This is a genomic window from Spirochaeta cellobiosiphila DSM 17781 (genome assembly GCF_000426705.1).
Lineage (GTDB): Bacteria > Spirochaetota > Spirochaetia > DSM-17781 > DSM-17781 > Spirochaeta_E > Spirochaeta_E cellobiosiphila.
Genome location: NZ_KE384555.1, coordinates 389,047 through 504,389, shown reverse-complemented (window position 1 = coordinate 504,389; position 115,343 = coordinate 389,047). Strand labels below are relative to the sequence as shown.

Here is a 115,343-nt window from a genome sequence, read left to right as displayed (position 1 = left end):
TTCTTCAGAAGAGGGACCATTAAATGCAACATAAAACACCAGAATTGTTATTAAAGGATGCCCAAACACTATGGGATACCATGGATATTTCTTCCTTAAATGCCAAATCCAGAATGGCTATTCCCCAAATGGATATGCCTAGTCAGGATCCGAAAGTACGGGCTCATAATCAGGAAGAGGTTGCTTTGGGGTACTCACCAGTGGCCGCTCAAGTGGAAGCCCAACGCTGTCTGGATTGTAAAAATAAACCTTGTGTGCAGGGCTGTCCTGTAGGAATCGATATCCCTCGTTTTGTTAAATTAGCAGGAGAAGGGAAGTTTCAGGAGGCCGTTGATACTATCAAGGAATCTAGTCTGCTTCCTGCTATCTGTGGCCGTGTTTGTCCTCAGGAAGTACAGTGTATGGCCAAGTGTACTGTTGGTAAGGGGCTAAAAGATCCTATGAAGTCTGTGGCCATCGGCCGTATTGAAAGATTCTTAGCCGATTGGGAACGTAATCGAGGAGCTGTTCAGACTCCCCAATGTAAACCTGATACGGGTAAGAAGGTGGCTATCGTCGGTTCCGGTCCCGCTGGATTAACAGCTGCAGCGGATCTGCGTAAACAGGGGCACCAAGTGACTGTCTTTGAAGCGTTTCATAAGGCTGGCGGGGTTATGATTTACGGTATTCCCGAATTCCGTTTGCCTAAGCAAATTGTTGAACAGGAAGTGGCTAATCTTAGGTCCATGGGTGTTGATTTTCATATGAATTATCTTGTGGGCCGAACCAATACTATTGAAGCCTTAATGACAAAGGAAGGTTTTGATGCCGTATTTATTGGTTCCGGGGCGGGGCTTCCCCGATTTATGAGTATACCAGGTGAGAATCTTATAGGAGTGTTTTCTGCCAATGAATACCTGACCAGGGCTAACTTAATGAAAGCCTACGATAAGAACCATGTGGATACGCCCATCTATGACTCCCATAAAGTGGCTGTCCTGGGCGGAGGTAATGTGGCTATGGATGCGGCGCGTATGGCTTTACGTCTTGGAGCGGAGCAAGTCAATGTGATCTATCGGAGAACAAGACAGGAAATGCCTGCCAGAGCAGAGGAGATCGAACATGCTATGGAAGAGGGGATTAACTTTCACTTTCTTGCTAATCCTGTAGAAATCCTTGGTGATGACAAGGGGCATGTAAAGGCGATTAAATGTCAGAAATACGAATTGGGCGAACCCGACTCTTCTGGTAGAAGACGTCCTATGCCTATTGAGGGCAGTGATTTTCTCCTGGATATGGATACGGTAATACCTGCTTTAGGCAATGTGGCTAATCCTCTGATACGCCAAACCACTAATGATTTGGAAGTGAACAAGTGGGGTAACATTGTGGTAGATGAAGACAATAGGACTTCCATAAAAGGTGTTTATGCTGGTGGTGATATTGTTCTTGGTGCTGCCACGGTTATACTGGCCATGGGTGAAGGCCGGCGTGCTGCTGCTGCCATAGATAAGGATTTTAGGGAGAAAAATTAGATGGACGAATTAAATGTTCCCCCTCTCTTGGTGAAGATCAAGAAGGCTCAGTTCATAGGTCGGATCGCTTTGATATCCAGTGCTGGTATTGTTTTGATTAATCAGACACTTCCTGGGCTAATCGCCTTCGCTGTTGTCTTTATATCGGCTTTTGTCTTGATACTTGTTTCCTCCATTATGGCCATGATCAAATGTAAGAAATATCAAATCTTCTGGTGGAAGAGTGATTTTTATCCCATCAATGAAGAGACAAAGGTTTTCGCCCAAAGGTTTCATTACCGTAATATTCTGAGTCTATTATTGCTTGTCTTATATGTAGCCATTCTCGGAAATATGTTCGTTCGTTTGCTTGCTTTACTCAGTCAATAAATGGTGATCCTTGTCAGTGATTGTGAACTTAGATATTTGACCTTCCAACTGATCGGCCTGTCCCTTTAATTCTTCTGCGGCAGAAGCACTCTCTTCTGCTGCTGCAGAATTGCTTTGGGTGACGGTGGATATGTCATTTAGAGCGCCATTGACTTCTATGATTTGGGAAGCTTCCTGTTTGCCACTCTCTGTCATTTGATTTAAACCACTGGATATTTCTTCCACTTTACTGACGATTTCCTGGAATTTGGCAACAGTTTCATTAGTCATATTATTAACAGATATGATCTTTTTTACCGTCTCTTCCATCTTTCCACTTGTTTCTACTGTAGCTTTTGCAGAACGGCCGGCTAAGTTTCTTACTTCCTCTGCCACGACCCCGAAACCTTTTCCATATTTACCGGCTCTAGCAGCCTCTACATTGGCATTGAGGGCTAAGAGGTTTATTTGGAAGCTAATGTCATCTATTATTTTGACAACAGACTTGATTTCATTTGTGGAATCATTGATATCTTTCATCAAATTAGCTAATTCGTTGAGCTGTTTGCCCCCGGATTTAGCTAAGTCTAGAACTTCATTACTAAATTGTGCTGTTTTATCTGATATACTTGCATTTTCTTTAATAACCCTTGTCATTTCATCCATCATGGAAGTCATTTGTTCTAAGGCTGCCGCCTGTTCGGTAGCTCCCTGGGATACGGACTGACTTGATTCCGCCAGATGATTGGACGATATGGTCACTTGATCTATAGCTGAGTAGATACTCTCTATCATTTGGGTGAGGAATATTTTCATACTCATGAGGGATTGTCCTAAATGATCTTCCTCACTGTCCGTATGATAGTCTGAACTTAAATCTCCCTGAGATATCTTTTGTAATTCTTCTGTTTTGTGTTTTAAAGAACGTCGCATGGTGGTGAAACTGGCACCCAGTTCTCCTATTTCGTCATTGCGTTTGATGAGAACATTTTGATCGAAGATGCGTCCTATGGCTATTTGCTTAGCTTCCTCTGTCAGAAAGCGAATTGGTTTGGCAATGGTATTGGCAAATAACAAACTGAGAATCACCCCTAATCCCAGGGATATTAGTCCAATCATAAGGATCCAGAGACGTACCTCGTTAAGACTATCCAGGAACTCTGATTGATAACTGGAGGGACCAATAAGCCAATTCAGTTCTGGCATGTATGTTATGGCGGCTACTTTGACACGGGGTTTCTTTTCCCCTTCATCAATCCAGGAATAGTAATAGATTAATGCGCTTTCTTTGTCATATTCTTTTCCCAGGGTCAGCATTTCCTTCATAAAATAATGTCCATCGGCATCTGTCAGATTAAGAATGTTTCTTCCATCAGCACTCCGACCTTCTGATACAACATAATCTCCTTCGGAGTTAATGATCCAAATGTATCCTGATTTGCCTATGACTTTTTGGGCTATTTCATCTTTAATACTATTAATGTAGTCCTCTCTCAATGTGGAACCTTGGAACTCTGATAGATAAGACCCGGCTCCGACAATTAATCCCAGTTCTTGAATATAGGTTATGCCTGTGATTTTGTTCTCAACTACCCCAGTGTCAGGGCGATTCCATGGGTATTGAACATATAACACTTGATCATTGCTCAGCTTTTGTCCCTCTTTGATTATTTCCTGCACAAAGTAGTTACCTTCGGTATCCTGGGCTTCCCATATGTTTTCACCATCCCGTTTTCTATTGGCTGACACTATATAGTTTCCTTTAAGGTCTATAACAAAAACATATCCTGTGGTCCCTACTTTTATTTGGGCAATATAGTTGTATAGTTCTTCTCTGTTTTCATTAGCTTCGGCATTGAAAAGGATAAACCTTCTCGTGCTTTTGCTTATCGTCGCCAGGTTTTGTTTAATGAGAGATTCTTCCCGTTCTTCTAGTATCTTGAGCTCTGACAGGGAGTGGGAGATCTCCCTTTTCCATGCTAAAGCCTGAGTCTTAAGATTCAATTCTACTTCTGAAATGAGGGCCTTTCGGGCTATGACGTATCCTGCTGTTCCTATAGTTATAATGGGAATCACTAATAGAGTGAGTGTAAAGAACAGTAGTTGGTCACGAAGTTTTAATTTTATCATGCTCGAATTCTAATGAATGCTTTTTTATATTGCCAATAAAAAAGGCAGCCGAAGCTGCCTAGAAAGCTAGAAAGGAGTTACTTATAAACCTACCCGGAATGTACTTCCGTTACGGTAAATTTCAAATTGGATGTTATTAGGTTTTTCCTGATTTAACTCTTGGTAGAAGTCAGATATATCAGAAACCTTTTTGCCGTTGATTCTGGTGATGATGTCACCTTGTTTTATGCCGGCAATTTGAGATCGGGAATTGTTGATAACATAAGCTATAACAACACCTTTTACTCCGGAATTAAGCTTTAGCTGGTCACGAACATCTTTATCCAAATCTACGATAAAGAATCCAGGCCAGAGCATTTTGTTGTTTTGTGTATCCTTTTCATCCCGGGCTTCAAACTTGATAGGTAGAGTTAAGGTCTTACCATTTCGAATTACTGTTAAGTCTTTGACTGTTCCTGGGGCGAGGCTTCCTACTTGTTGGGTTAGGTGATTTTTGTCTTTAATCTGTATGTTATCAACTTTGATGATTAAGTCACCAGGTAATATTCCACCTTTGTAGGCAGGCGAGTCCAGGAATAGTTGGGATACAAAGGCTCCCTCTTTATCGTCTATCTTAAGAGCTTTTGCAATGTCAGTGATACCTGCTTCATTAACATTACCTATGGACACTCCCAACCAGCCATATTCAATTTTACCATGTTTGATAAAGGCATCCACCGAACGTTCAACTACATCAACAGGGATAGCAAAGCCAATCCCTACACTTCCTCCAGATTGACTGGCGATCCATGTATTAATACCTACTAAGTCTCCTTCCAGGTTGACTAGAGCTCCTCCGGAGTTTCCTGGGTTAATAGACGCATCTGTCTGAATATAGTCGGTAAAGTCAGCTATCTGCGAGCCGACTGTTGCCTTTCGACCTAAAGCGCTGATGATTCCCTGTGTGATGGATGATTCAAATCCTAAGGGATTTCCTACTGCAAATACAATGTCTCCTACTCTCATATTATCCGCTTTGGAAAGAGTAGCTACTTGTAGGTTATCCTTTGTTTCAAAAGAAACGAGGGCTAGGTCTGTACGGGAATCTTTACCAACTAATTTTGCCTCATATTCACGTCCATCATAAAGTTTGATATTGATTTCATCTGCATTCCCAACAACATGATTATTGGTTACAACATAGTATTTTTTTCCGCTTTTACGAACAATAACACCAGAACCAAGGCCTTGTTGTCGTCGTTCTATTTCTCTTGTTCCTTCCTGACTTTGACCATCTTTGCCAGAACCATCCTGATTCTGGTTTGGTCCAAAAAATCCAAAGGGTGAGTCACGGAAAAAATCAAAGGGAGAAGTAAAGTTAGGTACTCTTTGTTTGATGACTTCAGTAACGTTGATTTCTACCACTTCTGGTAGAACCTCATCTGCCACACCTCGATAGGTATCCTGTAAGGCATACATAATGTCCTTGGATGTAATGGGTGTCGAAAGCTTAACGTCAGGTACGTCAGCTATAGCAGGTATAATCGTTAAGACAGCCAAGAGGCCTGCTAGGAGAAAAGGTTTTATAGTTCTCATTTTTGATCCTCCTGATCATTGATATCTAATAACTAAACTTAAAATAAAAAAAGTGGTTACACTTTTGTAGTGTTTTTTTTTGTGCTAAGGTCTTTTTTATGAAAGTAAACATATACAATCCCACCGATGATCCCGAAGGCATTAATGGTTTTACTATTGTCGTTGATGTGTTCCGGGCTTTTTCTATGTCTTACTATGTCTGGGAGAATAATCCCAGTAGCTATTTATTAGCCACGTCAATAGAGGATGCCTTTGCCTTATCTAAGCAATATGAGAATTCTATTCTTATTGGAGAACGGCAGGGGATTATGATTGAAGGCTTTGATTATGGTAATTCTCCTACTGATATACAAGGTAAATCCTTTATTGGGAAGACTATAATTCATACAACAACGGCAGGAACAAAAGGGGTCAGTGTTCAGAAGCCCACTAACCATGTTGTGGTAGGAAGTTTTGTTAATATGGGTGCTTTACTCAAATTAATTAGGGAATCCAAACTTGATATTGTTAATATTTATTGCACAGGAACAACTGTGGATGATTCTTGTATTGAAGATTATCTCTTTGCTGAGTATATGAAAAGTAAGCTTCTGGGACAGTCAGTAGATTATGAAGAAGTTATGACATTCTTAAGAAATAGTAGTGGACAGAAGTTTATTAAAAATCCTGTTGGACCTTATAGCGATTTTCTATATTGCCTTGATGTGAATCGTTTTAACTATGTTTTGGAGAGGCAGTTTTCTAATGATCAAGTTATCTGTCTTAATAAGAAATCTTAGAATGATCGTTCATTTAGAGATATATTTGTTTGTAACAAGTGTTAAAGAAGTTCACTTATCTTATGTAAAAGGAGTATATAGATGAATAAGTTTGTCCTACTAATGACAATGGTTGTCATTTCTCTTACATCCTGTGCCAGCTATGAGCATATGCCTGTAGAAACAGGAAGGCAAAATGATGAAATAGTGTTTGAACAACAAAATAAGCTTATGTCTTCTTTAGATATGTCTAAAAAGGAAATAGTAACAATTGATCAAGAGAGGTCAGCATTGCAAGCTGAAGACCTAATACAGAGTAATCAAGATAGAAAACAGATCTATAATGGATATGTTAAGTTATTAGTCGATGATGTAGAGTCCATAAGACAGGAAGCAGAAGATTTAACCCTGGCTAATGGTGGATATATAGAACAGTCCTATCAAACTTATATCGTACTAAGAATACCTGTTGACCTATATGATTCTGTATTCCTCCAAATTCAAGGATTGGGACAATTGTTGAGTATGAGTGAAACCACCCAGGATATTACTGATTCCTTTCAGGATACGAAATCTTTGTTAGAAACTTCTGAGAAGACACGAACCAGATTGTATGCTTTATTGGAAAAGAGTACAGATCCTGAAGAGAGAGCAAAGATTCTAAGAGAGATTGGACGACTCACAGAGGAGATCGAAAATATCAAACAAAGAATCGAAGTGATGAATCAGTTAGCCTCCTATTCTCAAATCACATTAGAATTACAACCAAAAGTAGAGCCCGCCTTAACAGAGGAAGATATACCTTTTCCCTGGATCAAAGATCTAAATCCCTTGTATCCCGTCTCGGATGTGCTTAAAGCAAAGGTAAAACTATCTCTTGGCGGAACCTGGGCTGTCTTTGATAAGGCAGATTATTTCAATGGAGAAGATGCCTCTGGTCATTCTATTAGAATATCTTCTGTTCCTAATGAACCTAAAGGTGATAGTTCTTTTTGGCAGTTAGCTCTTCAATATCATTTATCTGATTATTATAAAAGCGCAGACTTGGGAGAAGAATCTTTTGGAAATCAGAACATCAAATCTGTTACCTTCATTAGTAAAGATCGTGAACCCTATTTGTATTATGTTGGTGTGATTACTGATAAGAAATGGATACACATAGTTGAGTATTTCAGTCCAACCCTTGATGAATCAGGATTAGATCAGTTTATGGATGTATTAGAAAGGGGAGAAATAAAATAATGAGAAAAGTTATTACCCTGCTATTATTAAGCTTTGGTTCTTTATGTTTGTGGGCAGAGGAGTCTTTCCTTTCCTATAGTATTGATAGCCAGGCACTCGTTAAAGATAATCTAAATGCCGCCAATGAATTGGTTAAATGGACAGAAGGCCATAGGGGGTATTTCATTCTAAAATCCACAGATCGAGTCGAACTTCGTATACCCAATGAAGAATTGATCAGTTTTAGAGAATACCTGTCTGACTATGCGGAAGACCTGATAAGATGGGATCAAACCTCTAGTGACCTAAGACAATCAATCCAAAGTAATAAGGCTTCTTTAGAAGCTAACCAGGAGATATTACAAAAAAATCTTAGCTACTTAGATTCTTCAGAGGTGGAAGGCACCTTAGCTCTTGAACAAGAGATACGTCGTTTGATGAATCGTATTGATTACAATAAGGGGTCTTTGAGACGTTTAGATAATGATCGAAAGTACGCTTATATTTCTGTAAGTTTATCTTTTCAGGATAATAGTCTACCCGAGTACCGCTCCTCTCCTTTTAACTGGATTAATGATTTGGATATGGCCCATTTTATTAATCAATCGGTGATGAAGCCGGGTTTTAGTTTTTGGGGTCCTAAAGTCGTTTTGCCCAAAGGTTTTGCTCTTATCGATGATAAACCTGTTTTCTTAGCCATGTCTCCTGAAGGGGCTAAATTAAGGGTCAAGACTGTAGATAATTATCCTGAACAGGATATAGATTTTTGGCAGGAGACTTTAATTAACCATTTAACGTCACGGGGATATACATTAATTAATTCCAGCGAGGCTCCTTCCTTTATTGCAGATCAGGGCTTCACTGTCTCCTTGTGGGGATTAAAGTTGGGCCAGAAGGAATACCTCTATTCTGTTGGTATCAGGATTCATAAGAAATCCATTGAAGTCCTGGAGTTAGGTGGTGATCGGGAAGTTATGTTAGACTTTTAAAAAACTTTAGTCACTATACAAGAAGCAAGCAGTCCCGATAGACTAAAAGGATATGATGTATTTAGTTGTTCTGGGCTGCTTTTTTATTTTTATAATCATACTGGGGTTGAGGACGGTAGGAGTTCCTCCTTTGATTCCTCTGTCTCAGAAAGATCTTGGATCTGATCATGAGTGGGAAGACAGCCTTAGACGTTTTAGACAATTTTTACAGATTCCTACTGTTAGTTATCAGAATAGGGACGATATGGAGGAAGGGGCCTTCCTTTTATTCCAAAATACTCTTAAAGAACACTATCTCAATAGTCCTGATGTTGATTGTTTTTTTCCTGATCCTTATCAAATTATCATTCATTGGAAATCCTCAAGTGGTAATACAAATAAGCCCATTCTATTATTAGCCCATTATGATGTTGTCCCAGTTAAAGAAGAACTTTGGATTCATAAGCCCTTTGGAGCAGACCTGGTAGAGGGGTACATCTGGGGACGAGGTTCTATTGACACTAAGATTACCCTTATAGGTTTAATGGAAGCTCTGAAGAACTCACAGGAAAATGGTTTAACTCCTAACAGAGATGTATGGTTCGCCTTTGCCGGCGATGAAGAGACGAAGAGTATAGCTGCTAAGTCCATGGCGGCTTGGTTCAAGAAGAGGAACATCTATTTTGAATGGATTCTTGATGAAGGAGGGGCTATTGTTCATGATGTCATTCCAGGCTTGAGCGAGCCTTTAGCTCTTGTGGGTGTAGCAGAAAAGGGGAATGTTAATTGGTTAATAACTAGTGAGTCCAAAGGTGGTCATTCCTCGTCTCCCCCTCCAGAGTCGGCCCTTGGACAAGTTAGTAAGGCCTTGAGTCTCCTCGAAAAAAAGAAACGTTATACTAAGCTTCCTTTTGCGGTAAGGGATTTTTTCTATTATTCCTCTTCTCTTTTTCCTTTTCCACAAAATGTGATTATGGCTAATCTATGGTTATTCCAACCTTTATTGGTAAAGATATTAAAATCCCGTCCCTTAACAGCGGCTCAAATCCAATCCACTATAGCTGTTACCATGAGTGGGGGGAGCTCTGTTCCCAATGTTCTACCTACAAGGGCTTGGGGGATTATTAATTCCCGACTTCTTCCTGGTGATACCATTAACAAGGGTCTTGCTCGCTATCGAAAAATCCTAAAAGACACAGGTGTTTATATCGATATACAGGATCCTGAGGAAGGATGCGATCCTGTTTATAGTGACGATAGGAACGGCCCTGCCTATAAAGAATTGGAGTTATTCCATCGTTCCCTGGAAGGATTAGTCGATGCGGCTGGTGTTGTGCCTTATCTCAATATGACGACTACTGATAGTAAATATTATAAAGACTTAGGAGATCGTGTTTATCGCTTTTCTCCTTACTTGTTAAGTTCTGAAGAATTGGATTTAATGCATGCTCCTAATGAGCGACTGAGTGTTGATAATTATAAGAGAGTCGTATCTTTCTATACCCATTTATTACAGGAAATTTGTCATGAAACCTGAAAAAGACTCTATGGAACTGAAGGATAGTAGTTTAAAAGTAGGAGTCCGGTCCTTTCTTATGGCTCTTGGTATCTTGCTTGTATTGATGATTGCTAGTGGTGTTATGACCAAAGTTTTACCTGCAGGACAATATGATCGTACAGTAGAGGGCTCAAGAACTTTAATTATCACTGGTAGTTATCATCCTATCCCTCAACCAGAGTATCCCTTTTGGCGTTGGTTTACTGCTCCAGTTGAGATTCTATTTAATTCGGGAGCTGTTACCCTTTATACGATCATTCTATTCCTACTCTTCGTAGGAGGCTCTATCACAATCTTGGAACGTATTCATGTGATGGATGTGTTAATGGATAGTCTGATTAAGAGATTTAAAGATCGCAAATACCTTCTTATGGGTATTATGATATTTGTTCTGATGCTCTTGCCTTCATTCTTGGGTGTCTATGAAGGTCTTGTTCCTCTGATTATTTTTATTGTGCCTATGGCTAAGCGCTTAGGGTGGGATAGCCTTACAGGTTTGGGTATGTCCTTACTCCCTATGGCCTTTGGTATGGCTAGTGGGGTGACTAATCCTTTTACGGTAGGCGTGGCTCAAACGATAGCTGATTTACCCCTATTCTCTGGTGCCTGGCTGCGACTGATATTCTTTGTTATTACTTATGGGTTTGTTTATGCCTTTGTTGCTTTCTATGCGCGGAAAGTGGAGAAAGACAGGAATAAAAGTCTCTCTTATCAGGAAGATCATTTTGATACGATAGACGTTGATACAGAACTGTCTGACAAAGGGATATATTCTCCTAAGTTATATAAAAGCCTTTCATGGTTTTTGGTTTGTATTTCTATGGCTTTTGCTGTGATTGTGGGTACGGGTTTTATTCCTCAGTATTCCTTTCTGGCCTTCCCTTTAATGGGATTAATGTTTGTTATCGGGGGAATAGGCGCCGGGCTTATTGCTGGCTATTCCTTATTGAAGGTTGGACAGATCTTTTTGAAGGGATGGCAATCTATGGTGCCTGGTGTTATCCTTATATTATTAGCTTATAGTGTGAAGTACATAATTGATCAAGGTGGTATTACAGATACGATACTATATAGATCCGCCACTGCGATCAAAGGTGCACCTCCCTCTTTGTCTGCTCTTCTTGTGTATGTTATGACTTTAGGTATGAACTTTTTTATTGGATCTGCCTCAGCTAAGGCCTTTCTTATGATGCCTATTCTCGTTCCCCTGGCAGATCTTGTAGGGATAACAAGACAAACTGCTGTACTTGCTTTTGGTTTTGGGGATGGCTTTTCTAATATGCTTTTTCCCACCAATCCTTTATTACTGATAGCCCTAAGTCTTACGGTTATATCTTATCCTAAGTGGTTTAGATGGACTCTGATCCTACAAGCTTTCATGGCCGGATTGTCTATTCTATTTTTGTTTATTGCCACTTCTATTGGCTTTGGGCCTTTTTAGATAGAAACAGAGCTAAGGACAAGGAGGCTAATAGCAGTAAGAGGTAGAGGGGGGCGATAATAAAAGCCGCTTTCAGTCCCCATTGATCTCCTACCATTCCCATTAGCAGGGTGGCTGTTGAGTAACCAGGTACACCAAAGCAGGATAATAGTATCATCATCATTGTAGAATCAACGGGAACCAATCGAGCGGAATAGCTCTGTAAGGAAGGCCATAAAGGGGCCAAGCTTATTCCAATAAAGAGAAGAAATATAATTAATAAGGGCAGAGTATTAATTAGAAAGAAGGTAGCGCTTATTCCTAAGGCTGCTAAGCTTGTTCCTATTAATATCTTCTTTAATCCCCATCTATCACTGAGACGGGACGCATTAATTCGACCAATAAACATACCCAGTGCAAAAGACGCGATTCCCAGGGATGCTGCTCTGGGAAGATTTCCAAAGTCCAGTTCAATATAACTTGCTGTCCAAAAAGCAAAGGCTCCTTCCGATCCTCCTGCAAAGAATAAAGCCATTCCCATTAGCCAAAAGACAGGATGGAGGAGTATTGATTTTAATTGTTTGATATTAGCCCCGGAGGGAGTCCAGAGCTTCCGTGTTTTTAAAGGAAATAATATAGCTGGTATAAGGAATAATAATCCTAATACAAAGAAGGGCCAACGCCAGGATATTCCTCGGCTTAGTAATTCTCCAACCACAATAACCGTTAAAAAGGTTCCTGCAGGCCAGAAAGCATGGAGTTGATTCATTTTCTTACCACTGTCCTCGGGGTGCATATCTTCAACTAAGGGAGTCAGTAATCCTTCAAGGAGTGAGGCTCCCGAATTAAGGATTATGAGGGCAAGGATAGCGGTCCAAAAAGTATTCACTCTTGAAAATAGGATAAGTGCTGTGCTGGCTATGATGACAGCCATTCTAAGAAAGGGAACTTTATGAATACGTGAGGCATAAATACTAGATAACAAAAGTAAAAGAAATTGTGCCATGGCAGGAATAAAACCCAACAGTCCACCTTGTGTAAGGTTTAAGTCGAGCTCGGTACTAATTGTTTGTAAGCTCAAGGGTAGTAGAATAGCACTGGAAGAAAAGAGCAACATAGTTAATCTGGCTGTGTTATCAATACGTTTTATCATCGTACTAAATTCTCCTTCCTTATAAGAAAAAAATCCCCGATACAGCTATGTAGCATAGTCTGTTTCGGGGAATATTAACAACAAAAAAGTTGAAATTATACTTTAACGGTCTACTCGGGCACCGCCACCGCCAACGATTTTTTCTACTTCTGATAGACTTGCCATTGTGGTATCTCCAGGGGTAGTCATAGCCAAAGCTCCGTGAGCTGCTCCATAGTTAACAGCTTTATCGGCATCATTGTAAGTTAAGAATCCATAAATGAGTCCAGAGGCAAAGCTATCACCACCACCAACACGGTCCATGATCTCTAGATTTGGTCTATGGGTGGCTTCAAAAAATTCCCCGTCATACCAGGAAATGGCACCCCAGTCGTTTACTGTTGCTGTCTTAACACCACGCAATGTTGTGGCAGTTGCTTTAAAGTTAGGGAAAGCTACTACAGCTTTTTTGATCATGTTCTTAAAGTTATCTGTTTTAAGGTTCGTAAGGTTGTCATCTGTTCCTTCAACTTCAAAACCTAGACAAGCTGTAAAATCTTCTTCATTCCCGATCATGACATCCACATATTGGGCGATTTCTTTATTAACTTCCTGAGCTTTTGCTTCACCACCAATGGCTTTCCATAAAGAGGGTCGGTAGTTAAGATCATAAGAAATGATAGTTCCATATTTCTTAGCTGCTTTCATGGCTTCGATAACAACTCCTGGAGTTGTTTCAGATAGAGCGGCAAAGATTCCTCCAGTATGAAACCATCTGACACCTTGAGAAAACAATCCTTCCCAATCAATATCACCTTCTTTTAACTGGGATACTGCAGTGTTTCCTCTATCAGAGCAACCAACAGCTCCTCTAATTCCAAAGCCACGTTCTGTAAAGTTGAGTCCATTTCTTGTATCTCTACCACAACCATCATATTTGACCCATTTGATATAAGAAGTATCAACACCGCCCTGAAGGATCAGGTCTTCAACTAATCTTCCAACTGGATTATCCGCGAAGGCTGTTACAACAGCTGCTCTTTTGCCAAAGCATCTTCTAAGTCCTCGGGCTACGTTATATTCTCCGCCCCCTTCCCATGCTTTGAATTCTCGTGTTGTGTGTATTCTTCCTTCACCTGGATCCAGTCGCAACATGACTTCTCCCAGGGATACAATATCGTATTTACATTCACTTTCTGGTCTTATGGTTAACTTAGCCATATATATCCTCTTTATTATTAGTTCTTAGATGCTAATAGGACAGCATCCTTTACTATTGATCGAATTTTGTCCCAGCTACCTGAATTAATATCATCAGCCTTACCTACCCATGTTCCTCCAGAACAAACAACTTGTGGAAGGGAGAGGTAATCACCGAAGTTCTCAGGTTTTACACCACCAGTAGGCATTACTTTAACACCAAGGTGCTTATAGGGGGCTGTAACATTGGAGATCATTTTCACCCCACCAGCTGCTTCTGCTGGAAAGAACTTAACCATTCTGATTCCGAATTGCATGATTTGTTCAAGCTCAGAAGGAGTACAAAAACCAGGGAAGAAGGGATAAGCATTTTTTACTGCTTCTTCAACAACAACTGGATTAAAACCGGGAGCTACAGCGAATTGGGCACCTGCATCGAAGGCTTTGTGAAGATCTTCAACATTAAGTACTGTACCAGCTCCTAATACTAATTCAGGAAATTGCTTAGCGGCTTCTTTAATAATTCCCTCTGCTGCTTTTGTCCTGAATGTGATTTCTGCTGCTTTTAATCCACATTCATCTAATATCTGACACATCTTAATTCCATCTTCTACTTTTTCGATGGCTAAGACAGGAACTACTTTTACTTTGCCTAGAGCTTCTACAACAGCTTCCGTTTTTTCATGAAAATTACTCAAATTTCCACTCCTAATGTTTATTTTATTTTCTAACTTGACCATGCTTCTATCAGGATCGCACTCTGTAGATAAAACCTGTGAGGGAAACAATTATCTGTCAAGAGACGCCAGCATAATAACATAAAGAACTACAGGTCTCTATATTTTTATAGCCTTATCCTCCTGTAAGACAAAAAGTGTTTATCAGGTAAAATTATGTGGTGACTAAAAGATCTATCCCTCTGTTCTTTTGTTTCTTAGAAGAATCAGGAAAATAAAAGCAATTAGCGTAGCAACAGCAAGGAAAATCAGCATAGAGAAGAATACTGCAGGTATTCCATAGTTTATACTGATGAGAGAGCCTATCATTGGGGCTGCAAACCATCCCATATTACCTACAGTTGTCTGAACTCCAAAAATGAGACCCCGTTTATCCGATGGGACGGCACTAACAATTTCTGATTGAATTAATGGCTCTATTCCTCCCATAAAAAAAGTTGCAAGGACAAAAAATACAGAAAAGCCAAAAATACTTTGCACAAAAGAAACAGGAATGCTCACAATGGTCGCTAAAGCAAGAAGGAGAACGACAATTTTCATCCTCTCAATTTTATCACCCCACCTTACAATGGTAATAGAGGCCAGAGCTGTCACTCCTCCTCTTGCAAAGGATATCAAGCCTGTGATAGAAGCGGCTCCTGATATTTTACCTAACAAATCCTGTACATATAAAGGGATAAAAGGAATGGGAAGAACTCGTGAGAACCTTAGTATTAATATCATTGCTAAGGAACCTATTATGGTAAAAGTGAAAATACTATTCCTGTGATTTCTATTTCCAGACTCTCTCTCTTTTATTTCTTCTTTATTGTCCTCTTCTGGTGCTTTGAGTTCTTGAACAGCTATGAGAACCAGGAAAAATCCAACCGCTAGTATGGCCGCTCCTATGACAAAACTCATTCTGTATCCTAGCCATTCTGCAGCTAATCCCCCAAATAAAGGGCCAATGGAAATACCAATGAAGTTCGAGGATGCTAAAACCCCTAAGGCATAGCTGAGTTTCTCTTTTGGTGTTCCTACAGATACTAAAGTGGCGGCTGCTGTCATTGTTCCCGTTAGTAAACCCTGTAATAATCTTAATATAATGACCTGTTCTACAGAGGTTACAAAACTGAGAGCTGTTAAAATCACAGTTCCAAAAAGCATGGCTCTTAATAACATGATCTTTCGCCCATATCGGTCTGCAATAAATCCCCATATGGGGGCCATCACAGCCATTGTTAAAGCAGGTGCGCTTGAAATGATCCCTGTCCAAAGCTTTAGTTGATCACTGTCTGTAACCCCGAGATCTTGAATGAAGTAGGGTAAAAAAGGAAGTCCAAAATTAAATCCTCCTAAACTTAACACTTGTGCTACCCATATAATCCAAAGGTTGCGTTTCCAGTTTTGGTGCATAAATTACCTCTTAAAATGAGAAATGGTCTTCTTCGGTCTCTCTAACCTTAATTGCTAGAGTGAGAAATGAGGATAAAGTCTAATCTTACTTGTATGCTTTCCTGATAAGAGTTATGAGATCGTTTGACCATTTCTCAATAAATCCTAAGGGGAGGATAGTCCTTTTTCCAAATCAGGTTAATACCACACTAACTAAAATTTAAACTAAAGGATACCAAGCTTAAAATATGCTGTTTACCTATGAATAACAATTACAATAAGTACTATGTGTTTTCTTTAATACTATAGAAATCAGTATCTGAGAATATAATGTGATCCAGTAGGGGAATTCCTAATAATTCTCCTGATTCATTTAAGCGCTTAGTTACTTCCATGTCTTCTTTGCTAGGCTTGAGGTTTCCGCTGGGATGATTATGCGTCGCAATAACAGCCGCAGCTTTATCCTGAATAGTAGGATTAAAAAACTCTCTAGGATGGATCAATGTACGATTTAATATTCCTATACTAATAATATGGGTATTAATGATTTCATGGGCTCCATTCAGAGTGAGGCAGATGAACATTTCTTTGTCATTACGAAAAAGATGTTTTATCGCCATGTAGGCCTCTTCAGGATTTTTAATTGTTTCATAAAAAGGTCGATATCTTCTTCTTGAAAATTCTAAAGCTGCTTGTATCTTACAACTCTTAGCTTCTCCGATTCCGGCTACACCTGAGATATTGGGAATGGCTGTTTTTACAAGATTTGTATCCAGATACTCAAGCAGTCTATAAGCTATGTCCACTAAATTGTACTGCTTGTTTCCGTGGCCTATTAAAAGCATCAGTAATTCTACATCTGTTAAGTTAACAATGGGTTCCGTTTTTAATCTTTCTCTCAAATTTGGTTTTTCACCTATAATTACGTTATCATATGAATAATTCATATAGATGAATACAGGATAAATATACATTCTGATTTAGACATCTTTACCCAGGAATGCTCAGAGGATTGCGCATAAAATGCGCATTTCAAGCCTAAGGTGGACAAAAAATGAGCTATTTTGCATAAAATTAGATGTTAAAATGGATATAGGAGTTATTAATGAGTTATTTGATTTATTCTTTGGAAAATAATAAATATATAAATAGGTTCCTAGTCAGCCAAGTTCATGAAGAAGCTATTCACGGTGACCCGGTAGCCATTGAAAAAGAAGCGAATGTATGGGAAGGTTCTGTTGGAGCCGCTTCACATCTTAATCCCATTCGTGAAAACTTCATTAAAGAAAGGCGCCTGTCTTCAGATGCATTACCTTCCTTTACTCAAAAGGATGCTGATGGTTCAATTCTTTGGGGACATAGTGAATCACCATTAATTGTTAATTTTCCCTACTCCAATCCATTCATTACAAACACAGGTTTTTGGTCAACATCTACCTGGATAAAATCCGTAGCCTATACCATATTGGAGGTTCCTTCAGATTGTCACATTGAATGTGATTTTGCCGTATCCGGAGGAGCCTCTCTTTGGCTCAATGATAAGTTAATCATCAAACATGAGCCTTATATACGTAATAAATTTGAAACAGCTACCATTGTTCTTCCTTTGGTTGCAGGTGAAAACACTCTTATTGTCCGCTGGGATGATTTTGCAGAACGGGATACAGAAGCCTCATTTTCCCTATGCTTTAAAGAAGAACAACCTGATTTCAAGCAAAAGATTTCTGTTGGTAATCGGGACATAGAAGCCATTAAAGCTGTAGAAAAAGCTTTAGGCGATTTAAGTTGTGAAAGTGGTCACGTTAATAGGGGAGACGTAAAACTATACTGTCCTAATCCCTTTGATGATTCAGAATTGAAGATCTACATTGAAGGCGCCACAGAGGAAAATGCCATGGTTGGTGATTTGTGTCAGAAAGAAGCTGTATTTGCTCCTGGTTCGTCTGTTGCTAATCTAGGTGCTTGTGAAGATTTTCCATATGGTTATTTACAATTTGACGCAAAAACAGAAGTACAAGGTTTAGCCATCAGCTACCACTTAGCATTTGAAAACTTTCCCCATTCCCTATTGCCGACTCCTTCGGCAACTATAGAAGAGCGAAAAAAACAGGCTTACGAGTTCCTTGCTCAATATGGGGAACGTAATGGGAACAGGGCCATAGCCATATTATATGCTGGTGGCGATCAAAAAGAATTTGAAGACCTCATAAAAAGACAGATTACTTTTATTAATAATCGTAGTGATTGTAGCGATTTTTATATGCCCTATTTACATCACATAATGAAGTCTCTATCAGACCATCCCTTTGTGACTAAAGAAATCAAAGAAGAGATAAAAGCTTGTATTCTAGGTTTCCGATACTGGTATGATGAACCTGGTGATGATGCTATGTGGTTCTATAGTGAAAACCATGCTCTCATGTTCCATATCAGTCAATTGATTTGTGGGGAACTGTATCCTAATGAAATCTTCACCAATAGTGGTATGACTGGTATCGAAATGCAGAAGAAAGCCCTCGCTTTGTTAGATGAATGGTTTGAAGTGTTTTTCTCTATAGGGTTTACAGAGTGGAATAGTCCTCCTTATTTACCAATTGATTCCTTAGGTTTTGCGAGTTTATATGCACAAACCGACAATGAACGAATGCGTGAGAACGCAAAGAAAGGATTGGACTATTTGTCATGGATCTTAGCAGTCTATTCTCTGGAGGGAGCATTTAGTACTACATCAGGAAGAACATATCATAAAGAGTTGTTTGGTAATCAATCTAATTGTCCTTCTTTTATAAACTGGATTGATTGGGGAATTGGTAATCCCTCTCATGCAGGAAAAGGGGTTACAGCCTTGTGTTATTCTGATTACATACCCCCAAAAGAATATGAAGAATTTGTTAGGGTCCCTAAAGGGAAAGCTCTTCTTGCCCAATCAACTCATGGTTATAAGGGTCATGCGGATGTATACACATGGAAAACTGCAAATTACATCTTGAGCAGTGCCAATGATTTTAGAGTAGGGGAAAGGGGCTTTCAAGAAGATCCTATTCACATGTTGTTTAGTGCCAATGAACATATATGGGTAAGTCATCCCGGAGAACACTCCATATTTGGCCATGCCCGTCCTTCTTATTGGGCTGGAAACGGTACCTTGCCCCGTGTTAATCAATACCAATCTTTTGCTTCAGCTATTTACAATATTGATCCTGAGCATTCAGTGTCCTACACTCACATATATATACCAATAAAGGAATTGGCCTCCTATCAACAAAAAGATAATTGGATATTTGTTGAAGCGAAAAACGGTGGTTATGGAGCGATATATGCTTCTCAAATACCAGAATTACAAACCTATGGTCCGTACAAAGATAGAGAGTTTATTGTTCAAGGTCGTAAAACTATCTATCTCTTTAGAGGAGGTAGTCAGGCCTGCCATGGATCATTCGAAGAATTTATTTCCCTAATACTTTCTACACCTTTGACCTGTAATGAATTAAGCTTTGAGTATGTAGATTCCACTTTAGGTAACATTAAAGGAAGTTGGAATCAAAGCATCACTGTTAATGGTAAAGAAGTTGAATACAAAGGATTTGATCCCAAAGGCTTAAATACCTGGTGTGAGGAAGTTTGAAAAAGCAATAAATGCGAGTAAATAGATGTTTTCTTGGCAATTTAATTGTAGATTTGAAGGGGAATCGACCCTTTATACTAAATTTATATAGGGGATTTTTTCTCTCTAAATAGAGAAAGATCCCAACAAATTAACGGAGGTATTTTATGAAAAAGTTTTTCTCAGCTCTCCTGCTCTCAAGCATCTCTGCTGTATTGCTTTTAGGGATGGTAAGCTGTAGTAAAGAAACTTCTGGTAGTACTGGGCCAAAAGAACTTAAAGTTATGTTAAGTGAAGAACCTAGTACCGGCGATGCTTTGTCTGAGGCCCTCAATAGATGGGCTGAAGCAACTGGTAATACAGTTAATATTATGGTTATCCCTTATGATGATCAGTTAACTAAATTCCCATTGATGGCTAAAAACAATGACTTACCTGATGTGATTGCCACAACACGTTTGTCAATGTTGTATCCTGATGAGTTCCTAGATTTAAGTGAATACTTCGATAGAGCATTATTCGAACAAAGTGCGATCGATATGATTAACCAAATCTGGGATTCCGATGATATATATGCTCTACCACAACAATTCACAATTACTAACGTTTATTACAATGCTGATGCTTTCGAGAAAGCTGGTATTGCTGTTCCAACAGTAGACAATCCCTGGACTCTTGAAGACTTAGCAAAAAATGCTAAATTACTTCAGGAAAAAGGTGGAGTTAAATACGGAATGGCTATGGATGCCTCTAGAGCTCGTTATGATAACCTAATGTATGTAAACGGTGGATCTCTAGTTGAAAAAAATGGAGCTAAATTTTCTGTAACAGTAAATAGTCCTGAAAACATCAATACTCTTGCTGAGTTTGTTGAATGGAATAATGAATTTATGCCAAAAGCTATTTGGGCTGGTGGTACTAATGATAATCCTGCTGACTATTTTAAGAATGGAAACGTGGGTGTTTACTTCTCAGGAAGCTGGAACTACAACACTTTCTATACACAGATCAAAGACATGAATTGGGGCGTAATGCCTTCACCAGTTGGTCCTAACGGTGGTAGTTCAATTCTTGGTGGTAGTGGTTTAGCTGTTCCAACTAATGCAGAGAATGCAGAATTGGGTATAGAATTCCTTAAATGGTTCTACAGCGAAGACAATTTCCAAGAGTACTTGAATACAGATAAGGGACTTTCTTCTATGGTTGGAATAACTTATTCCCCAGAAGATCCTAAGGTGAAAGAAGACTATAGAGTCTTACAGTCTGAGGTTCCTAAACTTCCCAATGCTTTTGTTGTTGATGAGAGCTCCATGTGGAGAAACTACTATGACAACGAATATCGTGATGCATTAAAGCAAGCCGTAAATGGTGATATTACTCCTAAAGCTGCACTTGATGGTTTTGCTCTTCTATTATCCAAAAAGTCCGGATGGGCTTTAGAATATTAATTAATATTCGGGTCGCCTTTTGGCGATCCGATCCTTCAATCCCTATAAAGAGGTTCTCTGACCTATGAAAACGAAAAAAAATGCTAGACATGTGCGTGCATTCTGGCTCTTTATAACTCCTTGTTTATTGCTCTTTGGTATATTTTTCATCATCCCCTTGTTCCTAAGTGTAGGCTTTGCCTTCACAGATTATGATGGCTGGAAAACCATGAACTTTATTGGTCTACGAAATTTTAAGGAGTTATTAGTAGACAACAAATTTTACAGTGCCCTAACAAGGACCTTTTTTTACACATTGTTTAGTCTTCCTTTTAAGGTAATCGTACCCCTATTAGTGGCTTATTTGGTTACTAGCAAAAAAGTTCTAGGTAAGGGATTTGCTAGAACATTAGCATTTGTTCCTTCTCTATTGAGTGCTCTGGTTGTTGGTATCACTATCAACTGGATGTTTAGTACTGAATATGGACTAGTTAACTTTCTACTAAGTGTAATGGGAATAACCCCCATGGAATGGGCTCTTAATTCCTATCTAGCTACTTTTGTTATTAGTTTCGCTTCAAACTGGGCATCAACTGGTTTCTTTATGGTTATTTTTATTGGTGGGCTTAATAATATTCCCAAGGATGTCTATGAAGCCGCTGCCATAGATGGAAGTCGCGGTGTTAGAACATTCCTAAAAATAACGGTACCTATGTTAGCTCCTACAACCTTCCTTGTTACCTTGTTAGCAACAGTCAATTTGTTAAAAGAATTCGCTCTTGTTCAAGGGATAACTCAAGGGGGACCAGGACTTAAAACTACTTATATAATCCAATTTATTTTTGATAAAGGATTTAGTCAAATGCAATATGGTTATGCTTCAGCAACCAGTTTGGTGGCTATGATAATCTTTGGTTTTGTAGCTTTCGTCCAATTCAAAGTAAGTAAAGGAGGCGAACAATGATCCAACAAGTCAAATTGTCCAAAGATAAGGTTATTCCTTCCCTTATAACTGTATTGGTTGCATTGGCCTTTATTTTTCCAATTGTTTGGTTATTTTTTAGTTCTTTTAAGCAATCTGGAGAACTTTTTTCTTACCCTCTCTCTTTGTTTCCTTCAAAGTTTACGGTAGAACATTATCAAAACGTTTTACAGGAAGATTTTTTTATCTACATGGCTAACAGTTTATTCCTGGCTGTTGTTGGTACTTTAATTACATTAGCCATTAGTGCTATGTGTGGATATGCTCTTGCGATTTATAGACATGAAATCAAGTACACAAACTATATATTTGGAATATTCCTTTTAGGAACACTTATTCCTGGTGAGACATTAACAGTACCCCAGGTATCTGTTATTAGCTTTATAGGTCTTTATAACAACATTTGGGGAGTTATTCTTCCGGTTGTGACAACGACTACAGGTATTTTTATGTTCAGACAGCAATATATGTCAGTTCCTATTTCTCTGGTAGAGGCGGCACGTATTGATGGTAGTTCTGAGTTCCAAAGCTTTTTTAGAGTTATGCTGCCTTTAGGTACTTCAAGCGCTGTTACCTTGACTATTTTCAGCTTTATGTGGCGTTGGAATGACTATATTCTTCCCTTATTAGTCTTAAGTGAACAAAAGAATTATACCATCCAAATTGCTATCAAGAATTACATTGGTAACATGGGTGTTGATTGGAGCAGTATTTTAGCGGCTTCTGTAATGTCTATCTTACCTATTATTGTATTATTTATTTTCTTACAAAGATTTATCATTGGTGGACTTTCTTCGACAGGTGTAAAAGGATAAAGGTGAATATGCATAAAGAAGCTTTACAGAATCTATTATCATATCCGCTAAAAGTTCTTCAGAAAGCTTGTCGAAATGAAACATATCCCGTTGGTCCTGTTAAAATGAAGCCTTGTTCCTATCACGATTGGAACAAGGTTCAAGAGGACAGTGATTGGGTTGACTATGATTTAAAACAGGCCTTTGGAGGGGAGGACAAACATTGGATCTTTACCACTCAGGTAGAACTTCCCCAAGAAGCTATTGGTAAAGAATTACGTTGTTCTATTGGAACTGGGGCTACTGATATATGGAATTATAGCAATCCCCAATTTCTTGTTTATCTCGATGAAAAGATTCATTGCGGACTTGATGTAAGTCATAGGGTATTCAACTTTCCCTCAGATAAGAAAACAACTCAATTGAGTTTGTATACCTATGCATCAACAGAGAGACCAGACGTATTTCTATCTATAGAATTATATAAACACAAAGAGCAACTGGAACAATTCTGTATCGATTTAAAACTTGCCTGGGAAACGGCCAAACTATTAGAAGAAGACCAACCTGCTTATAGGAAGGTAAGCTTAGCTTGTGCTCAGGCTGTCCAGGCTCTGGATTTAAGAGATTTAGATAGTTCAGATTTTTATCAATCCCTCAGTATTGCCCATGATATTCTCAAGTCTCTGTTAGGAAATGAATCGGATTTAACAGTTAATGTTGTCGGACATTCCCATATAGATATGGCTTGGCTCTGGACATTAGATCAGACTAGAGAAAAAGCTGTTCGTAGCTATGCCACTGTACTTAATCTTATGGACCGATATCCTGAGTACATTTTCAGTTCCAGCCAGCCTCAAATGCTGGAATGGCTACGTCATGATCAACCAGCTCTTTTTGAACAGATAATGGCTCGTGTAAAAGAAGGTCGTTGGGAGATTGAAGGAGGAATGTGGATTGAGAGTGACACCATCCTTACTAGTGGAGAATCTCTCGTCCGACAATTCCTATGGGGAAAATCCTGGCTAAAAGATCAAGTAGGTGTGGATAGTAAAATCTTATGGCTACCTGACTGCTTTGGATTCCCAGCAACTCTTCCACAAATCATCGCAGGCTGTGGTATCAAATATTTTGTAACAACAAAATTAGGTTGGAATAGATCCAATCGAATCCCCCATGATTTGTTTAAATGGAAAGGTCTCGATGGTTCTGAAGTCCTGGCTTTTATGGTAACTAGCAAGGATTATGAGCCTCCTTCTAACTACCCCAGAAAAAAAAGCAATGAAACTACTTATAACGGATTACTAAATCCAAAACAGATTCTCGGAACCTGGCAACGATTCCAGGATAAGGATCAAACAACGAATACGTTACATCTCTATGGTTATGGCGATGGGGGCGGTGGTCCTACTGCTGGAATGCTTGAACGTCAACGTCGATTGAGTCAAGGATATCCCGGTGTTCCTCGTACAAAGCAAACGACTGTTCTTGATTTCTTAGAAACCATTGAAAAGGACATGACTAAACCAGCCACATGGGTTGGGGAGTTATATCTTGAGTACCATAGAGGAACATATACAAGTATAACCAAGACAAAACAATTGAACAGACTTTGTGAAAACACGGCGATGGAAACAGAAGCACTATGCTCCTTAGCATGGCTTCAGGGAGAAAAGTACCCCCATCAAGAGTTGGAACAAATCTGGAAAACCATACTCCTCAATCAATTCCATGACATTCTTCCTGGAAGCTCAATTCAAGCTGTCTATGAAGAGTCTCATCGGCAGATGGAAGGAGCTCTTGAAGCATTAAAAGCCTTAGGTCAGAAAGCAAAAGATGCTTTGGCGAAGCACATAGCGACCAAAGAAGAGGAATTTGTTGTCCTCAATCCCGTAAGTGCCAAGCGTGATGCTATTGTTACGGTTCCAGCAGAACCCGGATATAGTATCCGAAAGGGTAATGATCAATATCCTGTTAGCTGGCATGATGGATCACAGCTTCATTTCCTAGCCACAGAACTACCTTCTAAAGGTTGGGACAGCTATGAACTGGTAAAGGAAACAAAAGAGTTTGATATTCCTTTCGAATATAAAAACGGTCACCTTTCTACTCCTTATTATGAGATAGAACTTCAAAATGATTTTACTATAACGAGTCTCTTAGATAAGTCTGAAGGAAGAGAAATCGTTCCCCAAGGGGCCAAAGCCAATACTTTGCAACTCTTTGCTGATTATCCTGAGGATTATGATGCCTGGAATCTTGGTATACAGGGAAAGGAACAGAATTGGGCTATTGATAACCCTGGAACTATAAATGTACGTGTTTGCAATCCTTTATTTATCACTTTGGAGATAGAAAGGACTCATCTTAAATCCACATATCATCAAACAATCACCTGTTATGCTCATAAAAGACAGATTGATTTTAATGTTGATATTGATTGGCATGAAGATCACTTAATTTTAAGAAGTCTGTTCCCTACAGAGATTCTTGCTCCCAGGGCAAGTTATCAAATAGCTTATGGAGTCTGTGAACGAACAACACACAATAACACAAGTTGGGATGAAGCAGCCTTTGAAGTTCCAGCCCATGCCTGGGTTGATTTGAGCGAAGAAGGATATGGAGTGGCATTAATGTCTCCTCATTCCTACGGTTATTCTGCTAAAGAGGGACTGCTCTCTATAAGCTTATTACGATCGCCTACTTATCCTTATCCTAAAGCTGATCGTGGTAGACAAAAATTATCTTATTCCTTATTACCCCATACTGGGCGTTATCAGGAAGGTCAAGTTGTTGATGCTGGGTATGCACTCCATCATAAGCCTATGGTACTTACTAATGAACAGAAAAAGGCTTCCTTACCTTCTTCTTTAGAATCTTTCTCTCTTCAAGAAAGTAATGTTACCTGTGAGACCCTCAAAAAAGCGGAAAAACGGGATTCTCTCATACTTCGTCTTATTGAAACAGACGGAAAAAGAGGGCCTGCTACTGTAAATAGTGACTATGAAATCCTGGAAGCTTGGGAATGTAACCTGTTGGAAGAACGAATACGTCAGTTGGAAGTCTCCAATAACCGGGTACAGCTACCTCTTAAAGCAAGACAGATAACAACGATCGAAATACTTTGTAATGGGATAAGTAGAACCTAGGAGAACAAATGAGCACAATTGTAGAAAAATTAAATATATTAGTTGAAGGATTTCTTCCTGTGCTATACGCATCAGATGATCCGGACTTTGAGAATAGAAATTTAGAAGGCTCTGATGAAGAAGAACTGAAACGTTACCAATTTTGGGAATGGCCTCATGGTGTTGGTCTCTTTGGTCTCTGGAAGTTATTTGATCAGACAAAAGAGCAACGTTATTTGGATATGCTTATCCAATATTATGATGAACGATTGGCCCAGGGTTTACCTGGCAAAAATATAAACACCATGGCTCCTATATTGGCCCTCAGTTACTTAGCAGAGCATACAGGTAATAAAGCTTACCTTGATGTTTGTAAAGAGTGGGCGGAATGGGCCTGTAACGGTCTCGATAGAACAAAAGAAAGGGGATTCCAACACAGAACCAGTGATGATGAAAACGTCGGTGAACTCTGGGATGACACTCTAATGATGACTGTTCTAGCTGTAGCCAATATTGGACGTATCATAGGCCGTCAAGATTATATTGATGAAGCTGTTTATCAATTCTTACTTCATACAGAGTATTTGTGTGATAAGAAAACAGGCTTGTGGTATCATGGATGGACTTTTGAAGGTAATCATAACTTTGCCGAGGCCTTCTGGGCTAGAGGAAATTGCTGGATTACCATAGCCTTCCCTCTATTTATGGAGATGATGGATTTAGATAAGGGTGTTCACCATTATTTAAAGGTTGTCCTGGAAAGACAGATTAAAGCTTTAGCGGCTTTACAGGCTGATTCAGGAATGTGGCATACCTTACTTGATGACCCTACTTCCTATGTCGAAACAAGTGCTACTGCCGGATTCGGATATGGAATCTTGAAGGCTATTCATGATGGTCTAGTAAGCGATGAGTATCTTCCTATGGCTAATAAGGCAGTGGAAGCTGTACTTGGCTATATTGATGATAAGGGAGTTGTCCAACAAGTATCTTATGGAACTCCCATGGGAAGAGAATCTAAGAACTTCTATAAGGATATACCTATCCGACCCATGCCCTATGGACAAGCAGCGGCCATGCTAATTTTATTGGAAGCCAACAAAGATATAAAATAAAAAGACTTTTACCCCCTTTTACCAAGGGGGTATGTTTCTTTGTTTTCCCTTGCTTCTGGAAAAGCCTCAAGGATATAATATCATGATGGATGGAACAGATAACTCAGTATATTTTAAGAATGGATTCTTTGTTAAGGTTAATGATGACCGTGACCCTCTTTTTTACATGTTTGATTATGGAGTGCGGACTGATTCCATCAACATGGAGTTTCAGCATTTTCATGATTTTTATGAGCTATATTTTTTACTGGATGATCAATCGTCCCATATCATTGAAGGGGATTACTTTAATCTCCAGCGATATGACATAGTTCTTCTTAAACCAGCTTATCTGCACATGACAAAATATCCTAAAGGGGAAAGCCCCAAGGCCCGGCTGGTGGTTGATTTCCGCATACCAGATAATCTACCGGGTATGGAGAAATCTATAAAACAACTACTCTCCATCTTTGAAGAACCTATTCCTATTTTTCGTTTTAAAGGCGAGGTGAGAGCCAAAATTATTAACCTATTCAACGAGATATATATGTTAGGCGTCGACCGTCATACCTGTCGGGATCTGATGATTCATTGTAAGTTCATAGAAATACTATGGACAATCCTGGATAATCGCAAAGAGAATTGCTACGCCAAAAAGGAAATCACAGATACTATAACTCAAAAAGTATATGAAGTAACCAGCTATCTTCATGTTCATTATCCAGAGGAGATATCACTTCAGGCTATTGCAGAGCGTTTCTACGTTAGTCCTTATTACTTATCTCACCAATTCAAGAGAGTAACAGGATCTAATTTTGTATCATATCTACAACAAATACGAATACGCAATGCACAACAATTGCTTCTGTATACTAATAAGAAAATCAAAGATATATGTGAAGAATGTGGATTCTCCTCTTTTAGTCAATTCAATCGTGTCTTTAGTAAATTCTGCCATATCACCCCCTCTTTGTTCCGTCAGAACAAAGAACATAAATCTGAGGAAATCCTAAGATCTATGGATCCTGAGCGTCATGCTAAAGCCACTCCTTCTAAAGCACTACAAAGTTTCGATGATTATATCGCTGTCAAACACAAGAATGAATTGAACCAAAAGTGACTTGATTTTATAACAGAATTTCTGGAACAATAAGTACAAAATGACCAGCAAGGATATAATAATAATTGAATGGACAAGTCCAAACGTCTATCTATAAGAGTCCGCTTATTTAATATAGTAGCGGTATTCGGCATACTACTAAGTTTTGTATTCATGTTGGTGGCCCTGGTTGACAAAATACATACAACTTCCAAAACGGTACAGCAAACTTTGATCTTGGAAGGAAGTCGTACATCATTAAAAGTGCGTGACTATTTTACTACCAATCGACAAATACTAAACATGTTATCCATGGAAAAAGGATTTCATAAAGACATAATGGATGAGGATTCTATTGCAACCTTAACCAAGTACCTTGGGGATGTACAGAACGCCTTTGACATTCGGCTATGTTTCTTTGGTAGAGAAGAAGATGGTTCTATACTTAATTATGAACCAACAGAAGCCTTTGATTCACGTAAACGTCCCTGGTACATTGAGGCTAAGGAACAAGGTTCTCTTATAGTAACGGCCCCCTATATAGGAGCTGGTACAAATGAATTGATTACCACTATGGCTCTGCCTTGTTACTCGGAAGAAGGTTTAACTGGTGTACTGGGAATTGACTTTTCTTTAGACGCTATCGAGCGAACATTAAACCCTGATACACGTATATTTTCTTCTCAACTTAATATGTTAGTCAAAGAAGATGGACAGGTTTTATTAACCAATGGCAAGACGCCTTCTGAACAAACCTTTCCTATAGGCCAAAAAGTAACTTCCAGATTGGGACTCACCACTTTTGATGACAAGAGTTATCTGGCCAGAATATATTATGACGTACCCACCAAGTTATACATCGTATCTTGTATCGGACCGGAAGAGATTTGGAAACCGGCTCTGGAGTATCTCATTATCTATATTGTGATAGCATCTGCCTTTCTCATATGCATGATCGCCGTGATGAATCACATCATAGGGAACCTCATTATAAAGCCCATCAATATCCTGACTATGGACATGAAGAACATCCAAAGTTTTCATCTGGATGAAATCATTGAGGTCGATGATCGAAGCATAGAGATTTACCAAATGGCCACCGGGCTTGAAAACATGAAGAGAGGGCTTCGTTCCTTTCGTAAGTATGCTCCTGGAGACCTGGTTTACAAATTAATAACGGATAATACAGAAGCTAAATTATCCGCAGAGAAACGGACTTTATCTGTCTGTTTTTGTGATATTGCGGACTTTACCTCGATATCTGAATCCCTCCCTCCTTTGGAGTTGACTGAGCTGTTAGGTGTTTATTTTGAAACAATGACAAGAATACTCCAGGAACATGAAGCTACAGTGGATAAATTTATAGGTGATTCGATCATGGCCTTCTGGAATGCTCCGAGAGAAGTTCCAGAACATGCTCGTTTAGCCTGTCATGCCATTCTACGTTGTGCTGAGTTCGTTGAAGAATTTAACGCTTCCCATGAAGTCCCTTTTCATACCCGTTTTGGATTAAGTTACGGGGAAGCTATTGTTGGGAATATGGGATATGAAGACCGCCTAGGCTATACAGCTCTGGGAGACACGGTTAATGTCGCCTCTCGCTTTGAAGGCATAAATAAGTTCTATGGAACAACAGCTGTTGTTACAGAGGGAGTTTGGGAGCAAACTAATGAGGAATTTGCCTACCGGCTGATCGACAAAGTTGTTGTTAAAGGCAGAAAGCACGGAATCAATGTGTATGAATTAATGGGACGGCTGGATGAGTTCACCTCTCAACAGCTTGCGGCTTTGGATCAATGGCAACAGGTGATGGAACATTATTACAACAAGGAATGGAAGTTATGTCTTCGTGCTTTGGGTCTTTATGAGAGAAATCATTGTATCAATCTCTTCGGATCACGGAAGAAGGATAAAGTTTATCCTATTATCTATAAACGACTGAAAGACTTTATCAAAAACCCTCCTCCCGACTCATGGACAGGAGCCGTGGTTTTAAAAAGCAAGTAGACCCTCTGCATTGAATTAAGCCCTATGAGAGTTTGAAATCTCATAGGGTCACATTCAAACTAATCCCTTACCACTTGTTGTAGTGAACAAGGGTCGAATCATACTTATTGATGATTTTATGTTCTTTTGACTCGGGGACTCCTAAGGCTATCAAATTTAAAGGTATGATAGATTCAGGTAAGCCGCAGTTATCTGATATGGTCTTAATTCGATCAGGGGAAGGATAGGCCCCTGTCCATACAGCTCCATAACCTAGGGCATGAGCCGCCAGGAGAATATTCTGTGTGGCAGCAGAGCAATCCTGAACCCACATATACTGGGTTACTTCAGGTGCCTTATCAGGGATGCCACATACGGCAATAGCGAAATCAGCCTTATCAAGCATTTTAGCATAGGGTAATTCTTCCCTAAGGCGATTCAGAATGGTCTTGTCATCAATCACAACAAAAGACCAGGGCTGACTATTCTTAGCTGTAGGAGCCGCCATGGCTGCCTTTAAAATAAGGTCCCTGTCTTCTAAAGGAATCGAGTCACCAGTGTATTTTCTCACACTGGTTCTTGTCATAATGTTTTTGAGTGCGTCTGTCATAGCATTTCCTTTCTATTTAATACTAATCATCAGATCCAGACATCATCAGGGGCTGTTTGGGCACCACCAGCATCTCCTGTATTTACCGTACCAGCAGGTTCGATGAGAAGAACCTTAGCTTCTGTAGCTGCGTAAGGTTTGTGCTCTACACCTTTAGGAACGACAAGCATTTCTCCTTCCTTCAGGTCCACACTTTGATCACGGAAATCAATTCTAATGGAACCTTCTAATACAATAAAAACTTCATCTGTATCTTTATGATCATGCCAAGTGAAATCACCTTCCAGCTTAGCTAATTTGAAATGATAATTGTTCATTTGAGCAATGATTTTAGGTGACCAATGCTCTTTAAATAACCCTAATTTTTGATTGAAATTAACTTTTGAAGTGTTCATTATAGCTCCTTTTGAAGCTAATATACTACGGATGACCCGTATCGACAAAAGTTAAATATAGCCCTCCCCCAAAGGGGAGACTAATCTTGTTTCAGAGCTTAGAGCAAAGCTTCAATGGCCTGTGTCATGTCTTTAGGTTCCACTGTTGGTTCATAACGGGAGACTACTTCTCCTTCTTTATTCACCAAGAATTTAGTGAAGTTCCATTTAACCGATTTCCCCTCCAGAAAGTCAGGAAAATTATTTTCCAGAGCTTCCTTTAATCTTGTTCCAATAGGATGATTCTCATCAAAACCTTCAAAGGGCTGGGCTTCACTTAAATAATCAAACAAAGGATGAGCTTCTGCCCCTCGAACATCAATTTTTGCAAAAACAGGAAAGGATACTCCATAGTTCAGGGAGCAAAAACTCTTGATTTCCTCAGCATCTCCCGGTTCCTGGCCGGCAAATTGATTACAGGGAAAAGCTAAGATCTCAAGACCTTTCTCTTTGTATTGATCGTAGAGAGCCTGGAGTCCTTCATATTGAGGGGTGAACCCACACTTACTAGCGGTGTTCACGATTAATAAGGGTTTAGATTCATAATCCTTAAGACTTACATCCTCTCCTTTCATATTTTTAACGGTAAAATCATAGATACTCATAACGTTCTACTCCTTGTGGTAAGTATAAACTTCGCTTTTATTAATTGCAAGCAATTGAATCGATGGCGACATGTAAGAGATTTGCTTGCTTGCTCCTTAGGGATAGGGTATTCTGTTCTTTGTGGAATATGACGAAGGGTCCCTCTTGTTAGAGAATCAATTATGCTTTGCTCTATATACGGCTTCTAAGGAAATCATCAGGTCTTACCGACCTTATCTAGGAGAGCTTGATTTAACCTATACCCAGTATCTTGCCATGCTAGTGCTTTGGGAAGAGTCTCCTTTGTCATCAAAGGTCATGGGGAATAAACTTCTACTGGATTCAGGCACTTTGACTCCCCTTCTTAAAAAGCTCGAGACCAAAGGATTTATTAGCCGTAAAGTGGATAGTCACGATGAGCGTCAGTTAATCGTTACCCTCACAGAAGAAGGGGCTAAGTTGAAAAGCAAGGCCAAAACCATACCCCATAACATGTTCTGTAAACTCCATCGTTCCCAGAAGGAAATCATTGACTTACGTACACAGCTAAAACGTTTGACCGATGACCTTTTAAACTCTAATTAAAATTCTTTAAGATTCCTTCTTGAATCTTCCCTCTGGGGAGCCCTGATTCTTGTAAAAACACAGGAAGACAAGGAGTGATACTATGAAGTTAAAGTGTTGTCTTATTGGATTAATCTTCATCATAAGTGCTTGTTCAACTAAATTTTATGACTCTCAGGAATGAGAAGGAGGGGATAATGGTCAGGACTCAAGGGTCTTATCACAGATGTCGTAAAGGAAAGGGGCCTGTGGCCCCTTGTTTTATTCTGCGTACCATTGGGGAAAGGGATCATTCAGAGTACTGAATTCTGTTTCGGTCCATTCCGGATGTACAAGACATTGGTTAAGAGCGGCGGTAATTTTATCTTTATTCATATCTGATCCGATAAAGACGATTTCCTGCCGTCTGTCCCCATAGGGTTCCTGCCATTCAGCCTCAAGGTAATCCATGACTTCCTGGGGCCATTCTTCCTGAGGATAGGAACTCCACCAGCGTCCGGCCAGATCAAAATTAATGAGTCTCCCCGCTACCTGTAGGTCTCCTACAAATTCCATACGGGTGGCCAACCAAAAGTAACCCTTGGCCCGAATGAGGCCTGGAATAGGTTCATTAAGGTAGGCCATTAGTTTCTCTGGATGAAAAGGTCGGCGCGCTTTATAGATAAAGCTGGATATGCCGTATTCTTCCGTTTCTGGAGTGTGGTCATTATCTCTTTCCATTTCTTTAACCCAGGTCGGGTAGGTCTGGGCCACTTCAAAATCAAAGCTTCCTGTGTTCATGATCTGATCAAGAGGAACTTGACTCTTTAGGGTATCAATAATCTTAGCTTCCCCGTTAATGGCTCTCACCATTTGATGAACCTTCCTGAGTTCTTCTTCTGTTACCATATCCGTTTTGTTCACAAGGATGACGTTGGCGAACTCGAGTTGTTCGATCATAAGATCCACTACAGTTCTCTCATCGTATTCTGAGACTTCCTGTTGTCTGTCCTTAAGGGTTTCATTGGAATTGTATTCTGCAATAAAGTTATGGGCATCGATGACTGTGACCATTGTGTCCAGTTGGGCAATATCCCTGAGGGAATGACCATCTTCCATGGGAAAGGTAAAAGTTGCTGCAACAGGTAGAGGCTCTGATATCCCACTGGATTCGATCACCAGATAGTCGTGTGTACCTGCTTCGGCTATTTTTTTGACCTCTTGGAATAGATCTTCCCGGAGAGTACAGCAGATACACCCGTTTTGAATCTGAACGAGTTTCTCTTCGGTCTCAGTAATCTTGTCACCAATCTGCCGGCCATCGACATTAATGGCTGCCATATCATTTACTATCATGGCTACTTTCATGTCACGTTTTGTTTCTAATATATGATTTAATAGGGTGGTTTTTCCGCTCCCCAGAAAGCCACTTAAGACGGTTACTGGAATTTTCTTCATATTCCTCTCCTTATAATATGCAAGTGATTCGCATAATACAGTCTTGTTGTTTGTGTGTCAATAATGCGAATCATTTGCGCGCGTAGTAGGTAAATTTAGGAAGCTTAAGGTTGGCTTTGTTCTTTTGAGTACTGTAAAAGGTGATTCTGCTTATTGAAAACAAATGGTTTTCAATAAGCAGATGATTGGTTTGATCATTAGAAAATTTTGGTTTTCAATAAGCAAAGTTAGCAATGGTAAGGCTCAAAAGGGAAAGACTAGGAAATCTGAATAGAGGGAATCCTCCCACTTGGAAGAGAAAGTTTATCCTTAGGATAACGAAGAACCACCTCGTAGTGCCCAGAGTCTAGTGTATTAGGTAGCATCCAGAGGATTCTTACCTTTGTGACCTTGTAGATGACAATATCATCTGTAAGGATATTATGCCCTTTGTCTATGAGGAGGATTTGAGGCTCACCCTTTTGTTGCAGATGATGTCCTCTCAGTTCAACCAATCCGCCTGCTGTGTAATAAGGACCGAAGCTCTTCTTTATATAATCATAGATCATATTAACTTTGGGATGTTTAGCCAGCTGTTCGACTTTGACCGTTTTGAGTTCCCTGGTAAAAGATTTTCTAATCTTGGTAGAAGGGCTTATATGGATGAGTACTTCATGTTTGTCCTTTTGGAAGCATTCCTCTTTATGAGCAAAGCCTCCTCGTATACTGGTTCTGGTTTTGAATAAATCTGTCACCAGGGAATGACCTAATAGAAGTTGTTCACGGACTACTTCATTCAGCAGATCCAGTACTGCCAGGATATCCTGTCGGGTCACAGTGGTATTGTGATGGGACATCTTATAGATAAGGTCCTGTTGGTTCAGTGTGTCTTTGTATTGAACCTTTGCACAATAATTATTGCTGGATCTTGTGGGTAGATAATTGGGGCGTAGATAATAGTTAATAGTTTTCATATGGTTCTCCTTAACTACTACTTCTCACCTGAATTTGGAATATCGAGAAAAATTTTGAGACTTTTTTCCCTTTTTTTATAAAAAAACAGCTGTGATACTTCACAGCTGTTAGTATAAATTCGACTAAAGTCGATATTTATTATTGTTCAACAGAAGTTAATACTCCGTTGATAGTAAGAATGTCGCCTTCTAGAGTGAATTTTAAGTCACCATCCCAGAAGTACATAGCTTCAGGAGAAGGACCTTCTTTCTTTACACCAGTTGACCATACTTTGTCAAAATCAACACCAGCTGCTGTTCCGTCTGTTGAGAATTCAGATTTTAACTCCTGAGGAGTCCCGATAGATCGGTATTCGATACTTCCATCAGGAAGGGAAAGAACACCCTTGGAATCGGTTGTGAATCGGTAAGCAGTTCCTCTATGAACAAATTGTACTACAATAGATCCATCATCCATTTTGCTAGCATTAAGGTTATCATGAATAGCCTGAGCATGGGGATTTACACCGAAAAGAAATAATCCACGAAGACCAGTAGACATTGTTGGTTTCCCTTCAACATCGTATAGATACATCATAAATAGGTGAGTAGAACCTTCGGTTGATGCACCAGATACTGTGTCAGCTTTGTCTTCAGCTGCCATATATCGGACATTTCCTTTCCAGTTAAAATGGCTAGCAGGGTCATCCATGGAAAGATTTACTTGGTAATCAATTACTAAGTCTTCACTTCCATCGGATACGGCTTTAGTAGTTGCATTACTTGACTCCGCAGGTTTAGAACAACCTATCATTATCAAGGGAAATGCTAGTAACAAGAAAAATAATTTTTTCTGCATAAGTTTCCTCCAGACTTATCTTTGAAAATATGTGTTAGTACACTATTAGAAGTATAGCAGATGGTTCAATTCTTACAAGAGGTGTTATATATATCTATATAAAAATATCGAAGAATGGTCATATTCTGCTATTTTTCTTCTTTTAACAGGATTATATAGGCTCCCAGAAGAAAAACCAGGCCTACGAGTATGGCCTTGTCCTGCCAAAGATGACTTAAACTTCCCCCTAAGACCGCTCCCAGAGCAAAGGTTAAGATAACCACTAGGTAGGTTCCCACTTGTTCTATATATTGCCGATCCTTTGTCTGTAGATAGTGAGCCAGACCTGTCATGGTACTTCGCAGATTCCCGGTTATCATAGTTGTGGCAATGGGGCTTCCTTTAATCTTGTTAAAGTTAGCGACCTGTACGGCTGCCAGAAAGGAAATGGTTGAGTTGATGACAGAATGATTCACCCAGGGACCTAAGAGGGCAATAATCACAATAAGAATAGCCTCAAAGAGAATGACTAACTTGATTCCCTGGTTATTTTCCAGCCATCGTTTATGCCCTTTTAAGACTTCTGAAAGGAAGATCCCCAGGGCGAACATTAAAATAGGGATTAAGTACTTGATAATGTTTGATAAGTGACCACTGAGAACGGATAGGGAGAGTAAGACCAGATTCCCCGTTTGGGCATTAGCAAACACCCCATCTTTTAGGACATAGGTATAGGCATCAAGAAAACCTCCTAAAAGGGATAGGAAGACGCCAATCATTAAATGTTCGTGAGCTTTATGCAATGGATAACCTCATTATTATAAAAACCATTATAGAAAAAGTGAAAACTTTGTAAAAGTCATAACAAAAGGTTAATTAAATCCTAACAGATTGACTTTATGATCCCATAAGAGAGATAAATTAAAGGTAGATAGTCATTATGATATGGAATAATTGACTAGATAGGTCCTGGGGAGTATTCATGTCCTGGTTAGAACGATTAAAAAAAAGTGAAGGATTATTGAGTAGAACAGAGGAAGAGCTGATTACTTATATTAATCAGAATCCTGATAAAGCGGTACGCCTCACCTTATCAGAATTAGGGGAAGCCGCTTCTGTAAGTAAACCTGTGATTATTAATTGTTTTAGAAAACTTGAATATAAAGATTACAGGAGTATGCAGAATGGGGTAGACTCCTTTTTTGCTTCTCAAATCGATTCCTTTAAGGCTAGTCAGAATGTGTATGACCGTATTAAGACTCCCCATGAACTTATTACAGAAGCTGTAGCCGTGGAGATTCGTTCTCTGGAACGGATGGAAATGAGCCTTGACAGGCATAGATTGGAAGATTTTATCAAGGATCTTAATGAGAGATCTTCCTTATTTATAGTAGGTGAGGGTACTGGTAAATATCCCGCAGACTATCTGGCCCAGCGATTACGACGTTATGGTTTTCAGGCTCAATTGCTTAGCCAGGATCATGCCCATTGGCTGGATAATCTTCACCCGGCCCATACCGGGGATATGGTGATTATCTTCCATTATAACGATGATGATATTTGGTTGCGGAAGGTACTAGGGTATTTGGATAGGCGAAACATTTCAGTAACGTTAATATCCGGAACCATCCATCCGGACTATGTGGATAAGGCGAAGTTCTTTTTCCATATATCCAGGGGGGAGCTTAATTTTAAAAACAGTATGGCCTTACCCATGCATTTTGCCCATTTGTTACTACTCACTTATGAGTTCCACAATGAAGAACATATTAAAGAGTCTCTTAATCAGTTGGAAGAATCCCGAAACCAGTGGGGTCGGGGTATTAAATAAGAAATTACGGCAAAGGAGGATATGATGCCGAAAAAAGGAATCGTGATCTATTTAACCGTCTTTATGTTATTGAGCGGTGTTACTTGGAATATCTTTGGTAATGGACAAAAAACTGAAGATTCAAATCAACCTGTCATCATCAGTATGGCCTTCCCTATAGCAGTGGATGCTCCCATAACAGAGTTATTGAATGGCTATGCAAAGGAATATATGGATCAACATCCCAATGTGAAGATTGATTTGATTTATTCTGGTGGTTATACGGATGTAAAAACGATGATCCAGACTACCATTGATGGTGGTGGTGAGGCTCCTTCTTTAGCTGTGATGTTGGCTACTGATCTATTTGATCTGGCTAATGCCCAATACATTGAGCCCATGACTCCCTATACGAAGAAGCTAAAGTCTTCAGAAATGAAAGACTTCCTTCCTGCTTTTATGGAGAACTCCTACTATATGGATGATGTTTGGAGTCTTCCTTTTCAAAGAAGTGCTGTGGTTCTTTATTACAATGCCGATTTGTTAGCAGAGAAAGGACTTGCTGTTCCTAAGGACTGGAAGTCTTTGGCTGAGACAGCCCAGGCTTTAACAGTCAAAGAAGGGGACAGTGTTACGAGATGGGGATTGGAATGGCCTACTGGTTGGCCTTACTGGGTGTTCCAGCCTCTAGCTATTGGTGCGGGACAAAACATCGTCGGTGATGAAGACGACAAAGTGTACTTTGATAATGCTGATGTGATCAAAGCCATCAAATACTATAATAGTTTATCAGCTGATTATGGTGCTATGCCTCAAGGGGTACAGGTGTCCTGGGGAAATGTCGTTCCTAATTTTGTATCTGGTAATACTGCTATGATTGTTCAGAGTTCCGGTAGTTTGTCCGGTGTTCTTAGTCAGGCTAAGTTCAAAGTTGGTGTTATGGGAGTCCCAGGGGAAAAAGGCGGTTATTTCAGCGTTCCTGGAGGGGGTAACATTTATATGATTAGCGGTATGTCAGAAGCTGAGAAGAAGGCTGCTTTTGATTTTGCCCTCTTCCTGACGGCACCCTCTCGGGCTGCTGATTTCTCTATAGCAACTGGTTATGTTGCTTCCCGTAAGAGTTCCATGGAAGAAGAGGCTATGAAGGCTTATGTGGCAGACCATCCCCAAGTATTAGATGTCCAAAATGTTTTAGCTCAGGCTGGTAAGGAAATGGCTCTTCAGAACTTGGGAGAGGTACGAAGTATTTTCCACAATTATATCCAGGCGGCTTTCAATGGAGAAATGACTCCCGAAGAAGCTATGGCTAAGGCTCAGGAAGAAGCTGACGCTGCATTAGTGGATTTTCAATAATTTATTTAGATAGTAGTCCAGAGGGGTACCTCTGGACTTTTCATTGTTATAAGGAGCCTTTGCATGCATAAAAAAAGAGCGGGACTTCTCCCTTATTTACTAGTGGCACCTACATTAGTATTTGTAGCAGTGTTTACTATATATCCCACCATTGCCAGTGTTATCGGTAGTTTTTATCATCACCGCTTGAACATCCTAAAATACAGGACTCCCCGGTTTTATGGTTTAGGGAATTATCATGAACTTTTTAGTAGTGCTGATTTTCAGCAGATCATTGTTAATACCTTGGTCTATACGATTATTTTGGTTCCCCTCACCATTGTGGTCTCCTTTTTGTTTGCCCTTTGGCTTCGTCCTAAGAAGTTTGCTCCTTTCAGGATTGCTATCTTCCATCCTACGATTTTGCCAGCTGTATCAGCGGCGACGATTTGGCTGTTCTTCTTTACCCCCGGGTATGGGTTATTTAATAGTTTCCTCTCATCCCTCGGTTATGGAGGGCCTCAGAATTGGTCCAGTAATCCCCAATTAGCCTTGTTTAGTCTGGTGATTGTGGCTTTCTGGAAGGATGCTGGGTTTTATATGATTTATTTTTTGGCAGGTCTCCAGAATCTTCCTAAAGATGTCTATGAAGCGCTTAGATTGGAAGGGGCCCATCCCTTTGTTGTTTTTTTCAAGTTTACCCTGCCTTTAATGAGACGAACCACTCTGTTTGTTTCGACTATCGCTATGGTGGGAGCCTTTAGAATGGTAGACCATGTGATAGTCATCACTTCAGGAGGCCCTAGCAACAAGAGTAGTTTATTACTCTATGATCTATGGCAGGAACGTTTTGAGAATCTTAATGTAGGCAAGTCTTCTGCTATAACAGTTATTCTTATTCTGTTTCTTCTGGTATTTACCATATCCAACCTCCTTTTTAATGAGAGAAAAGGAGTTATCCATGACTAAGAATAAGTGGTTATTCCTGTGGATCCCTGCTTTAGTGGTGGTTGTGATATGGTCTGTTCCTGTGGTATGGGCCCTTATTGCCAGTTTGCGTCCTCCTATGGAAGCTTTTACAAGAGGCCAGGTCTGGTTCGGTTCTGCCCTGAGCTTGGCAAATTATAAACGGGCCCTTTCTCTGGCTCCTTTTGGGTTGTATTTTCGTAATACTGTTCTCATGGTTTTGATGGTCTTAGTTGTTCAGTTGCTGTTTAGTAGTTTAGCTGCTTTTGGCTTTGCTTTTTATAAGTTCAAAGGGGATAGGATATTATTTGTTTTGATTTTGACTCAGATGATGATCCCCACAGTGGCCTTACTGGTTCCGAATTTTCAAACCATCAGGGTTCTGGGGTTGTATGATTCTCTAGGGGCTATGGCTGTGCCTTTCTGGGGCAGTGCTTTTGGAACTTTTCTCCTGCGCCAGACGTTTTTGGGTATTCCTAAAGACTATGGTGATGCCGCGTTAGTGGATGGTTGTCACTGGTATCAAATTCTGTGGCATGTCTATCTTCCTATGGCCAAGTCTTCTCTGGTGGCTTTTTCCATATCGACCATTAATTGGCATTGGAATGATTTGCTGTGGCCCATGATTATTACCCAAAGCGATAAATCCCGTCCTTTGACGGCTGGACTTGTTCGCTTTACCCAATTAGGGGAAGTGGGAGCCCAGTGGGGGCTTATGTCGGCTGCGACTCTGATTGTCGCCTTGCCTTTATTGGTCCTTTTCTTTATCTTCCAGAAGCGCTTTATGGAAGGCTACATGAACTCAGGTATCAAATAGGAAAGAATTATGAAATGGAAATGGATTGATTTTGATCATATAGACGCTCATGCCAGTGATTTTGTTGTTCCTCTCAATGAATTACTATCTGATATTGAGGAACGTATGGATAATTGGGCTTCCCATCAGAAGGATACACAGGAAGCTCTGTGGTTCCATGATGATTTATATTTGGATAAAGACTGTGGGTATACTGGTTTAGGTACTGTAGATAGGGCTGATACTAAAAGCTTTTGGGCTTATCGGAAAAACAGAAGCATTCCTTCTCATCTAATGTTGGGAGATAAGGTTTTGACTTCCACCTTATGTCTATGGGGGTATCTGTTAGAGGATGTCTTTTACATTCATACCCTCTATCCCGGTCAGAAGGCTCCCAGGGAGATCCATGATCCCCAATTAAAGTTAGAAGAGATTGATGAATCTCTGCAGTTCTGGACAAAGCACGCTATCATTGTAAGTGAAGGAGAATATACTTTTGAATCCTCAGAATAAAGAGCTTGTTATTATGGACATCCCCTGGTTGGAACAGCATTTGGATCTTAATGGTAAAAACAAGATCGCTATTTTTGATATAGACAGTACGATAATGGACACTTGTTATCGTAATTATAAGATACTTGAGGAAGCAGCTTTTTATTTTGACTTTCTGTCTCCTTTTATGTCTTTGATTGAACCTTGTGATATCGGTTGGAGTATCCTCGATGCGGTATCCCTTCATACTGATTTGACTGATACGATGCAGATGCTGGTTTTGGACTTTTGGCGGGAAAGGTTTTTTTCTAATGCCTGGGTCAAACATGATCGTCCCTATCCTGGGGTGAAGAAAGTCCTCGATTGGTTTGTTGAACATGATTATAGTCTTGTGTACCTAACAGGACGTGATGCTCCACAAATGAAGGAGGGGACTATCTACTCCTTTGAAGCGAATCTTCTTCCTACTACCACGAACACTTACTTTTTCTTTAAACCTGATTTTTTGTCAGCTGATCTGGAATATAAGAAGATTGCTCTGGAAGCTATTGGAGAGATCGGTGATGTTGTTCTAGCTGTGGAAAACGAACCGGCCAATGCTAATCTGATGAAGCATATGTTTCCTCAATCCATAGTAGCTTTGATTAATACTGTTACCTCTCCTTATCCGGCGAAGCCCCTGGATTCTCTCCTTTTATTTGATGGATACAAATAGCTTTGGATCGGGTAATCTTGACTTCCTCAATCTATATTTTTAACTTAATATCACCAGAAGAACTTAGAGGTTTATATGAAAAAAAATGTCATTATTACTGGATCTGACAAAAAATACGGTGATTTTCTTATAGAGCATTGGTTTAAATCCCTTAAGGAAACTAATGACCTGACTGAACTTGATGTAGCTGTGTTGGACTATGGTTTATCAATAGCTCAGCGTTTTTACCTGGAATCTCATGGTGTGATTCTCATTCCCTGTCAGAAGGATGGACACGTTGTGAATATCCGTTTTAGAGATATGGCTCATTATCTTGAAGAGCATCCCGGATATGATCAGGTTATTGTAAGTGATGGTGGTGATATTATCTTTCAGGATAGTCTGGAACCTCTTATTGAGGAACAACCACAGGAGTTCCGGGCTGTCGTGGAAGACTTGAAGAGTGGTTTTAGTATTTTTCTGACAGATGAGTTCTTTTCCAGGCAAGACAAAGACGCCATTAAGAAGACTCTGACCGGTAAAGAGATGATTAATGCAGGTTTCTTCATTGGACCAGCTCATAAGATGGAAGAATTGGGTAAAACCCTTTATGCCATGATAAAGGAAAAAACAAAATTCGGTCCTGATCAGATAGTTGTTAATTATCTACTTTATAAGAATGGTTTTGTTCCTGTGGATAGAACTTATAACTATGTTGTTGCTACAGCTCAAGCGAAGTTGGAGATCAGGGACGGTCGTTTCTATGCCAATGGAGAATTGATTCGGGTGGTTCATAATACGGGTAACTGGAAATTCTTACGGCCTATTGAGAACTTTGGCTATCATAGTGATAAGGTGTCCCTAAAAAAAGATTTGATGAGAATATTAAAAGGTCTCCATACTACATCAGACTCTATGTATGATGTTCAGGATCATTTGAAGTTAAGATTATTGGACTTGAGAAAGGATATGAAAGACATGTACCGTAATTCTCAAGGAAAAGTGGATGAATTGTTCAATAATTTTGTTGATGAAATTCTGAATATAAAGGACAAAGAAGAATAACTTTCATGTTTTGAATTTGGATACAAAGCCCTGGAGCTCCTTGAGGTTACTATCATTGGTATGGCTCTGGGAGGTGAGGCTTGATGTCGCGTTTTGTATTTCATCAACACCTTGGAGTATTTCATTGATTCCTTGCTGATTTTGCTGGGACAAGGTTTGTCCCATGTTAAGGGTTTTGCTTATATTGTGGGTACTATCTACAATGATTTGCGTTTCTTCTGATATCTTTGTGACAGAATCCTTGAGCTCTCCTGAAGCGGTGAGAACTTGTTTGCCTCCTGACGACATTTCAGACATAGTAGAAGATATTTCCATGAGGGATTGAACTAGGAATACAACCTCCTTTTGTATTTTGCTGTAATAATCAATACTGTTTTGAGAGGAGTTGGCAGCTTCTTTGATGGCCAAATTAATATCTTTTACCAGGGTTGTTATGAGCTTGGCATTCTCACTACTGGATTCCGCCAGTTTTCGGATTTCCTCAGCTACTACTGCGAAACCTCTTCCCGATTCTCCCGCATGGGCTGCTTCAATGGCCGCATTCATAGCTAATAGATTGGTATTGGCGGCAATGTTGTTTATGACTCCAATGATGTCTACGATCCTGTCTGTCATTTGTTCTACTTTGTCGATTGAGGCATTAGAAGCATTAATGAGATCCGATCCTTCATGGGTGTATTCTTCTAATTTTTGAGATCCTTCTGAGCGCTGTTTTGTTATCGTTGACACATTTTGAATAGAGGACATCATTTGTTCGATAGCAGCAGAGGCCTGGATAACTGCAGTCGATTGTTCCGCTACCAGGTTATTAAGGTTATTGACTGAATCATTAATATGAAGAGAATCTTCATAACTTTCACTTACTTCCTGACTAAGCTTTGTTATTTGTTTGTAGATGGAGTCGACGGTTGCTCTGATTTCTGTAATCGAAGAGGACGTCTCTGTTGTGGAATCGGTAATATGATAACTTAATTGCAGGCTTGTCTCTGTGATGGTTCCTATTTGCTGGATGAGCTCTCTAAGAGATATGGTAGCTTGAGAGAGGGCTGTACTTATGTGACCCATTTCATCTGGTCGGGAATAAGTATGAGGATCTCTTAAATCACCCTCAGCAAGGTTACTGACTTCTTTCATTATGATTTTGATAGGATGGGATATCAGGGTATAGAGTCTAATGACAGCCAATAGGGCAATGACGATAGCGACAATTATTATTATGAGTCCCACTCGACTATATTGGGCAAGGGACAGATCCAGTTCCGTTCTCTTATCTATTAAGATTTGAGTTGTAAATTGTTCTTCCTTGGAGAAAAGCGGTATGAGATTGACGAGACTTTCTGTAAGTTGTTCTTCTGTTACGTCGATTTTTTGATTGATGTTAATGATATCTTCCATTCCCTGCTGATAGTTCTTAATGGATGTGTTCATCTCATTTTTAACACTTAAAGGAAGATTACTTTCTGAAATCCTGTTCAAGATCTCAGAGGTCGCCTCTTTATTACGATCTGCATATTTATCTGTTAGGCGTAGAAGATAATCTTTTTCATGTCGTCTGATCATGAGATACTGGATCATTAGTGCATCCCGATTATATTGTTCGATTATGGCTTCCAGTTCATGGGCTGCATTACGAAAATACCCCCTAAGTCCCAAATCTTCTGTAAACCCTTTTTGAACCTGTAGATCATAAAGAGCCTTGAAGTTTTCTTGGTAGTCATTGAGTTTTTGTGTCAGTTGATTGTAAGTATCGGACCTTGTTGTATAGCTCTTCCATTGGGCTGTGAGCCTTTCTTCCATTTTTAAGATTTGCGTCAACAAGTTATGTGATTGAGATAGGTATTCATTGAATTGCGTCAGATGTTCTTCTGATGGTTTTAGGAGAAAATCCTTCTGTATCATACCAGCTCTGGTAAGTAATTCTTCAGAACGGAGTAAATCCTTTTGTTTTAGATTGATCGTATCGAGGAAGAACCCATATTCCTGTTTGGCTGTAAAGATACCATTTAGTAATAAAAACGAGACCCCTAGCATAAGGATTAGAATAAAACTGTTAATGACTAATATATTTTTCCGTATATCCAACTTCACTGTATTATCCTGTCCTTATTATTTATTGCGTACTCATTAGATTATGTTTATAAAAGGAGTGAATGCAAGTTGGTTTGTCCCTGTGAAGTTAATACTATCATTCTCAGGATAACTTTAGTTAGATACAATCCTCCCTCCTCAGTAAGTCTGAGAGATTAACAGAGGGACAGATCTTCTGTGGGTATAATATCATTGTTTTGTCATAATTCTTCCATTATGCTGTGTTATAGGGGGGCTTCATGAGTGATGATTACTTTGTGTTTGCCGATGAAGACAATATTCCTGTTGATGAGTATAAAGAAGTATGGGAAATCCTGATTGTTGATGATGATCAGGATGTACATGACGCTACTTTATATGCTCTGGACGGGTATGAAGTATTTGGGAGAACTTTATTATTCCACCACGCCTATTCTGCTGCTGATGCGATCACAATGTTGAAACAACACCCTCATATTGCCATCATTCTTCTTGATGCGGTGATGGAAACGGATAGTGCTGGATTAGATGCTGTTCGTGTCATTAGAGAAGATCTTGGCAGGGAGGATGTTAGGATCATCCTAAGAACAGGTCAACCTGGCCATGTTCCTGAATTGGAAACGATTACCAAATACGACATTAATGACTATAAGACTAAAAGTGAATTAACCAGATCCAAGCTTATAACCACAATAACAACGGCTATTAGATCCTGGGAACAATTGAGACGAATTCAGAATAGCCGGGAAGGGTTAGAGAAGATAGTTTTAGCCAGTAATCAGTTCATTGCTGAACAGGGGCTGAATGCCTTTGCCGAAGGGGTGATCTCCCAGATGGCCAGTTTGTTTAATCTATCACCTGAAGGTATCGTTTGTGCTTCGGGGATTCTTCCAGGAATGCTCCAGGAACCTTATAGTGGGGAAGGGAGTAAGGAGCACTGGGTTATCATTGCCGCTGCTGGTGATTATAGCCGCTTTATTCACTGTAACATCTCTCAGATCGATGATAGTAAGATCGTTAAATCTATTAGAAAAGCTATGACGGATCAAAAGACTGTCCTGGAAAAGGATAGTATTACCGTATTTTTTAAAGAAGCCGGGGGGCGTATGTATTCTGTTTATATTGCTTCTCCCAGACCTTTGAAGGACGTTGATCGTCATCTGCTTGAAGTTTTTTGTACTAACATAGCCTTAAGTGCGAGTAATATTGAACTTGTCAATCGTTTAAAAAAGCAGGCCTGGGAAGATCAGGTTTTGCGTATTCCCAATATGGCTGCCTTGTTAGGAGAAATTGAAGAAAGGATCAAGGTCTCTCAAGAAAATCCTTCTATTTTAGCTCTCTTTGATATTGTTTCGTTCAGTGAGATCAATGACCTGTTGGGACATGATTATGGTAATGAGATTTTAAAGGCTGTAGTCGATCGTTTTAAACAGATTTTTACTTCCCGAGTTTATTTATCCCGTATCTCTGCGGATATATTTGGGCTAGTGGGTCCAGAAAGTGAATTGAATCAGGAAGCTCTTATTCAGCTTAATACTATAGAAATCGTCACAGCAGAAGGTCGACGTAATATAACTTTTTCTATTGGTGCCACTTATTTATCTATTCATCAGGGGGATGGCTCCAATCAATTGCATAATGCTCTGTTTTCTCTTAAGAAGTCCAAGGAACATCGTCAGGTGATTTTTTATAGCCATGATATTGGTATTTTTGTTCGGGAAAAGAATCAACTCCTTCATGACTTGAGACAAGCCATTCTAACAGAACAGGTTTATCTGGTTTATCAGCCACAAGCCTGTATCGGGAGTGATCATGTTTATAGTTTTGAAGCTTTGATCCGTTGGCGAAAACCCAATGGTGATATTATCCCCCCATCACAATTCATCCCTTTGGCAGAACAGTCTGGATTAATCATAAAGCTTGGTGAATGGATATTAAGACAATCTCTTGAAGACTTAAATCGAATTCATGACGCGGGTTATCCTGATATGAAAATGGCCGTAAATGTGTCTGCTGTTCAATTCAAGCATCCAGATTTTCTGGATGTATTGGATAAGGTTATTGCTAGTACTCATATTGATCCCACATGTATTGAATTAGAAATAACAGAATCTGTTTCTCTTTTGGCGATTGATCATGTATTGAGCATTTTAAAGGAAATCCGCAATAGAGGTATTAGTATTGCTATTGATGATTTTGGGACAGGGTATTCCTCTCTGGCTACTATTGATAGGTGGCCGATTAATAGAATTAAAATAGACAGGAGTTTTATTCAAAAGTTAAACACTGATGAGGACGGTACTAGAATTGTTGATCTTGTCATCCCCTTAGGTAAGAAACTCTCTGTAAAAATACTCGCGGAAGGCGTAGAAACGAAGGATCAATTGGATCGATTGAATGAATTAGAGTGTAGTGAGGTTCAAGGTTTTTATTTGAGTAAACCTCTTGTGTTGAAGGATTTACTAGTATGGTTGGACAATAGAAAGTGAGGTAGCAAGATGAAACGTTTTTGGCTCTTACCCTTTATGTTCCTGATTCTAGGGAGTTGTCAGGACCATAAAGCTATTAGTATTGGTTTTATTAGCGGCCTTTCCGGTGGTAATGCAGATCTGGGAGAAGCTGGCAGGAATGGAGCTATTCTGGCGGTTGAAGAGATCAATGCCAATGGTGGTGTTAATGGTAAGCCTATCAATTTAATCATTAAAAATGATGGGAATGATCCTGATATTGCTAAGAAATCAGCCCATGAACTGGTGGATGAAAAGGTAGTTGCTATTGTCGGTCCTTTTAGTACAGCTATGGTAGAAGCTGTTGTGTCTGTGGCTAGTCCACAAAAAACTTTAGTTATCACGCCCACAGCTTCTGCTATGAAACTAGCAGGTAAGGATGATTACATCATACTTATGAACTCCTCCACCCGGGTGAATGCCAGAGCTTATGCTGATTTTATGGTATCAAGAAGGGGCTATGATCGAATAAAGATAGCTGCTGATGAACAAAATTTTACTTTTTCTAAGAGTTGGTATGATGAGTTTGAACTCCGTTATGAGGAATTAGGCGGAGAGATTCTGTCTTTACAATATTTTAACTCACAACTGATTAATAACTATTATTCCCTTGTTACAGATTTAGTCGATAATGATCCTGATTGCCTACTGTTTATAGCCAATTCTGTAGATTGTGCGAGAATAGCTCAACAGGTTCGCAAATATGATGATACAATACCTATTATTGCTGCGGAATGGGCTGGTACCGAACAGCTTATCGAGTTGGGTGGTTCTGGTGTTGAAGGAATGGAAATATTGCAAAATATTAATTTTTTCAATCAAGGTGCTGAGTTTGTTATGTTTCTCAATAACTATGAACAGCGTTTCAATCAGAAGGCAAGTTTTTCTGGTGTCATGGCATATGAAACGGTATATGTCATTGCTGATGCTTTATTACATCAGAAAAAAGGGGAAAATCTAAAGGATACTATCGTGGGTGGAGGTCCCTATGAAGGACTTCAACAAAGTATTGAATTTGATGTTAATGGCGATATGAGGCGTCATCCAGTATTTGTTCAGATAAAGGACAAAGAATATATATTAGCTCCATGAAGAATTATAGTTTTCGCTTGTTTTTTCTTTTTCTAATTTTTTGCATATCCTCTGCCACTATAATACTAGCGGGTACGGCGATCTTTGTTTTTCGAAGTGATGCTATTATGAATGAAGAACGGGATAAGGCCTTTGTCCGTGTGAAAGATTTATCCCATAGAGTAGAAGAACAACTGAGTTATGTTGAAGGCAGTATGAATATTATTGGGCGGGTCAGTAAGTCTATGGATCTGTACCGTTTTAGTCTTTTGCTTGATAACTCTATCAAATCCCTTCCTTTAATTAGAGCCATGTATATCCTTGATGAAAATGGTAAAACCCTGGCCGTCGGCACTCATAGTCCCCTTTCTTCCATTAATCCTGATTTCCTGGGAATCGATTTTTCTTATACTCCTTTGTACAACTCTATTAAGGAGAATAATCAAATTGTATGGAGCGATAAGTTTATCTCTACTTTATCCGGGGATACTTCTGTGGGGGCGGCACTCCTTCTCGATAATAGGGTTGTTATTGCTGAGTTATCCTTGAGAAGTCTATTGAATACTCTCAATACGATAAGCAATCGTAATGACCGTATTTGGGTCATAGATCGTCGTGGTGAGCTGGTTGCTGATACAGGTAACTTTGAAGGTGGTGCCGGTATTATTAATATTAGGACAGTTCCTTTTATGGAGGAGGCTAGTAGGGGGATGCCTTTAGATAAGCAGGTTAAATTTGAGAACTCCCATTATTTTGTTAATTATTCTTTATCTCAAAAACTTGGTTGGCTTTTTTTACTTGGTATACCTGCTGGTCTTCACAATGTATTCATTTACAATACTCTCGTCGATATTTTACTTTTGGCCATATCCTTTTTTCTAATCGGGATGATAGCTTTCCCCTTTTGGTCAGAGAAGATTACCAGGAATATCATGCTCCTTAGAATCCAGGCTGATCAGATTGCCAATGGACAGGAACCGGAATTAATACAAAAAACTTCAGTTAAAGAGTTCCAGGATTTGAATCGCTACATGAGGGAAATGTATCAAAAGATCAAAGAGAGAGAAACAGCTTTGAGAGATCTTAATCAGGCCCTGGAGCGTAGAGTTCAAGAAAGAACCAAGGAGCTAAAGGACAGTAACGTCGAATTGCAAAATACCCTAGATCATTTGAATAGTGTACAGGAAGTGTTGATACAGTCAGAAAAGCTGGCTGCTCTCGGACGTCTTGTTGCCGGGGTGGCTCATGAGTTAAATACTCCCATCGGTAATGCTATTATGGCTCTCTCCAGTATCAAGGATGAACATCGGCACATGACTAAGTTAATAACTCAGGGCTTGAAGAAATCTGATCTTGATAGGTTTATTGATCATTTGGATCAAGGCCTGGATATAGCCGATAAGAATATTCATAGGGCGGCTGAACTAATCAAGAGTTTTAAACATGTTGCTAGTGACCAAACCAGTTCTGTACGACGACAGTTTTCCTTATCTGATATCATCGATGATGTCTTGTTGACACTCCAACCAACAATCAAGAGAACTTCCCACCATATAAAAATCGATTATGCTTCAGGTATCTACATGGATAGCTTTCCAGGTGTGGTTGTGCAAATCATCACAAACCTTATAACAAACGCGCTTATTCACGCCTGGGATGAAGAAGAAGCGGGTATTATTACTATTAAAACACAAAGAATCTCTACTCCCAATAATGAGGATGAACAGGATCAGTGGATTGAAATCCAAATTGCAGATAATGGAAAAGGTATTCCTTCTGATTACGGTGCAAAAGTATTTGATCCTTTCTTTACAAGTAAGATGGGATCTGGGGGAACAGGTCTGGGCCTTAATATTGTCTATAATGGGGCAACAAACATACTGGGCGGCACCATTGATTATAAAAGTAGTATTGGTGAAGGAACGACCTTTTCCTTAAAAATTCCTCTCATTGCTCCCCGTCTTAATGGGCATTTGTAGTAATTGTATCATTACCAAGTATTGTACCCTTCACAAATTCTATTTGTCGATTTGTAATTAATCACAATTTTTACAAATAAATGGAGGCAAAAGTACGGTGAGAAGAAAAATTTTGGGAGCCTTTAGTTTGCTCTTGGTGATTCTTATGATTTCTTCATGTTTATCAAATAAAGGAATAGAAGAGGCCAATTATCTATTTAAGGCAGATTTTGATAATGAAGAAATAGGATCACAACCTAAAGATTTGATACTATCATTTGAAAAGGGAAACATATCCGTTGTGGAAGATTCCCTGTCTGGTGGTGGTATGTTGTTTCTTGATGACAGGGGCAATAAGAGCATCAAGATTGAAGGTGTCTTTCCCAGTCAAACAGAGCCAGTAACTGCATTCATCGATTTTATGCAACCCAAAAAGGGTAATACGGCAAAGGTTATTAGATTATTTGGAACAGCAGAGTCCGATAAAGCTGCCATTCGAATTGAGACCAAGAATAAAAACATTAGTTATAAGTTGCCTGATGGAAGCTATCAGGCTCTTGAACCAGTAGAAGATGGAAAATGGTATACAGTGGAAGTTGTTGCTGATATTCCTAACCAACGAGCCAATGTTTTTGTTAATGGTAAAATGAAAGCAGAAGGTGTTCCTTTTCAAGCTCCTGCTACAGATTTAACACGCTTTGATGCCTATACTCCAGGATCAAGTGTGACTCCTCATTATGTTGATAATATCAAGATTGTAGCTGGTATAGCTCCTGTTCTCTATACTCCTAAAGAAATTCCCGCCCCTGTTGTTGAAGATACAGTTGTTAAAACGTCTTCAACAGTTGTTAAGCCTGCTTCAGTCGGTACTGCGATGACTTACGAAGCTGAAAACGCTGAGTTAACAGGTGCCATAATCGATACGAAACATGTAGGTTATACCGGTGATGGTTTTGTTGACTTTACACCAAATCAACCGGGGGGCACTATTAAGTGGACTGTAGATGTACCGGAAGAGGCGGAGTATAAACTGCAATTCCGATACGCCCATGCTTCTGGTAATAGACCTTTGGAAGTAAAAGTTAATGGGAAGGTTATTGAAAAATCACTTGAGTTCCAGGGCACTGGAGACTGGGCTAACTGGCAAACAGTGAGTACCAAATCTTCTTTAAAAAAAGGAACTAATGAGATTCTTGTGACAGGCATCGGCGTTGAAGGGGGAGGGAATATTGATCATTTGAAAATTATTCCTAACACCTCCTATTCTGCTATCTATGAAGCAGAATCTGCTAAAAGCTCAGGTACTATCATTGATACTAAACATGTTGGTTATACAGGAGATGGATTCCTGGACTTTAGTCCAAACCAACCTGGTGGAACCATCGAGTGGAATATTGATGTTCCTAGTGAAGGGGAATATACCTTGCAGTTTAGATATGCCCATGCTTCAGGTAATAGACCTCTAGAGGTGAAAGTTAATGGGAAGGTTATTGAAAAATCTCTTGAGTTCCAAGGGACTGGAGATTGGGCCAATTGGCAAACTGTTAATACTTTAACTTCTTTGAAAGGGGGACAAAACACTATTCTTGTGACAGCTATTGGATCTGATGGGGGTGGTAATATAGATCACTTAAAGATCATTGGCGGATCAGTGGATAGTGATACCCAGAAGATAGACTTTCCTATTGTAGGAATAAAAGAGATGCTATCTAAGGAGATGGTTGATTTGTTGGATGATAAAGGTCTCTTTATCGATAAACGATCCAGAACCTTAAAGATGACAGGAGCTCCTGAAATTATTGCTTCTCAAACGATCACAGATAGTCTTGTTTTAGTGACAATCGATAGTGGATTCTTAGAGTTTGATCCCCATGATGTTATCATTACAGCCGCCAAGGGGACTTGGACATCATTAGATCCTAAACTAACTTATTTATTAACAAAGCAAGCGGCTGTCGGATCTGATAAAGACGGAAATACGGTCGTTCTCTATGAACTGAATTCTCCTTTATCTTTGTCTTATAAAGAAGTGACACCAAAGTTTAATGGAGATGTTAAACAAGGTTTGGTTCAAGCTAGAAATCTTATTACCTGGCAGATGGACAATGGGGGATGGGGTAAAAATAACCCTGAAGCAGCGACCCGACCATGGGATGGTAAGGAAGTGAAAGGACATTGGTTTGGTACTGATGGTAAAGAAATCGGTACTATAGACAATGATGCAACTATTAAAGAAATCCGCTACATTTCAGAAATCTATAGAGAAACAAAGGAAAAAGACTTAAAGGATTCCGTTCAAAAGGCTATAGATTTCCTATTAACTATGCAGTATGACACTGGTGGATTTCCTCAGGTTTATCCTCAAAGAGATCTTCCAGGTGGTACGACATATTACTCTAATTATGTAACATTTAATGATAGTGCTATGATCAATGTTCTTGACATGTTCGATGACATTATCAATAGTCGTTACCCCTTTGATTCTAACATTGTCAGTGATGGGGACAGAGCCAAAATACAAGACTCTATGGATATGGCTATCGATTATATTCTGAAAGCACAGATTAAAGTTGATGGTAAATTAACCGCATGGTGTGCTCAACACGATCCGGTCACTTATGAACCAAGAGGTGCCCGTGCTTATGAACATCCTTCCATTTCTGGTTTTGAATCAGTTGGGATTGTTAAGTTTTTAATGTCCAGACCTAACCAGACTCCAGCGATTCAGAAGTCTGTCGATGCGGCTATTGAATGGTTCAAAGAGGCAAAGGTTGAAGGAAAATCTTATCGAGCCGGTGACAAGAACAAGGTTTTCTTTGTTGACGATCCTAAGGGAAGCACCTGGTATCGTTTTTATGATGTTAAAACCATGGAACCTATCTTCTCTGGTAGAGATGGGGTGATCAAACATAGTATTCAGGAAATCGAGGAAGAACGACAGTATGGTTATTCCTGGGCTGGTGTATGGCCTCAGAGATTATTAGAAGTCGTAGATCTTTATGGATACTATCCTGGTAAGTTCTATGCTGAAGTTGTGAACACTAAGTCAAAGAGCCTTTTTGGTGCTAAGAGTTTAGATATTAATGCTGTTAAGGAAGTGACTAGCTATGATAGGAAGTTAAGTCTTCAACTTAGTCTTAAAGCAGATGGATCCGGGGATTATCCCACTATCCAGGCCGCCATTGATTCTGTTCCTGCTGGAAATACCATTCCCTACACAATTAAGTTAGGCAAAGGAACGTATACAGAGGTCATCACTATTCCTCGAGATAAGGGATATATATCTTTGATTGGTGCCAATAGAGATAAGACCATCATCACTTACGATAATTACTCTGGTAAAGACAATGGCAGGGGGGGCACTATAGGAACTAGTGGTAGTTCTACGGCCTTTCTATTGGGAAGTCACTTCCTGGCTAAAAACTTAACCTTTGAAAATAGTTTTGATGAGGCAAGTTCTACAGTTAAAGACAAACAAGCCGTGGCTGTTAAATCTGAAGGGGATATGATGGTCTTTGATAACTGTCGTCTTGTCGCTAATCAGGATACTTTATATGCCAATGTTGGTAGACAATATTTTGAAGATTGTATTATTGAGGGGGATATCGATTTTATCTTTGGTGCAGCTAAGGCTGTATTTAAAGATTGTAAGATCATATCTGTAGATAAAGGCTCATCAGAGAATAATGGTTACATCACAGCCGCCAGTACTCCTAAAGATCGGAAATATGGCTTTCTATTTATAGATTGTGATCTAACCAGTTCTGCTAAGGATGGCACTGTTCATTTAGGTCGTCCATGGCATCCGGGTGGGAGTGTAAATGCTATTGCTTCTGTTGTTTTCCGAGACTGCAAATTAGGTGCTCATATCAAGTCTGAACCCTGGACAGATATGTCAGGTTTTAGCTGGAAAGAAGCCCGATTCTATGAATACAACAATAAAGGAGATGGGGCTGGTGTTAATGGTTCAAGACCTCAGTTGACTAAAGAACAAGCTTCAGAATATACCAAAGATAAAGTTCTAGAAGGGTGGAAACCATAATCATTCATTAGATATTGATAGGGCTGTTGCTAAAGCTCATGAAGCTTGGCAACAGCTTTTTTTTGCCATTGACCTGAGAATGTCCCCTGAGTATTGTTAGCATATGATGGAAAAAAATCAAAAAATCACCCTTACAGACCGCACTCAACTTAATCTTAATGTGTGGATGCCTAATGAGGGAGAAGCCAAAGGTATTCTTCAAGTTATTCATGGAATGGGAGATCATAGTCTAAGATATACGGCCATAGGTGAGTATTTTTCTTCAAAGGGATATGTAGTTGTTGCTGATGACCATCGAGGGCATGGTAACTCTGTTTCAGAGGATGGGGAGTTGGGCCATCTTAATCGTGGTGACTCTCATAATCTGGTTCATGATGAATATGAAGTATCCCAGTGGATAAAAGACCGGCATCCCCATTTGCCTCTCTATGTTTTAGGTCATAGTATGGGTTCTTTTATACTACGAGCGTATTTAAAGTCATATGGTGATACCATTGCAGGTGCCATCATTTGTGGTTCCAGTGCGCCGGATTTGCTTCGTGGATGGTTAGGCATGATAATTGCGAAGTTCCGTCGTCTAAAGGATCATGGTTATAGGCGTGACAAATTTCTTAATACAATGGCTTTCACTAACTATAACAGCAAGTATGAGAATGTTAAGACAGACTTTGATTGGATTTGCTCTGATCCAGAAGTCGTTGAACAATATATAAAAGATCCTTATTGTGGGACCCTGCCCACCTCCGGCTTTTTTCATGAATTGAGTCAACTAGTAACTCTGATCAGTAAGAAAGGAACTGTAAAATCCTATCCTTCCCATCTTCCCATTATGATAATTGGAGGAGCGGATGATCCCTTAGGAGAACATGGTAAGGGGCTGCCCAGACTAAAACAATTTCTACAAAACAATGGTGTCCGGAATGTTACACTCAAATTATATGATGGGGGACGTCATGAGATTCTGAATGAGGTGTTTAAAGAAGCGGTCTATCAGGATGTTTATACCTGGATTACAGATCTTAATAAAAGAAATGAGTGATACTTATGATACTAAGCAGTATGTATATCTCGGATATCTGTTCTGAAGCTCCTAGCAGATCTCCCGTATATCCTCCTAGTTGTTTCTTGTAATAAAAAGCAATCAGGATAATCAAAACTATCAAAGTAATAATAGGAAGCAGCAACAGAAAATGTTGGCCTTTCAGTAGAACCTGCCAGGCTCCCAGGGAGATTAGTATTGTTATGACCCATGCTGTTCCATGATCTACGAAGCTTAATTTATCTATATATTGATTGCTTTTGCTGGTTTCATCTCCTCGAACATAATTCAAGAAACGTGTGAGGGTGATGGGTACTTGTCTGGCTAAAACTGAAACTAAAATAAAGGAATAAGCCAGGATGTTTTCCTTAATCTGTGCATACAATGATAGTTTTAGCAAGATCATAAGGACATATCCTATGAGTCCATAGGAACCCACCCGACTGTCTTTCATGATCTTGAGCTTATCTTCTTTGGTCCAACCACCGCCTAATCCATCTAGACTATCAATGAACCCATCTTCATGAAAAGCTCCTGTGACTAGAGTTGATGTTATTAACGAGAGTATTAAGGAAGACCAGGTATTTAATATGATTAATGAGATATGATAGGTAAGAATCATTACCAATGCAGGTATTAAGCCTATGAGGGAAAGGTATTTTGTAGCTCGTTTTGTTTCTTCCTTCGAATAATTGAGAGCAAAAGGAATGGGTATCCGTGTATAGAATTGTATAGCTAACAGAAGTTTGTTCATTTTTTTGATTCAACATAGCGCAACAATTGCCTATAGGCATTATTGATTCGTTTAAACCTTTCTTCCTTTCCTGGACTGACATCAGGATGACATAATTTTGTTAAGTTCCTAAATTGATGTTTAAGCATAATATCATCAAAGCACTGGGGTAGCTCAAGTAGTTTCCTTGATTTCTCAATGGCTTCATAATTGGCCAGGACTTCCCATGTCCCCCGTAGAAAGCTTTCAGCTGTTTCCTTTGTTAAAGCATCATAGTTACTGGGATCCAGATAAAAATATTTGAGAGACAGTCTTTCTAATGATATATCATCATACTGCTGACCATGAAAATCACAATAGGAGCCTTCACAGGGGGTATTACAAAATGCTCCCAGGTTGTCATCATAATGCCGGCAATTTCCTTTCTGGGGAAAGTGCAAAAGATTGATACGCATGAAATGTATATGAAGGTATTTACTTTCCTTATAATATTCTGTTTGGAGTTTATATAGATTATGAAATAAAAGGAAATGACACTGATATAGTTCCAGAGCATCAAAAGTGTTCACAGGGTCTGTGAACACTTTATTAAGCAATTGTGATTCATAGAGTGGGGTTTGGGTGTTTTCCAATATCCCCTTAAGTAGGTTTAGATCTACTGTATTGGCTACATCCATAAAGTAATTATAGACTATAGATCAAGTTTTTTTCCTCATTATATACAGCAATTCCCGCTTCAATGATTCTATTTAATAGATCGGAATACTCTACACCTGAGGCTTTTGCCAACATGCTATACATACTTATTTCGGTAAAACCGGGCAGGGTATTGATTTCATTCAATTGAAAGGTCTCTGTTTCTTTATCCAGGAAAAAGTCTACTCTTGCAAAACCTCTACACTGGGCTGTTTTGTAGGCTTTTAAAGCCAATTGCTTTACTTCTATCGTTTGAGTCTCTGTTAAAGGAGCAGGTATCAGTAAAGTAGCTCCATCTGGATCGATATATTTGGCTTCATAATCATAGAAGCTGTGACCTGTGGGTACGATTTCCCCTGGTACAAAAACTTCAGGGAGTTCATTACCTAGTACAGAACATTCGATTTCCCGGGCATTAACACATGGTTCTATCATGATTTTTCGGTCAAATTGAAAAGCCTTTGCTACAGCTTGGTCCAGTTCCTTTTCTGTATCAGCTCTCGACACACCAACAGAACTACCAGCACAGGTTGGTTTGATAAAGAGGGGGAATCCCCAGTCTTTTACAGCCTTTGCTTTTGAGTCGGCACTTTGATACTGGTAGAAGGCTAAATAGGGAACTACAGGAAGGGTTGCTTCGGTCCACACTGCTTTGACCCTATCTTTATCCATTCCTATAGCACTACCTAGTACACCAGCGCCCGCATAGGGCAGACCAGCCATTTCCAATAAACCTTGAAGGCGGCCATCCTCACCAAAAGTCCCATGGACAATGGGAAAGACAAAGTCGATAGGGAGCTTGTCCTCTCCTAAATAGATGCCTTCACCAGGGAATATGGATAGTTTGTTCTCTTCTCTAACTTCTAGTTTCTTTGTCTGTTGTACTTTATCTTTATCTAAGGGTGGTTGTAGGAACCAAAAACCTTGTTTGTTGATTCCAATAAGGGTTAGGTCATATTTATTCAAATCCAAGTTTAACCCAATAGAAGCACCTGATCTGAGTGATACTTCATGTTCACCGCTTTTGCCACCATATAAGAGGGCAATATTCTTTTTCTTCATTCTGAATTTTTAGCATGCATGAAAGGATTTGGCAAGCTTAGGGAGTAAAGGATTCCCAGTACTCATTTGTTTGTGTCTTAATGACAATAAACATTGGGCTGTCTGTTTTACTAATCTCAAATGTGGCTTGTTCTATCTTTCGTTCTTTTGTTTGACTTCCCGTTGATTTCATCAAGATACTTAAGGGTAAATTATCCTCAGGAAAATTAATAATCCAATGGGTATCTTTATCTTCTATTATGTAATCGCCAGCATTAAAACTGAATTCTATTTTTGTTTTTAAATAAGACCATGGTGTGTAATAGGAGGTTGTAGAGGGCTCCAGTTGTCCATTGGTTACCTCCCTTTTGATATTATCGATTCCTTGTAGAAGAAGATTATAGCTAAGTGGATAGTTGAGCTTCTTATAGGATAATTTTATAACCTCATTCCATGTTTCTAGTCTTGGCAAGGTCATATCTAATCTATGACTAATGTCTAAACTGCCTTTGTCACTAACAATGGTTTGAGTGCTTTTGTAGAGTACAAACCACTCTTTATGATCCGTATCATAGTCAGCAAGAAAGTCATAATTATTTACTTCTTTATGGTCAAGAATATTACCTTGCCAATCAATGGCATAGAGTTTTCCGAGGCGCAAGATAATTATTCTCTCATTATCCCATGAAACTAATTGATCAGATAAGTTTAGAAAGGGAAGATATACTATCTTATCTTCTGTTTGGTGTTTCCATTGGAAATGAACCTTATCTAAGGTTACTTCATTAGTTGTTAAGGGATAATTTTTATAGATAAAAAGACTATTGTCCCAAAGGTATCTTTGTTGATCGAGAATAAACTCCAGTTTAGATTGTCCTATTTTTTCGAAGGAAAGGTTTTGACGACGAGCTTCCTCATTCAGTAAGAGGCCCTTTTCTGTAATATCACCCTTTTCATCTATCAGGAAGGGGCCCCTGTTTGTTAGAATTTCATACCCCTGATCTGTTTTGCTGAAGCCAAAATACTGAGTATCCTGTCCAAAGGCTAAGCTATGACTTTGTATAACCCATAGAAGCGAGAGCAGAATAAGCCGTTTCGATTTCATCCCATGGGTGAGGTCCATCTTTTTGAATGATATTACTTTCATGACCCTTTCCTAACAATAATATGGTATCCCCTGATCTAGCGAGTGAAAAGGCCTTTTTAAAAGCTTCCTCTCGATTTGGAATCAGGAATATTTGTTCATTTTCAATAAGATGGGGACATCCCGCTTGAATATCTTTGATGATCTTCATGGAATCTTCCAGACGAGGGTCTTCATCCGTTAAGAAGATTTTGTCAGCATATCTGCTGGCTATTTCTCCCTGTTTGGGTCTCTTTTCCAGATCCCGTTCACCAGCCGAACCAAAAACCAAAAATAATCTACCGGTGGTCTTGTTTTTGACATCGGGAAACACCCTTTCAAAAGATCCCGGAGTATGAGCATAATCCACAATAACATGAAAGTCCTGTCCTGCTTTAATGGGGCACATTCTTCCTTTGACCGCTTCTAAGTTTGGTACAAATGGTATTAAATCCAAGGGATTGATTTCTAGAATCCCTGACACTAATAGCAAACAAGCTAAGAGGTTCTCCACATTAAAGGACTGGGGAATGTTTAATCGGCAAGAGGACGATTCTCCCTTCCAAACAATCTTTAGATCTGTACCTGAAGGATCTTCTTTTACAAGGGAAGCAAACAAGTCTGCACTTGAATCTTTAATGCTATAGCTGAATACTTTATGAGTCGTCGCGCTTTTGAATAGTTCATGATGAGGATCATCCAGATTTATTACACCAAAGCTTTCACTATTTGTGGATTTGTCCAAGAACATAAAGAGGCGACTTTTGTCTTTCCTATATTGTTCAAGGGTTCCGTGAAATTCTAGATGTTCCTGAGTAACATTAGTATAGGCTACTCCGTCGTAATCGACATCCCCTAAACGGTTATTACTCTCTGCCAGTCCATGACTTGTAGATTCAACCACTGCATATTCCTTACCATTTTCCAGCATTTGATAAAGATATTTATGAATCTCAGAGGCTTCCGGTGTAGATTGACGAAGTGCATTTTTCTCAATATTATCGCCTATTTGAAATTGTACTGTTGAGATAAGCCCTGACTTTTTACCTGCTAATTGGAGTAATTGGTGACAAAGGTTAACAGTCGTACTTTTTCCGTCAGTTCCTGTAACTCCTAAGACTTTGAGTTTCTGTGATGGATAATCATAAAAGGCTGAAGCGAGGGGTGATAAAGCTTTTCGTGTATTAGGTACTTTTACATAGAGAATTTTCGGGTTATAGTAAGCTAATTCCTGGGAATGGATAACGGCTGTAGCCCCTTTTTCCAAAGCTTGCTCTACATATTTATGACCATCGGTATGTATTCCTTCTAAAGCAAAAAACAAGCTTCCCTGGATAACATCCCTTGAATCATATATTAATGAGTTAACCAAAGTATTTTCCGGACCTTGGATGTGAATTATCTTTATTGATTTGATTATATCTACTACTGACTTTTCCATGAGGCTTTAGATTAGCAAGGCTTATGAAATTCAGCAATACCTATAAGGAGCATTCAAAGCGCTTGTGGCATAAAATGACTTTCCCCGAGGGGAATTTACCAGATGACCCCTTCCTCACAAAACAGCTCATAGCCTACATTGGCAATAAGAGAGCCTTACAGGGGTTTTTGACAGAAGTATTTCACACTCTGCATTTTAGACCGGGAATGACCTTCCTTGATCCCTTTGCTGGTTCAGGAGCCGTATCACGTTTAGCCCGTTATCTTGGATTCCAGGTCTATGCCAATGATTGGGAACTCTATGCACAGATTGTTAATCGGGCTCATTTAGCTGTAAACAAATCAGAGTTAAAATCATTCTATCAAGATAAAGGGGGCATTAAAAAGGTCTTCCAGTATCTGAATCAATTAACTAATGATGTGATTCCCTATATGAGTCGTTATTATGCTCCAGAAGTAACGGAGTCAGCAGACTATCACATTGAACGATTGTTTTTTACAGCAGAGAATGGTCTCTTTATTGATAGAGTCAGAGAACAAATAGAAGAATGGTATCCTGGGGAACAGCAAGGTATAGCTCTCAAGGAAAAGGAAATACTTCTATCCAGTTTAATCTATGAAGTATCCACCCATTCTAATACAAATGGGGTTTTTAAAGCTTTTCATAAAGGCTTTGGAGGTCATGGTAAGGATGCTCTCTCCAGGATTATGAAAGCTATGGAATTGGAGATCCCCTATCTTACTGATAGTAAAGCTTCTTCCTTCGTATCAGGATTAGATGCACAAGATTTTGTAAGACAATATTCTGGCGATATCTGTTATTTAGACCCTCCTTATAACACCCACCAATATGGGAGTAATTATCATATCCTGAATACGGTAGCTTTATGGGATAAAAAACCTGTTCCTCTTTCCCTAAATGAAGAGGGCCGTTTAAAGGAAAAAGCGGGAATCAGAAAAGATTGGGTAAAAACCAAAAGTCCATTCTGTTACAGGAAAACAGCACCGAAAGCCTTTGCTGATCTATTGGATAAGATCGACTCCCGATGGATATTACTCAGTTATAATACGGAAGGAATCATTCCTTTTGAACAGCTCTATGAAATGTTAAACCAGAAAGGGAAAACAGAGTTATATCTGAAGGATTACATTCTTTACAGGGGGGGGAAGCAGTCTCTTCAACGTAAGAATAATAATATGGAAATTCTCCTTGCTGTAGATTGCAAAGAACGGCCGGGAAAGTATGACAAAGCTTCAATAGATCGGTTCATACTGGAACGGAATATTGCCCAGTCCCTCAGGAACCCTATGGTGCCCAACCGATTGAAGGATGAATTTCCTACGGACGAAAAGGACCAGATAAAACTACACCCTAAGCTTCCCTTATTAAAATGTGTCCTGAGTTATAAAATAGCAGAGGAACCAGACTTAAAGACATTAACTCTGGAGGAGCTGAAAGACTTACAGGAACGTGTTCAAAGAGTGAGCTGTCAAGACCATCAGGAAGAATGCTATGTCCTTAAAGCTTTGTTAATGACCAGTCACATTTCTTATCACAAAACATTAAAGAAACGACTCGTTCAGGTCTTAAGGAAATTCGCCTTTAAAAAGTACCGTGATGTTTTTGAAGCTACCATGGATGACCTTGTTAAATCCTTTTCAGGTTCTCAATGGGAAGACCTTCAGGAAAGCTTTAAAGAAGTTGAAGCCATTGCTCAACTTAGATTTAATGGGTGACAATTGTGGTCTGATATATACCTTGAATACCCATAATACTACTAGTATCTTACTGTTATGAACAAACAAGAATGGCAAATAATTGAGCATAACCCCAGTCTGGGTCAATTTAATATGGACTTTGATCAGCAAATGATAGATGAATATTCCATAGATCATATTCCAAGATTCCGTCTTTATGGGTGGAGTCCTCCTACCATTAGTGTTGGCAGGTTTCAGAATGTAGAACAAGATTTCCCTGTTTCTGTGGTTAGACGTATGACAGGCGGTGGGGCTATTTATCATCACAATGAGTTAACCTATAGTCTTGTTTGTGCCCCCAGTGATTTAGGTAATCCAAAAACAGTCAAAAAAGCCTATGAAAGCATAACTGGATTTATTATTAGATTTTATTCTTTGTTAGGACTAAATGCCTATTATGCAAAGGATGAACAGGTCCAAAACTTTGAACTGGGTGCTAAAACCTGGACTTGTTTTGAAGGGCGAGAAGAGTATGATATTCTCATTCAAGGTCGCAAGATAGGGGGGAATGCCCAAAAGAGGAGTCGGGATTTAATATTCCAGCATGGATCTATTCCTCTCGGCTTTGATTGGAAGGGCTGGGAAGAGGCTTTTAGGGCAATACACCTTCCTTCAGAAGAAACCATAGTGGCCCTAAATGATCTTATTCCAGTTCCTGAGCGATTCGAATTGTATAGTCTTATGAAGCAAGCCTTTGCAGAACAAATCAAAAGCCTATTCTGATCTTCAACTTAAGATTGAATAAAATAACTTAATACGTCAAGATAGTTCCATCTTAGGAGGGCTTTCTATGAATAATTCACGGCTAAACAAGATCTTATCTGATCGGATACTAATACTTGATGGTGCCATGGGTACTATGATTCAAGGATATAAGCTGAATGAAGAGGATTTTAAGGGCACCCTTCTTAAGGATCATAAATCTCCCCTCAAAGGTAATAATGACATTCTCAATTTAACCAAACCACAGGTTATTGAAGATATCCACAGAGCCTTCTTAGAAGCTGGTGCTGATATTCTGGAGACTAATACCTTTAATGCGACTTCTATCAGTCAGGCTGACTATCATTGTGAATCCCTGGTCTATGATATTAATTATCAAGGAGCTTTAATTGCCAGGAGAGCGGCAGATGCCTTTAGCTCTGAGGATAAACCGAGGTTTGTTACAGGTGTTTTAGGTCCTACTAATAAGACACTGTCCATGAGTCCTGATGTGAATGATCCAGGGTATAGAAGTATAAGTTATGATCAGCTTTTGGATAGTTATAAAGAAGCCGTTGGCGCTCTTATAGATGGGGGTGTTGATCTCCTTCTTGTCGAGACTATTTTTGATACTCTCAATGCCAAGGCGGCTTTAATGGCAATTGAAAATGTTTTTGATGAGAGAAAATTACGATTACCTATCATGGTATCAGGAACAATCACAGACAATGCGGGACGAACCTTATCAGGACAGACTCCCGAGGCTTTTTATTATAGTCTTCGTCATGCCAAGCCTTTTAGTGTCGGTCTCAATTGTGCTCTGGGGGCAGAGCAAATGATCCGCTATGTCCAGGATATTGCTAAGGTTTGTGATAGCTATATCAGTATGCATCCCAATGCAGGATTACCTAATGAACTAGGGGAATATGATGATACTCCTGAATACATGGCGGAAGTTTTAGGACGAATGGCCTCCAAGGGGCTCCTTAACATTGTTGGTGGATGCTGTGGCACCACTCCCACTCATATAAAGGCTATTGCAGAGACTGTAAGTCAATATGCCCCAAGACAAAGCAAAGATTTACCAAAAGCAACAAGATTAAGTGGTCTTGAACCATTAATTATCAATGAAGAAAGCCTCTTTGTGAATGTTGGTGAGAGAACAAATGTGACTGGTTCCCGTAGATTTGCCCGGCTTATACGGGAAAAGAAATATTCAGAAGCTCTGGATGTAGCCAGGGATCAAGTGGAAGGTGGGGCTCAAATCCTGGATATCAATATGGATGAAGCCATGCTTGATTCTGAGGACGAAATGAAGATCTTCCTTAACCTTCTAGCTTCCGAACCAGATATCTGCCGTATTCCTTTTATGATTGATAGTTCTAAATGGACTGTCATTGAAGCAGGCTTGAAATGTGTTCAAGGTAAAGGAATTGTGAATTCTATCAGTCTTAAAGAGGGTGAAGAGCTCTTTAAGGAGCATGCTAAGAAGGTCTTGAATTATGGAGCTGCGGTCATTGTCATGGCTTTTGATGAAGAAGGACAGGCTGATACTTTAGAAAGAAAGCAGAATATCTGTCGTAGATCCTATGACATTCTGGTCAACCAAGTAGGATTTGAGCCTAATGACATCATCTTTGATCCTAATATCTTTGCCATTGCTACAGGAATTGAAGAGCATGCTAACTATGCTGTTGACTTCATTAATTCCATTAAATATATCAAAAAAGAACTCCCCGGTGCGTTGATATCAGGTGGAGTCAGTAATGTTAGCTTTTCCTTTAGAGGAAATGATGCTATCCGAGAAGCTATCCATACGGTCTTTTTGTATCATGCTCAATTGGCTGGAATGGATATGGGTATTGTAAACCCTACCCAGTTAGGCGTGTATGATGATATTCCTGAAGAGCTCATGAATCTCGTAGAAGATGTTGTTCTAAATAGAAATCCTGATGCCACAGATAATCTCCTCGATAAGGCTGAAGAGTACAGAGGGGAGGGAGGAAAAGCTAGAGTTGAAGATTTAAGCTGGCGGGAAAAACCAGTGAGCGAAAGATTAACTCATGCCCTGGTTAAAGGGGTATCTACTTACATTGCAGAGGATGTAGAAGAAGCCCGTGTGAATAGTGCTTTGGCTCTCGATGTCATAGAAGGGCCTCTCATGGATGGGATGAATGTTGTGGGAGATCTCTTTGGTTCTGGAAAAATGTTCCTTCCTCAAGTCGTTAAAAGTGCCAGGGTTATGAAAGAAGCCGTATCTTATCTACTCCCTTATGTGGAGAAGGAAAGTGCTGGTCAAGGCCATACTAAAGGTAAAATCCTTATGGCGACAGTTAAAGGTGATGTTCATGATATTGGTAAAAATATTGTAGGTGTTGTCCTCCAGTGTAATAATTATGAAGTGATCGATATGGGTGTTATGGTTCCCACAGAGGACATTTTGGCCAAAGCACAGGAAGAAAAGGTAGATGTTGTTGGCTTATCTGGACTGATCACACCCTCATTGGAAGAAATGGTCGGGGTTGCAAAAGAAATGGAAGAACGGGGGTATAAGATCCCTCTTCTTGTCGGTGGTGCTACCACAAGTGCAGTTCATACAGCTGTGAAAATCGCCCCTGAATATACAGGCCTGGCTGCTCATGTCCAGGATGCTTCTTTAGCTGTTAAAGTTGTCAGTGATTTATTGAGTAACACTCGCAGGGATGAAGCTATTACTGAGATCCGTAATAGTCAGGAAAAGGTTAGACGTAATAGAGCTCAGAGAAGTTCTGCAGCAGATTTCATAAGCTTATCTGAAGCCCGAACTAAGCGTTATGTCCCTGATTGGAATAACTATACTCCACCAAAACCTAATAACCTGGGAATCACCAGTTTTCTTGATGTCAGAGTTGAAGAAATCATTCCTTATATAGACTGGTCTTTTTTCTTTTTAGCCTGGGAGTTAAAAGGGAAATATCCAGATATTCTTGATGACCCCACTTATGGGGCAGAAGCTCGAAAACTGAAAGCGGATGCTGATGCTCTGTTAAAGCGAATATCCAGGGAAAAGCTATTATCCCCTAGAGGTGTCATAGGTCTGTTTCCTGCTCACTCTGAGGGGGATGATATGGTTATTTATGATCCAGAGAATCAGAAAGAAGAGATAGGTCGGATTCCCATGCTTCGTCAGCAAAGGGCCAAAAAAGATGTACCCTATTATCTGAGCTTAGCCGATTATCTATCCCCAGCTGATTCCGGGATTCCCGATTATTTAGGTTTTTTTGCTGTTACCGCCGGTATTGGCATGGCAGAGACATTAGACACTTGGGATAAAAAAGGGGATGATTATTATGAAATCCTTCTCAAAATTCTGGCAGATCGTTTAGCCGAAGCTTTTGCTGAAAAGCTTCATCAAGAAGTTAGAACCAAATACTGGGGATATTCTCCTGATGAGAATCTGTCTTATGAGGATTTACTAAAGGTAAAATACAAGGGTATAAGACCAGCTCCAGGCTATCCACCCTGCCCAGATCATAGAGAAAAGGAAGTTCTCTTTACATTGATTGAAGCAGAGAAAAGGGCGGATATCCACTTAACGGAGAGCTGTATGATGACACCTGCTGCTTCTGTATCAGGATACTACTTTAGTTATGAAGATTCTAAATACTTCAGTGTAGGAAAGATTCCCCATGAACAAATCCTTGACTACGCACACAGACGTAATGAGAATATAGAGGACACAAAGAAATGGCTCGCTTCCGTTTTAGCAGAATAGGAATGATCTATATTCCCAGATCTGATAAGGATTGGCAAACCTTATCCAGGGCTTTCGTTAAGTCTGGATGAGCTGCTTCCAGTCTTCGGAAGTAGGCTATGAGACTCGTTTCCTCTACATCGCCAGTAGGATCTGTTATTTGAGATAAATCGCCTTTGATCATATCAATGCTATCTTGAAGGTCTTTTTTCTCATGAGGAGGGAGCTGGGTTTTACTGATTTTTTGCTCTAATTGGTCAATCTTATCTTGTAACATACAACGAATTTACTTCTATTCTATCCTAAATGTCAAAAGAAAAATATTCGCAATACCCTAAAGTGTGAATTATAGTTTAGACATGAATTGACACATAGGGGGAATAGCTTGAGTTGGATTAGTACAGAACCCAAAATATGGAGTAAAAGTCCTGTTAAGGCCTTCGGGACGGATTGGAGCCTAATTACTTCAGGAGTCAAAGAGGGCTGGAACACTATGACAGCTAGTTGGGGAGGGCTTGGCGTTTTGTGGAATAAGCCCATCGCTTATATTTTTATTCGACCCAGTCGATACACCTATCAGTTTGTTGAAGATCAGTTAACCTTATCTCTTTGCTTTTTTGATCCAGAATATAAAGACATCTCTCAACAATGTGGTTCCCGGTCTGGTAGAGAATGGAATAAAATGGCAGAGCTTGGGTTAACTTCCTTTATTACTTCAAAAGGCTATATTGGTTTCGAGGAAGCGAATACCATTATTGGTTGTACCGTCAGAGGTAGTGTTGATATGGAAGGAGCTCGTATTCTAGATCCTTCCATTCAAGAACAATACTATTCTCATGGAGACAGTCATCGATTGTATTTTGCTGAGATCAAAGAATTCCTAGTAAAAGAAGAATAAGTCCAGTAGAGTACCCAAAGGTATATTTCATAAATATTTTGGTGATTCCTCCCATAGAAGGACCTTTTCTTGTATGGTTAAATCCTTTTCCCTTCATTTTGATTAGATCATATATTTCCCATATTAAGACAAAGACTACTGGTATAGACATCCACAAATTGTGGCTTCCCAGAATGAATAGTAAGAGAATATGAGCCAATAACACTTCTGTGAACAAAAGTATAACACTTTTGGAGGGGCCTAATAGGATAGATAAGGTCTTTCTTCCTGCTTGTATATCCCCTTCTCTGTCGCAGGTATTATTGACTGTTAATATGGAAGCTATCATAAGTGTCGATGGTATGGAGAATAAGAGGTCCCATCCTGTAAGGTAACCCTTTTGTATATAGATATTAATCAGGAATATCCCAGTTCCCATAGCCCCGCCGGCAAAAAGCTCTCCAAAGGGAGTAGACGAGATAGGTCGGGGCCCTGCTGTATAGAAATACCCGATTAACATACATATTCCTCCTGCCATGAGGAGAGGCCATCCTGTCAAAAATGTTAAAATCAATCCAAGACAACCGGCAATAAGGAACAAAATCCAGGCTGTCCAGAAAGCTGTCCATTTACTGACTCCACCATGAATAAGGACCTTGTCCGCTTCCTGGTTTGTCTTTATATGATCTACTCCTTTTGTGTAATCAAAATAGGTATTAAAAGCTGTTGTTCCCATATCAATAGCTAGAGAAGCAATTACCATAAGGAGTAATTTAAGAGGGGATAGTCTTGTTGTGGAAAACAGTATGTATAAAGTACTGATAAGCAGTGTGGAGACACTAACGATTTTTGTTCGAATCTCCACAATATTTAAAAAGGTTTTTAAGGTCATTTAATGCTGTATAGCTGCTCTATAGAACACTCCTTGACCAGTAATACTCACAGGACCGTCAAAGGGCGCTAATAGCAGCGTTTCTCCTTTGTTTAGATGTATTGTCTTTTTATTATTAGAAAAGTCAAGTTCACCTTCTGTTACTAAACATATAACAGGTCCACTAATCTTTGTCATCTCCCATTCAGAATTGATGTCTACTTTTGATAATTGAAATTCCTTGGAAGGCGATTTAAAGCTTGTCACAGGTCCTTCTTGATCAAAGGGAAGAGGCCGAGGCAAGTAGGACTCAAAGATGGTATTCTTAATTAGTTCAGGTGGATCTATATGCTTAGAGGTAAGAGCACAGCGAAGGACATTGTCTGAGTTAGCCATTAATTCCAAACCGGTTCCTTCTAAATAGGCATGGAGAATCCCCGGTTGTAAGAATAAAGCCTCTCCCGGTTCCAGTTGAACAAGATTAAGAATAAGGGGATATAATAAACCTGTGTCATTAGGGAAAAAGTTGTGAACTTTCAGTACCCATTTAAACAATTCATCAGACTTTTTTTGACAGGATGCCACAACAGAACTTATAAGATCTGCTGATTGTTTGTCATCAAAGGATAATAACTGTTGAACCAAGCCCTTATATCCTCCCGAGAGGAGTGCTGTATGAAGGGCTTTAATTTCCTTATTGTTTTCCAGGTCCAGCTCTGACAAATCTGCCTGGATTTCTTCCATAGGTCTGAAACCACATAGTCCATAGAAGGTGGTCAGTGCCAGCATCATTTCTGGTTTGTGATTAGGATCTTTATAATTTCTATTAGGAGCCAGGACATCTATATTTTTTTCTTCTTCCTTGGCATACCCTTCAATAGCCATAGGTAAAGTTGGATGTACTTGGATAGACAAGGGTTGAGCAGCACTTAGAATTTTAAATAAATAGGGTAGGGTTTGGCCATATTCCCAAACATAGTAGTCACCCAATATTTTGGCAGAATTATTGTTTATAAACTCATTAAGAGGAATTTCTCCGTCCTCTGTTAGAACGGTACTTGAACCTTTAGGATGAGCTCCCATCCACATCTCAGCCATAGGCTCCCCTGTTGGGTTCGCAGTTCCCGTGACATGGGATATTCCGTCTGTACTTCCCCAAGGGTATGGCATGATTTTGTTTATTAGTTGATACATGAAATCTCTCCTTACTAACTAATGTAAGATAAGCGGGGCTATATTGCCAACCCTATTGATTTGCTTGTCTATGCAAGGTAGAGTATTACCACAATATGGAGTAACAAAAATGTTGGATTCTGCATTACGATTAGAATTAATCGAAATTCTTAATATAAATTTTAAAAGCAATGATATAACAGAAATAGGAAAAGCTCTCTTTAGAAGTTTTGACCTGCATGACGTATCAGACACTCGTACCATTGTGACAATATCTGATAGAAAAGCCGCTGAGATTCTTGTGGACTATGTAGAGTCGAAAAACAAAACCTCCCAATTGATCGAATTCTTAATTCAAATCGATGGACTGAACTTTCAACAAAAGCCTATTGAGTTACAAGGAATTGAAGGTTTATTAGAACGATTGAGTCTGGAAGGAATGGTGTACTCCCTATCCAAACGAAAGATGGTAAAAACTAAAGAAGATCCTGGTGACATGGTAAACTGGGGAGCTTTAAAGGATGGTAAATCCTATCCTGTGACTATTGTTAGTATCGATATTTGTAAGAACTCTGTTTTAGTAAAAAAATATGGTGATGGCAAAATGAAAAAGCTTTACTCATCCCTCTGGATGGAGATTCGTAAACGTATGCATTCCTATAATGGGAGGATCTGGCATTGGGCAGGGGATGGCGGGCTTATTGCTTTTGCTATGAAGGACCATGCGTATAATGCGGTTCGTTTTGCCCTGGAGTTTCAATCTGTTTTACCCTTATTTTTACTAGATCCCAAATATCCTATCAAAGATAAGATGGCTCTTCGCTTTGGGATCAATTCGGGAAAGCTCACATTCTCTATGAAAACAGGAACCATTGTCTCAGAAGTCATTAACTATGCTTGCCATTTGGAAAAGCAGTTCTGCCCGGAAGGACAAGTCGCCATATCTGGAAAAACTCTTAAAGAACTCCCTAAAACTTATCAAACCAGCTTCTCCTCTGCAGGTAAGTTTGAAGGTGAGACAGCCTATTGTTCAAAGATGTTTTCTCCCTGAATCAGACGTTGACAAGAGGCATTTCCTAAATAGACTTTTCTAGTATGAGTAATTTGGATTGGGACATTAATAGCCTTTCTTTAGGTATCATTCCCCTTGATGCCCATCATCAAGAGATCTTTCAATACGGCCAGAAGCTCTGTGCTTATCATGAAGTAACAGATTCTGGCTTTAGTGAAGCCCTAAGCCATTTTACCAAAGCAGTCCAGATTCATTTCAAAGCAGAAGCTATCTTGTTTGAGCAATTTAAGTATCCCCGGAGTAGTAAGCACATTCAAGAGCACACAGATTTCTTAATAAGGATTCAGGGCATCAGTAAGAAGCTAGAGGCTTTTACCATAGATAAGATTACTCGTTATATTGAGCAGTGGTTCACTAATCATATCCAACAGGCGGATATGGACTATGTCAGGTACTTTGAAGAACATAAGATTCTTTTATCTAAGGATTTTTTTAAAACAATAGATGTAAAGGCTACTTCCCAGCCTCGCAGGAGTATGAAGAGTAAAACCCTTCCTCCGGGGAAAATAAAAAGCCTTGATGAGCAACACAGGGAAATAGCTAAAGTCTTAGCTCAGATTAAAGATCTTCGAAAAACAGGTGTTTCGGAAAAGAGATCTCTTCTCCTCCTACCCAAAATTATTACCATGCTTGAAGAATGTGGCAAGTACTTTTCTTATGAAGAAGAGCAAATGGAAGAGCTTGAATATCCTTCTAAAGAAAGTCATCTGGAGGATCATAAAACTTTTAATAAGAAGATTAAAAGTTTTAAAACAACCCTGACACTGCACCAACGAGACATAAGTGATTCTATTTTGGTGTTTCTTAAGGACTGGACTATGAATCACATCTTAAAAAAAGATAGGGAATACAAGGCCTATCTCCATAGAAGAGGATATAAATAAAAAAGCTTTGAACCCACAAGGAGCCCAAAGCTTTTTCTGTTATTGAAATAGGTATTAAATCTACAGTTGTAAACGTAATCCTACTTGTCCCGCAATATCTTGACTAACAATATTATAGGCTGCCCCAAAGTCTAGCTTGATAATAAGCATATCTATACTGGATCCCCCATATATTTTGAAAGCAAAGCCTGTTAGGTCAGAATCAACATTTATACCATCTGTATTAAAGCTGGATACACCAGCCGCTTCCGCAGCCTTATCAATGTCATCTTGTGATACTTTATTACCGTTTTCATCAACAACTGTGGTGGCTATAGATCCTCCAATCGTAGATATACCATAAGATGCTCCTAAGCCCAAATATGGCGTAAAGATTAATAGACCTTTAGACGCTTGAACTTTAGCTTCAAATACATGACTTGACCAACCATAATCAAAATCTGGATCTTTTAGGATATACGCATGTTGTGCTTGTGGTGGTAAGGAACTATTACCTCTGGTATCGATAATGGTATAGTCACCATCTAATAGACCTTGTATTGACAAATCAGTACTAAGGTAGTTATATCCTAATCCCACAGACACAGCTGGTATTAGTGCATTTCCTTTCAGTAGAGGGTATCTAACGTCCGTTCCTACCATTGTATAATTTATCTTTGCTTTATCTATAGATACGTTTAATACCCCAAACTTTAGTCCAACATCAAATGGCAGAAATAGTCCTCCTAGTCTAGCTTCTCCACCTAAAACGGGAAAGGGAACACCAGAAAGTACTGAGACTTCAGATGGGATACTCGCACTACTATCAATAGATTTCAAGACATCATTAAAACCATCAACAGGTATTAGTACTGCCCCTGTGAATAGACCTACCCCAAAATGTGGGAATTGTCCTATATACGAATCAGACCATGTATTTCCTAAAGTTGCAGCAAATGGAATTGCATTAGATAGGTTATCATTCAAGTCCTCAAGGCTTGATTTTAACTTATCAATATCGAAATCCTCTGATTGAGCAAATAGACCTAAATTAGTAATTAGTCCTATAAGCATAATTAATGTGATTTTCTTCATCATTAATCTCCTCCTGTAAGTATTATTATATTCCCTATCGGCAGTAATATCAAAAAAACCTCTAATGGAGTGCTTCTTTTACTATTTGGGTAGCCTCTTGAATAATCCTATCTAAATGATTCTGGTCCACAAAACTTTCGGCATATATCTTGTAAATGTTTTCCGTTCCAGATGGACGTGCGGCAAACCAGCCTTTATCTGTGACCACTTTTAAGCCTCCAATGGCGGCCCCATTTCCCGGGGCTTCTGTCAACTTTTGAATAATCCTATGCCCAGCAAGCTCTGTTGCCTGAACTTGATCTGGACTAAGCTTTTTAAGTCTAGCCTTTTCTTCCAAAGTAGCGGGGGCATCATTACGTTGATAGAGGGGGGATCCAAATTCTTTAATAAGGTCTTGATAATGTTCACCAGGATCTTTACCTGTAACGGCTAATATCTCAGCAGCCAGTAAACAAAGGATGATCCCGTCTTTGTCTGTAGACCACACAGTCCCATCAAATCTCAGAAAACTGGCACCAGCACTTTCTTCTCCTCCGAATCCGTAGGATCCATCGATAAGCCCGGAAACAAACCATTTGAAACCGACAGGTACTTCTTTGAGATCCTTTCCCAGCTTTTGAGCTACTTTATCAATCATGGAAGAACTAACTAAAGTCTTTCCTATTGCTGTATCTTTCTTCCATTGGGGTCTATTATTAAAAAGATATTGGATAGCTACTGCCAGATAATGATTAGGATTCATAAGGCCCGCAGATTTGGTAACAATACCATGACGATCAAAGTCTGGATCATTACCAAAGGCTAGATCGTATTTATCCTTCAGATGGATGAGACTTGCCATCGCATAAGGACTAGAACAATCCATTCTCACCTTGCCGTCCTTATCCACAGACATAAACTCAAAAGCTGGCATGGGATGATTATGGATCACTTCCATATCAAGATCATATTCCTTTGCGATCAGTTCCCAATAAGCTAAGCCCGCTCCTCCCATGGCATCAGCACCCAGTTTTAAACCTGCTTTTTGAATGGCCTTCATATCAATGATGTTTTTGAGGTCCTTTATATAGGGCATCATATAGTCATAACTGATGGTGGTATTGGCTTTAAAAGCTTCTTCCTTCCCAAGAGTTTTAATGGCTGAAACCCCTGCTTTTAAATATCCATTAGCCTTATCTGCTATCCATGAGGTAATATTCGTATCTGCAGGTCCCCCATTTGTCGGGTTGTATTTGATACCACCGTTATCAGGAGGATTATGGCTTGGTGTAATAATGATTCCGTCTGCTAATTCGTCCTGTCTGTCTTTGTTATAAGTAAGAATAGCATGGGAGACAACAGGAGTAGGAGTATATCCCAAACCTTCCTGGATATAACATTCCACCTTATTAGCACTTAGTACTTGAATGGTTGTTGTTAAAGCCGCTTCACTCAAGGCATGAGTGTCCATTCCCACAAAAACAGGGCCATTGATATTCTGCTCTTTGCGGTAATCAACAATAGCCTGGACAATCGCTAAAATATGTTCTTCGTTAAAGGTTCCATCACTACTCACCCCTCTATGCCCTGAAGTTCCAAAGGCAACTAATTGCTCTTTTTGGGTAGGGTCTGGTTGAATGGTATAATAATCGCTAATCAATCGGGGAATGTTTGTTAGTAACTCAGGGGGAACTGTTTTCCCGGCCAATTCATGAATCGCCATAAATAACTCCTTTTTTCTTACTTGCTTAGGTTAGCAAAAATGAATTAGTAATATCAATATTGAGGATGAAAAGTGTTAACAAACTATCTATGGATTAAGGGATTTAGAACTCGGGAAAGCATAAACGGGTTCATTAAGGACGAAATACGCTTCTGGAAGGGCTTTGATATGAAGGTGGAACTCTTATCGGAATTAAGTATTCGTGTGGCTTGGGATGGAAAAAGGATGGATCATTCTCTCTTATCCTATCTGAAAGATAACTACCCAGAGCTAGTTTGGGTAAATCATCTTAGGGTTGGCTCCCTGATCAAAGTAAGCCAGTCTGTTGATGATGGAAAAAGCGAGGTTCTCTCTATAGCTCGACATAGGGAACGTTTGCAAGAGGATAAGGTTCTGGAGATTCTCTATGAAACCTATTAGTACAGAATAAGTCACTAAGCGGTCTTGTTCGATTCCCCATCTATCGGTATTCTAGGGGAATGCAAAGCCTTCTCTGGTATGACCTGGAAACATTTGGAAGACATCCCGGCTGGGATAGAATAGCCCAATATGCCTCATTAAGAACTAATGACAAATTTGAGATTATAGAAGAACCTACTGTCGTCTATTGCCGTATCTCTCCTGATTATCTACCTGATCCGGGGGCCTGTTTAATTACAGGTATTACTCCCAAAGTTACCGGTGAAAAAGGACTGATAGAGGCGGAATTTGTCAAAATAATCCACCAGGAAATGAGTACCCCAGGAACCTGTACTGTGGGTTACAATAGCCTTCGTTTTGATGATGAGTTTGTTCGTAATCTCTTTTATCGTAATTTTATTGATCCCTATAAAAGGGAGTATTCCCAGGGCAATAGCCGATGGGATATCATCGACCTGGTTAGAATGACCCATGACTTAAGACCGGAAGGTATTAATTGGGTCTATGATGATGTAGGCCGACCCATCTTCCGTTTGGAAGAACTTACTAAGGCTAATAATATCAGTCATGAACATGCTCATGATGCTCTATCTGATGTGTATGGAACAGTGGCTCTTGCTAAACTCATTCATGACAAACAACCAAAATTGTTTCAGTTTTACTATTCTCTCAGGAAGAAGGATGCTGTCAGGCGTTATCTGAATTTACAAAATCCCCAGCCCTTGGTCCACACTTCAGGAATGTTTACCAGAAGCGGTGCCTGTTCCACTGTGATTGTTCCTATAACCGCTGATCCTGATAACAATAACCTGATCCATTGCTTTGACCTAAGACAGAATCCGGAATTACTCATTAACCTTTCTGTGGAAGAACTAAAATATCGAATCTTCACCCCTCAGGTAGAATTAGGGGACAAAGAAAGGATCCCCATTAAAGGCGTCTATACAAACCGATCTCCTGCCATAGCTCCACTCAATACTCTGGAGGATAGGAGAGCTCAGGCTTTAGGTCTGAACATTCCTATGATTAAGGAGCACTTCAGCCTCATTCAAAAGCATCCAGATATCCTCATAAAGATCAGGCAAGTATTCAGTGGCCGTCAGTTACCCCATCATAATGATCCTGATTTACAAATATACCAGGGGGGATTCTTTGGGGATCATGATAGAGAGGTTTTTGATCGTATTCCCCAGATGAGTATGGAGGAACTGACCAGCTATAAACCAGACTTTCAGGATGCTCGCGGTCCCGAGTTATTAAGACGTTACATAGGTCGTAATTATCCCCATCTAATGAGTGAAGATCAGCAAAAACGCTGGAAAAGCTACTGTGCTGGTCGTTTGTTGGCTCCTGAATGGAGTGATGCTGATAACATGAATACCTTTAAAAGAAAGATAGCCTCTTTATTAGGTGATCAAACTATTGAAGGGAAGTCAAAAAAAGTTCTGGCTGATTTAAAGGACTATGGGGCCTGGTTGGAATCACATATTCTCAGTTGATCAAATGACTACTGTATTGGCCCCTTTTGTTTTGGCCAGTTTAAGATTGTCATGAACTTCTTTTATAAGGATGTCAGCTACATTGGGATGAAACTCATGTTCCCTGGAATCAATGATGCCCGCAGAACAGGACATCTTATTCTTTTCAGGAATGATGATCTTTTCTTCCAATAGCTCTTCTATTTTGTCCTGAAAACTATTTTTTCTCATTAGCTTTCTCTGGATACGATGGGCAATGGTCTGGGCTGTTTCTTTATAGGTATCAGGAATGAGAAGGATGAACTCATCTCCCTGTAGCCGGTAGATCTTGTCCATTTCCCTCACTGTGTCTTCTAATAATCCTGAGAACTCAATTAAAAGATTGTCTCCAACATGATGACCAAAGGTCTCATTAAAATATTCAAATCTATCTAAATCAATAGCCATAAGACTAAAGGTATGCCGCATATCAGGATTTTGTCTGCTCTCTCTGGCAATTTCTGCTTCCAGATCATCTATCAGGGTATAGTAGTTTCCCTTATGGGTTAAAAGATCCGCTTTGCTATGTCTTTCAAAACGACTTTGTAACTCAAAGACTTTATTCTTGTAATAAACCTTTTCTAAAGCCTGATTTATCATTTGGGTTCCAATAGATAATATCTTTAATTCTTCCTTGGGAAGGGGATAATATTGAAGGGGGACCAGGCATAATATGTGGGAATGGATTTCTTGATAAAACAATATAGGTAAACTGATGATGCCATAATCAGAGGGGTAAAGGCTTTTCCAATGCTGGGGCATCATATGGGTGGAAAAGACAGGATGGTCCTTGTTTATCAGGTCATCAATAAAATGACTAAGCTTATAAATATCTACATTAAACAAACTGGAATACTGATGAACAAGTTGATAGTTTTCCCCTCTCCTTTCATGATAATAAACAGCAGTAAAGGGAAAATTAGAATAAAGGGTTTCCAGAGCCTGGTGTATAATCTTTTGAGGAGTGCTTTGCCGTTCCACAATATCAGAAAGTAAGGTCAAAAAGTTTATTTCCTGGGTCCGTCTTTGAAGAGTCGTTGCGTTTTTCCCTTTTTCAATCTTTTTTTGTAGCCAAGACATATCTTTACCCAAAAGCTGATAGGCTGGAGTGATAGCATAACGTCCACGGATCTGGTTTTCAAATATCTCTTTGTAGTAGTTATTACCTGTGAGCTTGCAGATTTCATACCCTTGTCCATAGGCTCTTTGGGCTTCTCCTTTATGACCTTTAAACTGTCGATTGAAATGTCCATATTCCAAGTAAAAGTAGGGGCGTAAACAGGGGGCTATCCTGGTGTGCTCTTCCAGATAGGATTGCGCTTTTTTCATAGCATACCGGGCCTCTTCTTCGTTACCGTCTTCCCATTCGAACAAGGCATGGACCAGCAGATTAATAAAATACCCTTCCTGATCCCCCCATGCTGGATGCCAATGATGGTTCTGGGTCTCTAAAAACAATTGCCAGGCTCTTGTTTTTTGATTTGTCTTTAGATAACACAGTGCCAGAAGAATCTGAATCCCTGCTTTTGAATGGTTTTTGATAGATAACATTCCAAAGGATTCCATTATGGCCAGGGTGTATTCGAAGTATTCGGCCCCTTTTTGAGGATAACCGGCCAGGAGATAGTTCTGTCCAATATTTAGAAGGGTAAGGCCGATTTCCGGAAAGAGTTCTCCTTCTTTAAGGCTTTCCAGTGTTTCCATAAAAAGGTTGATAGATTGTTTAAATTGACCATGGTTAAGATAGTAATAACCATAACTGTTGTTGACGATGGGCATGGCACTTGGGATGTTGTGTCTACTAACCATATCCAGGCTGAAAGCGTAGTATTTAAGGACCTTCTTTGCCTTTCCCTTTTGTTCATAGGCTCTTGCAAAGTTATGATAAGCCATGGTTAATCGATAATAATTCTTACGGATTTTTGCTAATTTAATGGCTGACTTGATTCTTGCTTCATAACCGGCCAAATCATATCGGTAATGTTGCATCATTATTTTTATATAAGAATTATGATAGCCCAGATTGATGGCGTTGTTCAGGACATTATCCAGAGACTCCTGCCATTCCTTCTTTTCCAGAAAGGGATGATCGTTTTCCAGAATGAGAAAAGAATAATGGATTAGGAAAATCGTTTTATTGTCTTGAGACTTAAGAGCTGATTCATAAGCTAAACGCAGCATTTGTTCTGCTTGAATCCATTTTTCCTGATGGTGAGAACATGTCCCTAATAACTGATAGAGCATTGCCCTTTCTGCCGCATCTTTAGAATTACTAAGAATATTGTGCAGATGCTGTATATAGTGAAAGGAGGAGTTATAATCACCTAGATATAGATAAGCAATACCTAGACCTATCATGGTCTCTTTCCAGTAATAGCTTTTATTGAGAACTCTCTCTGTCTCCAGTATATCCTTTAGGGCTGTGTACCAATAGATACTATCTTCCCAAGCCAAGAGGGCCAGGCTATTTTTACCTGAAGCCAAATAGTTTTTCACAGTTCCTGTGGTTCCTTTCTTGGCCGTGGACAGAATGGAGGTTGTCTTGATATGAAGAATGTAATCTTTTTCCTCTAATAAAGAAGTGATTTTTTCGATAAGCTTTTTATGGTGTTCCGTCAGATCAATATTGTTCATATCTGAATACAGGAGAAAGAAAAAAGGATAATCTCTCTTATTCTTTAAGATATATATTAAAAAGTGTAATGTTGACAAAGGCAGGCTTTGGAGATTATGTAAAGAAAAAGCCTGATGCTTAATCCCTACGGCATAGATGAGTAATGTCCAGATATTATCATATAAGATATGCCTTTGATATTCAGATTCTTCCAGTAATATAGCTTCGATTCTTACCAATTCTGTACCCATGATATGATTCAGAAGGATTTCCTTATGATCTTCAGACAGATATAACTCATCCATGATCTGAGCACATTCGTTGATCGATTTATATTCAAAAGCTTTTCGTATCCAGGTAAAAAAAGGTTCATAAGGTAATATTTGATCAACATAATCTTCTTCAGATCTCCATAGGGGGGAGATATCAGAAGGGGTTGAGAGGGGGGCTGGACCTACCGTATGGCACAAGAGGCAACGCAAACTCCCTTTGGAAGCCTCTTGCCAGAGTCGATCTTGTAATATAGCCAAATTGTGCTTCTTTTTGTGGTCCATAACTCTTATATTGTGAACAGGATACCCTAAAATCATCGGGAGGTACTAATGGGAAATTTATTTTTTTCCAATCCAATTGAAGAAGAAACCTTAAAAAAACGTAAAAACGAAAGGGAAAAAGATCGCCATGACCTAAGGGGCTACTATTTTAGGGATACAACAGCTATCATCCATTCTAATCCCTTTAGGCGTCTCAAACACAAAACCCAGGTTTTCTTTGCTCCCAAGAATGATCATATCTGTACACGAATAGAACACGTTATGCATGTAGCCACTGTTGCTGCTACAATCTGCCGTTCTCTGGATCTGGAATCGGACCTGGCCTGGGCTATTGGAGTGGGGCATGATCTAGGTCATACTCCCTTTGGTCATGTGGGTGAAACCATTTTGGGAGAACTCATGTCTGGGCAGGGAGGATTCCGTCATGAAATCTATTCCCTCCGGGTTGTTGATAAACTGATCCACAAAGGTCAGGGGCTTAATTTGACCTATGCGGTCCGGGATGGGATCATCAATCACTGTGGAGAAAAGTTTGAAAAAACTCTCAAACCAGACTTCACCATTAAGGACTTATCCGCCATTACCAAGAGAGATCAAATCCCTTCTACATGGGAGGGTGTTGTTGTTCGTATGAGTGATAAGATCGCTTATCTGGGGCGGGATCTGGAAGATGGCATAGGACTGGGGCTGGTTAATTCTGAAGATATTCCCAAAGAAGCAGCGAAAGTCTTAGGTTCTAAAAACTCCACTATTATTGATACCCTAGCTAATGATCTCATTTCTTATTCTCTTAAAGAAGGGGAGATCGGATTCAGCCAGGAGAAGTATGATGCCTTCCTGGAAATGAAAGACTTTAACTATCAGAACATTTATAAGAATCCTGTCTTATCCGATTATCATCGTTACTTCCGACGAATACTGAACTCTCTGCACCAATATCTACAGGAAATATGGCAGCATTATGGTACAGACATTGAAGGGTATAGTCAGGAAAATAATGCTTATGCAGGACGCTTTGCCCACTACGTGGACAAGATGCAAAACTTTTACCGGGAAGACGATAAAAGCTGGGACATGCTCCTTCCTGATTTTATCGCAGGAATGACTGATGATTTTGCATTGGATGCGATCAAGGAAATCATGCTGCCAGAGAAGTTCAATACCCAATTTAATCGCTATTAGTCTTTGGTATAAACATTTTTGTTCATAATAGTAGAATCTCTGAATCGTTTTCATTATCATGTGGCTTTATATATTTTTTTCGAAATAAGGGAGTCCCATTATGGAAAACAGTGAAAACACGTTACCAACCAACTTTATCCATCAGATCATCGATAAAGATCTACAGCAGGGGATCAACCAAGGTAAGGTGCACACACGATTCCCACCAGAACCTAATGGCTACCTACACATAGGACATGCAAAGTCCATCACTCTTAACTACGGAACAGCTATCAAATATGAAGGCAAGTTCAATCTCCGTTTTGATGATACTAACCCTGCAAAGGAAGAAGACGAATACGTTCGTTCCATCAAGGAAGACGTTAAATGGTTAGGCGCTGATTGGGAAGATCGCCTTTTCTTCGCCAGTGATTATTTTGAAACCTTTGATGAATATGCTCAGATTTTGATTAAAGACGGAAAGGCCTATGTGGATTTTTCCACACCAGAGGAAATCTCTACCATGAGAGGTATGCCTACTAAACCGGGTATTGAAAGTCCTTACCGCAATACAAGCCCTGAAGATAATCTTGATAAATATAACAGAATGAAAGCGGGAGAGTATGAAGAAGGTTCTGCTGTTCTGCGGGCTAAGATCGATATGACCAGTCCAAATATGAATATGCGAGATCCTGTCCTCTATCGTATTAGTAAGACTCCTCATCATCGTCAGGGGGATAAGTGGTGTATCTATCCCATGTACGATTGGGCCCATGGTTTTGAAGACTCTCTTGAAGGGATTACCTATTCCCTGTGTACTTTAGAGTTTGAGAATCACAGACCTCTTTATAACTGGTTTATCGATCAGGTTCCGGGCATTCACCATCCCAGACAGATCGAGTTTGCCCCTCTCAACATTACTTATACGGTTCTAAGTAAAAGAAAACTTCTGGAGTTAGTGAAAACAAATATAGTAGAAGGTTGGGATGATCCCCGTATGCCTACTATCTCTGGTCTGAGACGACGAGGGTTTACCCCTTCAGCGATTCGAAGTTTTTGTGAGAAGATAGGAGTATCCAAGGTTGATTCCATGGTTGACCATGCCTTTCTTGAGTTCTGTATTAAGGATGAATTAAACCTGACAGCCCAGAGACGAATGGCTGTTCTTGATCCCATTAAGGTGACCATCACCAACTATCCTGAAGGCCAATCAGAAATGGTAACCTGTGATAACAATCCCGAAGATCCCAATGGGGGAACCCGTGAAGTTCCCTTCACTCGTAACCTCTACATTGAAAGGGATGACTTCATGGAAGAACCTCCTAAGAAGTATTTCCGACTTAGCCCTGGTAAGGAAGTGAGATTAAAGCATGCTTATTACATCACTTGTACTGATGTCGTTAAGGATGAGTCCGGACAGATCACAGAGATTCTCTGTACATATGATCCTGAAACTAAAGGAGGAGACAGTCCGGATAAACGTAAAGTAAAGGGGACGCTCCACTGGGTAACTCAGGAACATGGTGTTCCTGCTGAGGTTCGATTGTATGATAAGCTTTTTACCAAAGAAAATATGCTTAATCTGGAAGAAGGTGAGGACTACAAAGATTTCCTTAATCCTGAATCTCTGGTATCTATTAAAGGGTGTGTTCTGGAACCCGCTCTTAAAGAGGCTGCTCTTGGAGAAGGTTTTCAATTTATGCGTAAGGGGTACTTTGTCATTGATAATAAAGATTCTGCCCCCGACCATCTTGTGTTCAACAGAACTGTAGGTTTGACTGATTCCTGGGCCAAACTTCAGAAGAAGCTTAAAGGCTAGTTCTGTCATTAACTACTGAATATACAGGGCCATTACAGTCTTTTGAGTAAAAGGACTGTGATGGTTTCTTTATTTGCTTATTGGAATTCATTTGTTTCTAATAAGCAAACAGAGCCTCTGCTTATTGAATTCCAATTGTTTTCAATAAGCAAAATCTCAAAACCACTACTGTAAAATGTATCTATTTACCCGGACACTGGCTTGAAGTATTGTTAAGGGTATGAAACCACCTCTGGCTATTTATTCTGTCTATCTCAGAAATCACACCCCTGAAGGTACTTTTCAAAGTTGTATTCCCGATTTGAAACGAATAAAAGATATGGGTATTGATACGATCTGGCTCTTGCCCATTCATCCAATTGGTCAGAAAAATCGAAAGGGTTCTTTAGGTTGTCCCTATTCTATTCAGGACTATTATGGAATAAATCCTGAATATGGACGTATGGCCGATTTTGAGGAGTTCCTAAGTAGGGCCCATAATAAGGGGATAAGGGTGATCATGGATATTGTATTCAATCATACTTCTTATGATTCCGTTCTCTATCAAACTCATCCTGAATATTTTCATTGTAATGACAAGGGTCAGATTAGATCCCGGATTACAGAATGGAGTGATGTCATTGATTTGGACCATTCACAAAGGGGGGTGAAGGAATATCTCATTGATGTTCTTCTGTTTTGGGTAAACAGGGGTATTGATGGATTTCGTTGTGATGTGGCCTCTCTGGTTCCTCTGTCCTTTTGGAAATCAGCCTATCAGGCCTGTTCTCTTATAAATGATCAACTCATATGGATAGGTGAATCAATTGATGAAAGCTTTAAATCCTTTTTATCAGAAAGAGGTATCCCTTTTTCTACTGATGCTGAGCTTTATCAGTATTTTCATGCTCTCTACGAATATGACAGTTATCCCTGTTGGCGGAGGGCTCTTGATAATGGTGATAAGATGGATCGTTATATGGAGCTTATCCAGGATCAGGAATGTCATAGGACTCCTGGTCGGTTTCGTTTGCGATTCATTGAAAACCATGATCAACTCCGGTCCAGAGCTTTGTTAAAAGAAGGACGGCTTTGGGATAATTGGATGAGCTTCCTCATTCTTAACAGAGGTATTCCTCTTATTTATGGGGGGCAGGAATACTCTTGTGAAAAGGTTCCCTCCCTTTTTGAAAAAGACCTGTTCTCCCGTGATCCGGCGTTAGATAAAAGCCTTTTTATTCATCGTTTACTGAAAATAAAACAAAGTATCGAACAAGAGGATTATACCTTAAGTTTTGATTGGACTACAGTGAAGGGAGTCCTGCGCTTGAGTTGGGACCTTGTAGGAAGAAGGGTGATAGCCTTTCTAAATATGGGACAAGTCAAAGGCCTCTATCCTGAGAGGAACCTCTCTAAAGCTAGAGATATTCTTAATGCTGAGCCTATTACATACACGGCCCTGGGTTTAGTCATTCAGGATTATCCTATGATCGTGGAAGTATTCCTATAACCAGGCTCATTTTATCTAAGTATTAAGATAAACAAATCGTTTAAAATTCCTTTATTGACCGTTTATGGTTTTTATGGCTCTTCTTGATTACTTTATGTATACGCGATAACTATGAGGAGGATATAGTGAGAAAGTCTCTATCCCTAATATTGATGATGACATGGGCAGCATTACTCTGGTCAGATCCTAAGGCGCTAACCATTGAAGATGCTCTTCAAATAGCCAAAGATAATAATTATTCCTTAAAAGCTAATGATGTATCCCTACATACGGCTGTAAAAAAAGAAAAAGCCGCATGGAATGTGTTTATGCCTACTATGAACTTGTCTATGACCTATGCCAAGAGTAATGAAGTTAGTACGACATCTGCTCTAACCCCAGTCCCTAGTTCATTTAGCCCAGGAGATAATTCATTCGATAAGGTTCAAGTGATGTCATTTGATTCTAAAGACTCTTTAGTCGCTCAGATGACAGCTCAATTAAATCTGAACCTTGCCATTGGAAATGGTATCAAGGCTTTAAAGCTTAACAGTGAGAGTGCCTCTTTGGATCGGCAAGTGGCTTGGCAAGATACGGCATTAGATGTTCAAAAGAGCTTCTATCAAATCCTTCTCTTGCAAAAACAGAGAGCTATTCTTCAATCTCAGTATCAAACAATGGAACAACGTCTCAAAGACGTTCGTAATATGTACAACAATGGATACAGTACAGAACTAGACCTCCTTCAAGTTCAGGTGGGATTAGAGAGAATGAAACCTAGTTTGACCCAAATGGATGAAGGGATTAAGAACGGTATCAAGGGCCTCACGTATAAGCTAGGATTACCTCAGGAACAAGAAATAACTCTTGTAGGTGAAATCTCCGTTGATGATCTTTCTGGAGTGGAAGGGGATCTTGATTCATCATTAACATTGCTACAGTTGGATAATAATTTAGAACAATTAGAGAATGCGAAGAAGGCCGCCTTCTATCAGAACTTACCAACCCTCACCTTAGGATGGGGATACAATCCCATACTTGGTAATCCAACAGATGGAGATAAATACTCCAGTTTTAGTGACTACTTTGATTCTGATAACTGGAGTGACCAAGGTTCATTAACCATAACCTTATCCATGCCCCTTGATGCCTGGCTTCCCTTTAGTTCCAGTCAAATGGATATTGATGGCTACAAGGATCAAATCAAAGCTCTAGGATACCAGAAGTTATCCGCAACAGAAGGTCTGGCCGTTCAATTAAAAAGCCTGAGGAGTACTCTGGTATCCCAGTCCCAGACTATTACAGCCTCCTTAAAAGGACGGGATTTAGCCAAAAGAACCTATGACTTAACGAAGGTCGCTTACCGTTCAGGTACCAAAACATACTATGAATTAAAATCTGCGGAGGATGACTACTTATCCGCTGAGTTCGACTATATCAGTAGTCAATATGACTATTTGATGACTTATTTAGACCTTAAATACAACCTGGGTCAGTTTTAGAAAAAGAAAGGAGCCAACATGAAAAAGCAATTGTTGATAGCATTGACCATAGCATCCTTAGTTATGGTGAGTTGTAAACCAAAGGATGTCCAAGAAGAAACAAAAAATGAAGTTCCTGCCATTAAGGTAAGAACCACTGATGTAGTGAGAGGACCCATTCAAGATTGGATTGCCCTCTTTGGTGATGTGCAAGCCAAAAGTACCATTTCTGTTATGCCTGATACTTCTGGTAAGATCCATGCGATATACGTTAGTGTAGGAGATTATGTTCGTAAGGGGCAAAAGATTGCAGATATCGATCCTTCCCGTCCCGGTCTTAATTACTCTTTAAGTCCTGTTAATTCTCCCATAACTGGTACAGTTACTTCTGTAACAGGAGAAGAGGGTGCCATGACATCTCCTCAATCAGCATTGGCTAAGGTTGGCATCCTGGATAATCTGGAGATCGAACTACAGGTGCCTGAGAAATACGTTTTCCGTTTATCTCCCGGTCGTGAAGGGGTTGTCACTACAGACGCACTCCCAGGTTTCTCCCAGAGAGTACAGATTAGTGAAATATCCCCTGTTATTAATCCCTTGTCCAGAACAGCTACTGTGAAGCTTAAGTTAATCGATAATCAAGGTAAGTTAAAACCGGGAATGTATGTTGATATACGTTTATTGTCCCAATCCAAAGAAGATGTTGTTATCACTTCAGAAAAAGCTCTCTTACAGAGAGATGAAGATACTTATGTGTACAAAATCACCGACGGTAAAGCTGAGTTGGTTAAGGTCGACATAGGAATTAGATCTGAAGGAAAAGCGGAAATTGTATCCGGACTAAGTGAAGGGGATAAGGTTATCACTTCTGGAAAGAACCTTTTATATAATGGTGCTCCTATTTCTGTCATGTCAGAGGAAGTCCTATGAGTTTTGTTGAAAGAGTACAGCAAAAACCTCTAACAGTTCTGACTCTCTTTACGATTGTTGTTACTGTCGGAATATTGATGGCCGGTAGCTTATCAGTAGCTTTGATGCCAGATGTCTCTATTCCTGTTGTGGCTGTCTATACAATCTATTCTGGAGCCAGTCCTGAGGAAGTGGAAAATGAAGTGATCATTCCTCTAGAGGAAGGTCTTAGTTCTATATCCGGTTTGGACAAACTTACGTCTACTTCGTCTGAAAACTTCGGGTTGATTATCATGATGTTTGAGTCTGGTGTTGATCCGGATGATGCCGCAGATGATGTGGATGCCATTGTTAAACAAAAAAAGATGGGCTTTCCAGATGATGTGGATGATCCTATTCTCTGGCAATTCGATCCGGATGCCCTCCCTATCATGGATTTAACTTTATATGGAGACCGGCCTATAGATGAATTAGGTAAACTGGCAGAGGACGTTGTTAAGCCCGCACTTGAACGTATCTCCGGTGTAGCCCAGGTTGAAATTACTGGTAACAGAGATAAAGAAGTTCATGTTGATATCGATAAGAACCGTCTTGGGGCTTATAATCTGAGCCTTCAAATGGTTCATAACATGATATCCCAACAGAATTTGAGCCTCAATGCAGGAACCTTAACTTCAGATGGAAAGGATTTTATACTTACATCAAAAGGTGCTTTTGATAATCTGGAACAAATCGAAGGAACTGTTATCCATCGTGTTAATATGGGGCAGTCTGGTCAGACTCATGAAGTTCTCATCCGTGATATCGGTGACGTATCAATGGGATGGGCTGAAGAAGAAAATGAAGTTCTTATTAATGGTAAAGAAGGGATCTCCCTTAGTATAGTGGCTACTGAAGAGGCCAATATTGTAGAATTAGCTAAAGAAGTAAAAGCTAATCAAGATGATATTAACGCCCAATTACCTCATGATGTTCATATGGAAATCTTAAGTGATGAATCTGTACAAGTTGAACAGGTCCTTAATCAGGTTATTAATTCAGCTATTGTAGGGGTTATTTTAGCTGTTATCGTATTGGCTATCTTCTTAGGGCGTTGGAACTCAACCTTAATCGTTTCCCTGTCCATTCCTGTATCGATTATGATAACCATTGCTGGTTTGGCCGTTGCCGGTAAGACTTTTAATATCTTAACCTTGGGAGGTCTGCTTCTAGGTGTTGGTATGATTGTTGATGGTTCTATTGTTGTCCTGGAAAATATAGACAAATACCATAAGAAAGGAATCTTGGCCAAGACCGCTTCTCTTATAGGTACAAGAGAAATGATTAGTCCTGTAACAGGATCGATTTTAACTTCTATCTCTGTATTCCTTCCTATGTTTGTTATGAAAAAACAAATGGGTATAATGGGAGAATTCTTCGGAGATCTTAGTTTAACAGTTATTCTGTCCCTGTCTTCTTCATTATTGGTTGCTGTGGTCCTTATTCCCGTTCTTAGCAGCATAACCTCCAAGGATGAGTTAGGTGCAGAAAATAAGAAAAGAAATCCTTTCAGTGCTTTTATAGATAAAATATTAGAGGGCTTACAGAATGTTTATATGAAAGCGCTCAATGTGACAACAAAGCATAAGTGGAAAACAGTTTTAGTCTCTTTAATTCTATTGGTTGGTTCTTTTGCCTTAGTTCCTTCTATTGGACTAGTGTTTAATCCTGAAACTGAACCTGATAGTGTTATATTGCAAGTTACTCTACCAACGGGAACCTCTTTAGATACAACAAAACAACTTATGAGCCAACTTCAACAGGTTGTCTTTGATGAGATAAAGGGGTACAAATCCGTCATTGCTACTTCCGGTGGGGACAATGCCTTTGAAGGTAATTTAAAGATTGTTCTTCCCCCTCTTAATGAAAGAATTACTGATGCAGAATCCATTAAAAATATCTTAAGAAAACAATTTGATTTGTATCCTCAAGCAGACTTCAGTTTTACCAACACCAGTGATAACATGGGTCAGTCAGATGCGGATATTCAGATTCGTCTTATTGGACAGGATCTGGAATTGGTAACTAGTTCTGCTGATGAAATCGTTCAAATCATTAGAGATAATGTTAATGGATTAACAGAAATTACTTCCAGTGCTTCCCAGGGATTACCTGAAATCGAGTTCAAAATTAACAGAGCTAGAGCTTATGATCTGGGACTTAGTACTTCTGGTATTGCCCAAGAATTAAGAGGCCAAATTACAGGATTGGTTCCTACTACCTTTAAAGATGGTGAAGATTCTCTTGATATCGTTGTACGACTAAAAGAAGCAGATCGTAATTCCATTATTGATTTGGACAACCTTTATGTTATGAACTCTTATGGAGAAAAAGTCGCTGTCTCTAACTTTGCAGAATTAGTGCGAAGTGAGACCCCTGCCAAGATCACCCGTGAGGATCAAGTTCGGTCCATCAATGTTACTGCTAACTTATTGCCTGGATATGCAGCAAACTTTGTACAGGGAAAAGTAGAAGCGGCTGTCGCCGAGAACTTTGAAACTCCAGATGGCGTCAGGATTGAATATGGTGGATCATTTGATGATATTAGTGAATCCATGAGAGGGATGCTTGTCGTAATGATCGTCGCCATTCTTTTGGTGTTTGGCGTTATGGTAAGTCAGTTTGAAAGCTTGAGAGCTCCTTTTATTATCTTTTTGGCCATGCCTACCATGTTTACCGGTGTTATTCTGGCTTTCTACCTTACAGGAATTCCCTTCAGTCTTCCTGCTATGATCGGGGTGATTATGCTAGCTGGTATCATTGTAAATAACGGTATCATTCTAGTGGATTATATTAACCTGTTGAGAAAAAGAGGTGAACCTCTTCATGAGGCCATAGTAAATGCAGGAGGAAGTCGAATACGACCTGTTTTGATGACTACCTTAACGACTGTACTGGCTATGATACCTATGGCTTTCTTTCCAGGGGAAGGGGCTGAAATGTTGCAACCTTTGGGACTAACCGTAGTTGGTGGTCTTACATTTAACACAGTAACAACTCTCTTTGTTGTTCCCGCTTTATATGCCCTTTTCTACAGTAGGCAAGCCGCTCTAAAGGAGATAGATAATGAAAAGAATTGAAATATTCATGAACAGAGCCATTGTTGATGTTGTCCTTGCAGAAGTGGCTAAAGAATTTGGGGAAGACCTTAAGTATTCCCTCATTCCTGATGTTAAAGGGAGGGGCTTTTCCGGCCCCTGTCTAGGGGATGATGTGTGGCCCGAACTAAATGATATCATCATTCTCTACATTGAGGATGCTGTGGTGGAAGATTTAGTTAACCACATGAAGTCTTTGAAAAAACACTTCCCTATCCAGGGGTTGGCTATGTTCCAGGTACAAGATGCAGTTTCTCTCATTTAGAGGAGGTTTTTTTGAAAGCTCGTATTCTGATCATTGAAGACGAAAAGGAGATAGGCGATCTTATCTCCCTTTACTTAAAAAAAGAAGGCATGGACACCGTATGGTGTGAAACCGGTGAGGAAGGTTTACTTAAGCTGGAACAGGAAGCTTTTGATCTTGTTGCTCTGGATATTAACCTTCCCGGGATTGATGGCTTTGAGACTCTCCAAAGGATTAGAAAATTCAGTGAAGTGTCTGTTGTCATCATATCAGCCCGTGAAGAAGATGTGGATATGCTTCTCGGCTTTGGCGGTGGAGCAGATGACTATGTGACAAAACCCTTTAGTCCTTCTGTTTTAGCGGCAAGAATACGAGCGCATTTGAAACGCAAGAATGAAAGTGAAAAACATTCAGAAATTGAACGTGTTTCCTTTGGCCATTTAACTCTTAACTTTTATGATAAGACTGTTCATAAGAAGGGTGAACTGATTTCTCTCCCCCCCCGGGAAACAGATTTGCTCTTCTATTTGGCCGAGTCTCCAGGAAAGGCTCATACTCAGGAAGAAATCTTCAAGAGGGTATGGGGTAATGAATATGGCGAAATAACAACAGTTAGCGTTCACATTCAAAGGCTTCGTAAAAAACTGGAAGATGATCCTTCGAATCCTCATCTTATCAAAACACGATACGGAGCTGGTTATTATATGGAAGGTCAGTCGTAAGATATGATTAGAAATCGTAATACCCTTACTCGTATTTATCTTTTAACACCGATCATTCCTATCGTGTATATCATTATAATGATGATTACTTTTATCACCTCCCTTCAAGTGAATACTTCCACGGATAATAAGGAGATCATTGCCCCTCGTTATTTGATTAAGCCTTTGTCTGATGTTCTGTATGAAAAGGATACTACCTCTGATTTACTGCCTGGTTTGCTATATGTAGCGACACTTGATGGAATGGTCTATGCTAATAAGTTAGGTTATCCCATTCCCGATTTATTATCGGATGTGGATTTGGGTAAAAGGTACTTTGAAGAAGGTTCCTTCTCTGGAATACTTATCACCAAGTTTAAGTTCAAAGGTGTGGATGGGGTATGTTTCTTTGACCTGGATTACTTACCTCTTTATCTTAGAAGCGGTGTCAAAGATGCGATTTTTAACATTCTCTTTCTTGTGTCTTCTATTATGTTAATCATGGGTTTCCGTGTCCTTAAGCGAATGAAAAGAACTACAGAAGCCCTTGTAAGTGCATCCAGCTTAATCGCTGATGGTAACTTTGATATTCCTCATATACCTTTGTCTTATAATGAAATAGATCCCGTTGTATTTGCCTTTAAAAATATGTCAAAGGACCTTAAAGCCAAAAAGGCTATGGAAAAGCGGTTTATGATGTCTATCACTCATGACTTAAAAACTCCTTTAACTAGTATCAGGGGGTATTTGGAAGCCTTTAAGGATGGCTTGATCACAGAGGAAGAGGACATCAAAAAAACAGCCGCCATGATGTTGACCAAAGCAGCGACTTTGGAAACGCGTATACAGGAATCTATTGAGTATAGTCGAAATGGTTATAATCAAAGCAGTAGTCATCTTTGTCGGATAAAACCACTATTACAAAATCTTCTACCCGCTTTACAGGATGACAGCCATGCTCGTGACAGGGATTTTCAATATAAGATACTCATGGATGATGTGATGGTTAGTGGGGTTGATAGCCAGTATCAGAGGATACTTGAGAATCTATTTGATAATGCCTGTCGTTATTCCCATAAAGGGGACCAGATTCTCTTTTCTGCTTTTCAAGAAAACAAAGTTGTGCTATTGAAAATGGAAGACTCGGGTATCGGGATAAAGGAAGAAAATCTGGACAAGGTATTTCAGTTGTTCTATAGAGAGGATAATGGAAGAAACGCTCGTGGTATGGGTATTGGTCTGGCTATGGTAAAGAATATGCTCGATATGGCTGGTGGTCGCATCCGTTGTTATAAATCCTCTCTGGGCGGTTCCTGCTTTGAAATCACCCTTCCTATTGTAGAAGAATCTGATATCTACCCCCATAATTATAGGAATGATTCTAAAGCTATTCATAGTTCCTCATAATGTTTATGATGGGTTTATGAAAAAATCTTTATACGTAACGATCTTATTTTTGCTATTATCAGCATCAATTTATGGTACAAACTATTGGGGGTTTTTGTTTAGTGAAAGTGGTGTCTATTACTCCGAAGAAGAGGAGGGTGGGTACTATCTTGGCTTTCATATCAGTAAAATGAATCCCCGTTTTTATTATTTAAATGGTGGTATTTCTACCCTTGTGTCTCCCCATGACAAAGACCATTACCGGTTGGAGCTTAATGCTATGCTCCCAGGTTTCTCTATGGGAGATAATGCTTATTATATTATCGGTCCTGCTTTCGTTATGGATGATTTTTCAAAGCCCTATGTAGGATTCAAAGCAAGTATATACAGTTCCTGGCTTTCTATCTCTGATCCAGGTGATGAGGTTATTCCTATTATCTCTTTTATGCCTACAACCGTATTATGGGGGTTAGCAGAGGAATCCTGGCAAGTGGAATTTAGTCTTGTTGAGTTCGGAATACTTTATTAGCGGAGGTCCCAGGTTGTTATTGAAAAAGATTAAACCAATCACTGTTATCTTATTAGTTTTTATAAGCCTTAATCTTAGTTCTTGTTTAGCTTTGAAGAATTTAAATGTCAACCGATTGGCAGAGCTCAAGATTGATTCCGGTTTTACCTCGGGTTTAGATTATCATTATGAACCTTTAGACTGGATCACTGAAGCAGATCTGTCTATGACTGGCATTATCTTTTTGGCTAGTATTGTAGATGTTCCTACTGGTATCTATGAATATAGGTTCAATATCTATGATCCAGATAATGAACTGGTTTCTTCTATTCATGAGTCTGTTTACATCGATTTGGGACCTGATGACTATTGGTCTTTCTGGACAAAGTATAAATTTGATCCTCAGGAAGATCTTCCGGGAGATTGGACCTTTGAGTTCTATATTGATAACGTTCTGATTGATGTTAAGATTCTACCTGTTGATAGTGTAGAAGATGAAAGTCATAAGTATAATATTAATCTAAGCCTTTAAGACCAGTGGAAGTCCCGCGTGCATAACGACTACTTTTTGTGCCTGTTGCGCTATCCGTTGGTGTGTCACACCGGCTAAGTCTTGAAACAATCTTCCAAGTGAATAAGGACTGTGTAAACCAACTTCCACTTGATTACTAATAATATAAATTGGTATGGGGACCTGTTTTGCTTCTGCCAGGAGCTTATTTACTTTTGTAAGAATGTTCTTTTCTGCTGTAAGCGGATCGGGGTCTTCTCCTTCCTCCATTAGCCAATTAGTCATCAGAAGTGTCATGCAATCTAGTATGGCCGCATCATAGGCTTGTATTTTCTCTATAAGATTCTCGGCTATTCGGGTTGGTTCTTCCCATGTTGACCAATCCTGAGGTCGGCTTTCTTGATGTTTTCTGATGCGTCTTGTCATTTCCTTGTCAGTATGGGTAGCTGTTGCTATATAAAGAACTTTGTTGCCGGGGATGCTGGTTTGTTTGGCCTGATTAATGGCATAGGAGGTTTTCCCTGTTTTTGTCCCTCCGAGGATTAGTTCAATCATATATAATTACTAAACTATAATCATTTTTCTGAAAACCCTGGTTAATAGGATTATACTTGAGTACATGCTGAATATTGAGATAGATCAGAAGAAAGAAGTACTCGGCTACTTCTCATTAGTCATAACCTTGTTTCTTTTTATTTTTATTTTGATAGAAGTTTCTTTAGAACGGTTCTTTATGGCTAACTTTCTGTTGGCTCTCCTTTTTATAACCCTTATCAATCATTTGATATTCAAGAGGATTAAAAGTGTTAAGCTGATGTCTTACTTGATAACTTTACCTTGTTTTGTTTTTGCCTTAGTTTTGTATAGTGATGGAGGTATTGATCAGTCTGGTATCATTTGGGGTTTCTTTATTCCTTTTTTTGCTTATTATCTTCACGGTCCTCATATGGGAAGTGCCCTTTCCATTTTATATTTGCTGGGACAGTGGACGATTTATTTTTATTTTCAGAATCATTATCTGAGTTTTCCTTATTCCCTTCCCATGATAGCGGTATCCGGAGCTGCTTATTTTATAATGTGCAGCTTCATGCTTGTTTTTAAAATGACTAGCTTAAGATCCAATGCGCATGTGGAAATCCTCCATAAGAAGTTGGAGGCTTTGTCCTTTACGGATGAATTAACCGGTGCGGCTAATAGAAGAGAGCTTATCAAAAGTATGCAACATGAATTAAATCGATTTCATAGGAATCAATCCCCTGTGTCTTTGTTGATGATAGATCTGGATCATTTTAAAAACATTAATGATAACTATGGGCATATGAAGGGAGATTCTATTCTCAAACATCTGTCCGAGACCTGCCAGGAGGGATTGCGATCCTTAGACATATGGGCCCGCTATGGGGGGGAGGAGTTTTGTGCCTTACTGCCTGATACTTCTCTATTGGAAGCGGCTGCGATGGCTGAGCGTTTAAGAAAGACTGTCCTGTCCTATCCCTTCGAAGATATAATGGTAACGATAAGTATTGGTGTGGCTACCGCTGAACTCGGAGATGCCCCAACTACATTAATTGATAGGGCTGATAAAGGGCTTTATGATGCTAAGAGACAAGGACGGAATCGCGTTTGTTTATCAGAGGAATCGCTTAAGAGCGGAGGTGAAGTTTAACCAATCTCCTCTTTTCGTCTTGTATCCACCTGATAAACGCAGGCTTTGATTTGCCAGATCATTATTAACTCCCATTTCTTTCAGTATTGTGCTTTCTCCTTTTATCGTTCCCTGACAGGCACAGAAACGGGAAAGGGAAATACGGTGTTTTGCCATAAACATAAATAATTTTTCCATATCACAGGGAATACTTAGCCCTAATAGTAAAACTCCCGGGACATGATGATCCGGGGTTAAATTAACAAGGGGGAGATTGTCATTCTGCCACATTGACTGGATTTCCTTGGTTTGCATGCTGAGTTGATCATTCATCTCCAACCTTCTACTTTTATGAAGATAGAGTCCTTCTGATAGAACCCTTAGTAAAACAGGGTTGGTTCCCAAATGAGGAAGATTATCCTGGTGGTTCTTGATCCAGGAACCTCCCACAAGGGCAACTCCTTTGGGTGTATGAATTTTATGTCCACTTATGACAAAGAGATGACAATACATTAGCCATTCTTTTTCATTTAGTCTTGCTAACGCCTGGACAGCATCAGCTAATACTAATCCTCCTTTTTGGGTCGCCCAATCGTAAATCTGTGAACAACAATCTATACCCCCTGTTTCATGATTAACTGGAGAATAGATGACTATGGGTATGCTTGTTAACTCTAGGTCTGGGAGGATGGTCTGTCCCTGGGAGTCGATATCCAATAATGTAAAATCAATATCTTGTTCATTCAAAGCTTGTTCCACACAGGGATGACAGCCTTTGGATAGGTAGAAAACTGCGTTGTTTAATTCTTTATGAAGGAGGTGAATAGCCCAATATATCCCTTCTGTTCCACTATTGACCTGGAAAAAACAACTATCATCAAGATCAAAATATTCACCTATCCGCTTCCTTGCCAGTGTCTCTATTTCATAAGCGGAACTTCCGGCTCCGTGGGGACTCATGGGATGTCCCCAATGACTAAGGGAGAGATTTTGGTATAAAGCTAAAAGGGCTCTATCTGGAGCTGTCGTGGCATTGTAATCCAGATAGGTTTCCCTGACAGGATCAAATACATGGGAAGTTTTTATGAGATCTTTTTGTATCTTACAAGGACATGCCATTATCGTTTCTCTTCCTTTTACTATAAAAAAAGTAGGAAAATCCTCCTCTTAATAGGTCTTTAACATTATACTATAGGTAAGCAAGGGGGTGAAAGATGGAAAAAAACTATAAAGAAGCTATAGCTAATCTCCATACTTATGGTGGTGTAGCTTATCTGCTAAATCATGATATAACCCAAGAACAGGCCGAGTCTGTCCCTCTCATGCAGCTTATGAAAGCTTTTCTTCAATTTATCATAGATAAGGGCGGGAAGTTGAAATGGTCTCCTGAACAAAATAGTGGACCTGACTATCAGCCTTTTATTGATGGTCTTATCGATGATTCCACAGTTAAGATGGGCGTTTTAACATCTTCTGGTGATCCGGGAGTGAAGATTTGGTTAAGGGTTATGACTCATCTCCTTAAGGAATTGAAAATGCTTCAGGCAACAGATCATTCCTTGGCTATGACCATTAAAGGATTTGATTTAGTGGAAGGGGAGAATACCCTCGATGTTTATTTTGATAGCATTGCCTACTATACTACAAAATTGAATTGGTTTGGTGGTGAAGAGCTGCCTGATAGTGTAAGTTTAATACAAAAGTATAGTTCTGATTTTTTATACACTTTACAACAACTCGATTCGGATTCTGCCTTAATGCTTCCCGGTTTGATTCTGGAAAAAGTAAATACCGTCGTCAGTTTATTGCCTGCTATGGCAGAAGAGAATGTTCCATTAGAAGAAGCTAGTGAAATATATTATGATCACTTTTTACTGGGCTATTGTTACCTAACAGGATTCGTTGATTTAGAAAAACGAGGGTTAGGCTATAAGCCTGTTATGTCCGATCTTTTGAATGATTTGATACAATGGGAAAAGCTGATTGCCTAGAAGGCGAAACTAATACATAATACGATCCGTAAAAATTAAAACAAAAAGGAAATAAAATGACTCTGTTTAGTTTTATCCAATTACCTGGTAATGGGCCATTTCTGTTCGCATTAATTGGATTATTAATCTTTGCTGTTGTTGAAGTGGTTTCTACCTTTATCGGTGCCTCCATATCTGAGTTTGTTGATGACATTCTGCCTGATATAGATATTGATCCAGATATCGAAGCAGATATTGACACTCCTATTCTAGTCTTAGATTGGCTGAATCTTGGTAAGGTTCCTTTTTTGGTGCTTCTTGTCATCATTTTATTTTCCTTCTCCGTATCTGGGTTATCCATCCAATTGATCTCTTTTAGTTTGAGAGATGCCTTATTCAACTCTTTACTAGCCTCTGTCATTAGTCTGATTCCTACAGTCTTGTTCACTCATTATCTGGGACGATTAGTTCATAAGCTTATTCCTCAGACATTAACAACGGCCATAGATTTAGAAAGCTTGGTGGGCAAAGCAGGGGAGATCACTATTGGAACGGCCAAAAAGGGAATGCCCGCTGAAGCGAAGGTCATTGATCAATTTGGCAAAACCCATTATGTCAGAGTGGCTCCCATGGATGATAATGAAAGTTATCCTTCCAAAACACAAATCGTTTTAATTGAATATTCAAATGGTGTATTTAGCTGTGAGAAGCTAGAAATATAAAAAGGAGAACAAAATGAAGTTGGAATTTATAATTGCCATACCAGTCATAGCTTTCGTATCTGTTATTGTAATTATATCAATACTAGCTCGTTTGTATCGCAAGGCAACAAAAGAATTAGCCTTTGTACGAACTGGTGCTGGTGGTGAAAAAGTTATCTCTAATGGTGGTGCTTTTGTCTTTAAGATGTTCCATGATGTCATTGACGTCAACATGAAGACTGTACGTCTTGTGGTGACTCGTAAAGAAAAGCAAGCTCTCATTACCAAAGATAAAATACGTGTAGATGTGGAAGCAGAATTCTATGTTCGGGTCAAACAGGATCGTCAAGCTATCTCTATAGCTGCTCAAACGTTGGGAGATCGAACACAGAATCAGGATGCTTTAAAGACATTGATTGAAGGTCGGTTTGTGGATGCCCTGCGTTCTGTATCGGCAGAAATGGGTTTGAATGAACTTCATGAACAAAGAGCTGACTTTGTACAGAGAGTACAAAACACAGTGGCTGCAGACCTTGAAAAGAACGGTTTGGAACTAGAGTCTGTTTCCTTAACAGGGTTAGATCAAACCAATGTAGAACATTTTGATGAGAATAATGCCTTCGATGCTCAGGGGTTAACAAAAATAACTAAGACTATTGAAGAAAATAAAAAGATGCAAAATGATCTTCGTCAGATATCTGATGTTGAGATTGCCAGAAGAAATCTGGAATCAGAAAAGGATAGACTGGATATTCGAAAACAGGAATCTTTCGCTCGACTTCAACAAGAGGAGGAAGTGGCGAACAAAGAGGCGGAACAGTCTTCTCGCATTTCTTTAACTCAGTCTGAACAAAAACGAATAGCCGATGAAGCACGTATTTTATCAGAAAGAGAAGTTGAAGAAGCTAATATCCAAAAGTCAAGAATGATTGCTGAAGCGGAAATCAAAAAAGAGATAGCCATTTCTGAAAGAACTAAAGAAAAAGCTATCGCTGAAGGTCAAGTAAAACAGACTCAGATCAATGCAGACAGAGAAGTGCGTGAGGCAGAAATTCTAAAAGAAAAGGCTGTTAAAGAAGCTCAAATCGCCAGTGATATTGCCTTAGCGGAAAAGTCTCAAGAACATTCCAAAGCAGAATCTCTCAAAAACACAGAATATGCCAAAGCTGTTATTGCTGAAGAACAGGTTCTAACTGCCAGAGAAAAAGAGCAGGCAGAACGTGTTAAGCAGATCACCTTGATCCAAGCTCAGGAAAAAGCTGAAAGGGATGCTATTGAAAAGAAAGTGGCAGCCTTAGCTACAGCGGAAGCAGCTGAGAAAGAAGCGGAAGCTATCCGAGTGTTGGCTGAAGCGCAAGAACGTCAATATGAAGTCGACGCTGAAGGTTTACGTAAGAAAACAGAAGCTGAGAATGCTGTATCTTCTGACCTGATTCAATTAAGAATCAAGTTAGCCCTAATAGAAGCCCTCCCCCAAATAATAGCAGAATCAGTTAAACCTATCGAACATATTGATAGTCTTAAAGTTGTAGATGTCAAAGGTCTTGGTGGTTATACCGATAACGGTGGCTCTAGTGAAACCGCATCATACGGACAAGGCAATGGTGCACAGGACTTAGTCAATGCCGCCTTACGATATAGAGCTCAAAGTCCTTTGTTGGATTCCTTACTCTCAGAAATTGGTATAAAAGGTAAATCTTTGGAAGATCTATCGGGAATACTAAAGGAACAGGGTATTGGAATTACGACAAAGATTGATGGTAGCGATCCTATCACCTCTGAAGAATAGAACTAATAAAGATAACCAGGTTTATACCTGGTTATCTTTTTCAATAGCTTTTGTTATAGCTTCACAAACCTCGTCTTGATTAATTTCATCACTATTAATGGTTATATCAGCGTATCTTCTATACAAAACCTGACGTTCTTCAAAGAGCTCCTCAAAGCTTTGGTGATCAGGTTTCGCAATCCCTCTGCTTTCATAGTTGGTAATACGGGATTTTAAAACCGGTATGGAAACATTCAGAAAAACGACTACACTGTTTTTACATAGATTTTCCATACCCTTCTGACTATAGGGCGCAGAGCCTCCTGTGGACACAACATGATGAGTGCGATCAAAGTCGAGAAGGACTTCTTCCTCTATCTGTCTTAAGGCCATATATCCTTCTGAATCCATGATGGATTGAAGATCTCTGTTTTCCCTTGTTTGAATAAGAATGTCTGTATCCACAAATTCCATGGCTAAATGTTTTGCCAGCAATACTCCAACAGTGCTTTTACCTGAACCAGGCATACCAATGAGGACGATGTTTGATTTTGATGTAGGTATTTTCATATGCTTTTGAGTATGTCAATATTGGGTATAATATACAAGTTAGTCATTGACTTCTGTTGAAAGCTTGAATTATTTTATAGTTAAATAAAGAAGAATTCACTGTGGCCAGTATGGATAGCCAAGTTTGATCTATCTTGTTCTGCTGTATCCCATCATTTAAAGCCATTAAAGCAAGTTACTTTGACTAATTGCCTTCAATAGGAGGAACAATGGATATTCGCATTAAACAAAGAGAGTTTTTTGAATCAGGAGTGACAAGGAGTGTTTCCTATAGGAAAGAAACACTAAATGATCTTTACAAGGCAATACAAAAAGAAGAACCTGCTTTAATTAAGGCCCTGTCTCTTGATCTTGGTAAATCTGAGTTTGAAGCCTTCTCGAATGAAATTGGGCTACTCTACACAGAAATAAAATATACTATCAAACATCTAAGCCGCTGGGCAAAAAGGTCTATAAAGAATCCTACATTGGCTGTTCTCCCTGGCAGATCCTGGACAAAGGCAGAACCAAAGGGAAGTATCCTGATATTTGCTCCCTGGAACTATCCGGTTAACTTACTTTTTATGCCTCTCATAGCGGCTATAGCTGCTGGGAATACGGCAGTACTCAAACCCTCTGAATATGCTCCTCATACTAGCAAAGTCTGTGAGCGTATTATCAAAAATACCTTTAAACCAGAGTATATTGCCATCATTAATGGGGGACCGGAGATCGCCAATAAACTAATAGATTTGGCTTTTGATCATATATTTTTTACAGGATCTACTGCTGTTGGAAAAGTAGTAATGAAAGCTGCCTCTGAACATCTAACACCTGTTACCCTGGAATTGGGGGGCAAATCACCGGTTATTGTTGATAAGACAGCCAAACTCAAATATGCAGCTCAAAAAATACTATGGGGCAAGTTCAACAATGCAGGCCAGACCTGTATTGCTCCTGATTATGTTTTGGTAGAGGATTCTATAAAAGAGGAGTTCTTACACATCCTTCCTCAGGTTGTACGAGACTTTTATGGAGAGGATCCAAGGAAGTCCCCAGAATATGGCAGAATTATAAGTGAAAGGCATCACGAACGATTAATCCGCCTAATGGAAAGTTCAACCGTTCTTACAGGTGGGAAATATAACAGGAGTGATAAGTATTTAGAACCTACACTTCTCTATCCAGTAGAGTGGGATACTCCTATTATGGAGGAAGAAATCTTTGGACCACTCCTTCCAATCCTTAGCTTTAGCGACTTGGATGATGCCATTAGACAGGTTCGTTTCAGGCCAACTCCTTTAGCCCTTTATATGTTTAGTGAAAGTAAACAAAATCAACGTAAAGTTGTTGAGTCTCTGTCTTTTGGGGGAGGTGGTATTAATACCACCATTCTTCATGTAGCTTCTCATTATCTACCCTTTGGCGGTGTAGGCCAGAGTGGAATGGGGTCTTATCATGGTAAGGCTGGATTTGATAATTTGTCACATTACAAATCCCTATTATACCAACCTTCCTGGTTAGATATTCCTATGGCCTATCCTCATAAAAAAATCAGTTTAGGTTTACTCAGAAAGTTCTTTAAGTAAATAAACTTTGAATGTAAAAAGCATAAGGCAGTGCCTTTTGTAGACATTCAATTTCAGGGTTTTGGTTCTCTAATAAAGAGGGCCCCAACAAATAAAAGTGCTGTCAAAGAGGCTATAAAGAGAGCTGCATTACCATAAGATCCAAATACCGTTAAGGATTTGCTTAATATAAAGGGGCCTAATGCAGAGCCTGCTACAATAAATGTCATAGCAAAACCTGATATAGCTCCTAGATGTTTTGTTCCGTAAAACCTTGGCCAAGTGACCGTTAAGAGTAAGTTCATCAATCCACCAGCTATACCATTACCCAGGATGATTCCGAATACTGCGATTCCCGGAGCGAGAAAGTAAGTGGATAAAGTTGTTAGCAGAATACCGAAAGCTTGGAGCATAAGTATGTATTTCATTTTTACAAAGTCACTGATACCACTAGCTACAAAATTCACAATAACGGAAATAATAGCTGAAGGTATAAAGATGGATACAGCCATGTCTGGTGATAAATCATTTTGAGTAAATATTGATACAATATGGAATGTTAAACCTGTCCCGTACAAGCTATTCATACAGATAATACCGATAAAGATCCAGAATACGTAATCTGTTCTTACAAAAGCTAGTTCTTTGTCTTCTACCTGGGGTTTCACTTTATTAATGGTGTTCTTATTAGTGGAATTGCCCAAGCCATCTTGGGTAAGGCCATAATCCTCAGGTCTTTCTTTGGCAAATAAACCAAAGAGAATGACTCCGGTGATCATGATAATAAATCCTAATATCCGCCATGTTCCCTGCCAGGTAAAGTGGTCTATAAGTAGCGAAAAGAGCTTTGGTGCTCCATTAAAGCCAAAGGTAATAAACGCTCCGGCTACTGCGTTGATTCTCCCCCTATAGCTTGTAAACCATTTCATGGGTAAATTACGAGAGACAATAGTAAGGCTTCCCTGACCCAAAAATCTAATTAAAAAGAATCCAAGGGATATGAGTATCATGGACAATAATGTCGTACTTAAACCAGGAAGGAGGTTTTGCATAATTTCTAGGAATGATCCCACAAAGGATAATAGAACAAGTACCAAGCCTAAGCAAAAGGAGATGATGATTCCGAATTTTTGTGAACCTATTTTATCCAGTAATAAACCTGAATAGGATAATACCAGAGCGCTCCCAATGGTTCCGATAAGATAGGCTAAACTAAGGCTGTCCCGTGTAATAGCTAATGTATTGATTAAATGATCAGTGAATACAGATACCCCAATGGTTTGTCCTGGAACACTCATAATGGAGCCTGCCACTCCAACAAATACTATGAGCCAACCATAAAAGAAAGGAAATCTTTGAGGTTTAATAATGTCTAAGAATCGTTTTTGCATTTCCCTAGAATATCAGAAGTTTTCTTCTATGAGGAGTGTTTTAGTAGAGTTTGTATACGATGGCGATATTCAATTATCTGTTCGAAGCTATGGTCTTCTTTGAATATTTTATTATTGAGCTTATTGATTTGAAACAAGTGTGTATACTCTAGGTGACCATACTCCATTATTAGATAGCGTTCTAAATGCTGAGTAGGTAAAGGATTATGGATATGCTCCGCTTCTCCTTTAAAGACTCTTTTCAACATTTTGCCCCTATAGAATTCTTGGGTGAAGAGATTCTTATCATATTTTACCCAGCAGATATCTTTTACTTTGAGATCTTCGCATAGTTCGAAGGTTTCATCTTTACGGATATTGATGATCCCTACTAGATCTTCCTCATTTTCATTCCATCTAAAGGATTGTAAGCCTAATTGTCCAATATAAGTTGACCAACTATTTCGTCTTATCTTATTGAGGGGGATAATAGTATAAGCGTAGAGATCAAATGGTAATACACTCGAATTCAATGCTGTAAATCCTTAATTAAGTTGTAACAGGAGCTAGATATTGGCTAATCTTATCTAGCAATTGTTTTTTAGAAGATTTGTCAAAAATATCTAGATCATTGGCATTCACAAATAGCTTTGGTGAAAGATTATAATCATTGTACCATGATATATATTTTTTATTTAATTTATCAAGATAATCAGCTGATATACTACTTTCCAAACCTCTATCTCTTTTCTGGATACGTGCTAATGCCGTTTCTGTTGTACAATCCAAATAGATAAGGAGCTGTGGTTTCTGTACGTGCTCTAGCATGTTATCAAGTAGAGTGGAATAAGTACTAAATTCTTCATCTGTCATTTCATTGGAATCATGGAGCATGGAGGCAAATATTCGGTCACCAAAAATGGAACGGTCTAGTATTCCTCCGTTATTTTTGAATATTTCCTTTATCATTCTGAATCTTTCATTGAGAAAATGTATCTGTAAAGTAAAGCTCCATCTCTTCTTATCTGCATAAAATTTATCAAGTAAGGTAAGTGTATGAGGGTTCCCTAATTCTCTATAAAGGGGAAGGCTGAACTCTTCCTGAAGGATTTCTCCTAAAGTTGTTTTCCCCACTCCAATTTGTCCTTCAATTAATACCACTGGATGCTCCCTATTCATGTGTCATTCCTTTATGCCTAACTGCTGGAAGGACTATATGGTAAAACACAGAATGTGTCTAGTGTTAAGTGTTTGATTAATAAGACTGTATCGCTATATATGGTGTTATTTGTGAAATCAATTTAAGATTTCAAAAAGTCCCTTTTCTTTGTTTTTCCGAACATTGTCCCAGTGAAATATTCTTCCATTCATAGCGATGTAGACTCCATTGTTCAATAACTGGAGAGCTGTGAAGGCAGATCCTAAATTAAACAAAGCATCTGAACCAGATACAGAATAGGGGATCATGGCGCCAGTTAAGACAATGGTCTTTGATAGATTAAGGCTCGCTAAATATTGAGCTGTTTCTGGCATTGTATCTGTACCATGGGTTATGAGGATTAGTTCTTCTTCTGCCTGTTGGCATGTATGTCCTATCTTTTGACGGTTTTCTCCAACCATATCCAAACTATCAATAAGTTGATTTATTTCCAAGTTCACTTCAATGGTTGTTCTCACTCTCTTTATAATTTCCGGAAGGTAGGAATCTCTAAAGGTGAAATTTCCTTTTAATTCATCATAGGTCTTGTCAAAGGTTCCTCCTGTGACAACAAGACGAATTGCATTTTCAATCATTACTTAAGTTCTCCTTCTACTTGTTCATCCCTTATGCTCCAATAACTTTCAATCTCTTGTTCAAGAAAAAGGATTTGTTCTGGATCAGATAATCCACCTAATACTTTGAAGTCCCTATCATCTAATGTCATCATGCGTAATTCATAGTGAACACTTGTACGGTGATCTGATGTGCTGTGACTAATTCGTTTTTTACCATAAAATTGTTTGGTATTCCCCTTGGATATTGTTTTCTTTCCCATCCATGGAAGTGGCGTGTGAAATATATTAAGCTCAGAACCGTTGACTTCTATAACCGTTTTATTAATAAAGTTGGCTATTGTTATATAGATAAGGAATATACCTACAATAAAATGTATTGCTGCACCAGCGAGGATAATAAAAATCCCTTCACTTAAGGCCACGAAGACCATTCCCCCCAGAAAGCCATTCCAAATGGCTGTGAAAAAAACAAGGAAAAAGGCTGTGAATCCAAACCATCTACGACTGATTGTCATTTTATTAAATTCTTTTTTTTGTTCCATACCTTTAGGTAAGGAGATTTGTGGCTGCAATTTTTGATCATAGTGGGTATAAGCAGTTTTTTTGTCCAATTCTTTTAGAGAATACACGCCATGACAGCTATCGCACTGGGCATAGCCATCTTTTACAGAAATATTTTCTCCTGGGATTTCTTTGTTACATTTGGGGCAATTTAACTTCATACAATAATTATTACATCAATTAACTAGGCTATACCAGCCTTATTTGGATATAGGACAATTTATATATTTTTTTGTTTTAAGGAGGCAAAAGCCAGTATTCATCAATTAGACTGTAATCTATGAGCCAGGATAATAAATTGGATGAGCTTAATCTACTTCTTAATGCTTTTGATATAAGTTTTAATGGCCTGATCATTATTGATGATCAGGGTTCAATTCTTTATCACAATGAAGAAATAACTCATTTATTGGGTCCTATTATCGATGGAGACAGTATTTTCCCGTTTTATCAAATGATGGTGGAACCTCCCAGTGTTAGAGTTATCAATTCTGTTTATAAAGCTCGGGGACATTATGAAGATGAAATCACCATTCATGATTATGAAGGTAAGCAGCGTTCTCTCATATTGAAGATACAGAATCTTGGATCTATTGGTTCTAGAAAATATATTGCCATGGTTTTTATTGACATTCAGTCTTTAGTCGAGACAAGGAAGCGCTTGACATATAGTGAATATCAATTGGATTTAGCTTTGCGTAGTGCCAATGCCGGATTGTTATCTTGGGATGACTCGTTAGTCATTCAATTAGGGCATCATATATCACCGGTACTTGGACGGAATTTCCCAAATGATGAAATAGAAATATCTTCCTTCGTTAATTATATCCATCCTTTTGATCGAGATAAAATCACCTCTTATTTTAATGATAATCAGGAAGATATTCAAAAAGTAGAAGTTAGATTTCAGCAAAAAGAAGGTCATTATCTATGGGTTCTTATGACTCGAATCAAATCTAGTCAGAATTACATTGGGTTGGTATGGGATATCAATACACTGAAAGAACGTGAAATTCTTCAAGGATATCTGAATAGAATTCAGACGGCTTTATTAAGCTCCCACACATGGATTGATAAGGCTAAAAATGTGACGGATATTCTTATCCAATACCAACCTCAGAGTGCCTGTGGTATATGGGCGTTTTCTGATAAACCCCAATGTCATGGCCAGTGTCGATATAAGAGTAAGTCTTGTCATGAGAGAAAAATGTGCTTAACCCCTATAGCTAAATCATGTTATCAGCAAGATGACTCTCTTGATTTTGATAACATGCCCATTGATATTTTTATGGATCAGTTTTTTGATGAGGAAAAGGATTCCAGTTTTTCTTCAGTCATTATAGATAATGATAATCAGCATCCTGTTGACAATTATCTTGGTCTTCTAAGACTTCGCGATCCTGAAGGTACTAATCTAGGAGTTTTGATTTTTAGAGCAATTGATCCAATCAGTAGGGAACTTGAATTATTCCTAATATCTGTATCTGTCATGATCACTCAGGCTTTTATCAATGAAAAAAACTTAACTGATTTAACAGTATCCCGTGAGAAAGCTGAAATCGTTAATAGACGTTTAAGTACTATTGAACAAGCTGTTAATGGTTCTTCAGATGGAATGGCCATTTCAAATATTGATGGAGATTTTTACTTTATTAATAATACCCTTTCTATTATGTTGGGTGCGGAAAAGGAAGAGGTTCTCATCAATGGTATCTTACATTATTTAGAAGATCCTAATATGTTAAGAGAACCTCTTGAGTCAGCAGTTCTCGATTGTTCTTGGGAAGGTGAGACAAGTTTAAAATGCTTAACAAGATTAATGCCTGTCAGTCTTCGAACAGCTCCCTTTACTAATGAAGAATCTAATAATGTGGGTATCATTTGGAGTTTCACTGATATCACAGATATTAAAAATAAAGAAAGAAAAATAAAAACATTCACTGATAAAGTGATGGAGGACTTGAAAGTACAGGAAAAACTTTTAGCGCGAGCTAGACACGTTCAGAAGAACCTAATACAGGGATATCTTCCTCGAATGGAGGATTTTAATGTACACGCGTTTTTTATGCCTAGTGAGAGTTTGGGAGGGGATTTTTTTCAAATTGTTAAAGGAGTTGCTCAAAACAAATTGGTAATTATCCTTGGTGATTGTACTGGGCATGGGATTGAAGCTTCCATGGAATCTTCTCTTATATCCAGTATTGCTAATAAGAATTTAGAAGTTCTATTTTTTAATAATGATCCCTCAAGCTATCTAGGTCGTGTTGATCAAAACTACTCCATGCTGACAGATGATGATAATTTTCCTACTATGTTTGTAGCTGTGATTGATCTTAATACTAAGGTTATGTCCTATGCGAATGCTAATAGTCCCCTTCCATACTTAATCCGTAATGATAGTATATCTGTCTTACCTCAAGTAGAAGGTAATCATCTAAATATCGGCTATCTTGATCCACCTGTATATGGATATGGACAATTCAGACTTGAGCCAGGTGATCGCTTATTCTTTTATTCTGATTCCCTTCTGGAAATGGGGGGAGAGATTGATATCCAATGGTCGGATCAACGTTTGAAAAGCTTGCTTACAAATTATTGTGACCATCCTGTTAATGATTTCCAATTATTGAAGAAAGAACTTTTTGATTACAATGGAGGCCTGCCTCTTATGGATGATACTACGGTCATCCAATTAGATTATCAGGGGCGAAAAAGGTTGAATTATAGTTTTGCATCCTTAGCAGAATGGAATGAAATTTTGAGTTTGTTACGAGAAGATTTTCAGTGGTATGGCTTGTCCTTTGATGAGAAAGAGCAATTATCTATATCCCTTGATGAACTATGCATTAATGCTGTTATTCATGGAAACAAAGAAGATTCTCATAAGAAAGTTCTTCTAAAAGGATGGTTAACTTGTGAGTTATTACAAGTAACAATTATTGATCAGGGAGAAGGTTTTATTCCCGATCATGTTCCTGATCCCACTATGAGATACCTAAAAATTGATGAAGAGACAGATGAGGAATTAATGCATGGCAGAGGGATCTGGATGGTAAGGAAGTTCTGTGATTCCATAACCTACAATTCGACAGGCAATGCTGTCACTGTTACGAAAAAGTTATCAAAAAGAAAGGTCGTTGAGATTTAATATTTGATTTTTTCCAAACCATAAATAAGCTTTTATAGGGATGAAGATAAAAATGTTCAAGAGGAGTCGTTCCTATGAAAATGAGGACTAAGGTCATCTCAGGCTTTTCTGTTGTTATAATTCTATTGGTCTTAATGGGAATCCTGGGTGTGATGCAAATTTTGGGAGCCCTAAATGGATTTGGGCAATACAGAAACTTTGCTAGAGATGCTAATCTGGCCAGTGATCTTCGTGCAAATATGTTATTGGTTCGTTTATATGTCAAAGACTTTATTATCAATGGTGACCAAGAGGCTATTGATCAATATAACCAATATAGAATGGCTATGCATGGTTTTTTAGATGATGCTAAAACCGAAATATTAAATCCTACCAGAGCCGCTCTTATCAAAAAAGTAGAGGAAAATCTAAAGTCTTATGAGTCTGCCTTCAATGAAGTAATGGACCTTCAAGCTCAGAGAACTGAACTGGTTAACGAATATCTTAATCTAATTGGTCCCTTAATGGAAGAAAGGGTTTCTCATGTTTTGTTAGCGGCACAAGAAGACAAAGATACTAACGCAACCTTCAATGCGGCTCTTGCCTTACAACATCTGTTATTAGGACGATTGGCTGTCGTCAAATATTTGGAAGCTAATAATGAATCTGCTGTGGGGGTTGTAAAAACCGAATTCGAAGAGTTTCAGCATTATTTGGAAGTGATTGATTATTATTTTCGTGATTATGGGCTCGTGGATGAGTATGAAGAACTAATGGAGTATAAAAAGGTTTATCTTGAAAAATTTAATCTAGTTGTCGAAGATATCTCTCAGCGTAACTTGAAAATTGAATCTGTTTTAGATGTTGAAGGGCCAAAGATAGCCTCTTGGGTAGCTGAGGTTGCCGCTTCGGTTGAAGAAGATCAATTTGCGTTAGGAACTTCTCAGGAGAAATCAAATAGACGATCTTTAATTCTTATTCTCCTTATCCTGTTTATTGCCGTTGTTGCTGGTATTACAATAGCTCTGGTAACTATTAATTCTGTGTTAAAACAATTAGGGGGAGATCCTTCTGTTCTTGAACGTATATCTGATGAAATAGCTCGTGGTGATGTACGTATCGATCCAAGTATTAATGTCAATAATGAATTAGGTGTTTATCAAAAGATGCTAAACATGAAGATGAAGTTATCTGAAATTGTGTCTAATGTGCTTACTGGCACTGAACAAATTGCTACATCCAGTGAACAATTAGCCTCTGGAAATCAAGACTTATCCAATCGAACAGAGCAGCAGGCCTCCGCCTTGGAAGAAACTTCCGCAGCTATTGAAGAAATGAACGCCTCAGTAAAATCAAACGCTGACAATACAACCAGTGCTGATCAGTTAAGCAGAGAAGCAGTTAATAAAACTAATCAGGGGGCTCAATCTGTTGAAAAAATGATCCAGGCAATGAATGAAATTAATGAATCTAGTAACAGGATAGCGGACATTATAGAAGTCATTAATAACATTGCTTTCCAGACTAACTTATTAGCTTTAAATGCTTCTATTGAAGCCGCAAGAGCAGGAGAACAGGGGAAAGGATTTGCTGTTGTTGCTGTAGAGGTTCGTAAACTAGCTAAACGTTCTGACAAAGCAGCAGGGGAGATAGCTGAGATTATTAAAAATAGTAATAAGAAAGTGGAAGAAGGAGTTTCTATAGCGAATGTAGCTGGTGAAATGCTTCAAGAGATTAATATGTCTGTCAATAAAGTAACCAGTCTAGTGGCCGAGATAGCTGCTGCCACACAAGAACAGTTGTCCAGCGTTAATGAAATAGATTCCACTTTATCCAATCTGGATGAGAATACCCAAAAGAATGCTACCATGGTAGAGGAAGCAGCCTCCGCTACTGAGGAATTAAGTTCTCAAGCTCAGGAACTCAATACACTTATGCAGTTCTTTACTATTGATACAGGTTCTCCTAGCTCTCGGGCTCCAGTAAGACAACTTGCAGGGCCAGAAAGCCGTAATACAGGAATTACTCAATACAAAGAAAAGTCTTCTAAGAAGACCGCTTCTAAAAGTAGTAGTGCTAAGTCCAAAAGTGATAAATCAGAATTAAGTAGTAACTATGAGACCTTTTCAGATTTAGCGGATCAAGGTGAGTTTGAAGAATATTAGGGGATAATTATATGAGTGATATGTCAAGTTTCCTAGGAGAAGATAAAGAAGATGAAGATATGTTGGTGTCCCAACTTAACATGGATGTATCTAATCAATATGTTGTTTTCTCTGTTGGAGAAGAAGAATACGGAATTCCCATTTTATCTGTCCAGGAAATTATCTCTATGCCTAACCTAACTAAGCTTCCAGGTGTTCCTGAGTTTATTCCTGGAATCATTAATTTACGTGGAAATATCATACCCTTATATGTTTTGAGAAGTAAGTTTGAGTTAACCCTACATGAACTGGACAAAAATACAATTGTCATCATTGTACAAATTGGTGATGCAAAGATGAAAACTGTTGGGTTTATAGTTGATGCTGTATCAGATGTTGTTAGTATCGATAAGGAGAATCTAAGGGACACTCCAGAGTTCAGCGGGAATGTGGATGTACGATATGTGGATAAGATAGGACATATTGGTTCCCGCATGATTATATTAATTGATTTGGATAGTTTTTTCTCAGAAAAAGAAACGGTCATGCTGGAAAGTGTAACAGAAATGAAAAGTTCAAATTAACTAGGGAGTAAAATATTGGGTGCCACTATAGTCTTAAGTCAGACAAATGATCATTCCTTATGGAGTACATTACTTCCAGGTCGTTCTCTTCATAATGCACAGGATTTAAAGCAAGCTTTTTTATATCAAATAAATAATCCTAATATAGACTCCTATATTATTGATATCGACATTTCCTTTGAGAAACTATTAGAGATGATCAGTTACATCCATTATCTAAATGGCTTGGTACATGTGTATATACATATCAATCATTTATTAGGGGATATAACTAAAAATGTCAGCCAATTACATGTCTTGGAGGATGTTGGTGAGTTACCTCGACTACTAAAAGATATACCACCAGATCATCGTCAATATAATAGGGGGCATTGGCCCATACAATGTGAGTATTGGTTCCCCAGTCAACCAGATTTGCGATATGAAGGTATGATTTTGTCTCTGTCTTCAGGGGGCTGTTTTATTCAGACAAAAGATATACACCGTGATCAAGTAATAAGTATGTATGTGTTATTTAAAGATTTTCGATTTCTAGTCGAAGGACGTGTTTTGCGGAGGAATTCTGATACTGATCAAAGTTCTGGAATTGCAGTTGAATTCGAGAATGTAACGCCTCAAACTTTAAAATATATTGATGAGATCATTAATAAGAAAATCCTTTCTCATCTCTTAGTATTGCTAGGAGAAAAAGAGGGTGATAGTGAGGATAGTTAATGTCAATTGACAGTGCAAAACTTGTTTCTGAACAACTCAAACCTTTTACCAAGAATTTAATGAGTCTGATTAGTGAATTCGAAAAAGTCATGGTTGATATTGCTATGTCCTTGCCAAAAATCGAAGAAGACGTTGATGATAATTTGCTGGAAGCACGAGAATTGATGAAGTTTATATTTTCCTCTGAAAAGGAAACAAATAAATTTGGAATCAAATTTGGTTTGGAAAGTTTCAGAGATCATTTAGAGTCTGCTATACAGTTGTTGAAAAACATTGAAGTTTCGGACAAAAAGTTATTTGAAGATCTTAGTTCCTCTATTAATACATCATCTGACATTTTGGAAAACTTGCAGAATATTCTAACTGTTTCTGAAAATTTGAAAGTATTTGCAATCAATTCTATCTGCCATTCAAGACGTGTTGGTACTAGTGGAAAGGGCTATCAGATAATTGCTGGTGAGTTTATTAAGCTATCGGAACAAATTGGCAACGGTACTAATCAAATTATCAGTATTGGGAAAGATTTAGATGTCCTTATTAATCAAGATATGATTCCCAAATTAAAAAGCCATGAAGCTTTTTCTTCTGAATCTATGGAAAAGCTGACAAGAGATGCAGAATCTATAATCAGTAATGCCAATATGTCTGTTGATAATTTTTCACGGATACTTGGTGATCTTCTAGATAGAATTGGAGCCTTAAAGACTCCCTTTAAAGATATTATGGTGGATCTACAGATACAAGATATAATACAACAGCAAATGATCCACCTTAATGATTCTATCAGGGATATATTACAGGTGATTGATACTTTTTCCATTCAATCAGATGATGAAGCTAGTTTGCTTACATTAGTTAAGGTTCTTGTTGTGAACGCAGAAAGTCAGATGACAAGAATTGGTGATGAACTAGTAGAATTAGTTAATAAGCTGGAAATACACTTTCGTCTTGTAGCAGATACAATAGATGATATAAAACAGGATAAAGATTTTTTCTCAGAAATAGTTATTAGTGAAGAAGGTTCTGATAGTAAAGGATCTGTTGTAGAAAGAATATTTCATGTGCCTCATGAAATGATTTCTGCTTTGTCAGATAATCTCACTATGATTCATGATCAAAAGTTAGACGTTCTTGATTCTTTTAAAAATATAGTGGGTAAGATGACTGAAGAGAATGAATCTGCTCAGACCATTCCAGCTATCATCAGAATGATTAATAATTTGCTCACACTAGCCAGAATAGAAAGGGCCAGATATCAACTAGATATATCTGATCTGGCAGACTCATCAGGAGGTTTCCAGGACTCTATTAATTCCTTTGCGGATATTGTCGTTCAGATTGAAGAATCCAATACACAAATTGTTGACAGCTATAAAGAAAGTGAGTCCATTTTTAATTCTCAGTTAGATCAATATCAAATAATACGTAATGATTTAAGATCTTCAAAATCTTTTATTGAAAAGACAGAGAAGTTATTCACTGAGAATTTTGAAACCATAGTTAATATTTCTGATGAATTATTTGAAGAAGTTAACCAATATATCAATTTATTTGATGTAATCAGAAGGCTTCAAAAAGATTTACGAAACGATATCAATGTCTGCGCCCAGCTAAGAGATACAGTAGATAAACAATTGCAGGAATTAGGTGGGGATGTTCCTTTTGAACAGTTTCAATATAAGGATTTGGTGTTACAGAAAATAATTAAGAAATTCACAGTTGCCCAGGAGAGGGATACGATGATGGCCCAGTTTGATTCTTTAAAAATAGAAGAATCGGTGAGTAATAATATCACTCTGTTTTAAGCTGTAAGGAGTTGTGTGAAATGTCGACAGTCATAATAGGGGAAGAACTTAAAATATATACAGTGGAAGAAATATGGGCAGAAATAAAAAAGGCTTCCAAGCCTGTTACTTTGGACATGTCTCAAATAAAGTCTATTGACTGTGCTGGGTTTCAATTAATTTTATATTGTGTGCGATTAAAAGATGATAATCCAAAAGATTATATAATAAAAGATTTTGGAGAAAGTTTGTTTAAGTGTATGGAACCATACGGATATACAAATAGAGGAGAGATAGCATGAAGACTGTGTTTGCCGTAGATGATTCCCCTACTGCCAGGGCATCCATTGAATATGTATTAAAGAAAGAGAATCTTAAAGTTGAATTATCGGAAGACGGTATTGTTGCTTTGGAAAAGCTAAAGTCTTATGGGCAAGTGGATGTTTTCTTACTAGACGTTAATATGCCCAAAATGAGTGGCATTGAACTGATTCGTGAGATTCGTAAGATCCCCCAATACAAATTTACTCCAATACTTTTCTTGACGACAGAATCCCAGGAGTCTATGAAGATGGAAGGAAAGAATGCTGGTGCAAGTGGTTGGATTGTCAAACCCTATGAGCCAGAACAACTTCTTGGTATTATCAATAGATTTATAGGGGCGTAATAACCTATGAGTAATCCCCTTTATGAAATATACATTCAAGAGACTGAAGAAAACTTATTAATCTTAGAAGATAGAGTCATTGGGATAGAAGATAATCCTGATGATAAAGAAATCATTAATGAAGCCTTCAGAGCTATTCACTCTATTAAAGGGGGTGCGGGTCTAGCAGGATTTACTAAAATAAAAGATTTTACTCATATTGTTGAAGATTTATTTGAGCTCTTAAGAAATGGATCTTTGACTCCTGATAAAGATATCGTTTCTGTTAGCTTAAAAACCCTGGATGTTCTTAAAATCATGCTTGATAATATTAAACGTGAGGAACCTGAAGATTCCAATATTGATACAAGTGAACTAAAAGCTATTATCTTAGAAATAATATCAAATGCCAATGGAACTGTTCATGAGCAAAAAGATTCTGGACATTCTTCAGTTCAGGATGATGTGTCTGATCACTATTATTATCTTGAACTTACTTACTATCCGGATATTTTTAAAAGTGGAATTGATCCGGGAATGTTTATTTCTGATCTTAAATCTCAAGGGCAAATTGTATATTTACATCTAAACCAAAATGCTTTTCCTATACCAGAGCAATTCTCTCCAGACACCCTTTATTTGAGTTGGAATTGCTTCTATAAAACTTCGAAAACAATAAAGGAGATAGAAGATATATTTTGCTTTGTTATTGATGAAAGCAATATAAATATTCATCTTTTGGAACCTCTGTTTGATAATCCTGAAGTTGCAAATCTTCTCATCGACGGGAAAGCTATAACAGATTTTGTTGAAAAACCCAAAAAGGAAGCTAAGGTAAAAGAAGGGGAAGATGAATCCGTAAAATATCGAAGATCAACAGATCTTAGCGCTTCTAGCTTTATTAGAGTACAGACTGAAAAGTTAGAGAAAATATTTAATACAGTTAGTGAATTGATTATATCACAAGCCCATCTTAATTTGCTGGCTGATGAATACTCAGAGCAAGTACCTGAAGAGTTTCTAAGTGTTGCAGATACCCTAAAAGAAAGTACAAGAGTATTACAGGAACAGGTAACCTCTTTGCGTATGATGAGTTTGTCTAGTACTTTTGATAGATTCAAGAGAGTAGTAAGGGACATTGCTATTGATCTTGGTAAACAGGTTCATCTTGAAATCAGTGGCCAAGATACAGAATTAGATAAAAACATGATTGAAAAGCTTAATGATCCTTTAAAACATATTGTTAGAAATAGTATTGATCATGGAATCGAAACAGAACAGGATAGAATCGCTCTGGGTAAAAATCCTATTGGTTTACTAAAACTGTCTGCTTATATAGAAGATGGTAAAGTCATCATAGAGATTGAAGATGATGGTAAGGGTGTTGATAGAGAAAAGCTATTGGAAAAAGCTATTGAACGGGAAATTATCAAGGATTCTGATAACTTAACAGAAGCTGAAGTTCTTAATCTTATTTTTCATCCCGGCTTGTCAACAGCACCAAAAATAACGGATCTATCCGGGCGTGGTGTAGGTATGGATGTTGTTAAAAATTCTATTAGGGATTTAAATGGCAATATTGTTATTACCTCCTCTAAAAATGTAGGTACCTGTATCAAACTGCACCTTCCTTTAACTTTGGCGATACTAGATGGCATGTTGGTTGATATAGGCGCAGAGAAATATATTATACCAACCTTATCCATTCTTGAGATTTTCAGACCATTGGAAGAGCACATTAAAACAATATCCGGAAGAGGGGAAGTCGTTTTCTTTCGCGGAGACTACATTCCTATGATTCGTTTACATAAAATATTCCATATAAATAATGCTCTTGAT

95 protein-coding genes (2 of these 95 only partly in view) are annotated in these 115,343 nt (G+C 39.0%); 61 read left to right on the top strand and 34 right to left on the bottom strand.

Annotation, left to right across the window (positions count from 1 at the left end; all coding sequences use genetic code 11):
* The 3 genes in view from K345_RS0112595 to K345_RS0112585 are tightly spaced (each overlapping or abutting the next) and all read left to right on the top strand, a layout consistent with a single transcriptional unit that may run on beyond the window.
* Positions 1-23: the final stretch of a sulfide/dihydroorotate dehydrogenase-like FAD/NAD-binding protein gene (locus K345_RS0112595; protein ID WP_028974459.1), read on the top strand. Its footprint begins 835 nt before the window's first position; the window shows 23 of its 858 coding nt (coding positions 836-858); the start codon falls outside the window, past its left edge; it ends in the stop codon at positions 21-23.
* Entirely contained in the window at positions 24-1,514 is a 1,491-nt protein-coding gene (gene gltA, locus K345_RS0112590) for an NADPH-dependent glutamate synthase (RefSeq protein ID WP_028974458.1), read from the top strand.
* Positions 1,515-1,883, top strand: a complete 369-nt coding sequence (locus tag K345_RS0112585) for a hypothetical protein (RefSeq protein WP_028974457.1) — start codon at positions 1,515-1,517, stop codon at positions 1,881-1,883.
* On the opposite strand, the gene K345_RS22435 is transcribed toward K345_RS0112585, so the two are convergent.
* Together K345_RS22435 and K345_RS20995 are read right to left on the bottom strand one after the other, a co-directional pair.
* Positions 1,869-3,992 carry a methyl-accepting chemotaxis protein gene (locus K345_RS22435; RefSeq protein WP_053228288.1) on the bottom strand — a complete coding sequence of 708 codons (2,124 nt, stop codon included), beginning with the start codon at positions 3,990-3,992 and terminating at the stop codon, positions 1,869-1,871. The genes K345_RS0112585 and K345_RS22435 overlap by 15 nt on opposite strands.
* 81 nt (positions 3,993-4,073) lie before the next feature.
* Positions 4,074-5,567, bottom strand: a complete 1,494-nt coding sequence (locus K345_RS20995) for a Do family serine endopeptidase (RefSeq protein ID WP_053228287.1) — start codon at positions 5,565-5,567, stop codon at positions 4,074-4,076.
* A gap of 98 nt (positions 5,568-5,665) precedes the next feature.
* Between K345_RS20995 and K345_RS20990 the strand changes: the two genes are divergently transcribed.
* The 5 genes from K345_RS20990 to K345_RS0112550 all read left to right on the top strand — a co-directional run bounded on the left by K345_RS20990 (position 5,666) and on the right by K345_RS0112550 (position 11,513).
* Positions 5,666-6,346 carry a 2-phosphosulfolactate phosphatase gene (locus K345_RS20990; protein WP_053228286.1) on the top strand — a complete coding sequence of 227 codons (681 nt, stop codon included), beginning with the start codon at positions 5,666-5,668 and terminating at the stop codon, positions 6,344-6,346.
* A gap of 81 nt (positions 6,347-6,427) precedes the next feature.
* Positions 6,428-7,567 carry a DUF4349 domain-containing protein gene (locus tag K345_RS0112565; protein WP_028974456.1) on the top strand — a complete coding sequence of 380 codons (1,140 nt, stop codon included), beginning with the start codon at positions 6,428-6,430 and terminating at the stop codon, positions 7,565-7,567.
* Complete coding sequence (locus K345_RS0112560) at positions 7,567-8,535, top strand: DUF4349 domain-containing protein (protein WP_028974455.1); 969 nt, start codon at positions 7,567-7,569, stop codon at positions 8,533-8,535. Before K345_RS0112565 ends, K345_RS0112560 begins: the two co-directional genes overlap by 1 nt.
* A gap of 130 nt (positions 8,536-8,665) precedes the next feature.
* Positions 8,666-10,051: a M20/M25/M40 family metallo-hydrolase gene (locus K345_RS0112555; RefSeq protein ID WP_037572178.1), complete on the top strand. Its 1,386-nt coding sequence runs from the start codon at positions 8,666-8,668 to the stop codon at positions 10,049-10,051.
* Positions 10,041-11,513, top strand: coding sequence for a YfcC family protein (locus K345_RS0112550; RefSeq protein ID WP_028974453.1), 1,473 nt, complete (start codon positions 10,041-10,043; stop codon positions 11,511-11,513). The genes K345_RS0112555 and K345_RS0112550 overlap by 11 nt, the downstream gene beginning before the upstream one ends.
* On the opposite strand, the gene K345_RS20985 is transcribed toward K345_RS0112550, so the two are convergent.
* From K345_RS20985 to radC, 5 genes are all read right to left on the bottom strand, one after another.
* Positions 11,491-12,645 (bottom strand): MFS transporter, encoded by a 1,155-nt coding sequence (locus K345_RS20985; RefSeq protein WP_053228285.1) that lies wholly within the window; start codon positions 12,643-12,645, stop codon positions 11,491-11,493. The genes K345_RS0112550 and K345_RS20985 overlap by 23 nt on opposite strands.
* 102 nt (positions 12,646-12,747) lie before the next feature.
* The gene (locus tag K345_RS0112540) at positions 12,748-13,845 is read right to left on the bottom strand and encodes a sugar kinase (protein ID WP_028974452.1); all 1,098 of its coding nucleotides are present in this window, start codon (positions 13,843-13,845) and stop codon (positions 12,748-12,750) included.
* A 17-nt stretch (positions 13,846-13,862) separates the two neighbouring features.
* On the bottom strand, positions 13,863-14,522 hold the full coding sequence (eda, locus tag K345_RS0112535; RefSeq protein WP_028974451.1) for a bifunctional 4-hydroxy-2-oxoglutarate aldolase/2-dehydro-3-deoxy-phosphogluconate aldolase: 660 nt from the start codon (positions 14,520-14,522) through the stop codon (positions 13,863-13,865).
* 213 nt (positions 14,523-14,735) lie between these two features.
* Positions 14,736-15,956, bottom strand: coding sequence for an MFS transporter (locus tag K345_RS20980; RefSeq protein ID WP_053228284.1), 1,221 nt, complete (start codon positions 15,954-15,956; stop codon positions 14,736-14,738).
* A gap of 263 nt (positions 15,957-16,219) precedes the next feature.
* The gene (gene radC / locus K345_RS0112525; RefSeq protein ID WP_169714814.1) at positions 16,220-16,837 is read right to left on the bottom strand and encodes a RadC family protein; all 618 of its coding nucleotides are present in this window, start codon (positions 16,835-16,837) and stop codon (positions 16,220-16,222) included.
* A 203-nt stretch (positions 16,838-17,040) separates the two neighbouring features.
* Here radC and K345_RS0112520 point away from each other — a divergent pair, with 203 nt between their 5' ends.
* The 8 genes from K345_RS0112520 to K345_RS0112485 all read left to right on the top strand — a co-directional run bounded on the left by K345_RS0112520 (position 17,041) and on the right by K345_RS0112485 (position 30,070).
* Entirely contained in the window at positions 17,041-19,560 is a 2,520-nt protein-coding gene (locus tag K345_RS0112520) for a glycoside hydrolase family 88 protein (protein WP_028974449.1), read from the top strand.
* 146 nt (positions 19,561-19,706) lie between these two features.
* Positions 19,707-20,987, top strand: coding sequence for an ABC transporter substrate-binding protein (locus K345_RS0112515; RefSeq protein ID WP_028974448.1), 1,281 nt, complete (start codon positions 19,707-19,709; stop codon positions 20,985-20,987).
* A 64-nt stretch (positions 20,988-21,051) separates the two neighbouring features.
* A complete protein-coding gene (locus tag K345_RS0112510) occupies positions 21,052-21,930 on the top strand; it encodes a carbohydrate ABC transporter permease (protein WP_028974447.1) in 879 nt (292 codons plus the stop codon).
* On the top strand, positions 21,927-22,763 hold the full coding sequence (locus K345_RS0112505) for a carbohydrate ABC transporter permease (protein WP_028974446.1): 837 nt from the start codon (positions 21,927-21,929) through the stop codon (positions 22,761-22,763). The genes K345_RS0112510 and K345_RS0112505 overlap by 4 nt, the downstream gene beginning before the upstream one ends.
* Positions 22,764-22,771: 8 nt before the next feature.
* Positions 22,772-25,891: an alpha-mannosidase gene (locus K345_RS0112500; protein WP_028974445.1), complete on the top strand. Its 3,120-nt coding sequence runs from the start codon at positions 22,772-22,774 to the stop codon at positions 25,889-25,891.
* Positions 25,892-25,899: 8 nt separating this feature from the next.
* The gene (gene bglB / locus K345_RS0112495) at positions 25,900-26,985 is read left to right on the top strand and encodes a beta-galactosidase BglB (RefSeq protein WP_028974444.1); all 1,086 of its coding nucleotides are present in this window, start codon (positions 25,900-25,902) and stop codon (positions 26,983-26,985) included.
* Between the two features lie 82 nt (positions 26,986-27,067).
* Positions 27,068-28,084 carry a helix-turn-helix domain-containing protein gene (locus tag K345_RS20975; RefSeq protein ID WP_211227886.1) on the top strand — a complete coding sequence of 339 codons (1,017 nt, stop codon included), beginning with the start codon at positions 27,068-27,070 and terminating at the stop codon, positions 28,082-28,084.
* A 69-nt stretch (positions 28,085-28,153) separates the two neighbouring features.
* Complete coding sequence (locus tag K345_RS0112485) at positions 28,154-30,070, top strand: adenylate/guanylate cyclase domain-containing protein (protein ID WP_028974443.1); 1,917 nt, start codon at positions 28,154-28,156, stop codon at positions 30,068-30,070.
* A 67-nt stretch (positions 30,071-30,137) separates the two neighbouring features.
* On the opposite strand, the gene K345_RS0112480 is transcribed toward K345_RS0112485, so the two are convergent.
* From K345_RS0112480 to K345_RS0112470, 3 genes are all read right to left on the bottom strand, one after another.
* Positions 30,138-30,659 (bottom strand): nitroreductase family protein, encoded by a 522-nt coding sequence (locus K345_RS0112480; RefSeq protein WP_028974442.1) that lies wholly within the window; start codon positions 30,657-30,659, stop codon positions 30,138-30,140.
* A gap of 29 nt (positions 30,660-30,688) precedes the next feature.
* A complete protein-coding gene (locus K345_RS0112475; RefSeq protein WP_028974441.1) occupies positions 30,689-31,054 on the bottom strand; it encodes a cupin domain-containing protein in 366 nt (121 codons plus the stop codon).
* A gap of 98 nt (positions 31,055-31,152) precedes the next feature.
* Positions 31,153-31,698, bottom strand: coding sequence for a glutathione peroxidase (locus tag K345_RS0112470; protein ID WP_028974440.1), 546 nt, complete (start codon positions 31,696-31,698; stop codon positions 31,153-31,155).
* 121 nt (positions 31,699-31,819) lie between these two features.
* Here K345_RS0112470 and K345_RS0112465 point away from each other — a divergent pair, with 121 nt between their 5' ends.
* On the top strand, positions 31,820-32,263 hold the full coding sequence (locus K345_RS0112465; protein ID WP_281169321.1) for a MarR family winged helix-turn-helix transcriptional regulator: 444 nt from the start codon (positions 31,820-31,822) through the stop codon (positions 32,261-32,263).
* Between the two features lie 240 nt (positions 32,264-32,503).
* Here the strand turns inward: K345_RS0112465 and K345_RS0112460 are convergent, their stop codons facing one another.
* The 4 genes from K345_RS0112460 to K345_RS20970 form a co-directional block, all read right to left on the bottom strand.
* Positions 32,504-33,679, bottom strand: a complete 1,176-nt coding sequence (locus tag K345_RS0112460; protein WP_028974438.1) for a GTP-binding protein — start codon at positions 33,677-33,679, stop codon at positions 32,504-32,506.
* A 257-nt stretch (positions 33,680-33,936) separates the two neighbouring features.
* Positions 33,937-34,632 carry a DNA-binding domain-containing protein gene (locus K345_RS0112455; protein ID WP_028974437.1) on the bottom strand — a complete coding sequence of 232 codons (696 nt, stop codon included), beginning with the start codon at positions 34,630-34,632 and terminating at the stop codon, positions 33,937-33,939.
* A gap of 139 nt (positions 34,633-34,771) precedes the next feature.
* Entirely contained in the window at positions 34,772-35,470 is a 699-nt protein-coding gene (locus tag K345_RS0112450; protein WP_028974436.1) for a hypothetical protein, read from the bottom strand.
* A 128-nt stretch (positions 35,471-35,598) separates the two neighbouring features.
* Positions 35,599-36,252: a YoaK family protein gene (locus tag K345_RS20970; protein ID WP_156888399.1), complete on the bottom strand. Its 654-nt coding sequence runs from the start codon at positions 36,250-36,252 to the stop codon at positions 35,599-35,601.
* A gap of 179 nt (positions 36,253-36,431) precedes the next feature.
* On the opposite strand from K345_RS20970, the gene K345_RS0112440 reads away from it, so the two are divergent.
* The 7 genes from K345_RS0112440 (at position 36,432) to K345_RS0112405 (ending at position 42,604) form a co-directional block, all read left to right on the top strand.
* Positions 36,432-37,280, top strand: coding sequence for a MurR/RpiR family transcriptional regulator (locus tag K345_RS0112440; protein ID WP_028974435.1), 849 nt, complete (start codon positions 36,432-36,434; stop codon positions 37,278-37,280).
* A 24-nt stretch (positions 37,281-37,304) separates the two neighbouring features.
* Positions 37,305-38,612: an ABC transporter substrate-binding protein gene (locus K345_RS0112435; protein ID WP_028974434.1), complete on the top strand. Its 1,308-nt coding sequence runs from the start codon at positions 37,305-37,307 to the stop codon at positions 38,610-38,612.
* A gap of 63 nt (positions 38,613-38,675) precedes the next feature.
* A complete protein-coding gene (locus K345_RS0112425) occupies positions 38,676-39,560 on the top strand; it encodes a carbohydrate ABC transporter permease (RefSeq protein WP_028974433.1) in 885 nt (294 codons plus the stop codon).
* Positions 39,553-40,374 carry a carbohydrate ABC transporter permease gene (locus K345_RS0112420; protein ID WP_245584625.1) on the top strand — a complete coding sequence of 274 codons (822 nt, stop codon included), beginning with the start codon at positions 39,553-39,555 and terminating at the stop codon, positions 40,372-40,374. The genes K345_RS0112425 and K345_RS0112420 overlap by 8 nt, the downstream gene beginning before the upstream one ends.
* Before the next feature lie 9 nt (positions 40,375-40,383).
* Positions 40,384-40,866: a hypothetical protein gene (locus K345_RS0112415; RefSeq protein ID WP_028974431.1), complete on the top strand. Its 483-nt coding sequence runs from the start codon at positions 40,384-40,386 to the stop codon at positions 40,864-40,866.
* The gene (locus K345_RS0112410) at positions 40,850-41,560 is read left to right on the top strand and encodes an HAD family hydrolase (RefSeq protein WP_028974430.1); all 711 of its coding nucleotides are present in this window, start codon (positions 40,850-40,852) and stop codon (positions 41,558-41,560) included. Before K345_RS0112415 ends, K345_RS0112410 begins: the two co-directional genes overlap by 17 nt.
* Positions 41,561-41,635: 75 nt before the next feature.
* Positions 41,636-42,604, top strand: a complete 969-nt coding sequence (locus K345_RS0112405; protein ID WP_028974429.1) for a glycosyltransferase — start codon at positions 41,636-41,638, stop codon at positions 42,602-42,604.
* Positions 42,605-42,607: 3 nt separating this feature from the next.
* Here K345_RS0112405 and K345_RS0112400 read toward each other — a convergent pair whose 3' ends face one another.
* A complete protein-coding gene (locus tag K345_RS0112400) occupies positions 42,608-44,692 on the bottom strand; it encodes a methyl-accepting chemotaxis protein (protein WP_028974428.1) in 2,085 nt (694 codons plus the stop codon).
* A 239-nt stretch (positions 44,693-44,931) separates the two neighbouring features.
* Between K345_RS0112400 and K345_RS20965 the strand changes: the two genes are divergently transcribed.
* From K345_RS20965 to K345_RS0112370, 5 genes are all read left to right on the top strand, one after another.
* The gene (locus K345_RS20965) at positions 44,932-47,160 is read left to right on the top strand and encodes a bifunctional diguanylate cyclase/phosphodiesterase (RefSeq protein WP_037572175.1); all 2,229 of its coding nucleotides are present in this window, start codon (positions 44,932-44,934) and stop codon (positions 47,158-47,160) included.
* A 9-nt stretch (positions 47,161-47,169) separates the two neighbouring features.
* Positions 47,170-48,270 carry an ABC transporter substrate-binding protein gene (locus K345_RS0112390; RefSeq protein WP_028974427.1) on the top strand — a complete coding sequence of 367 codons (1,101 nt, stop codon included), beginning with the start codon at positions 47,170-47,172 and terminating at the stop codon, positions 48,268-48,270.
* Complete coding sequence (locus K345_RS22430; protein ID WP_053228279.1) at positions 48,267-50,228, top strand: sensor histidine kinase; 1,962 nt, start codon at positions 48,267-48,269, stop codon at positions 50,226-50,228. Before K345_RS0112390 ends, K345_RS22430 begins: the two co-directional genes overlap by 4 nt.
* 97 nt (positions 50,229-50,325) lie before the next feature.
* Positions 50,326-54,249, top strand: coding sequence for a pectate lyase (gene pelA / locus K345_RS22935; protein ID WP_083963754.1), 3,924 nt, complete (start codon positions 50,326-50,328; stop codon positions 54,247-54,249).
* Positions 54,250-54,352: 103 nt separating this feature from the next.
* Positions 54,353-55,288 (top strand): alpha/beta hydrolase, encoded by a 936-nt coding sequence (locus tag K345_RS0112370; protein ID WP_053228278.1) that lies wholly within the window; start codon positions 54,353-54,355, stop codon positions 55,286-55,288.
* Here the strand turns inward: K345_RS0112370 and cobS are convergent.
* Genes cobS through K345_RS0112345 form a run of 5 tightly spaced genes read right to left on the bottom strand, consistent with a single transcriptional unit; the run spans position 55,269 to position 60,322 of the window.
* Entirely contained in the window at positions 55,269-56,042 is a 774-nt protein-coding gene (gene cobS / locus K345_RS0112365; protein ID WP_028974424.1) for an adenosylcobinamide-GDP ribazoletransferase, read from the bottom strand. The two genes, K345_RS0112370 and cobS, sit on opposite strands and share 20 nt — an antisense overlap.
* The gene (locus tag K345_RS0112360; protein ID WP_028974423.1) at positions 56,039-56,698 is read right to left on the bottom strand and encodes a DNA-J related domain-containing protein; all 660 of its coding nucleotides are present in this window, start codon (positions 56,696-56,698) and stop codon (positions 56,039-56,041) included. Before K345_RS0112360 ends, cobS begins: the two co-directional genes overlap by 4 nt.
* A gap of 7 nt (positions 56,699-56,705) precedes the next feature.
* The gene (locus tag K345_RS0112355) at positions 56,706-57,779 is read right to left on the bottom strand and encodes a D-alanine--D-alanine ligase family protein (protein ID WP_028974422.1); all 1,074 of its coding nucleotides are present in this window, start codon (positions 57,777-57,779) and stop codon (positions 56,706-56,708) included.
* Between the two features lie 37 nt (positions 57,780-57,816).
* Entirely contained in the window at positions 57,817-58,905 is a 1,089-nt protein-coding gene (locus K345_RS0112350; RefSeq protein WP_037572165.1) for a hypothetical protein, read from the bottom strand.
* A complete protein-coding gene (locus K345_RS0112345; RefSeq protein ID WP_028974420.1) occupies positions 58,808-60,322 on the bottom strand; it encodes a UDP-N-acetylmuramoyl-L-alanyl-D-glutamate--2,6-diaminopimelate ligase in 1,515 nt (504 codons plus the stop codon). The genes K345_RS0112350 and K345_RS0112345 overlap by 98 nt, the downstream gene beginning before the upstream one ends.
* A gap of 23 nt (positions 60,323-60,345) precedes the next feature.
* On the opposite strand from K345_RS0112345, the gene K345_RS0112340 reads away from it, so the two are divergent.
* The 3 genes from K345_RS0112340 (at position 60,346) to metH (ending at position 66,535) form a co-directional block, all read left to right on the top strand.
* The gene (locus tag K345_RS0112340) at positions 60,346-62,058 is read left to right on the top strand and encodes a DNA adenine methylase (RefSeq protein WP_083963753.1); all 1,713 of its coding nucleotides are present in this window, start codon (positions 60,346-60,348) and stop codon (positions 62,056-62,058) included.
* Positions 62,059-62,115: 57 nt separating this feature from the next.
* Positions 62,116-62,802, top strand: a complete 687-nt coding sequence (locus tag K345_RS20950) for a lipoate--protein ligase family protein (protein ID WP_053228276.1) — start codon at positions 62,116-62,118, stop codon at positions 62,800-62,802.
* 67 nt (positions 62,803-62,869) lie between these two features.
* Positions 62,870-66,535: a methionine synthase gene (metH, locus tag K345_RS0112330; RefSeq protein WP_028974418.1), complete on the top strand. Its 3,666-nt coding sequence runs from the start codon at positions 62,870-62,872 to the stop codon at positions 66,533-66,535.
* A 7-nt stretch (positions 66,536-66,542) separates the two neighbouring features.
* Here the strand turns inward: metH and K345_RS0112325 are convergent, their stop codons facing one another.
* Entirely contained in the window at positions 66,543-66,791 is a 249-nt protein-coding gene (locus tag K345_RS0112325; RefSeq protein WP_028974417.1) for a DUF4404 family protein, read from the bottom strand.
* 108 nt (positions 66,792-66,899) lie between these two features.
* Here K345_RS0112325 and K345_RS0112320 point away from each other — a divergent pair, with 108 nt between their 5' ends.
* Positions 66,900-67,412: a flavin reductase gene (locus K345_RS0112320; protein WP_053228275.1), complete on the top strand. Its 513-nt coding sequence runs from the start codon at positions 66,900-66,902 to the stop codon at positions 67,410-67,412.
* Here the strand turns inward: K345_RS0112320 and K345_RS0112315 are convergent.
* Positions 67,384-68,256 carry a prenyltransferase gene (locus tag K345_RS0112315; protein WP_211227885.1) on the bottom strand — a complete coding sequence of 291 codons (873 nt, stop codon included), beginning with the start codon at positions 68,254-68,256 and terminating at the stop codon, positions 67,384-67,386. The two genes, K345_RS0112320 and K345_RS0112315, sit on opposite strands and share 29 nt — an antisense overlap.
* A 27-nt stretch (positions 68,257-68,283) precedes the next feature.
* Positions 68,284-69,456 (bottom strand): mannose-6-phosphate isomerase, class I, encoded by a 1,173-nt coding sequence (gene manA / locus K345_RS0112310; RefSeq protein WP_028974414.1) that lies wholly within the window; start codon positions 69,454-69,456, stop codon positions 68,284-68,286.
* A gap of 109 nt (positions 69,457-69,565) precedes the next feature.
* Between manA and K345_RS20945 the strand changes: the two genes are divergently transcribed.
* The gene (locus tag K345_RS20945; protein ID WP_053228274.1) at positions 69,566-70,486 is read left to right on the top strand and encodes an adenylate/guanylate cyclase domain-containing protein; all 921 of its coding nucleotides are present in this window, start codon (positions 69,566-69,568) and stop codon (positions 70,484-70,486) included.
* A gap of 44 nt (positions 70,487-70,530) precedes the next feature.
* Positions 70,531-71,391 carry a bacteriohemerythrin gene (locus tag K345_RS0112300; RefSeq protein WP_028974413.1) on the top strand — a complete coding sequence of 287 codons (861 nt, stop codon included), beginning with the start codon at positions 70,531-70,533 and terminating at the stop codon, positions 71,389-71,391.
* 60 nt (positions 71,392-71,451) lie between these two features.
* On the opposite strand, the gene K345_RS0112295 is transcribed toward K345_RS0112300, so the two are convergent.
* Together K345_RS0112295 and pgm are read right to left on the bottom strand one after the other, a co-directional pair.
* The gene (locus K345_RS0112295) at positions 71,452-72,468 is read right to left on the bottom strand and encodes a hypothetical protein (RefSeq protein WP_028974412.1); all 1,017 of its coding nucleotides are present in this window, start codon (positions 72,466-72,468) and stop codon (positions 71,452-71,454) included.
* Positions 72,469-72,526: 58 nt separating this feature from the next.
* Positions 72,527-74,167: a phosphoglucomutase (alpha-D-glucose-1,6-bisphosphate-dependent) gene (gene pgm / locus K345_RS0112290; protein WP_028974411.1), complete on the bottom strand. Its 1,641-nt coding sequence runs from the start codon at positions 74,165-74,167 to the stop codon at positions 72,527-72,529.
* A gap of 72 nt (positions 74,168-74,239) precedes the next feature.
* On the opposite strand from pgm, the gene K345_RS0112285 reads away from it, so the two are divergent.
* The gene (locus tag K345_RS0112285) at positions 74,240-74,587 is read left to right on the top strand and encodes a hypothetical protein (protein WP_028974410.1); all 348 of its coding nucleotides are present in this window, start codon (positions 74,240-74,242) and stop codon (positions 74,585-74,587) included.
* Between the two features lie 59 nt (positions 74,588-74,646).
* Positions 74,647-76,086, top strand: coding sequence for an exodeoxyribonuclease I (sbcB, locus tag K345_RS0112280; RefSeq protein WP_028974409.1), 1,440 nt, complete (start codon positions 74,647-74,649; stop codon positions 76,084-76,086).
* Here the strand turns inward: sbcB and K345_RS0112275 are convergent, their stop codons facing one another.
* Positions 76,087-79,308 carry a diguanylate cyclase domain-containing protein gene (locus K345_RS0112275; RefSeq protein ID WP_028974408.1) on the bottom strand — a complete coding sequence of 1,074 codons (3,222 nt, stop codon included), beginning with the start codon at positions 79,306-79,308 and terminating at the stop codon, positions 76,087-76,089. It abuts the gene before it with no gap.
* Positions 79,309-79,320: 12 nt separating this feature from the next.
* Between K345_RS0112275 and K345_RS0112270 the strand changes: the two genes are divergently transcribed.
* The 11 genes from K345_RS0112270 (at position 79,321) to K345_RS0112220 (ending at position 92,618) form a co-directional block, all read left to right on the top strand.
* Positions 79,321-80,454: an HD domain-containing protein gene (locus K345_RS0112270; protein ID WP_028974407.1), complete on the top strand. Its 1,134-nt coding sequence runs from the start codon at positions 79,321-79,323 to the stop codon at positions 80,452-80,454.
* Between the two features lie 100 nt (positions 80,455-80,554).
* On the top strand, positions 80,555-82,252 hold the full coding sequence (locus tag K345_RS0112265) for a glutamine--tRNA ligase/YqeY domain fusion protein (RefSeq protein ID WP_028974406.1): 1,698 nt from the start codon (positions 80,555-80,557) through the stop codon (positions 82,250-82,252).
* Between the two features lie 220 nt (positions 82,253-82,472).
* A complete protein-coding gene (locus K345_RS20940) occupies positions 82,473-83,741 on the top strand; it encodes an alpha-amylase family glycosyl hydrolase (RefSeq protein WP_053228273.1) in 1,269 nt (422 codons plus the stop codon).
* Positions 83,742-83,866: 125 nt separating this feature from the next.
* Positions 83,867-85,222, top strand: a complete 1,356-nt coding sequence (locus K345_RS0112255) for a TolC family protein (RefSeq protein WP_028974405.1) — start codon at positions 83,867-83,869, stop codon at positions 85,220-85,222.
* A gap of 18 nt (positions 85,223-85,240) precedes the next feature.
* The gene (locus tag K345_RS0112250) at positions 85,241-86,131 is read left to right on the top strand and encodes an efflux RND transporter periplasmic adaptor subunit (RefSeq protein WP_028974404.1); all 891 of its coding nucleotides are present in this window, start codon (positions 85,241-85,243) and stop codon (positions 86,129-86,131) included.
* Entirely contained in the window at positions 86,128-89,229 is a 3,102-nt protein-coding gene (locus K345_RS20935; protein WP_053228272.1) for an efflux RND transporter permease subunit, read from the top strand. Before K345_RS0112250 ends, K345_RS20935 begins: the two co-directional genes overlap by 4 nt.
* The gene (locus K345_RS0112240; protein ID WP_028974403.1) at positions 89,216-89,512 is read left to right on the top strand and encodes a PG0541 family transporter-associated protein; all 297 of its coding nucleotides are present in this window, start codon (positions 89,216-89,218) and stop codon (positions 89,510-89,512) included. The genes K345_RS20935 and K345_RS0112240 overlap by 14 nt, the downstream gene beginning before the upstream one ends.
* A gap of 11 nt (positions 89,513-89,523) precedes the next feature.
* The gene (locus K345_RS0112235) at positions 89,524-90,213 is read left to right on the top strand and encodes a response regulator transcription factor (RefSeq protein ID WP_028974402.1); all 690 of its coding nucleotides are present in this window, start codon (positions 89,524-89,526) and stop codon (positions 90,211-90,213) included.
* Between the two features lie 3 nt (positions 90,214-90,216).
* The gene (locus K345_RS0112230) at positions 90,217-91,599 is read left to right on the top strand and encodes a sensor histidine kinase (protein ID WP_028974401.1); all 1,383 of its coding nucleotides are present in this window, start codon (positions 90,217-90,219) and stop codon (positions 91,597-91,599) included.
* A gap of 16 nt (positions 91,600-91,615) precedes the next feature.
* On the top strand, positions 91,616-92,107 hold the full coding sequence (locus tag K345_RS0112225) for a hypothetical protein (RefSeq protein WP_156888395.1): 492 nt from the start codon (positions 91,616-91,618) through the stop codon (positions 92,105-92,107).
* Positions 92,108-92,126: 19 nt separating this feature from the next.
* Entirely contained in the window at positions 92,127-92,618 is a 492-nt protein-coding gene (locus K345_RS0112220) for a hypothetical protein (protein WP_156888394.1), read from the top strand.
* Here the strand turns inward: K345_RS0112220 and cobU are convergent.
* Entirely contained in the window at positions 92,607-93,152 is a 546-nt protein-coding gene (gene cobU, locus K345_RS0112215; RefSeq protein WP_028974398.1) for a bifunctional adenosylcobinamide kinase/adenosylcobinamide-phosphate guanylyltransferase, read from the bottom strand. The genes K345_RS0112220 and cobU overlap by 12 nt on opposite strands.
* Positions 93,153-93,216: 64 nt before the next feature.
* On the opposite strand from cobU, the gene K345_RS22425 reads away from it, so the two are divergent.
* Positions 93,217-94,263: a diguanylate cyclase gene (locus tag K345_RS22425; protein WP_053228271.1), complete on the top strand. Its 1,047-nt coding sequence runs from the start codon at positions 93,217-93,219 to the stop codon at positions 94,261-94,263.
* Here K345_RS22425 and K345_RS0112205 read toward each other — a convergent pair.
* Positions 94,228-95,361, bottom strand: coding sequence for an aminotransferase class V-fold PLP-dependent enzyme (locus tag K345_RS0112205; protein WP_028974397.1), 1,134 nt, complete (start codon positions 95,359-95,361; stop codon positions 94,228-94,230). The two genes, K345_RS22425 and K345_RS0112205, sit on opposite strands and share 36 nt — an antisense overlap.
* Positions 95,362-95,456: 95 nt before the next feature.
* On the opposite strand from K345_RS0112205, the gene K345_RS0112200 reads away from it, so the two are divergent.
* Genes K345_RS0112200 through K345_RS0112190 form a run of 3 tightly spaced genes read left to right on the top strand, consistent with a single transcriptional unit; the run spans position 95,457 to position 98,702 of the window.
* Positions 95,457-96,233, top strand: a complete 777-nt coding sequence (locus tag K345_RS0112200) for a hypothetical protein (RefSeq protein WP_028974396.1) — start codon at positions 95,457-95,459, stop codon at positions 96,231-96,233.
* A gap of 56 nt (positions 96,234-96,289) precedes the next feature.
* Positions 96,290-96,934: an OB-fold-containig protein gene (locus tag K345_RS0112195; RefSeq protein WP_028974395.1), complete on the top strand. Its 645-nt coding sequence runs from the start codon at positions 96,290-96,292 to the stop codon at positions 96,932-96,934.
* A gap of 13 nt (positions 96,935-96,947) precedes the next feature.
* A complete protein-coding gene (locus K345_RS0112190; RefSeq protein WP_028974394.1) occupies positions 96,948-98,702 on the top strand; it encodes a flotillin family protein in 1,755 nt (584 codons plus the stop codon).
* A gap of 21 nt (positions 98,703-98,723) precedes the next feature.
* On the opposite strand, the gene K345_RS0112185 is transcribed toward K345_RS0112190, so the two are convergent.
* The gene (locus K345_RS0112185) at positions 98,724-99,251 is read right to left on the bottom strand and encodes a shikimate kinase (protein WP_028974393.1); all 528 of its coding nucleotides are present in this window, start codon (positions 99,249-99,251) and stop codon (positions 98,724-98,726) included.
* A gap of 209 nt (positions 99,252-99,460) precedes the next feature.
* Between K345_RS0112185 and K345_RS0112175 the strand changes: the two genes are divergently transcribed.
* Complete coding sequence (locus K345_RS0112175; RefSeq protein ID WP_037572159.1) at positions 99,461-100,819, top strand: aldehyde dehydrogenase; 1,359 nt, start codon at positions 99,461-99,463, stop codon at positions 100,817-100,819.
* Between the two features lie 53 nt (positions 100,820-100,872).
* Here the strand turns inward: K345_RS0112175 and K345_RS0112170 are convergent, their stop codons facing one another.
* The 5 genes from K345_RS0112170 to K345_RS0112150 form a co-directional block, all read right to left on the bottom strand.
* Positions 100,873-102,189, bottom strand: coding sequence for an MFS transporter (locus K345_RS0112170; protein ID WP_028974391.1), 1,317 nt, complete (start codon positions 102,187-102,189; stop codon positions 100,873-100,875).
* 26 nt (positions 102,190-102,215) lie between these two features.
* On the bottom strand, positions 102,216-102,701 hold the full coding sequence (locus K345_RS0112165; protein WP_028974390.1) for a hypothetical protein: 486 nt from the start codon (positions 102,699-102,701) through the stop codon (positions 102,216-102,218).
* A 16-nt stretch (positions 102,702-102,717) separates the two neighbouring features.
* Positions 102,718-103,347, bottom strand: coding sequence for a deoxynucleoside kinase (locus tag K345_RS0112160; RefSeq protein WP_037572156.1), 630 nt, complete (start codon positions 103,345-103,347; stop codon positions 102,718-102,720).
* Positions 103,348-103,464: 117 nt separating this feature from the next.
* Positions 103,465-103,962, bottom strand: a complete 498-nt coding sequence (locus tag K345_RS0112155; RefSeq protein ID WP_028974388.1) for an asparaginase domain-containing protein — start codon at positions 103,960-103,962, stop codon at positions 103,465-103,467.
* On the bottom strand, positions 103,962-104,666 hold the full coding sequence (locus K345_RS0112150) for a hypothetical protein (protein WP_028974387.1): 705 nt from the start codon (positions 104,664-104,666) through the stop codon (positions 103,962-103,964). Before K345_RS0112150 ends, K345_RS0112155 begins: the two co-directional genes overlap by 1 nt.
* A 119-nt stretch (positions 104,667-104,785) precedes the next feature.
* Here K345_RS0112150 and K345_RS0112145 point away from each other — a divergent pair, with 119 nt between their 5' ends.
* The 8 genes from K345_RS0112145 to K345_RS0112110 all read left to right on the top strand — a co-directional run.
* Positions 104,786-107,653, top strand: a complete 2,868-nt coding sequence (locus tag K345_RS0112145; RefSeq protein WP_037572153.1) for an ATP-binding SpoIIE family protein phosphatase — start codon at positions 104,786-104,788, stop codon at positions 107,651-107,653.
* Between the two features lie 74 nt (positions 107,654-107,727).
* On the top strand, positions 107,728-109,797 hold the full coding sequence (locus K345_RS0112140; RefSeq protein WP_028974385.1) for a HAMP domain-containing methyl-accepting chemotaxis protein: 2,070 nt from the start codon (positions 107,728-107,730) through the stop codon (positions 109,795-109,797).
* Between the two features lie 11 nt (positions 109,798-109,808).
* On the top strand, positions 109,809-110,360 hold the full coding sequence (locus tag K345_RS0112135) for a chemotaxis protein CheW (protein ID WP_053228270.1): 552 nt from the start codon (positions 109,809-109,811) through the stop codon (positions 110,358-110,360).
* Between the two features lie 15 nt (positions 110,361-110,375).
* Positions 110,376-111,074: a PilZ domain-containing protein gene (locus K345_RS0112130; protein ID WP_028974383.1), complete on the top strand. Its 699-nt coding sequence runs from the start codon at positions 110,376-110,378 to the stop codon at positions 111,072-111,074.
* A complete protein-coding gene (locus K345_RS0112125; RefSeq protein ID WP_028974382.1) occupies positions 111,074-112,879 on the top strand; it encodes a hypothetical protein in 1,806 nt (601 codons plus the stop codon). The genes K345_RS0112130 and K345_RS0112125 overlap by 1 nt, the downstream gene beginning before the upstream one ends.
* Positions 112,880-112,899: 20 nt before the next feature.
* On the top strand, positions 112,900-113,160 hold the full coding sequence (locus K345_RS0112120) for an STAS domain-containing protein (protein WP_028974381.1): 261 nt from the start codon (positions 112,900-112,902) through the stop codon (positions 113,158-113,160).
* Positions 113,157-113,525, top strand: a complete 369-nt coding sequence (locus tag K345_RS0112115) for a response regulator (RefSeq protein ID WP_028974380.1) — start codon at positions 113,157-113,159, stop codon at positions 113,523-113,525. The genes K345_RS0112120 and K345_RS0112115 overlap by 4 nt, the downstream gene beginning before the upstream one ends.
* 6 nt (positions 113,526-113,531) lie before the next feature.
* Positions 113,532-115,343: the 5' portion of a chemotaxis protein CheA gene (locus K345_RS0112110; RefSeq protein WP_028974379.1), read on the top strand. 228 nt of this gene lie beyond the right edge of the window; the window shows 1,812 of its 2,040 coding nt (coding positions 1-1,812); the start codon lies at positions 113,532-113,534; its stop codon lies beyond the right edge, outside the window.

What these genes read in the sequence shown, in the direction of transcription:
- gltA (WP_028974458.1), top strand. Translation starts at nt 24, where the DNA reads ATGCAACATAAAACACCAGAATTGTTATTAAAGGATGCCCAAACACTA.
- K345_RS0112585 (WP_028974457.1), top strand. Translation starts at nt 1,515, where the DNA reads ATGGACGAATTAAATGTTCCCCCTCTCTTGGTGAAGATCAAGAAGGCT.
- K345_RS22435 (WP_053228288.1), bottom strand. Translation starts at nt 3,992, where the DNA reads ATGATAAAATTAAAACTTCGTGACCAACTACTGTTCTTTACACTCACT.
- K345_RS20995 (WP_053228287.1), bottom strand. Translation starts at nt 5,567, where the DNA reads ATGAGAACTATAAAACCTTTTCTCCTAGCAGGCCTCTTGGCTGTCTTA.
- K345_RS20990 (WP_053228286.1), top strand. Translation starts at nt 5,666, where the DNA reads ATGAAAGTAAACATATACAATCCCACCGATGATCCCGAAGGCATTAAT.
- K345_RS0112565 (WP_028974456.1), top strand. Translation starts at nt 6,428, where the DNA reads ATGAATAAGTTTGTCCTACTAATGACAATGGTTGTCATTTCTCTTACA.
- K345_RS0112560 (WP_028974455.1), top strand. Translation starts at nt 7,567, where the DNA reads ATGAGAAAAGTTATTACCCTGCTATTATTAAGCTTTGGTTCTTTATGT.
- K345_RS0112550 (WP_028974453.1), top strand. Translation starts at nt 10,041, where the DNA reads ATGAAACCTGAAAAAGACTCTATGGAACTGAAGGATAGTAGTTTAAAA.
- K345_RS20985 (WP_053228285.1), bottom strand. Translation starts at nt 12,645, where the DNA reads ATGATAAAACGTATTGATAACACAGCCAGATTAACTATGTTGCTCTTT.
- K345_RS0112540 (WP_028974452.1), bottom strand. Translation starts at nt 13,845, where the DNA reads ATGGCTAAGTTAACCATAAGACCAGAAAGTGAATGTAAATACGATATT.
- K345_RS20980 (WP_053228284.1), bottom strand. Translation starts at nt 15,956, where the DNA reads ATGCACCAAAACTGGAAACGCAACCTTTGGATTATATGGGTAGCACAA.
- K345_RS0112520 (WP_028974449.1), top strand. Translation starts at nt 17,041, where the DNA reads ATGAGTTATTTGATTTATTCTTTGGAAAATAATAAATATATAAATAGG.
- K345_RS0112515 (WP_028974448.1), top strand. Translation starts at nt 19,707, where the DNA reads ATGAAAAAGTTTTTCTCAGCTCTCCTGCTCTCAAGCATCTCTGCTGTA.
- K345_RS0112510 (WP_028974447.1), top strand. Translation starts at nt 21,052, where the DNA reads ATGAAAACGAAAAAAAATGCTAGACATGTGCGTGCATTCTGGCTCTTT.
- K345_RS0112505 (WP_028974446.1), top strand. Translation starts at nt 21,927, where the DNA reads ATGATCCAACAAGTCAAATTGTCCAAAGATAAGGTTATTCCTTCCCTT.
- K345_RS0112500 (WP_028974445.1), top strand. Translation starts at nt 22,772, where the DNA reads ATGCATAAAGAAGCTTTACAGAATCTATTATCATATCCGCTAAAAGTT.
- bglB (WP_028974444.1), top strand. Translation starts at nt 25,900, where the DNA reads ATGAGCACAATTGTAGAAAAATTAAATATATTAGTTGAAGGATTTCTT.
- K345_RS20975 (WP_211227886.1), top strand. Translation starts at nt 27,068, where the DNA reads ATGATGGATGGAACAGATAACTCAGTATATTTTAAGAATGGATTCTTT.
- K345_RS0112485 (WP_028974443.1), top strand. Translation starts at nt 28,154, where the DNA reads ATGGACAAGTCCAAACGTCTATCTATAAGAGTCCGCTTATTTAATATA.
- K345_RS0112480 (WP_028974442.1), bottom strand. Translation starts at nt 30,659, where the DNA reads ATGACAGACGCACTCAAAAACATTATGACAAGAACCAGTGTGAGAAAA.
- K345_RS0112475 (WP_028974441.1), bottom strand. Translation starts at nt 31,054, where the DNA reads ATGAACACTTCAAAAGTTAATTTCAATCAAAAATTAGGGTTATTTAAA.
- K345_RS0112470 (WP_028974440.1), bottom strand. Translation starts at nt 31,698, where the DNA reads ATGAGTATCTATGATTTTACCGTTAAAAATATGAAAGGAGAGGATGTA.
- K345_RS0112460 (WP_028974438.1), bottom strand. Translation starts at nt 33,679, where the DNA reads ATGAAGAAAATTCCAGTAACCGTCTTAAGTGGCTTTCTGGGGAGCGGA.
- K345_RS0112455 (WP_028974437.1), bottom strand. Translation starts at nt 34,632, where the DNA reads ATGAAAACTATTAACTATTATCTACGCCCCAATTATCTACCCACAAGA.
- K345_RS0112450 (WP_028974436.1), bottom strand. Translation starts at nt 35,470, where the DNA reads ATGCAGAAAAAATTATTTTTCTTGTTACTAGCATTTCCCTTGATAATG.
- K345_RS0112440 (WP_028974435.1), top strand. Translation starts at nt 36,432, where the DNA reads ATGTCCTGGTTAGAACGATTAAAAAAAAGTGAAGGATTATTGAGTAGA.
- K345_RS0112435 (WP_028974434.1), top strand. Translation starts at nt 37,305, where the DNA reads ATGCCGAAAAAAGGAATCGTGATCTATTTAACCGTCTTTATGTTATTG.
- K345_RS0112425 (WP_028974433.1), top strand. Translation starts at nt 38,676, where the DNA reads ATGCATAAAAAAAGAGCGGGACTTCTCCCTTATTTACTAGTGGCACCT.
- K345_RS0112420 (WP_245584625.1), top strand. Translation starts at nt 39,553, where the DNA reads ATGACTAAGAATAAGTGGTTATTCCTGTGGATCCCTGCTTTAGTGGTG.
- K345_RS0112415 (WP_028974431.1), top strand. Translation starts at nt 40,384, where the DNA reads ATGAAATGGAAATGGATTGATTTTGATCATATAGACGCTCATGCCAGT.
- K345_RS0112405 (WP_028974429.1), top strand. Translation starts at nt 41,636, where the DNA reads ATGAAAAAAAATGTCATTATTACTGGATCTGACAAAAAATACGGTGAT.
- K345_RS20965 (WP_037572175.1), top strand. Translation starts at nt 44,932, where the DNA reads ATGAGTGATGATTACTTTGTGTTTGCCGATGAAGACAATATTCCTGTT.
- K345_RS0112390 (WP_028974427.1), top strand. Translation starts at nt 47,170, where the DNA reads ATGAAACGTTTTTGGCTCTTACCCTTTATGTTCCTGATTCTAGGGAGT.
- K345_RS22430 (WP_053228279.1), top strand. Translation starts at nt 48,267, where the DNA reads ATGAAGAATTATAGTTTTCGCTTGTTTTTTCTTTTTCTAATTTTTTGC.
- K345_RS0112370 (WP_053228278.1), top strand. Translation starts at nt 54,353, where the DNA reads ATGATGGAAAAAAATCAAAAAATCACCCTTACAGACCGCACTCAACTT.
- cobS (WP_028974424.1), bottom strand. Translation starts at nt 56,042, where the DNA reads ATGAACAAACTTCTGTTAGCTATACAATTCTATACACGGATACCCATT.
- K345_RS0112360 (WP_028974423.1), bottom strand. Translation starts at nt 56,698, where the DNA reads ATGGATGTAGCCAATACAGTAGATCTAAACCTACTTAAGGGGATATTG.
- K345_RS0112355 (WP_028974422.1), bottom strand. Translation starts at nt 57,779, where the DNA reads ATGAAGAAAAAGAATATTGCCCTCTTATATGGTGGCAAAAGCGGTGAA.
- K345_RS0112350 (WP_037572165.1), bottom strand. Translation starts at nt 58,905, where the DNA reads ATGAAAGTAATATCATTCAAAAAGATGGACCTCACCCATGGGATGAAA.
- K345_RS0112345 (WP_028974420.1), bottom strand. Translation starts at nt 60,322, where the DNA reads ATGGAAAAGTCAGTAGTAGATATAATCAAATCAATAAAGATAATTCAC.
- K345_RS0112340 (WP_083963753.1), top strand. Translation starts at nt 60,346, where the DNA reads ATGAAATTCAGCAATACCTATAAGGAGCATTCAAAGCGCTTGTGGCAT.
- K345_RS20950 (WP_053228276.1), top strand. Translation starts at nt 62,116, where the DNA reads ATGAACAAACAAGAATGGCAAATAATTGAGCATAACCCCAGTCTGGGT.
- metH (WP_028974418.1), top strand. Translation starts at nt 62,870, where the DNA reads ATGAATAATTCACGGCTAAACAAGATCTTATCTGATCGGATACTAATA.
- K345_RS0112325 (WP_028974417.1), bottom strand. Translation starts at nt 66,791, where the DNA reads ATGTTACAAGATAAGATTGACCAATTAGAGCAAAAAATCAGTAAAACC.
- manA (WP_028974414.1), bottom strand. Translation starts at nt 69,456, where the DNA reads ATGTATCAACTAATAAACAAAATCATGCCATACCCTTGGGGAAGTACA.
- K345_RS20945 (WP_053228274.1), top strand. Translation starts at nt 69,566, where the DNA reads ATGTTGGATTCTGCATTACGATTAGAATTAATCGAAATTCTTAATATA.
- K345_RS0112300 (WP_028974413.1), top strand. Translation starts at nt 70,531, where the DNA reads ATGAGTAATTTGGATTGGGACATTAATAGCCTTTCTTTAGGTATCATT.
- K345_RS0112295 (WP_028974412.1), bottom strand. Translation starts at nt 72,468, where the DNA reads ATGATGAAGAAAATCACATTAATTATGCTTATAGGACTAATTACTAAT.
- pgm (WP_028974411.1), bottom strand. Translation starts at nt 74,167, where the DNA reads ATGGCGATTCATGAATTGGCCGGGAAAACAGTTCCCCCTGAGTTACTA.
- sbcB (WP_028974409.1), top strand. Translation starts at nt 74,647, where the DNA reads ATGCAAAGCCTTCTCTGGTATGACCTGGAAACATTTGGAAGACATCCC.
- K345_RS0112275 (WP_028974408.1), bottom strand. Translation starts at nt 79,308, where the DNA reads ATGATTTTAGGGTATCCTGTTCACAATATAAGAGTTATGGACCACAAA.
- K345_RS0112270 (WP_028974407.1), top strand. Translation starts at nt 79,321, where the DNA reads ATGGGAAATTTATTTTTTTCCAATCCAATTGAAGAAGAAACCTTAAAA.
- K345_RS0112265 (WP_028974406.1), top strand. Translation starts at nt 80,555, where the DNA reads ATGGAAAACAGTGAAAACACGTTACCAACCAACTTTATCCATCAGATC.
- K345_RS20940 (WP_053228273.1), top strand. Translation starts at nt 82,473, where the DNA reads ATGAAACCACCTCTGGCTATTTATTCTGTCTATCTCAGAAATCACACC.
- K345_RS0112250 (WP_028974404.1), top strand. Translation starts at nt 85,241, where the DNA reads ATGAAAAAGCAATTGTTGATAGCATTGACCATAGCATCCTTAGTTATG.
- K345_RS20935 (WP_053228272.1), top strand. Translation starts at nt 86,128, where the DNA reads ATGAGTTTTGTTGAAAGAGTACAGCAAAAACCTCTAACAGTTCTGACT.
- K345_RS0112240 (WP_028974403.1), top strand. Translation starts at nt 89,216, where the DNA reads ATGAAAAGAATTGAAATATTCATGAACAGAGCCATTGTTGATGTTGTC.
- K345_RS0112230 (WP_028974401.1), top strand. Translation starts at nt 90,217, where the DNA reads ATGATTAGAAATCGTAATACCCTTACTCGTATTTATCTTTTAACACCG.
- K345_RS0112225 (WP_156888395.1), top strand. Translation starts at nt 91,616, where the DNA reads ATGAAAAAATCTTTATACGTAACGATCTTATTTTTGCTATTATCAGCA.
- cobU (WP_028974398.1), bottom strand. Translation starts at nt 93,152, where the DNA reads ATGATTGAACTAATCCTCGGAGGGACAAAAACAGGGAAAACCTCCTAT.
- K345_RS22425 (WP_053228271.1), top strand. Translation starts at nt 93,217, where the DNA reads ATGCTGAATATTGAGATAGATCAGAAGAAAGAAGTACTCGGCTACTTC.
- K345_RS0112205 (WP_028974397.1), bottom strand. Translation starts at nt 95,361, where the DNA reads ATGGCATGTCCTTGTAAGATACAAAAAGATCTCATAAAAACTTCCCAT.
- K345_RS0112200 (WP_028974396.1), top strand. Translation starts at nt 95,457, where the DNA reads ATGGAAAAAAACTATAAAGAAGCTATAGCTAATCTCCATACTTATGGT.
- K345_RS0112195 (WP_028974395.1), top strand. Translation starts at nt 96,290, where the DNA reads ATGACTCTGTTTAGTTTTATCCAATTACCTGGTAATGGGCCATTTCTG.
- K345_RS0112190 (WP_028974394.1), top strand. Translation starts at nt 96,948, where the DNA reads ATGAAGTTGGAATTTATAATTGCCATACCAGTCATAGCTTTCGTATCT.
- K345_RS0112185 (WP_028974393.1), bottom strand. Translation starts at nt 99,251, where the DNA reads ATGAAAATACCTACATCAAAATCAAACATCGTCCTCATTGGTATGCCT.
- K345_RS0112175 (WP_037572159.1), top strand. Translation starts at nt 99,461, where the DNA reads ATGGATATTCGCATTAAACAAAGAGAGTTTTTTGAATCAGGAGTGACA.
- K345_RS0112170 (WP_028974391.1), bottom strand. Translation starts at nt 102,189, where the DNA reads ATGCAAAAACGATTCTTAGACATTATTAAACCTCAAAGATTTCCTTTC.
- K345_RS0112160 (WP_037572156.1), bottom strand. Translation starts at nt 103,347, where the DNA reads ATGAATAGGGAGCATCCAGTGGTATTAATTGAAGGACAAATTGGAGTG.
- K345_RS0112155 (WP_028974388.1), bottom strand. Translation starts at nt 103,962, where the DNA reads ATGATTGAAAATGCAATTCGTCTTGTTGTCACAGGAGGAACCTTTGAC.
- K345_RS0112150 (WP_028974387.1), bottom strand. Translation starts at nt 104,666, where the DNA reads ATGAAGTTAAATTGCCCCAAATGTAACAAAGAAATCCCAGGAGAAAAT.
- K345_RS0112145 (WP_037572153.1), top strand. Translation starts at nt 104,786, where the DNA reads ATGAGCCAGGATAATAAATTGGATGAGCTTAATCTACTTCTTAATGCT.
- K345_RS0112140 (WP_028974385.1), top strand. Translation starts at nt 107,728, where the DNA reads ATGAAAATGAGGACTAAGGTCATCTCAGGCTTTTCTGTTGTTATAATT.
- K345_RS0112135 (WP_053228270.1), top strand. Translation starts at nt 109,809, where the DNA reads ATGAGTGATATGTCAAGTTTCCTAGGAGAAGATAAAGAAGATGAAGAT.
- K345_RS0112125 (WP_028974382.1), top strand. Translation starts at nt 111,074, where the DNA reads ATGTCAATTGACAGTGCAAAACTTGTTTCTGAACAACTCAAACCTTTT.
- K345_RS0112120 (WP_028974381.1), top strand. Translation starts at nt 112,900, where the DNA reads ATGTCGACAGTCATAATAGGGGAAGAACTTAAAATATATACAGTGGAA.
- K345_RS0112115 (WP_028974380.1), top strand. Translation starts at nt 113,157, where the DNA reads ATGAAGACTGTGTTTGCCGTAGATGATTCCCCTACTGCCAGGGCATCC.